Source organism: Hypnocyclicus thermotrophus, assembly GCF_004365575.1.
Lineage (GTDB): Bacteria > Fusobacteriota > Fusobacteriia > Fusobacteriales > Fusobacteriaceae > Hypnocyclicus > Hypnocyclicus thermotrophus.
Map to the genome: position 1 here is coordinate 1 of NZ_SOBG01000002.1, position 115,343 is coordinate 115,343.

101 protein-coding genes, 4 tRNA genes, 1 other RNA gene and 1 pseudogene (1 of these 107 running past the window's edge) are annotated in these 115,343 nt (G+C 23.4%); 72 read left to right on the top strand and 35 right to left on the bottom strand.

The window, feature by feature from the left end; all coding sequences use genetic code 11:
- The 14 genes from EV215_RS02040 to EV215_RS02105 all read left to right on the top strand — a co-directional run.
- Positions 1-291: transketolase C-terminal domain-containing protein (locus tag EV215_RS02040; protein ID WP_306767436.1), on the top strand; the 291-nt coding region annotated here is incomplete at its 5' end.
- A gap of 99 nt (positions 292-390) precedes the next feature.
- Positions 391-1,269, top strand: coding sequence for a cell division protein FtsX (locus EV215_RS02045; protein ID WP_134112330.1), 879 nt, complete (start codon positions 391-393; stop codon positions 1,267-1,269).
- Positions 1,259-2,368 carry a murein hydrolase activator EnvC family protein gene (locus EV215_RS02050; RefSeq protein ID WP_134112331.1) on the top strand — a complete coding sequence of 370 codons (1,110 nt, stop codon included), beginning with the start codon at positions 1,259-1,261 and terminating at the stop codon, positions 2,366-2,368. The genes EV215_RS02045 and EV215_RS02050 overlap by 11 nt, the downstream gene beginning before the upstream one ends.
- A 16-nt stretch (positions 2,369-2,384) precedes the next feature.
- Entirely contained in the window at positions 2,385-2,903 is a 519-nt protein-coding gene (locus EV215_RS02055; protein WP_134112332.1) for a hypothetical protein, read from the top strand.
- Between the two features lie 8 nt (positions 2,904-2,911).
- On the top strand, positions 2,912-3,721 hold the full coding sequence (locus EV215_RS02060; RefSeq protein ID WP_134112333.1) for an NAD(+)/NADH kinase: 810 nt from the start codon (positions 2,912-2,914) through the stop codon (positions 3,719-3,721).
- On the top strand, positions 3,705-5,366 hold the full coding sequence (gene recN, locus EV215_RS02065) for a DNA repair protein RecN (protein ID WP_134112334.1): 1,662 nt from the start codon (positions 3,705-3,707) through the stop codon (positions 5,364-5,366). Before EV215_RS02060 ends, recN begins: the two co-directional genes overlap by 17 nt.
- Positions 5,367-5,368: 2 nt before the next feature.
- Positions 5,369-5,836, top strand: coding sequence for a chemotaxis protein CheX (locus tag EV215_RS02070; RefSeq protein ID WP_134112335.1), 468 nt, complete (start codon positions 5,369-5,371; stop codon positions 5,834-5,836).
- A gap of 18 nt (positions 5,837-5,854) precedes the next feature.
- Positions 5,855-6,313, top strand: a complete 459-nt coding sequence (locus EV215_RS02075; protein WP_134112336.1) for a chemotaxis protein CheX — start codon at positions 5,855-5,857, stop codon at positions 6,311-6,313.
- 7 nt (positions 6,314-6,320) lie between these two features.
- The gene (locus EV215_RS02080; RefSeq protein ID WP_134112337.1) at positions 6,321-7,187 is read left to right on the top strand and encodes a tyrosine-type recombinase/integrase; all 867 of its coding nucleotides are present in this window, start codon (positions 6,321-6,323) and stop codon (positions 7,185-7,187) included.
- Positions 7,168-7,671, top strand: a complete 504-nt coding sequence (locus tag EV215_RS02085) for a tetratricopeptide repeat protein (protein ID WP_134112338.1) — start codon at positions 7,168-7,170, stop codon at positions 7,669-7,671. The genes EV215_RS02080 and EV215_RS02085 overlap by 20 nt, the downstream gene beginning before the upstream one ends.
- Before the next feature lie 82 nt (positions 7,672-7,753).
- A complete protein-coding gene (locus EV215_RS02090) occupies positions 7,754-8,206 on the top strand; it encodes an S-ribosylhomocysteine lyase (protein ID WP_134112339.1) in 453 nt (150 codons plus the stop codon).
- A 109-nt stretch (positions 8,207-8,315) separates the two neighbouring features.
- Complete coding sequence (gene era / locus EV215_RS02095) at positions 8,316-9,212, top strand: GTPase Era (RefSeq protein WP_134112340.1); 897 nt, start codon at positions 8,316-8,318, stop codon at positions 9,210-9,212.
- Positions 9,202-9,828 (top strand): metallophosphoesterase family protein, encoded by a 627-nt coding sequence (locus tag EV215_RS02100; RefSeq protein ID WP_134112341.1) that lies wholly within the window; start codon positions 9,202-9,204, stop codon positions 9,826-9,828. The genes era and EV215_RS02100 overlap by 11 nt, the downstream gene beginning before the upstream one ends.
- An 11-nt stretch (positions 9,829-9,839) precedes the next feature.
- Positions 9,840-11,687, top strand: coding sequence for a DUF4032 domain-containing protein (locus tag EV215_RS02105; RefSeq protein WP_134112342.1), 1,848 nt, complete (start codon positions 9,840-9,842; stop codon positions 11,685-11,687).
- A 40-nt stretch (positions 11,688-11,727) separates the two neighbouring features.
- On the opposite strand, the gene trxA is transcribed toward EV215_RS02105, so the two are convergent.
- Complete coding sequence (trxA, locus tag EV215_RS02110) at positions 11,728-12,048, bottom strand: thioredoxin (RefSeq protein ID WP_134112343.1); 321 nt, start codon at positions 12,046-12,048, stop codon at positions 11,728-11,730.
- A gap of 653 nt (positions 12,049-12,701) precedes the next feature.
- Between trxA and rplM the strand changes: the two genes are divergently transcribed.
- From rplM to EV215_RS02125, 3 genes are all read left to right on the top strand, one after another.
- Entirely contained in the window at positions 12,702-13,136 is a 435-nt protein-coding gene (gene rplM, locus EV215_RS02115) for a 50S ribosomal protein L13 (protein WP_166667320.1), read from the top strand.
- 16 nt (positions 13,137-13,152) lie between these two features.
- Positions 13,153-13,548, top strand: coding sequence for a 30S ribosomal protein S9 (gene rpsI / locus EV215_RS02120; protein WP_134112344.1), 396 nt, complete (start codon positions 13,153-13,155; stop codon positions 13,546-13,548).
- A 100-nt stretch (positions 13,549-13,648) separates the two neighbouring features.
- Complete coding sequence (locus EV215_RS02125) at positions 13,649-14,563, top strand: methyl-accepting chemotaxis protein (protein WP_134112345.1); 915 nt, start codon at positions 13,649-13,651, stop codon at positions 14,561-14,563.
- Between the two features lie 48 nt (positions 14,564-14,611).
- On the opposite strand, the gene EV215_RS02130 is transcribed toward EV215_RS02125, so the two are convergent.
- Positions 14,612-15,526: a pseudouridine-5'-phosphate glycosidase gene (locus tag EV215_RS02130; protein WP_134112346.1), complete on the bottom strand. Its 915-nt coding sequence runs from the start codon at positions 15,524-15,526 to the stop codon at positions 14,612-14,614.
- Complete coding sequence (locus EV215_RS02135; protein WP_134112347.1) at positions 15,527-16,609, bottom strand: PfkB family carbohydrate kinase; 1,083 nt, start codon at positions 16,607-16,609, stop codon at positions 15,527-15,529.
- 243 nt (positions 16,610-16,852) lie between these two features.
- On the opposite strand from EV215_RS02135, the gene EV215_RS02140 reads away from it, so the two are divergent.
- Positions 16,853-17,059 (top strand): cold-shock protein, encoded by a 207-nt coding sequence (locus EV215_RS02140; protein WP_134112348.1) that lies wholly within the window; start codon positions 16,853-16,855, stop codon positions 17,057-17,059.
- A gap of 33 nt (positions 17,060-17,092) precedes the next feature.
- Here EV215_RS02140 and EV215_RS02145 read toward each other — a convergent pair whose 3' ends face one another.
- From EV215_RS02145 to EV215_RS02185, 9 genes are all read right to left on the bottom strand, one after another.
- Positions 17,093-19,252, bottom strand: a complete 2,160-nt coding sequence (locus EV215_RS02145) for a diguanylate cyclase (RefSeq protein WP_134112349.1) — start codon at positions 19,250-19,252, stop codon at positions 17,093-17,095.
- 71 nt (positions 19,253-19,323) lie between these two features.
- Entirely contained in the window at positions 19,324-23,592 is a 4,269-nt protein-coding gene (locus EV215_RS02150) for a PolC-type DNA polymerase III (protein ID WP_134112350.1), read from the bottom strand.
- A gap of 102 nt (positions 23,593-23,694) precedes the next feature.
- On the bottom strand, positions 23,695-24,402 hold the full coding sequence (locus tag EV215_RS02155) for an SDR family NAD(P)-dependent oxidoreductase (protein ID WP_134112351.1): 708 nt from the start codon (positions 24,400-24,402) through the stop codon (positions 23,695-23,697).
- Positions 24,403-24,548: 146 nt separating this feature from the next.
- Positions 24,549-25,931, bottom strand: coding sequence for a hypothetical protein (locus tag EV215_RS02160; RefSeq protein ID WP_134112352.1), 1,383 nt, complete (start codon positions 25,929-25,931; stop codon positions 24,549-24,551).
- 46 nt (positions 25,932-25,977) lie between these two features.
- Positions 25,978-26,775 (bottom strand): outer membrane lipoprotein-sorting protein, encoded by a 798-nt coding sequence (locus EV215_RS02165; RefSeq protein ID WP_134112353.1) that lies wholly within the window; start codon positions 26,773-26,775, stop codon positions 25,978-25,980.
- Between the two features lie 85 nt (positions 26,776-26,860).
- Entirely contained in the window at positions 26,861-29,482 is a 2,622-nt protein-coding gene (locus EV215_RS02170; RefSeq protein WP_134112354.1) for an efflux RND transporter permease subunit, read from the bottom strand.
- An 80-nt stretch (positions 29,483-29,562) separates the two neighbouring features.
- Positions 29,563-30,174 (bottom strand): TetR/AcrR family transcriptional regulator, encoded by a 612-nt coding sequence (locus tag EV215_RS02175; RefSeq protein WP_134112355.1) that lies wholly within the window; start codon positions 30,172-30,174, stop codon positions 29,563-29,565.
- Positions 30,175-30,256: 82 nt separating this feature from the next.
- Positions 30,257-30,820, bottom strand: a complete 564-nt coding sequence (locus EV215_RS02180; RefSeq protein ID WP_134112356.1) for a TetR/AcrR family transcriptional regulator — start codon at positions 30,818-30,820, stop codon at positions 30,257-30,259.
- Positions 30,821-30,859: 39 nt separating this feature from the next.
- Entirely contained in the window at positions 30,860-31,315 is a 456-nt protein-coding gene (locus EV215_RS02185; protein ID WP_134112357.1) for a dihydrofolate reductase, read from the bottom strand.
- A 144-nt stretch (positions 31,316-31,459) separates the two neighbouring features.
- Here EV215_RS02185 and EV215_RS02190 point away from each other — a divergent pair, with 144 nt between their 5' ends.
- The 10 genes from EV215_RS02190 to EV215_RS02235 all read left to right on the top strand — a co-directional run bounded on the left by EV215_RS02190 (position 31,460) and on the right by EV215_RS02235 (position 41,737).
- Entirely contained in the window at positions 31,460-32,137 is a 678-nt protein-coding gene (locus tag EV215_RS02190; protein ID WP_134112358.1) for a hypothetical protein, read from the top strand.
- Positions 32,138-32,282: 145 nt separating this feature from the next.
- Entirely contained in the window at positions 32,283-33,056 is a 774-nt protein-coding gene (locus tag EV215_RS02195) for a sterol desaturase family protein (RefSeq protein WP_134112359.1), read from the top strand.
- A gap of 411 nt (positions 33,057-33,467) precedes the next feature.
- Positions 33,468-34,481, top strand: a complete 1,014-nt coding sequence (aroF, locus tag EV215_RS02200; protein ID WP_134112360.1) for a 3-deoxy-7-phosphoheptulonate synthase — start codon at positions 33,468-33,470, stop codon at positions 34,479-34,481.
- A gap of 16 nt (positions 34,482-34,497) precedes the next feature.
- A complete protein-coding gene (locus EV215_RS02205) occupies positions 34,498-35,346 on the top strand; it encodes a prephenate dehydrogenase (RefSeq protein WP_134112361.1) in 849 nt (282 codons plus the stop codon).
- Positions 35,347-35,359: 13 nt separating this feature from the next.
- Positions 35,360-36,646: a 3-phosphoshikimate 1-carboxyvinyltransferase gene (gene aroA / locus EV215_RS02210; protein WP_134112362.1), complete on the top strand. Its 1,287-nt coding sequence runs from the start codon at positions 35,360-35,362 to the stop codon at positions 36,644-36,646.
- Positions 36,627-37,730, top strand: coding sequence for a chorismate synthase (gene aroC, locus EV215_RS02215; RefSeq protein ID WP_134112363.1), 1,104 nt, complete (start codon positions 36,627-36,629; stop codon positions 37,728-37,730). The genes aroA and aroC overlap by 20 nt, the downstream gene beginning before the upstream one ends.
- Positions 37,717-38,835 carry a chorismate mutase gene (locus tag EV215_RS02220; RefSeq protein WP_134112364.1) on the top strand — a complete coding sequence of 373 codons (1,119 nt, stop codon included), beginning with the start codon at positions 37,717-37,719 and terminating at the stop codon, positions 38,833-38,835. The genes aroC and EV215_RS02220 overlap by 14 nt, the downstream gene beginning before the upstream one ends.
- A gap of 9 nt (positions 38,836-38,844) precedes the next feature.
- The gene (aroE, locus tag EV215_RS02225; RefSeq protein WP_134112365.1) at positions 38,845-40,161 is read left to right on the top strand and encodes a shikimate dehydrogenase; all 1,317 of its coding nucleotides are present in this window, start codon (positions 38,845-38,847) and stop codon (positions 40,159-40,161) included.
- 61 nt (positions 40,162-40,222) lie between these two features.
- Positions 40,223-41,110, top strand: a complete 888-nt coding sequence (locus EV215_RS02230) for a DMT family transporter (RefSeq protein WP_134112366.1) — start codon at positions 40,223-40,225, stop codon at positions 41,108-41,110.
- A 9-nt stretch (positions 41,111-41,119) separates the two neighbouring features.
- Positions 41,120-41,737 (top strand): NUDIX hydrolase, encoded by a 618-nt coding sequence (locus EV215_RS02235; RefSeq protein ID WP_208320320.1) that lies wholly within the window; start codon positions 41,120-41,122, stop codon positions 41,735-41,737.
- A 49-nt stretch (positions 41,738-41,786) separates the two neighbouring features.
- Here the strand turns inward: EV215_RS02235 and EV215_RS02240 are convergent, their stop codons facing one another.
- The 5 genes from EV215_RS02240 to EV215_RS02260 all read right to left on the bottom strand — a co-directional run bounded on the left by EV215_RS02240 (position 41,787) and on the right by EV215_RS02260 (position 50,769).
- Complete coding sequence (locus EV215_RS02240) at positions 41,787-45,413, bottom strand: ATP-binding protein (protein WP_134112368.1); 3,627 nt, start codon at positions 45,411-45,413, stop codon at positions 41,787-41,789.
- A 219-nt stretch (positions 45,414-45,632) separates the two neighbouring features.
- Positions 45,633-46,544, bottom strand: coding sequence for a tRNA modification radical SAM protein MnmL/YtqA (mnmL, locus tag EV215_RS02245; RefSeq protein WP_134112369.1), 912 nt, complete (start codon positions 46,542-46,544; stop codon positions 45,633-45,635).
- A gap of 8 nt (positions 46,545-46,552) precedes the next feature.
- Positions 46,553-47,215, bottom strand: a complete 663-nt coding sequence (locus EV215_RS02250) for a Crp/Fnr family transcriptional regulator (RefSeq protein ID WP_134112370.1) — start codon at positions 47,213-47,215, stop codon at positions 46,553-46,555.
- Between the two features lie 128 nt (positions 47,216-47,343).
- Positions 47,344-49,071 (bottom strand): methyl-accepting chemotaxis protein, encoded by a 1,728-nt coding sequence (locus tag EV215_RS02255; RefSeq protein WP_134112371.1) that lies wholly within the window; start codon positions 49,069-49,071, stop codon positions 47,344-47,346.
- A gap of 93 nt (positions 49,072-49,164) precedes the next feature.
- Positions 49,165-50,769 (bottom strand): EAL domain-containing protein, encoded by a 1,605-nt coding sequence (locus tag EV215_RS02260; protein ID WP_134112372.1) that lies wholly within the window; start codon positions 50,767-50,769, stop codon positions 49,165-49,167.
- Between the two features lie 247 nt (positions 50,770-51,016).
- Here EV215_RS02260 and EV215_RS02265 point away from each other — a divergent pair, with 247 nt between their 5' ends.
- Entirely contained in the window at positions 51,017-51,433 is a 417-nt protein-coding gene (locus tag EV215_RS02265; RefSeq protein WP_134112373.1) for a DMT family transporter, read from the top strand.
- A gap of 1 nt (position 51,434) precedes the next feature.
- Positions 51,435-51,845 carry a DMT family transporter gene (locus tag EV215_RS02270; RefSeq protein WP_134112374.1) on the top strand — a complete coding sequence of 137 codons (411 nt, stop codon included), beginning with the start codon at positions 51,435-51,437 and terminating at the stop codon, positions 51,843-51,845.
- A gap of 46 nt (positions 51,846-51,891) precedes the next feature.
- On the opposite strand, the gene EV215_RS02275 is transcribed toward EV215_RS02270, so the two are convergent.
- The 9 genes from EV215_RS02275 to EV215_RS02315 all read right to left on the bottom strand — a co-directional run bounded on the left by EV215_RS02275 (position 51,892) and on the right by EV215_RS02315 (position 61,324).
- A complete protein-coding gene (locus tag EV215_RS02275) occupies positions 51,892-52,410 on the bottom strand; it encodes a hypothetical protein (protein WP_134112375.1) in 519 nt (172 codons plus the stop codon).
- Positions 52,411-52,423: 13 nt separating this feature from the next.
- The gene (locus EV215_RS02280; protein WP_134112376.1) at positions 52,424-53,611 is read right to left on the bottom strand and encodes a pyridoxal phosphate-dependent aminotransferase; all 1,188 of its coding nucleotides are present in this window, start codon (positions 53,609-53,611) and stop codon (positions 52,424-52,426) included.
- A 34-nt stretch (positions 53,612-53,645) separates the two neighbouring features.
- A complete protein-coding gene (gene rnmV, locus EV215_RS02285; protein WP_134112377.1) occupies positions 53,646-54,197 on the bottom strand; it encodes a ribonuclease M5 in 552 nt (183 codons plus the stop codon).
- A gap of 59 nt (positions 54,198-54,256) precedes the next feature.
- Positions 54,257-54,892: a PAQR family membrane homeostasis protein TrhA gene (gene trhA, locus EV215_RS02290; protein ID WP_134112378.1), complete on the bottom strand. Its 636-nt coding sequence runs from the start codon at positions 54,890-54,892 to the stop codon at positions 54,257-54,259.
- The gene (gene holA / locus EV215_RS02295) at positions 54,876-55,820 is read right to left on the bottom strand and encodes a DNA polymerase III subunit delta (RefSeq protein WP_134112379.1); all 945 of its coding nucleotides are present in this window, start codon (positions 55,818-55,820) and stop codon (positions 54,876-54,878) included. The genes trhA and holA overlap by 17 nt, the downstream gene beginning before the upstream one ends.
- A gap of 38 nt (positions 55,821-55,858) precedes the next feature.
- A complete protein-coding gene (locus tag EV215_RS02300) occupies positions 55,859-56,860 on the bottom strand; it encodes an SPL family radical SAM protein (protein WP_134112380.1) in 1,002 nt (333 codons plus the stop codon).
- Between the two features lie 175 nt (positions 56,861-57,035).
- A complete protein-coding gene (locus EV215_RS02305) occupies positions 57,036-59,612 on the bottom strand; it encodes a CBS domain-containing protein (RefSeq protein WP_134112381.1) in 2,577 nt (858 codons plus the stop codon).
- A 3-nt stretch (positions 59,613-59,615) separates the two neighbouring features.
- Complete coding sequence (locus tag EV215_RS02310) at positions 59,616-60,224, bottom strand: NUDIX hydrolase (RefSeq protein ID WP_134112382.1); 609 nt, start codon at positions 60,222-60,224, stop codon at positions 59,616-59,618.
- The gene (locus EV215_RS02315) at positions 60,221-61,324 is read right to left on the bottom strand and encodes an alanyl-tRNA editing protein (RefSeq protein WP_166667321.1); all 1,104 of its coding nucleotides are present in this window, start codon (positions 61,322-61,324) and stop codon (positions 60,221-60,223) included. Before EV215_RS02315 ends, EV215_RS02310 begins: the two co-directional genes overlap by 4 nt.
- A 143-nt stretch (positions 61,325-61,467) precedes the next feature.
- Here EV215_RS02315 and EV215_RS02320 point away from each other — a divergent pair, with 143 nt between their 5' ends.
- From EV215_RS02320 to thyA, 26 genes are all read left to right on the top strand, one after another.
- On the top strand, positions 61,468-62,814 hold the full coding sequence (locus EV215_RS02320) for a TrkH family potassium uptake protein (protein ID WP_134112384.1): 1,347 nt from the start codon (positions 61,468-61,470) through the stop codon (positions 62,812-62,814).
- Between the two features lie 15 nt (positions 62,815-62,829).
- Positions 62,830-63,489 (top strand): potassium channel family protein, encoded by a 660-nt coding sequence (locus tag EV215_RS02325; protein ID WP_134112385.1) that lies wholly within the window; start codon positions 62,830-62,832, stop codon positions 63,487-63,489.
- A 29-nt stretch (positions 63,490-63,518) separates the two neighbouring features.
- Positions 63,519-65,405: a tRNA uridine-5-carboxymethylaminomethyl(34) synthesis enzyme MnmG gene (gene mnmG / locus EV215_RS02330; protein ID WP_134112386.1), complete on the top strand. Its 1,887-nt coding sequence runs from the start codon at positions 63,519-63,521 to the stop codon at positions 65,403-65,405.
- A 45-nt stretch (positions 65,406-65,450) separates the two neighbouring features.
- On the top strand, positions 65,451-66,158 hold the full coding sequence (rsmG, locus tag EV215_RS02335) for a 16S rRNA (guanine(527)-N(7))-methyltransferase RsmG (RefSeq protein WP_134112387.1): 708 nt from the start codon (positions 65,451-65,453) through the stop codon (positions 66,156-66,158).
- 16 nt (positions 66,159-66,174) lie between these two features.
- Complete coding sequence (locus EV215_RS02340; protein WP_134112388.1) at positions 66,175-67,038, top strand: HDOD domain-containing protein; 864 nt, start codon at positions 66,175-66,177, stop codon at positions 67,036-67,038.
- Positions 67,039-67,055: 17 nt separating this feature from the next.
- A complete protein-coding gene (locus EV215_RS02345) occupies positions 67,056-68,822 on the top strand; it encodes an NHL repeat-containing protein (RefSeq protein WP_134112389.1) in 1,767 nt (588 codons plus the stop codon).
- Between the two features lie 19 nt (positions 68,823-68,841).
- Complete coding sequence (locus EV215_RS02350; RefSeq protein ID WP_134112390.1) at positions 68,842-73,218, top strand: translocation/assembly module TamB domain-containing protein; 4,377 nt, start codon at positions 68,842-68,844, stop codon at positions 73,216-73,218.
- A 15-nt stretch (positions 73,219-73,233) separates the two neighbouring features.
- Positions 73,234-75,273 carry a BamA/OMP85 family outer membrane protein gene (locus EV215_RS02355; protein WP_134112391.1) on the top strand — a complete coding sequence of 680 codons (2,040 nt, stop codon included), beginning with the start codon at positions 73,234-73,236 and terminating at the stop codon, positions 75,271-75,273.
- Positions 75,274-75,318: 45 nt separating this feature from the next.
- The gene (locus tag EV215_RS02360) at positions 75,319-75,807 is read left to right on the top strand and encodes an OmpH/Skp family outer membrane protein (RefSeq protein ID WP_134112392.1); all 489 of its coding nucleotides are present in this window, start codon (positions 75,319-75,321) and stop codon (positions 75,805-75,807) included.
- Between the two features lie 12 nt (positions 75,808-75,819).
- The gene (gene lpxD / locus EV215_RS02365) at positions 75,820-76,824 is read left to right on the top strand and encodes a UDP-3-O-(3-hydroxymyristoyl)glucosamine N-acyltransferase (protein WP_134112393.1); all 1,005 of its coding nucleotides are present in this window, start codon (positions 75,820-75,822) and stop codon (positions 76,822-76,824) included.
- Between the two features lie 11 nt (positions 76,825-76,835).
- Positions 76,836-77,564, top strand: a complete 729-nt coding sequence (locus EV215_RS02370; RefSeq protein WP_134112394.1) for a hypothetical protein — start codon at positions 76,836-76,838, stop codon at positions 77,562-77,564.
- A gap of 87 nt (positions 77,565-77,651) precedes the next feature.
- Positions 77,652-78,458, top strand: coding sequence for a glucosaminidase domain-containing protein (locus EV215_RS02375; protein WP_134112395.1), 807 nt, complete (start codon positions 77,652-77,654; stop codon positions 78,456-78,458).
- 117 nt (positions 78,459-78,575) lie between these two features.
- Positions 78,576-79,076: a M48 family metallopeptidase gene (locus EV215_RS02380; RefSeq protein ID WP_134112396.1), complete on the top strand. Its 501-nt coding sequence runs from the start codon at positions 78,576-78,578 to the stop codon at positions 79,074-79,076.
- A 65-nt stretch (positions 79,077-79,141) separates the two neighbouring features.
- On the top strand, positions 79,142-79,993 hold the full coding sequence (locus EV215_RS02385; protein ID WP_134112397.1) for a flagellar hook-basal body protein: 852 nt from the start codon (positions 79,142-79,144) through the stop codon (positions 79,991-79,993).
- 12 nt (positions 79,994-80,005) lie between these two features.
- Positions 80,006-80,932: a flagellar basal body L-ring protein FlgH gene (locus EV215_RS02390; RefSeq protein ID WP_134112398.1), complete on the top strand. Its 927-nt coding sequence runs from the start codon at positions 80,006-80,008 to the stop codon at positions 80,930-80,932.
- A 34-nt stretch (positions 80,933-80,966) separates the two neighbouring features.
- A complete protein-coding gene (locus EV215_RS02395; RefSeq protein WP_134112399.1) occupies positions 80,967-81,965 on the top strand; it encodes a flagellar basal body P-ring protein FlgI in 999 nt (332 codons plus the stop codon).
- Between the two features lie 10 nt (positions 81,966-81,975).
- Positions 81,976-82,287: a rod-binding protein gene (locus EV215_RS02400; protein WP_134112400.1), complete on the top strand. Its 312-nt coding sequence runs from the start codon at positions 81,976-81,978 to the stop codon at positions 82,285-82,287.
- 10 nt (positions 82,288-82,297) lie between these two features.
- Positions 82,298-83,710 carry a SpoIVB peptidase S55 domain-containing protein gene (locus tag EV215_RS02405; protein ID WP_166667322.1) on the top strand — a complete coding sequence of 471 codons (1,413 nt, stop codon included), beginning with the start codon at positions 82,298-82,300 and terminating at the stop codon, positions 83,708-83,710.
- 27 nt (positions 83,711-83,737) lie between these two features.
- Positions 83,738-85,465 carry a flagellar assembly protein A gene (locus EV215_RS02410; protein WP_134112402.1) on the top strand — a complete coding sequence of 576 codons (1,728 nt, stop codon included), beginning with the start codon at positions 83,738-83,740 and terminating at the stop codon, positions 85,463-85,465.
- Between the two features lie 8 nt (positions 85,466-85,473).
- Entirely contained in the window at positions 85,474-86,067 is a 594-nt protein-coding gene (locus EV215_RS02415; RefSeq protein WP_134112403.1) for a TIGR03936 family radical SAM-associated protein, read from the top strand.
- Between the two features lie 8 nt (positions 86,068-86,075).
- Positions 86,076-87,344, top strand: coding sequence for a serine--tRNA ligase (gene serS / locus EV215_RS02420; RefSeq protein ID WP_134112404.1), 1,269 nt, complete (start codon positions 86,076-86,078; stop codon positions 87,342-87,344).
- On the top strand, positions 87,331-87,792 hold the full coding sequence (locus EV215_RS02425; RefSeq protein ID WP_134112405.1) for a hypothetical protein: 462 nt from the start codon (positions 87,331-87,333) through the stop codon (positions 87,790-87,792). Before serS ends, EV215_RS02425 begins: the two co-directional genes overlap by 14 nt.
- A gap of 80 nt (positions 87,793-87,872) precedes the next feature.
- Entirely contained in the window at positions 87,873-88,850 is a 978-nt protein-coding gene (locus EV215_RS02430) for a class II fructose-bisphosphate aldolase (RefSeq protein ID WP_134112406.1), read from the top strand.
- Between the two features lie 154 nt (positions 88,851-89,004).
- The gene (gene pyrG / locus EV215_RS02435; protein ID WP_134112407.1) at positions 89,005-90,600 is read left to right on the top strand and encodes a CTP synthase; all 1,596 of its coding nucleotides are present in this window, start codon (positions 89,005-89,007) and stop codon (positions 90,598-90,600) included.
- A gap of 124 nt (positions 90,601-90,724) precedes the next feature.
- Complete coding sequence (locus tag EV215_RS02440; protein WP_134112408.1) at positions 90,725-91,411, top strand: hypothetical protein; 687 nt, start codon at positions 90,725-90,727, stop codon at positions 91,409-91,411.
- Positions 91,412-91,421: 10 nt separating this feature from the next.
- The gene (gene thyA, locus EV215_RS02445; protein WP_134112409.1) at positions 91,422-92,294 is read left to right on the top strand and encodes a thymidylate synthase; all 873 of its coding nucleotides are present in this window, start codon (positions 91,422-91,424) and stop codon (positions 92,292-92,294) included.
- Between the two features lie 82 nt (positions 92,295-92,376).
- Here the strand turns inward: thyA and msrB are convergent, their stop codons facing one another.
- Both msrB and msrA read right to left on the bottom strand, forming a co-directional pair.
- Positions 92,377-92,913, bottom strand: a complete 537-nt coding sequence (gene msrB, locus EV215_RS10560) for a peptide-methionine (R)-S-oxide reductase MsrB (protein WP_503465903.1) — start codon at positions 92,911-92,913, stop codon at positions 92,377-92,379.
- Positions 92,905-93,446: pseudogene (gene msrA / locus EV215_RS10565) on the bottom strand (peptide-methionine (S)-S-oxide reductase MsrA); the annotation flags it as partial. The pseudogene msrA and the gene msrB, both read right to left, overlap by 9 nt.
- A 146-nt stretch (positions 93,447-93,592) precedes the next feature.
- On the opposite strand from msrA, the gene EV215_RS02455 reads away from it, so the two are divergent.
- From EV215_RS02455 to EV215_RS02515, 13 genes are all read left to right on the top strand, one after another.
- Positions 93,593-93,670: transfer RNA gene (locus tag EV215_RS02455), tRNA-Asp, on the top strand.
- Between the two features lie 11 nt (positions 93,671-93,681).
- A tRNA-Thr gene (locus EV215_RS02460) sits at positions 93,682-93,757 on the top strand.
- Positions 93,758-94,145: 388 nt separating this feature from the next.
- Positions 94,146-94,220: transfer RNA gene (locus EV215_RS02465), tRNA-Glu, on the top strand.
- A 5-nt stretch (positions 94,221-94,225) separates the two neighbouring features.
- Positions 94,226-94,310 (top strand) — tRNA-Tyr (locus EV215_RS02470).
- A 376-nt stretch (positions 94,311-94,686) separates the two neighbouring features.
- Complete coding sequence (locus tag EV215_RS02475) at positions 94,687-94,989, top strand: site-specific integrase (RefSeq protein WP_134112410.1); 303 nt, start codon at positions 94,687-94,689, stop codon at positions 94,987-94,989.
- 275 nt (positions 94,990-95,264) lie between these two features.
- On the top strand, positions 95,265-97,166 hold the full coding sequence (locus EV215_RS02480; protein WP_166667323.1) for a sensor histidine kinase: 1,902 nt from the start codon (positions 95,265-95,267) through the stop codon (positions 97,164-97,166).
- Complete coding sequence (locus EV215_RS02485) at positions 97,167-98,006, top strand: endonuclease/exonuclease/phosphatase family protein (RefSeq protein WP_134112412.1); 840 nt, start codon at positions 97,167-97,169, stop codon at positions 98,004-98,006.
- A gap of 115 nt (positions 98,007-98,121) precedes the next feature.
- Positions 98,122-98,778, top strand: coding sequence for a hypothetical protein (locus EV215_RS02490; protein WP_134112413.1), 657 nt, complete (start codon positions 98,122-98,124; stop codon positions 98,776-98,778).
- On the top strand, positions 98,775-99,563 hold the full coding sequence (locus EV215_RS02495; RefSeq protein WP_134112414.1) for a YlmH/Sll1252 family protein: 789 nt from the start codon (positions 98,775-98,777) through the stop codon (positions 99,561-99,563). Before EV215_RS02490 ends, EV215_RS02495 begins: the two co-directional genes overlap by 4 nt.
- 14 nt (positions 99,564-99,577) lie before the next feature.
- Entirely contained in the window at positions 99,578-101,614 is a 2,037-nt protein-coding gene (locus EV215_RS02500; protein WP_134112415.1) for a hypothetical protein, read from the top strand.
- 136 nt (positions 101,615-101,750) lie between these two features.
- On the top strand, positions 101,751-103,106 hold the full coding sequence (gene mgtE, locus EV215_RS02505; protein ID WP_243832383.1) for a magnesium transporter: 1,356 nt from the start codon (positions 101,751-101,753) through the stop codon (positions 103,104-103,106).
- A gap of 43 nt (positions 103,107-103,149) precedes the next feature.
- Positions 103,150-103,417, top strand: an RNA gene (gene ffs / locus EV215_RS02510) — signal recognition particle sRNA large type.
- Between the two features lie 29 nt (positions 103,418-103,446).
- Complete coding sequence (locus EV215_RS02515) at positions 103,447-103,917, top strand: hypothetical protein (protein ID WP_134112416.1); 471 nt, start codon at positions 103,447-103,449, stop codon at positions 103,915-103,917.
- Between the two features lie 32 nt (positions 103,918-103,949).
- On the opposite strand, the gene EV215_RS02520 is transcribed toward EV215_RS02515, so the two are convergent.
- Both EV215_RS02520 and EV215_RS02525 read right to left on the bottom strand, forming a co-directional pair.
- Positions 103,950-104,591 carry an HNH endonuclease gene (locus tag EV215_RS02520; RefSeq protein WP_134112417.1) on the bottom strand — a complete coding sequence of 214 codons (642 nt, stop codon included), beginning with the start codon at positions 104,589-104,591 and terminating at the stop codon, positions 103,950-103,952.
- A gap of 2 nt (positions 104,592-104,593) precedes the next feature.
- Positions 104,594-105,598 carry a potassium channel family protein gene (locus tag EV215_RS02525; protein ID WP_134112418.1) on the bottom strand — a complete coding sequence of 335 codons (1,005 nt, stop codon included), beginning with the start codon at positions 105,596-105,598 and terminating at the stop codon, positions 104,594-104,596.
- A 109-nt stretch (positions 105,599-105,707) separates the two neighbouring features.
- Between EV215_RS02525 and sppA the strand changes: the two genes are divergently transcribed.
- Both sppA and EV215_RS02535 read left to right on the top strand, forming a co-directional pair.
- The gene (gene sppA / locus EV215_RS02530) at positions 105,708-107,432 is read left to right on the top strand and encodes a signal peptide peptidase SppA (protein ID WP_134112419.1); all 1,725 of its coding nucleotides are present in this window, start codon (positions 105,708-105,710) and stop codon (positions 107,430-107,432) included.
- A gap of 54 nt (positions 107,433-107,486) precedes the next feature.
- Positions 107,487-108,002 carry a thioredoxin family protein gene (locus tag EV215_RS02535; RefSeq protein ID WP_134112420.1) on the top strand — a complete coding sequence of 172 codons (516 nt, stop codon included), beginning with the start codon at positions 107,487-107,489 and terminating at the stop codon, positions 108,000-108,002.
- A 27-nt stretch (positions 108,003-108,029) separates the two neighbouring features.
- Here the strand turns inward: EV215_RS02535 and EV215_RS02540 are convergent, their stop codons facing one another.
- On the bottom strand, positions 108,030-109,859 hold the full coding sequence (locus EV215_RS02540) for a methyl-accepting chemotaxis protein (protein WP_134112421.1): 1,830 nt from the start codon (positions 109,857-109,859) through the stop codon (positions 108,030-108,032).
- A gap of 240 nt (positions 109,860-110,099) precedes the next feature.
- Between EV215_RS02540 and EV215_RS02545 the strand changes: the two genes are divergently transcribed.
- Positions 110,100-110,801, top strand: coding sequence for a queuosine precursor transporter (locus EV215_RS02545; protein ID WP_134112422.1), 702 nt, complete (start codon positions 110,100-110,102; stop codon positions 110,799-110,801).
- Positions 110,802-110,842: 41 nt separating this feature from the next.
- Here EV215_RS02545 and EV215_RS02550 read toward each other — a convergent pair whose 3' ends face one another.
- From EV215_RS02550 to EV215_RS02565, 4 genes are all read right to left on the bottom strand, one after another.
- Positions 110,843-112,480 carry a Na/Pi cotransporter family protein gene (locus tag EV215_RS02550; RefSeq protein ID WP_134112423.1) on the bottom strand — a complete coding sequence of 546 codons (1,638 nt, stop codon included), beginning with the start codon at positions 112,478-112,480 and terminating at the stop codon, positions 110,843-110,845.
- A gap of 165 nt (positions 112,481-112,645) precedes the next feature.
- Positions 112,646-114,313: a UvrD-helicase domain-containing protein gene (locus EV215_RS02555; RefSeq protein WP_134112424.1), complete on the bottom strand. Its 1,668-nt coding sequence runs from the start codon at positions 114,311-114,313 to the stop codon at positions 112,646-112,648.
- A 25-nt stretch (positions 114,314-114,338) separates the two neighbouring features.
- On the bottom strand, positions 114,339-115,271 hold the full coding sequence (locus EV215_RS02560) for an NAD(P)/FAD-dependent oxidoreductase (RefSeq protein WP_134112425.1): 933 nt from the start codon (positions 115,269-115,271) through the stop codon (positions 114,339-114,341).
- A 45-nt stretch (positions 115,272-115,316) separates the two neighbouring features.
- On the bottom strand, positions 115,317-115,343 hold the end of the coding sequence (locus tag EV215_RS02565; protein ID WP_134112426.1) for an ArsR/SmtB family transcription factor. The gene runs 252 nt beyond the window's last position; the window shows 27 of its 279 coding nt (coding positions 253-279); its start codon lies off the right edge, out of view; its stop codon occupies positions 115,317-115,319.

Below are 115,343 nucleotides of genomic sequence, written 5' to 3' on the forward strand. Positions count from 1 at the left end.
GAAGGAATAAGTGTAAGAGTAATAAATATGGGTACAATAAAACCATTAGATAAAGAAGCAGTATTAAAAGCATCAAAAGAAACAAAAGTAATATTTACAGCAGAAGAACATAGTATAATAGGAGGATTAGGAGGAGCAGTAGCAGAATATTTAAGTGAAGCAAATCCAAGTAAAGTAGTGAGAATAGGAGTAGAAGATAGATTTGGTCAAAGTGGAAAGGGAGCCGAACTATTAGAAAAATATGGATTAACAAAAGAAGGAATAATTAAAAAAGTTAAAGAAAATTTATAAAAAAAGCCAAAGTAAGATGCTCCGTGTCTTACTTTGGATATTTTAATATATTCATAAATTTTCTATGAGTATATTAAAATAAAAAAAAGGAGTAACAATATGAGAAAAGAATTGTTATACATTTATAATCAAACTTTAGAGTTGACTACCAAAAAAGATAAAATATTAAGAAATAATATTTTTATTTTAGCAATAATATTTTTGTTGATTAACTTTTTTTTAGGATTTTTTCTAAATTTATATAAAATTGAGGGATATATTTCGGATAATATACAAATAAAAATTAATTTTTCTAAAAATTTAGATTTGAAAAATATAAAAGATTTTGAGAAAAAAATTTTAGAAAATAAAAATATAGATTACGTAAAATTTCTCCCTCAAGATATGGCTTTTAAAAATTTAGAAGATGAATTGGGAATGAAATTAGGGACAACAAATCCTTTGAATAATTCTATGATATTATATTTAAAAAATGTTAACAATTTAGAAGAACTAGGAAGAGTCGAATATGAATTAACTAAATATAGTGAAATTGAAGAAGTAATAATAAAAAGAGAATTTTTAGATAAACTTTTAAAATTAAAAAATAATATATTAAAAATATTAAAATTAGGAGCTATTATTCTTATAATCCCTTTAATTATACTGTTTTATTTTATATTTAATCTTAATTTTTCATATTTAGAAAAAGAAATATTACTAAAACATGAAACACATGAAGTGTCACATAATATTTTAATATTGATACCCTATTTTTTTAAAAAACTAATAGGATTAATAATAAGTTGGATAATAGCATATATAGTATTTATTCCATTTTATGATGAAATTATTTTGACTATTAATGGAATAGATCCTTTTATTGTATTAGCTTCGTTTAACGAAATTCAAGGTTATATCTTTTTATCTTTTGTTATAGTTGTTATTTTATTAATATTAGCTACTATTATAGGAAGAGTGAAAAAGTATGAAGAATAAAATATTAATAATAATAATATTTTTATTTTCTATTTCATATGGTGAAGATTTAGATACTATAAGAGCAAAGGTAAACAATATAGATAAAACTATTGAAAAAAATAAAACAAGTATTGTAGAAGCTAAAAAGAAAGAAAAAGAAATTTTAAAAAAATTAGATAGAATTGAAAATGAGTTGAGTAAAATAACAAGTGATTATAGTGAAATGTTAAAAAAGTATAACACATTAAATAAAAATGTTGAATATGCAGAAAAAAATTTAAAAATAATTGACGAAGAATTGTTAGATATAACTCTACAATATCAGAATGTTATAAAAAAAATTGAAACAAAGTTTTATCTACAAAAAGAATTATTAAATAATATTGAAAATGAATTTAAAAAAGATGAATATATTTCATTATTAAATAATTTTAAAGAAAAAATATCTAAAATTAATTATTTTAAAACAAAAGTAGAAGAAGTACAAGAGAAAATTTTATTAGAAAAAAATGAAATAGGAAGTTTAACAAAAAAGCTTTATATAAAACAAAAAGAAATGAAAAATAAACAAAAAGAACATGCAACTTTAGTTAAGCAATTAAAAAGGCAAGAATATTATTTATCAAATAGAATACAAGTTTTACGTAAAGAAAAATTAGAAGCTGAAAAACAGATAGAAAAGATAATTCAAGAAAGAGCAAAACAAGCAGGTATTGCAACAGTACAAATAATATTAAAACAATTAGGTGAAATGTTAGTTCCTGTTAAAGGTAAAATAATAAAATATTTTGGTGAAGAAAAAATAAATGATATAACAATGCAAGGAATAGAAATAAAATCTTATTTGGGTGCAGATGTAAAAGCTATAAATAAAGGGAAAGTTATATTTGCACAAAAATTTTCTGGATTAGGAAATCTTGTAATGATAGATCATGGATATAATTTTGTTTCTGTATATGGTAATTTGATAAAATTAAATGTAAAAGAAGGTGAAATTGTCTCAAAAGGAGAAAATATTGGACTTTTAGGGTTTTCAAGTGATAGAGAACCAGTATTATATTTTGAAACGAGAGTTTCAGCAGTAAGCACTGATCCAATAATATTTTTGAAAAAATAGATAGCTAGGAGGGGAAATGCTATATTTTTTATCGGTATTTATATTAATAATAGCTTCAGGATTATTAGTATACTTAATAAAAAATCATAAAAAAATTAAAGATTTTAGAAAAGGATTAGAAAAAGATTTAAATACAGAAAAAATATATAAGTATATTCAAATGAAAGGGTATAAAATTATTCAAAATAAAGTATATTCGTACTATATGCTATTGAATGGAAAATATGCTGAAATACAATTAAAACCCGAATTAACAGTAACTAAAAATGGTAAAAAATACGCAGTTATTATAAATAAAGATAAAGAAATAGAAAAAAATACTGAATTAAGAAAAAAAATAGCAGAGATTTATTATACTGGATATTTTTTCGGTGTAATAGTGTATAATGTTAATAACACAAAATTAGATAAAATAATATATGTAAACAGAAAAGAAAGATATAATAAAAAAGTTTTCCAAATATTAATAGTAATAATTATGATTTTATCTACATTATGTAGTTTCTATACACTTAATTTCTTTTTAAATAGATAGGAGAATTTATGTTTAAAAATGTTTATATTATATATAATACAGATAAAATAGAAGCTATAAATTTTTATAAAGAAAGTTGTAAATATTTAAAAAAAAAAGGTGTAAAAATTTTAGATGAAAAAAATATTCATAAAGCAGAATTTTTTATTATAATTGGTGGCGATGGAACATTATTACATGCTAGCCATAAAATTTATAAATATAAAAAACCAATTTTAGGTATTAATAAAGGAAATCTTGGATTTTTAACGGAGATTAAAAGTGGAGAAGCTTTTCAAATGTATGATGAAGTTTTAAGAAATAAATTTAAAGTTTCTAAAAGAAAGTTTATAAAAATATTATATAAAAACAAAGAAATTTTAGGACTAAATGAAGCTGTTATTGCAAAAGATGGTATAAATAGTAAAATGATAAATATAAAAGCAGAAATAAATAAACAGTATTTAACAACATATAGAGCTGATGGAGTAATAGTATCAACTCCAACAGGTTCAACAGCTTATTCTTTATCTGTTGGTGGTCCGATTATATCTCCAGAGCTCGATGTAATGATTATAAATCCTATTGCACCACATACATTAACGGCACGCCCATTAATAGTAAATAGTAACAAAAAAATTGAATTTAAAATAGAAAATAATACAAAAACTTATTTGCTAGTTGACGGAAGAGAAAGCATTAGGTTAAATTGTGGAGATAAAATAGAGATTACTATGTCAAGTGAATATATTGAGCTTATAGAATCTAAAAATAGAGATTATTATTCAGTACTTAGAGAAAAATTAAAATGGGGAGATACGCATGCTAAAAGAACTTAGAATAGAGAATTTAGCAATTATTGAAAAATTATATTTAGAATTTGAATCAAGTTTAGTTGTATTAACTGGAGAAACAGGAGCAGGAAAATCTATTATATTAGATGGAATAAATCTTTTAATAGGTGAAAGATCAACTCAAGAAATGATAAGAGACGGAGCAGATAAACTCTTAGCAGAGGGTATTTTTGAGATAAATAATAGACAAATAGAATATTTAAAAGAATTAGATATTGAAGTAGACGATAATGAAATTATTGTCCAAAGAATAATAGAAAGAGCGGGAAAAGGAAAAGCTTTTGTAAATGGTAGAAGAGTTCCTTTAAATTTATTAAAAAATATTATGGGAACTTTAGTTGATTTAGTAGGACAACATACTCATCAAGCACTTTTAGAAAAAGAATATCATTTAAAGCTATTAGATAGATTTTTAACTGAAGAAGAAAAAAAAATAAAAGAAAGATTAGAAGAAACAGTCAATAAATATAATAGTTTAAATAAAGAATTAAAATTATTAAAAGATGAAGAAAAAGATCTTAGAGAAAAAAAAGATCTATATGAATATCAAATAAATGAAATTGATTCTTTAAATTTAAAATTAGGAGAAGATGAAGAATTAGAAGAAGAATATAAAAAATTATTTAATTCAGGGAAAATAAAAGAAAATTTAGAAAAATCTTTAATGCTTCTCCGAGAAGACGAGATAAATGCATTGTCAATAATAGGAATGGCGAAAAGAAATTTAGAATACATATCTAAGTATGGAAAAGAATACGAAGATATATTAGAAAACTTAAATAAAGTTTACTATGAACTAGAAGATGTGGTATACTATATTGGAGATCAAAATGATAATATTGAAAATAATGACTTTAGATTAAATGAAATTGTCGATAGATTAGATAAGATTAATAATTTAAAGAAAAAATATAATATGGAATTAGAAGAAATTTTAAATTATAAAGAGGAAATAGAAGAGAAATTAAGTAAAATAGATTATAATAGTTTTGAATTAACAAATTTGGAAAATAGTATTCAAGAGATAAAAAAGAAATATTTAAAATATGCAAAAGATTTATCTGGAATTAGGAAAAAAATAGCTCAAAATATAGAAGAAATGCTTATAAATGAATTTAAAGATTTAAAAATGGAAATGGCAAAATTTAAGGTTTTTTTCGATGAAAATAATGATATATCAAAAGACGGAATTGATAGTATAGAATTTATGATAACTACAAATATAGGGCAAGATTATAAACCGTTGAATAAAATAGTTTCTGGAGGAGAAATTTCTAGAATTATGTTATCATTAAAATCTATATTTTCAAAAGTTGATAGTATACCTATACTTATTTTTGATGAAATAGATACTGGTGTTGGTGGAGAAACTGTTAGAAAAGTGGCAGAAAAACTTAAAAATATAGGAGAAAATGTACAGGTAATATGTATAACACATTCTCCAAATATAGCGGCGAAAGCAAAACAACAATTTTATATAGAAAAAAAAATAATAGATAAGAAAACAATAACAATAGTAAAAGAGTTAAAAGGGAAAGAAAGGCTAAATGAAATAGCAAGAATGTTAGCGGGTGATAATATTACTGATGCAGTAATTAATCATGCAAGCGAGCTTTTAAAGGAGGGATAGTAATGGCATACAGGGAAAAGCTACATGAATCATTAAAGCAAACAACAAAAAAATTAATTGCACATGAGCCTATAATAAATGAGGTTGGAGTTATTAAGTCACCATTAGATTTAGAAGATTTTACTATTATAGTAGGAATGGTGGGTAAGATTGAAGGACAATTAATTTTTGGATTTGAAAAAGATATTTTAAAGAAAATTGCACAAAATATGGGGGAATTAGAAGATTTTACAAATGATCATCTTTCTATTAGCTTAATATCTGAATTTTCTAATATATTAACTGGTAATGCAGTAACTTATTTATCAGAACACGGATATGAAGGTATAAAAATTACACCTCCTTCTATTGTAATGGGACAAGATATTAATTTATCTACTAAATTAGAAGAGATACATAAATATTTATTAACATTTGATGATAATATAGGAGTTATTTCTCTTTATGTTGCATTAAAACATAATAATTAAGCAAGGAGGAACAATTATATGAATGTTGAATATATTAATCCGTTTACACAAGCAACATTTGATGTGTTGAATATGTTGGGAGCATTTTCACCTAAAATAGGAAAGTTATCTGTAAAAAATGAGCCGGTACCGAGTTATGGAGTATCTGTTATTGTTGGAGTAATAGGGAATATAAAAGGACAAATAGTATATAGTTTTACAGAAGATACAGCAAGAGGAATTGCTTCCGCAATGATGATGGGAATGCCAGTAGAGGCTTTTGATGAAATGGCAAAATCAGCAGTATCAGAGCTTGCAAATATGATAAGTGGGAATGCAAGTACTGGAATAGCAGCAAAAGGATTAGAAGTAGATATTTCACCACCTACATTAATAACAGGTAATAATGTGAGAATAACTTCAAATGTAAAACAAACAGTAGTAGTACCTATTGAAACTACAGCTGGTGTAATTGAAGTAAATATAGCAGTGGAGTAAAAATATAATGAATGAAATTAATATAAAAGAATTAAAAAACTTTTTAAATTATTTACAAACTGAAAAATACTTTGCAAAAAACACTTTAGAATCCTATAAAATAGATTTAGAAGTTTTTTTTTCAATGTTAAATAAAAATTATGATGATATAACAGAAGAAGATATTTTAGAACACATTGAAATATTAAGAGAAAAATATACTCAAAATACTGTAAATAGAAAAGTTACAACTTATAAAAAATTTTTTAAATATCTTTATAAAAATAAAAAAATAAAAAAATTAATAACAGAAAACATAAAAAATTTAAGACAAATAAATTATATTCCTGAAAGTTTATCAAAATTAGATATTAAAAGAATTATAGAGAATTGTGATAACGATAAAAAAGGGGCACGGGATAAGTTAGTAATTTATTTATTAATAAATACTGGATTATTAATTTCAGAAATATTATCTATAAAGAAAAGTGATATAGTAGATAAAAAATATTTAAAATATTCACATAAAAAATATCCTAAAATGATAGAGTTGCAAAATGATACTTTGGAATTATTAGATGAATTCATTGAAAAAAATAATATAGAAGATAATGATTATATTTTTTTAGGATTAACTAGACAAAATTTTGCAGCAAGATTAAAAAAATATGTAAAAAAAGCAGGAATAAATCGAAATATATATCCTAATATGTTTAGAAATACATTAGCACTTGATTTATTGGAAAAAGGTGAAGATATAAAAAATATAAAAGAAAAGCTAAATTATATAAACATTTCAAGAGCTGGTATATATAGTATTCGAAATAAAAAAAGTATAAAAGATATTTATAATGAAATAGCAATAGGAGATTGGGATGTATCAGAAAATATTTAATGCCCTAGGAGAAGAATATTTAGAAATAAAAAAGTTATTTCTAAATAAAGAATTAATATTAGCTTATGAAAAATTAAATGAATATGAAAAAACAAAAAAAAATAAAAATTATATTTATTTTTTAAAAGCATTAATATGGATAATTCAAAAAAAAAATAAAAAATCTTTAGAATATTTTGAAAAAATTAAATATGAAGATATAAAATTATTAATAGGTAAAGATGAATATTTAGAAATATTAGGAACAATATATTTAGAAGAAAAAAAATATTTAGAAGCGGCAAAATATCTTCAAGAAGCATTAACTATAAATAAAACTAATATTAATGCTAAGTTTAATTTAGGAATCATTTATATTCATTTAAAAGATTATAAAAATGCTTATAAGACATTTTTAGAATTAGAAAAATATAATATAAAAAATAATGAATTAAAAGAAAGTATTAAAAAAAATATTATAACCTTAGAAAAGGTAATGAATTAAAATTCATTACCTTTATTTATAAGTAATAAAATATAAAATGAAATATTTATATTATTATTTTATCTTTGAAAGGAGAATTTTAATGGATAAAACTAATGTTGAAAGTTTTAAATTAGATCATACAAAAGTAAAAGCACCATATCTTAGAATTGCTAAAGATCTAGAATATAACGGTGTTAAAGTAAGAAAATTTGATTTAAGATTTTGTCAGCCAAATAAAGAAGCAATGGAAACAGGAGCTATTCATGCAATAGAACATATTATGGCAGAGGAATTTAATAATTCAGAATATGGAATAAAAGAAATTATAGATTTTTCACCTATGGGATGTAGAACAGGGTTTTATATTATAATGTTTACTGAATTTGATCAAAAAGAATTATTAGAAAAAATAAAATTTTATTTAAATAATTTATTAAAATATGATGAAATACCAGCTGCAAATGAAATACAATGTGGAAATTATAAAGATATGGATTTAAAAAGAGCAAAAGAAATAGTAAAAAAAGTAGTTAATAATTTAGAGTTGTTTTAAAAATAAAAAAAGAACTTCTTATAAATTAGGAGGTTCTTTTTTATTTTCATTGATAAATTAAAAATATATGATAAAATATACACATATATATAAAATTAAGGAGAGAGAAATGAAATCAGGATTTATTGCAATGGTAGGAAGACCAAATGTAGGGAAATCGACACTTACAAATAAATTGGTAAAAGAAAAAGTAGCTATAGTTTCTAATAAGGCTGGAACTACAAGAGATCAAATAAAAGGAATATTTACAAAAGGAGATAGTCAATATATATTTGTAGATACACCTGGAATACATAAACCAAAGCATCTTTTAGGAGAACATATGACAGATGTTGCTATACGAACCTTAAAAGAGGTAGAAGTTATATTATTTATATTAGATGGGACACAAGAAATTAGCACAGGTGATATGTTTGTAATGGAGAAAATATTAGAAGCAAAGGGAACTCCTCGTATAGCAGTTATAAATAAAATAGACTTATTAAGTGATGATGAAATTGAGAATAAAAAGAAAGAAATAAAAGAAAAATTGGGAGAGTTTGATAGAATAATTACACTAAGTGCTGAGTATGGTATAGGAACAGAAAAAGTATTAAAAGTATTAGAAAATTATTTAGTTGAAGGAGTAATGTATTATCCAGAAGATATGTATACAGATATGCCAATATATAAAATTATTTCTGAAATAGTAAGAGAAAAAATATTAATAAAAACAAAAGATGAAATACCACATAGTGTTGCGATAGAGATAATTAATGTAACAAGAAGAAATAAAGGAAAAGATAAATACGAGATAAATATTTATGTAGAGAGAAATTCACAAAAAGGTATTATTATAGGAAAAAATGGTAAACTATTAAAAGAAATAGGAACTGAAGCAAGAAAAGATATTGAAGAACTATTAGGTAAAGAAATATATCTTAATTTATGGGTTAAAGTCAAAGAGAAATGGAGAAAGAAAAAACCATTTTTAAAAGAACTTGGATATTTTATTAATGAAGAATAAAGAAGGTAATAAAGTGAAATATAAGATTTTAGCTATAAGTGATATACATATATTAAAAAAATATTCCATAAATTTAATATTAGAAAAATTTAAAGATATAGATTTTATTATTTCAGCTGGAGATGTTAGTAATGATTATTTAGATTATTTAGCTTCTATATTAAATAAAGATATTATTTATGTGAATGGAAATCATGTATATAATGAGAAGCATAATATTTCATTTTGTAAAAATATAGATGGAAAAATTATTAAATATAAAGATATATATATATTTGGATTAGATGGTTCTAGAGTATATTCCTTTAAAAAACATCAATATACAGAAAGAGAGATGTTTATAAAAATTTTAAAAAATATACCTCGACTAATTTTACATAAACCTGACATAGTTGTTACACATGCTCCAATAAGATATATTCATGATAAAGAAGAGCATGTACATAAAGGATTTAGAGTGTTTTATAAAGTTATAAATTGGTTTCATCCAAAATTATGGATACATGGACATATACATTTAAGCAATCATTATGAAATACAAGAAACAGAATATAATGGTACGCGTATAATAAACGCTTATGGATATAAATTGATAGAATTTCAAAAAGATACTTGAGGTGAGCAAGGATGAATGGTTATATAAAAACAGAAGCAAAAGAAGCGTACAAAAAATTTTTAAAAGAAGCAAAAAATCCATTAAAGATTTTTGAAAAAAGAGGAAATTTAAAAAAGTTTGTTGATAGGCAAAAAGAATTAGCTGCATATAATAGTGTATATTTAGGAGTAAAAAATGTAGAATTATCTAAAATTGTTGGTAGTGTACAAAAATATATGGATTTTGATAAAAATTTTGTACCCAAAAATAAAATAATAGAAACAAGATGGTGCAATATATATATTGCTTATCAGACAAATAATAGATTGCCATTAGTTCAATTATATAAAATAAAAGATGAATATTATGTATATGATGGAAATCATAGAATATCTGTTGCAAATTTTTTAAATTTTAAAAGCATAGAGGCTGAAGTAACAGAATTTTTACCCTCGACACATAAAAAAGAAGATATTATATATAGAGAAAAATTTTTATTTGAAAAAGAAACAGAATTAGAGGGGATAGAATTTAGTGAGATTCATCAATATAGAAGAATACATAAGGAAATAAAAGATTTTAGTGATTATCAAAAAGAAAAATATGATAATAAAATTGATTATAAAACAGCAGCAAAAATATGGTATACAGAATTATATAAGCCAGCAATAACTATATTAAATGGAAATAATATGCTTGACTATTTTATAGAAAGAACTATATCTGATATATTTATATATTTCCTAGATCATAAATATTATGAAAGTGAAAAATATATGGAAGATGTAGGATATACCTATGCCTTGATTAGTTTTATAAATCATATAAAAACAAATGCAGATAAAAGTCTAAAATCAAGGATAAATGTATATAGTTATTTAAAAGAATTTAAGTATTTAGAAGATTTAGATATGAAAAAAAGCTTAGATAAAGAAACATTAAATAAACTAAGTATATTAAAAGAAATCACAGAAATAGATTTTTTATATAATTTTATAATTTTATATGAAATAGATGAATATATAGAAAGAAAAGATATTAAAGATTTTAGAGCTGGAGTAGAAAAATGGTATAAAAAGCAATTTATAAATAAATTTGATGAATTAAATAAGAGAATAAGCCAATTGCCAAAAAGATATTCAGATTATTTAAAATATATTGAAAATGAAAAAGAAATAATATTTCATCACTTTAGAAGTTTTAAAGATATAGCAAAGAAAAAATACAAAAAGAAAAAAGTAGATATTGTAGCAAATTATATTTTAGATATATTTATACCTATAGTTGAATCTATTCAAATATCAAATGTTGATAAAAATGACTTAAATAAAAATTATATAAATATATATGATGGTATTTATGAAAAATATACTTATTTATTTGATTATAATCAAAAGATAACTATTTACAAAGCAGCAGAAGCATATTTTAATTCTGAAGGAGCTGTATATTTTAAAATTAATGATTGGTTTGGGACTAAATATATTAATAATAAAAAAAGAGCAGAAATTTTATTGAGAAGTATAAATAAATTAGACAAAGAATGGCAAGAATTTCACATAGAGTTAATGAAGAAATATGGTGAATTTGGAAGATTTGATACGTTATTTAAGCTACAAGAATTAATAAAAATATCTATTGAAGAGTTTGGTACAGAAGAAACTAAAAATAAAGTTAAAAATGATTTAGAAAAATTGTTTAATCAGAAAGAAATAAATGTTTTTTATAAAACTAAAAGAGGTTTAATAGAATTAAAACAAAATGAAAATTATAGTTTTGTTGATTTTTATGTAGATATAATGGAGTCTTCAAAATATTTAGGAGAAGATAAAAATTATGTAGATATAATAGATTTAGCATTTAGTGTTATGTATAATTAAAAAAAGATTATGAACTATTAAGTTCATAATCTTTTTTTAATTATAAGTATTGAGCTAATTTATTTTTTAGAGCTTCTTTTGGTAATAAACCAATTAATTTGTCTACGATTTCACCATTTTTAAAAATGTACATTGTAGGAATACTTCTTATACCATATCTAGCTGCTAAAGACTCAACTTCATCTACATTTACTTTAGCGAATTTAACATTAGGCATTTCTTCTGATAATTGCTCTATAATAGGTCCTAACATTTTACAAGGACCACACCAAGCAGCCCAAAAGTCAACTAATACTACTCCATTAGCTTCCAATACTTCTGCTTTAAAATTGTTTTCATTTAAGTGTAATACTTTACTCATATTATCCCTCCATTATTATATTAGAAAATTCTAATGTATTTTAACATATAAATTTAAAAATGTCAAATATAAAATAAATTTTTTATTAAAAAAATAAAGAATAAAATATTACAGATAATAGTGTGAAATTTGGATATGTATATGTGTCTGAAAATTAAATTTAATAAATAGAAAAAAGTAAATTTATGAAAGGAAATTAAGAATAATATTAAAAGTTGCAGAACTTTTTTTATAGATCTGACTATAAAGATGTAGAAATAAAAAAATATTAGATGAATTAAATATTCTAATATTTTAAAAAGATCATTTTTATTATTTTAATAGTAAAGATACGATAGTACTTAAAATATAATATAATTTCTAGAAATTTTTAGTTAGTTTTTTTGAAGGTACTTTAATGGTAGTAAAATTTACAAAAATAGTGAAATTAAAGATAATATATAATTATCTAATAATAGAAAAAATAAATTGTATAATTATAAAAAAAGAGCCTCTTAATAATTAGAAACTCTTTTTTTAATGTAAAGATTATTATTTGTAAATAAAAAAAACTTGACAAATAATATTAATTTCTGTATAATAATTGAGAAAAACCTTTCCCACAAAAGGTCTACCGTTATAACTTATAGAGATTATAACAAGGAGGAAAATCAGTGAATAAATATACAAAAATGTTAAAAAAAGAAGAAGTTAGTAGAAAATGGTATCATATTGATGCTGACGGGCAAATACTAGGAAGATTAGCTGCAGAAGTTGCAACTATGGTTATGGGTAAAAAGAAAGTAAGCTATACTCCACATGTTGATAATGGAGATTATGTAGTAATAACAAATGCTGAAAAAATTGCTGTTACTGGAAATAAAATGGCTGATAAAAAATATTATAGACATAGTGGATTTCCTGGTGGAATGAAAGTAAGAACTTTAGAAGAATTATTAGCTAAAAAACCAGAAGATGCTATCTTATTGGCTGTAAAAAACATGTTACCTAAAAACAAACTTGGAAGAGAAATGTTAAAAAGAGTAAAAGTATACGCTGGTAATGAACATGGACATATAGCACAAAAACCTGAAACGGTAGAATTATAAGAGGAGGTAAGAGCAAGTGGCTGTAAATCAAATTTGGGGAACTGGAAGAAGAAAAACTTCTACAGCGAGAGTTAGATTAATTCCTGGAGCAACAGGTATAACTATAAATGGAAAAACAATGAAAGAATATTTTGGTGGAAGAGAAATTTTAGCTAAAATAGTTGAACAACCTTTAGTATTAACTGAAACTTTAGAAAAATATGAAGTAAAAGTAAATGTAAATGGTGGAGGGCCTTCTGGACAAGCTGGCGCTATTAGACACGGAATATCAAGAGCTTTAGTAGAAGCTGATGAAAATTTAAGAAAACCTTTAAGAGATGCGGGATTCTTAACAAGAGATTCAAGAATGGTAGAGAGAAAAAAATACGGAAAGAAAAAAGCAAGAAGATCTCCACAATTCTCAAAAAGATAATTTTAAACAGGCATATTATGCCTGTTTTTTTAATATTCTTTACTTTTTATATTTTTATGTGATATAATAATAGTAGATTATTATATAAAGGGGGAGTATTATGCTTTTTAAAAGAAAAGAACAAAATGAAGTATTAGATACTATTGCTCAAAATGATGTTAGAAATGACCAAGTTGAAGAATTAAAAAAAGAACTTGAAAAAATGGAAAGCTTAAAAAATAGTTTTTTAGAATCAATATCTACATCAAAAAATATTGATAAAGAATTAAATGAAGTATTAAATTTTGTTACTGATAATGTTATGAATTTAAATAATGTTTTAGAAAATATTATTAATAATGAAATTTCTAATGATAATACTGAATTTGAAGAAAGTCTTTTAGAAGTAAAAGAAAAAATAGAAGAAAATAATAAATTAATAACAGATACATCAAAAAATATAACAGATTTAAATAAACAAATAGAAAAAACTACTTCTACTATTTCAGAAGTATCTTCCACTGTTGTTAAATTAGAAAAAAATAATGTAAAAATGAGAAGTTTAATTGAAAAAATAAATGATATTTCTAGTCAAACAAACTTACTGGCATTAAATGCAGCAATAGAGGCAGCTAGAGCAGGAGAAGCAGGAAAAGGGTTTTCAATTGTAGCCCAAGAAGTAAAAAAATTGTCTCAAATGACACAAGATGCAGCTACAGATATAGGAAATGAACTTTCAAAATTAACTGGAGCTTTAGAATTTATTGCAAATAAATCAGTTGAAGGTGAAAAAGACCTTGAAAATGGAAGAGATTTAGCATTAAAATCAGAAAACAGTTTTAAAGATTTAATAAATAATAAGTTAATAGATAGTTTAAATAAATTCATTGATGTTACTAAAGATATGAATTCGTCATCTACTATAAGTGAGGAATTACAAAATTTAAAATCAGAGATAGAAGAAGTTATTACAGGGATAGAAAATGTTCAAGAAAAATTAAATGAAAGAGAAACTTTGTTTGAAAAAACAAAATAAATAAAAAAGGTCCTTTATTATAAAGGACCTTTTTTATATTTATACAGATTATTTACAAAGTTCATTAGCAAGTTGAGAGGCAATTTTTGCATTATTGTATACAAGCTGAATATTTGAATCTAAACTTTTTCCTTTTGTTATTTCTTTTACCTTTGATAAAAGAAATGGAGTGCTTTCTTTACCTTTTATTCCTTTTTCATCTAATTCTTTTAAAGCATTATTAATAGCATTATTAATAATATCATAATCCATTTGATATTTTTCAGGAATAGGATTGGCTATTACCATTCCACCTTTTAAATTAAGTTCATATTTTACTTTTAATGCATCAGCAAGTTCTTTTATGTCATCAACTCTATAATCTACAAAAAATCCACTTTTTCTAGTATAAAAAGCAGGAAGTTCATTAGTTTGATAACCAACAACAGGAACTCCATGAGTTTCAAGGTATTCTAAAGTAAGCCCAATATCCAATATTGATTTAGCTCCAGCACAGACTACAGCAACATTGGTATTTGCTAATTCTTCTAAATCAGCTGATATGTCAAAACTTTCTTGAGCACCTCTATGTACCCCTCCTATACCTCCAGTTGCAAATACTTTTATTTTGGCAAGATTCGCTATAATCATAGTAGCAGCTACAGTAGTAGCGCCATCAATTTTTTTTGCTAAAATAAAAGGTATGTCTCTTCTACTTGTTTTAACTACATCTAGTCCTTTTTTCCCTAAATAATCAATTTCTTCTTTTGACAAACCTACTTTTAATTTACCGTTTAAAATAGCAATAGTAGCAGGAATAGCTCCATTTTCTCTTACTATTTTTTCTACATTTAGAGCAGTTTCAACATTTTGAGGATAAGGCATTCCATGTGATATTATTGTAGATTCTAGAGCAACAACTGGTTTATTATTTTCTAAAGCTTCTTTTACTTCTTTACTTATTTCTAAATATTTTTCTATCATTTATAACTCCTTTTCTATTTTTCTTATATTGTCAAAATTAAAATTTGGATTAATAGTATCACTACTTTGCATTGTAAGGATAGATGCGGCTAAAGAAAAACTTAATTTTTCTTTAATTGAAAAATTATTTATAGTAGAATAAATAAGAGCAGCCATAAAAGCATCACCAGCACCAGTAGCATTCACCACTTTTTGTTCTTTTATTTTAAAAATTCCTTTTTCTTTTTTATTGTTATAGTAGACACCATCTTTTCCTAAGGTAATAAAGACCTCTTTTACACCTTTATTAAAAAAATATTCTGCATTTCTATCTAAATCTGATTCATTATTAATAGATATTTCAGATAGAGTTTCAGCTTCTAATTTATTTGGTTTTATTGTATGAAAATATCCAATTAAATCTTTTATTTTTTTTGCTTTAGATACTGATACAGTATCTAAATAAAATTTTGAATTTCCTGTTTTTAATATATATTCTATAGTTTTTTTAGGAAGATTTGTATCAATAACAGTTATATCAGCGCCGTTAATATATTTCATTTTTTTATGCATAAATTCAATATGTAGTTCATCAAAAATATCCATTGCAGAAATTGCAACGTACATATCTCCTGTTTCATCAAGTATAGAAAGATAAGTAGAAGTATTTTTATTTTTTAAAATTAATGAATCATTTATATCAAGAGAAATATTAAGAGAATGTTCAAGAATTTTTTTCCCATAAATATCGTCACCAAGGACAGTAATAAGCTTTGTATTTTGAGAAAGTTTAACTAAATTTTCAGCAATATTTCTACCAACACCTCCAAGAGAAATTTTCAAATTTCCAGGATTTGAATCATTTGGATTTAATTTTTCTTTTGGAAAGCCTTGGATATCAATATTAGCTCCTCCAATAACACAAATATAAGGGTTCTCTTTTAAAATATAGCCTTTTCCTTTTATATAACCTTTTTTCATTAAATTGCTTATATGGACAGCAATAGAAGAACGAGTTATATTAAGCATGTCAGCTAATTCATTTTGAGAAATCATTGGATTTTCTCTAATTTTTTGAAGTATTTCTTCTTCTCGATCTGTCATCTCTCCTCCTTTCTAAACTTTAATTTATATAATAAACTCTTGCTTATAATATTACCTTAAAATTATAAAAAATACAAGTTTTTTTTAAAAAATTTGATTTTTACTTTTTTAAGTAGTATAATTAATTGATCCCATGATTGAATATATATTCACAAAAAATGAATTGTTATATATTTATAATAATTTTTTTTAAGTATATAGCGATTTTAGGGTCAGATTTATATTTTTTGGAGGTATTGTTATATGTTACACGGAACAGTAAAATGGTTTAATGCAGAAAAAGGTTTTGGATTTATCACATCAGAAGAAGGGAAAGATATTTTTGTACATTTTTCTCAAATCAACAAAAAAGGATTTAAAACTTTAGAAGAAGGAGAAAAGGTTACTTTTGAATTAACTGAAGGACAAAAAGGACCTCAAGCTTCAAATGTAACAACTAAAGAAGATTAATTTAACAAAAAGAGCAGAAAATTTCTGCTCTTTTTATTTATATATTATTCTATTTCTTCCTTTTTTCTTAGCTTCATATAATGCCTTATCAGCAAGTATAAATAACTTTCTTTCTTGATTAAATTCTTTTGGAATAATTGAAGCAGCACCTAATGTAGCAGTAACAATGTTACTTACTGTAGAAAATTCATGTTTTATTTGAAGTAATGATAATTCTCTAAAAAAGAGATTTACTTTTTTTGTGACAATTTCTTTATTTGTGTTGTATAAAATAATAGTAAATTCATCCCCACCATATCGAGCTAATACATCAGCATCAAAATTAAAAGCTCTTTTAATAGTTTCAGCGACTTTAACAATACAAAAATCTCCCATTAAATGACCATAATTATCATTGAATTCTTTAAATTTATCAATGTCTATAATAATTAATGTTATACTTTCTTTATTCATTGCAGCTTTATTCCAAAAAGAATTAAATTTTTTATTGAAAATTCTTTTATTATAAAGTTTAGTTAAATCATCTTTTTGAGATAAATCTCTCAATTTATTATTTAAATTTTTTAATTCTTCTTCTGCTTTTTTTCTTTTTATTACTTCTTTTTTCAAATCATTTGATTGAATAGAATTTTTTAATGCGATAGCTATATAATTAGTTAAAATTCTACAAATTTCAATATGTTCATTGTTGTATACATTAGAATTATAACTTTGTAAAGTAAGAACACCTAGAATTTTTTCTCTTATTATTAATGGAAAAAACAGTATTGAACTAGGTACAATTTTTGAAATAAAATTTTTATTTAAAGGAATATTATATTTATAATATTCCTTTTTCCAATTATTAATTATTATTTCTTTTTTATTTCTAATACAGTATGCTCCAAGACTTGAAGAGTCGTTCAATTTTTTTGGATCATATTTAATTTCTTCGTTATGTTCTTTAAAAATAGCATAATTTATTGTAGAATCTTTATTATTTATAATGCCAATTCCAAAAATATCAATAGGTATAATTTTAGATAAATTTAAATATATTTTTTCTAAAAGCAAATCAAAATCCATTATAGAGGTAATTTCTATTCCAATATTATTAATTATTGATAAAGTATTAATATAATTAGAATTATTTAAATAATCGTTTTCAACTTCTTCATCTTCAAATTTATAGTTAAAATTTATTTTTTTTTCTATATTATTAGAGATGTTTTTATTGTACTTCTTATTTTCTTTTTTTTGATTAATTATCTCTTTTCTAGAATAAAGATAAGCTTTTTTATAATTTTTAATTTTAGAATAATACATTGAGGCGAGCTTATAGATATCAGATAATATAAGATTATTTCTATAAGAAATATATGTAACTTTTGAAAAATAGCTTACTAAATTTGAGTATTGTTCTGTTAAAATACAATTTTTAATTAAATTAATAGTATCTTCTCTAAAATGAATAATGCTAATGGATTTTTTATTATTTGTTTTCATTAAGTGAAGCGAATGTTTTTTTATTTTTTTATTTAATTTTAAATAAGTTTTATTTAGTAAATAAAATAAAGTATTTTCAAATTCTGTTAAATTATAAAATTTAATAAAAACTTCTGCAATTTTTAAATATTTTAAAGCTTTATTATATTCATTTAATTTTAATAAAATTTGACTAATATTTAAAAAGGGAATAATTTTATTATCATTTTGGATAGAGTATTCTTTACTATGTTTTAAAATTTCTTCAAGAGATAAAAGCATATAGTAATATGCTTTTTCATATTCTCCAATATGGTATTCTAAAATTGCTATATTATTATATAAAATATATAAAAAACTTTTATCTTCAATGTCACTTCTATAATTATAAGCTTTAAAAAAATATTCACTAGCTTTTACATAATCTCTAATATCATAAAAAATATTGCCTATTTCAAAGTATAATCCAATTAATTCATCCTTTAAGTTTACTTTTTTATATAAAGAAACCATTTCAAGGAGAAGATTTAAATACTCATCCACTTTTTCTGTATAAGTTAAAAAAGAACTATTAATTAATTTTAAATATGTACTTTGCTGAAATAAAAATTCTTGAGTATTATTTTTAATATCAACAATAGATTTGATATTAAAAATATCAGTAGCATTATTATTTGAAAATTTTAAATATTCTTTTATTTTTTCTTTTAAAATTATTTTTTCTTCCAATGCCCTATCCCCTTTGTATTTATATTAACAATAAAATTATACCCCTAATTTTTAAAAATGTCTATATAGAATTAAAATAAAGATATTTGATTAGTATCGTTTAAACCTTCAATAGCATTAACTTCTTTTAATTTATCTACAACAGTTTGCGAAGCTTTAGTACGTCTTTTTAAGTCTTCATAAGATATAAATTTTCCTATCTTTCTTTCATTAATGATATTTTCTACAACAGAAGTCCCTAGACCATTTAAGCCTATTAAGGGTACTCTTATTTTTCCATTTTCTATTGTAAATTTAAAACCATCAGATTCATAAATATCAATATCTAAAAAACTAAATCCTCGAGCATTCATTTCAATAATTATTTCGCAAAGAGAAAGTTCTGCTTTTCCCTTTACATCAAGTTTTCCATTTGACGCTAATTCTAATCTATACTTTTTTATAAAATCTATATCCTTTAACATAATATCAGAGTTAAAATCTTCTGCTTTTCTACTTAAATAAGCAGCATAGAAAGCAAGCGGATAATGTACTTTAAAATAAGCTATTCGCATAGCCATCATAACATAAGCTACAGCATGGCCTTTAGGAAACATATATTTTATTCTCCTACAAGATTCTATATACCAATCTTTAACTCCATGTTCTTTCATTAATTTAGAATATTCTTCCCATTGTTCATGTTCTTTTGAAGGCCTACCTTTTCTAACAAATTCCATTATTTTAAAAGCGGTACCTTTTTCAATACCATTATCAATAAGATAATTCATTATATCATCACGAACAGAAATAACTTCACTTAATGTACATTTTCCAGCCCGAACAAATTCTTGAGCATTATTAAGCCATACATCTGTTCCATGAGAAAGTCCAGAAATTCTAACAAGTTCAGCAAATGTAGTAGGCATAGTATCTAAAAGCATTTGTCTAACAAATTGAGTTCCAAATTCAGGAATACCAAAAGTTCCTACTTTTGAGCCGATATCTTCTTGTGTAACTCCAAGTGATTCAGTTGAAGAAAAAAGTTTCAATGTTTCTTTATCAGCTAAAGGAACTTCATATATATCAACATTAGTATAATCTTGTAATAATTTTATAGTAGTAGGATCATCATGACCTAAAATATCTAATTTTACAAGCTGTTCATCCATTACATGGTAATCATAATGAGTAGTAATAGAATCAGATTTTTGATCGTTAGCTGGTTTTTGTACAGGACAAAATTCGTAAATGCTATGTCCTTTAGGAACAACGATCATTCCGCCAGGATGTTGACCTGTTGTTTTTTTAACATTTTCACATCCTTTTGCTAGTCTAGTCATTTCTGCAGAACGAAGATTTATATTGTTTTCTTCACAATATTTTTTTACATAACCATAAGCATTTCTTTCAGCTAAAGTTGATATAGTTCCAGCTTTAAAAACGTTTTCTTTACCAAATAATCTTTCGGTAAATCTATGTATTTCTGATTGATATTCTCCAGAAAAGTTTAAATCTATATCTGGGACTTTATCACCATTAAATCCCATAAATACTTCAAATGGAATTGAATGTCCATCTTTTTTATATTGAGTACCACATTTTGGACAGATCTTATCTGGGAGGTCAACTCCACTACCTTCTTGATTCATAAATTCCGAATTTTTACAACTTGGACAAATATAATGTGGATAAAGAGCATTAACCTCTGTTATTCCCATCATAAAAGCTACAAGTGATGAACCTACAGAACCACGAGAACCAACCAAATACCCATTATCAAGGGACTCTTTTACTAATTTTTGAGCCGATAAATATAAAACAGAAAATCCATTTCCAATAATTGCATTTAATTCTCTTTCAAGTCTTTTTTCTATTCTTTCAGGTAATGGATTTCCATAAATCTCATATGCTTTTTCATATGTCATTTTTCTAACAGTTTCTTCAGCATTATCAAGTTTTGGAGGATAAAAACCATCAGGTACAGGTTTTACTTCTTCTATTTCATCAGCAATAAGGTTAGGATTAGTAATAACTACTTCTTGTGCAACCTCATTACCTAAATAACTAAATTCTTTTATCATATCATCTGTAGTTCTAAAATAAAGTTTATTGTCAGTATCAAAATCTTTAAATCCTTTTCCGTATAATAAAATTTTTCTATATATATTATCTTCTTCATTCATATAATGCACATCACCTGTTGCAACAACAAGTTTATTTTGTTTTTTCCCGAGCTTATATATATATTTATTCATTTCTAAAAGTTCATCGACATTTTTCATACTTCCATTTTCTATCATAAACATATTATTTGAACGGGGCTGTATTTCTAAATAATCATAAAATTCAGCTAATTTTTCTATCTCTTCTTTTGCTTTACCTCTAACATAAGCTTGGATAACTTCTCCAGACTCACAAGCAGAACCGACAATTAAGCCTTCTCTTAATTTTCTAAGAAGAGATTTTGGAACTCTAGGTTTTCTATGAAAATAATTTATATGAGCTTCAGAGACAAGTTCATATAAATTTTTAAGGCCAACTTTATTTTTAACAAGAATAATAGCATGATATGTAGAAGCATTTTTTATATCATTTTTAAATATGCTATCAACTTCATTTAATTTATAAGCACCTTCTTTAAGAACAATATTTATAAATTTTTTAAATACTTCAGCAGTTGCTTCAGCATCATCAATAGCCCTATGATGATTGTCTAAATTGATTCCATAATCTTTACATATTGATTTTAGACCATGACGCGATTTATCTTTTCTTATATTTCTACTCCATTGTAATGTGTCTATAACAGAGGGAGAAAGCTCTATATTAATTAATTTAGATTTTTGAGTTATAAAACCTACATCAAATGATGCATTATGAGCAACTAATGTAGTATCTTCTATAAATTTTAAAAAATTAGGAAGTTCTTTTTCGATAGTAGGTGCATCTTTAACCATTTCATCTGTAATATTTGTTAATTTTATTATTTCATCAGGTATTTTTCTTTCTGGACTAATAAAAGTACTGTATTTATCAATAATTTTATTACCTTTTAGTTTAACAGCACCAATTTCGATAATTTTATCATTATAAGGATCAAATCCAGTAGTTTCAATATCAAAAACTACATATGTTTCTTCTTCAATAGCTACATCTCTTGGATTTTTTACCATATGGAGTTCATCATCAACTAGATATACTTCACAACCAAAAATTACTTTAAAATCATTATATTTTTTAGCAGTTTTATATGCAGCTGGGAAAGCATGAACTACACCATGATCGGTAATAGCAATTGCTTTATGCCCCCATTTAGCAGCTTGAGAAACTAAATCACTTACTTCAACAACAGCATCCATTTCACTCATTTTTGTATGAGCGTGAAGTTCAATTCTTTTTTCCGGATAACTATCAATTCTTCCTTTTATTTTTGGAGCAATTTCCATAATACTATTTACCATAATATATTCTTCATTGTTGTTATAAGAATCTATACTTTTTTTACCTTTTATTTTTACCCACATACCTTTTTTTAAATTTATTTTTTCATTTTTCTTTAAAAAAGTTTTTACAATTATAGAATCAGTATAGTCAGTAATAGCAAAGGTTACTAAAGTTTTTTCAGTACGTAGAGCTTTTTCAGTATAAGAAAAAACTTCCCCTTCTAAAGTACAAGTATCATTTTGATGAATATATTCTAATTCTTGAAAAGATATAGTTTTATCTTTTATTTCTCTACCATAAATAAGATCTTTATTTTTACTTGTAGTAGTTTTAGGAACTTTAATATTTTCTTTTTGAGTTTTTTCAAAATTATTATGATATGTTTCTTCTTTTTTTATAATTTCTTCTTCTATTTGTTTTTTTTCTTTTTCAAAATTTCCTATTGAAAATTTCACTTCAGAATTTATTCCGAATTCTGTTAATCCTTCTTGAATTTTTAAGTCTATTTTATTTTGCATAAGATAAGTTAAAGAAATGTCATTCTTTAATTCAATAATTATATTATCGTTATTAATAATAACATTATAAAAAGCTAAAAAAGATTTTGCTACGACTTTTATTCTTTTTATATCTTTTATAACTCTATCAACTATTAATTTTTTCTCTTCGTTACTCAAATTCTCTTTAGAATATTCTATTTGAAATTTAAATCGTATTTCTTCACCAAATTTTTCAATAAATTTTTGCTCTATGATGTCAAGTTCTTTTAAATTTTGAATATCATCTATGAAACAAATAAATTTTATGGCTTTTTGTTTTTTAGCTACAATAAGTTCTTTGATATCGACATTAACTACTCCAAAATCTTTAAAAGGATTTTTATTTGGAACAATTGTTATAAAATTTTTATCCATAAATTAAACTACTCCTTTAATATTTTTTTTACCTTTTATTATATCATTTTTGAGTAAAAATTTTAAATTATAAATAATAAAAAAAGATAAAGAATTTTTTCTTTATCTTTTAGGTCTATTAATAGTTATATCTGATATAAAAATTTTTTGATTAAAAGATACATTAATAATTTCATTAGCAACATCCAAAGGGTCCATAAAAGTGTCAAAATTATAGTTAGCATTTGAGTCTTTCCAAAAAGGTGTTTTCATTCCTCCAGGATAAATATTTATTAATTCAATATTTTCTTCTTTTATTTCATCTCGAAGAGCTTCTAAAAAGCCTTTAGCACCAAATTTTGCACTATTATAAAGAGATTCATTTTTCTTTCCTTTTAATGCAGCAGTTGAAAGAATAGAAATAATTCTTTGATTTTTTATCTTATGTCTAAGCATATAGTCGCAAATTGATTTAGTAATCAAAATTAATCCAAATAAATTAGAATTAAATATATCAATCATTTTTTCTTTTGTTATATTATTAAAATTGTTGTAAAAACCTTTTCCAGCAACATTAAAAAGACGTTGTACGTTATATTGATTTTTATCAAGAAAATCAATAAAATAATATACTCCTTTTTCATCAGAAATATCCAATGGATAAGTAATTATTTTAGATTCTTTTTGGTATTCTTTTAACTCTGATTTACATTTTTCTAATTTTTTGATATTTCTTCCTATTAATATTATATTCTCATCTTTTTCAACAATAAGTTTTGCTATTTCAAAACCTAAACCAGAACTTCCGCCAGTAATAATATTGTACTTCATTTAAATCCTCCATAAAATATATTATAATACTTAATTATAATATATTTTAGAGAAAAAATAAATAAAAATTATTATAAAAAGGAGAAATCTCTTCCTAAATTTTAGGAAGAGATTTTTTGAGATGATGTATTTAATTAAATAATTAATTAAAATTTATATATAAAATTTGCTGCTAAGTAATCATTAGTGTCAAAATCACCAAATGTAGTTCCTGAATCACCTTCAAAGATTTTATACATTACTTTAAAGCTAGTATCATCTTTTACTTTAAATTCTATTTGGTTATTTAACATATAATCTTTATCTTCTATATTATATACAACTTGTATTTCAGGTAAAACTCTTTCGTTTTTAAATTTATCAGATATTTTTGCAATAAGAGTATTAGCAAAATTATCATTATCTAAATTTTGAGTATACTCAGTTTTAACTTGCACATTAACATTGATGTTATGCAATGCTAAATCTTTGTCTCCACCAATAATAGATTTTACTTGGTTATTACTATCTTCTATATTATAGTAAGCTAATTCAGCTCTTGAATTTATTCCAAATAATACAGTAGAAAGTTCTGTTCCAATAACATCATATTTTTTGTACTTAATATCTATATTTTTTATAGTAGATAATATTGCAGAATCAGGAAGATTACTCAATGATGAAAGAGTTGAAGTTTCTAATTCACTACCATTCATATAAAATGAAGCAGTTTTCTCGACTCCATGGTAATAAGAAATGCCATAATCATATCCATTTTTACTATTTGTATATCTTATACCAACTTGACCATTTTCAGCGATATTATCACCATAGATTTTATTTTTTAAATTAGATATAGCAGAATATAATTCTAAATTTTTAGTAGCAATTGTTTCTAAACTTGTTTCTAAGTTTAATTGAGTTGAAGTTTTCCACAAATCATTATCAGCTAATTTAGTTGTAGTAGTCTTTGGTGCATATACGAATTCAAGATTTCCGTTTCCAATATAATAATTTACTTGTACTAAATTTTCTGGTATTTTTCTATCTAAATAATCAGGGTTTATTATATCGCTCATATCTTCAGCATTAAAATTGTCTATTACATGTACTTTATCGCCTTTTCCCCAAACTAATTTAGTTTTTCCGACTAAAACATCATAATTATCATAGTAAAGTCTAAATGTTGCTTCATCAATTTTTACCATTTCGTCTCTACTATCATATAAGAAATTAGCTTTCAATTCAGAATTAGCTTTACTTACTTTCAATTCTGTTTTAAATTTTTGATAATCATCTATATTTAATTCATTATCTTTAATATTTTTAATTCCTTGAGTAATTATTCTATTTATTAAGTTTAATTCTCCATTAAATTCAAAATCTAATTTATTTGCATCTTCAGTTACAAAGGCATTGTCTGAAAAATCAGCTGAATCAGAAAAAGCACTATCAAATCCAGAGTCAGTAGTATCAAAACCATCATCAAATGCAAAAGAATTTATTGATAAAAGAGATATTAAACTAAGTAATAAGAATTTTTTTTTCATTAAATTTCCTCCTATTAATTTTTTAATATTTATTTACAGTAATTTTTTATCTTCCAGTTTTTAAATATTTTTGTGTAAATCTAGCAGGATTAATTGCTTTATTGTATTCAATATAAGGAGAACCAGATTTACTTCTTTTTATATATAATTTAGTTTTATGTCCAGTTTCTACATTTTCCATAATAGTTTCAAAAATTGTCCATATTCCATTAACTTGTGCTAAATCTTGTTTTACAGTTAATATTTTTTCTATTTTTTTTGTTTTTTTACTATAAAGTTCAGCTTTTACAACTATAAAATGTTCTTTACTAACCCAAGAAATTACTTTATCATATTGAGAATCTTCAGAATTTTTTGCTTTTGATTCGATTACATAACAATCATAATTTCCTAATTTTTCTTCTCTTAGTAATTTATGATTATCTTCTTCAACATCTCTAGTTTCCATGTCATCATAAGTAAAATCAGAACCCATAAAAGAACTACTTCCTTCAGAAGATGATATTCTTCTTACTCTTTTTAATGCAGGTAAATAGATCCATTTGTCATCATCTCTATCTTTGTTTTCTACTTGTAAAAATCTAGTGTTTTTAACAGATGCAGGAGCTTTAAAAACCATTATACTTCTCGATAAGTCATTAGCTTCATCATAAGTTTCACCCCATACTTCAATTGTTCTAGGATTTACAGTACCGTCTTTGTCTATTAAATCCATTCCCATTAAGGCATGTAAAGTTTTACCAGTATCTCTATCTTTTACAGCTTGCATAATTTCTTTCCCTGTCATAGAGAATGCTGATAAAGACATAACTACAATTAATAAACCAACTAAAATTTTTTTCATAAAAATTTCCTCCTTTATAATATTTTATTTTTATTTATTATATTTAGTTTCATAGAGAGAATATTTTCTCTCTATGAAATTTTAATTATTTACTTATAAACTTAGGCTTAAATAAATTAAGTAATGCAGGTAACACAGTCATTGATGCTGCAGATGAAGTAATCATAGTAAGACTTATTAATAACCCTAAATTAACAAGAGGTACAAAGTTTGAGAATAATAATACTGCAAATCCACCCGCAACTGAAATAGCATTAAAGATAATTGCTTTACCAGAAGTAATCAAGGTATTTTTTGTTACGATTTCTAGATCATCACTTCTTTTTCTTTCATAATTATATGTAGATAAGAAGTGAATAGTATAATCAACACCTATACCAATTGCTATAGACGCTACCATAGCAGTACCTAAGTCAAGTTTTATACCAAAATATCCCATTAATCCAAAATTAATAAGAAGTGATAGAGTAAGAGGGATTATTCCATAAATACCAGCAATTATTGATTTATATGAGAACGCAACAATTATAAATACTATTATTAAAGAAGAAATTATACTCATAATTTGGCTCGATACAATTAAATCATTTACAGCAGATGACATATCAGCATGTCCAGCAACATTTATTGTATAACCTTTAGGGAAATTAGCTGCAGCATAATCTTTTATTGCTTTTTCTACTTTTTTAGTATAAATATTACTTCCTGTTTTTAACTGTATAATCATTCTTGCTTTTGAAGGTTCTAGTTGATCATTAATGTAGTCATCTAAACTCCCTGAATAAAGAAGTAAATATTGAGAAATAAGGTTTTTAAGTTCATCTCTATTTGCTGCCATATATTTTTTAGGATTATAAGGGATTTCATTATATGAAGCACCTTTATAATTTAATTCTTTATTAATTACTTCCACTAGTTCCTCGGCAGTTAGATTAAGTTTATCAGAGTGTAAAATAGCGTTATTTATAACTTTAATAACATCATTTGCAGTTTTTATCTTTGGTGTTTTATTTTCTATAGTAGTAGTAGTTTTTTCTGATTGAGAATTATCAGTAAATGAATCATCACCAAAACTATTATCCTCAGTAAATGAGTCATTACTAAAACCATCATCTACAAATCCAACATCTAAATCTGAATCAGAAGTTGAATCAGAAATTATTTCTTCATCTTCTTGAGGATAATTCATAACTTGGTTCATTCTTTTTAAGAAGTCAGCGAATGAAGTAACTTCCCCTACTTTAGAATAATTATATTTTAAAAATTTTTTTAAATTATCCATTTCTTTTAAAATTTCAGGATTTGTTAAATCACCTTTATTTTTACCTTCGATTAAGATGTCCAATACTGTAGTTCCATTAAAAGTAGAACTTAGATATTTATCAGAAACTCTTATTTCAGAACTAGGTTTAAACATTTCAATTAATGGACCGTCAACTATTATTTTTGACATTCCAATTATAGAAATAACAATTATTATTAATGAAAGAGATAAAACTCTTATTATTTTTCTACCAAAATAATGATAAAAACCAATTAAAATTTTTGTAATTAATCCATCATCAACATCATCATCATCAGAAATTTTTAAACTATTATGTCTTACTAATAAAAGAGCAGGAATAAGTAATACCGCAACAATAAGAGCGACTAATACTCCAACAGCTGTAAATATACCAAAATGTTTTATGGGAACAATACTACTTGTAGCTAATGAAGCAAATCCAGCAATAGTAGTAACCCCTGCTAAGAATACAGGTTTACCAACTTTATGTACAGTTTCAACTACAAGCTCTCTATGTTTAGCTTCTGATAATTGAGATTTTTCTTTTTTTAAATCATCATAATAGTGACTTATAATATGTATTCCATAAGCACTACCTACAGCCACTAAAAGTACTGGAATAACAGTTGACACCATAGTTAAATTAATATTTAACATTGCCATAAGTCCAATAGTCCATATAGTACTTACAAGTACAGTAATAAGTGGTAATAAAACGCCACTAAGATTTTTAAATGATAAATATAATGATAATACTACAACAAGGACAACAAATGGAATAAGTCTACTCATGTCTTGTCTCATATATTCACCAAGTAATACAGTAATAACAGGAGTACCCGCTACATAATAATCCATAGTTGGATTATTGTATTTATTTAATACATCTTTAATATCATAATAAATTTTTTCTTTTTCTTCTATTGATAATCCCTTTTTTAATTTTATTAAAATTTGAGTAGATTTTAAATCATCAGAATATAAATTTCCTTTATAAATTTTCCAACTTAATAATTTTTCTTTTACCATATTTAACTCAGTTTCTGTTTTAGGAATTTCTTTAGCAATTTCTCCTACTTTCATTCCTTCAGCAGTACCTTCAATAAAATCAGTATTAGTAAGCCCTGTTACATCTTCAACATTATTAATTTTTTCAAGATCTTTGATTAATTTGTTAATTAATTCAAGATTTTTAATTGTAATAATAGAACTTGTTTTACTTTTAATACCGATTGCCATAGCATCAGTACTACCAAATATATCTTCCAATCTATTTTTGGTTATTCTTGAGATATGATTTTCTGGCAAGAAAATTTCAACTTCATTATTAATTTTTATTTTAGGTAATTGCCAAGAAAAAAATCCTGTCATAGCAACTATAAATATTATAATTAGCCATGGTTTTTTAAAAAATGTGTTCATTTGTACCTCCTTAAAAATTTATATTTTAATTTAAATTATACATACAAGAATGTATTTACATAATGTTTTTTAAAACTCCTTTACGGAGTTTTAAGTAATTTTATTAAATTTTTTACAATATAATCACTAGGGAAATCATCATATATATTTTCATTAAACATTAATGCTCTATCAAAACCTAAAATCATATTTATTACAGCAAAAGCTAAAAATTTTGCATCTAAATCAGTACGGATGTTTCCTTTAGTTTGTCCTTGAAGAATTAAGTTGTTAGTTTTGTTAATAATTTTTATTTTTATTTCACTTAATAAGTTATGGATTAAAGAAGTATCTTTTGTAAAACCTATTTTAAATTCAATTATTTGTTTGTATTTCTTTATGTTTTTATCAGATGTAAAATAATCAAAATATTTTTTAACTAATGCTTCAATTTGACATATAGAACTTGTATCTGTTTTAGATATTTCTTCATCTATTTTAGTTAAAAAACTTCCTAGATACATTTCAGTTAGCTCTTTTAATATATCAAATTTATTTTCAAAATGCCAATAAATAGCACCTCTAGTTAAATTTGCTTTTTTTGCGATATTATTTAAAGTAGCGGTTTCATAACTTTTTTCTAAAAAAACATCTAATGCAGCTTCTAAAATAGCTTGTTTGGTTTTATCAGCGTCTTCTTTTGTTTTTCTCATTTAATTTACACACTCCTTGTGAATATCCCTGAAATTATATTAACATACATGTATGTATAATGTCAATATTTTTTTTAATTTTTTATTCAACATCTTTTAATACTGAATTTATAAATATCATCCCAGTATCATAAATATTTTTTTTTATATATTCTGTGTCTACATTTGAAATAAAATCGGTACACACAAGAGTGGCTAAACCATGAGCATAAATCCAGCATTTATGTAATAACCATCTTCTTTTTTCTTCGCCTAATTTTTGAAATCTTTTATCTTGGTCAAATTCTTCGAAAATCATTTTATTAAAATCATGAATCAAATCTTTATAAAATTCTTGTTTTAAAAAAATAGAATCAAATAATTGACGCTCATTTTTAGCAAATAAAACAATTCCCATACCTATATTTAAGAAAATCTTGTCAGTATATGGTTTTTGTACATATTCTAAAAATGTAGTTTTCGCCATAGAAAGTATTTCATATTTTAATTCTTCAATTGATTTAAAACTATTATATATTGGTGCAGGAGAAGAATTTAGTTTTTTTGCAATATTTCTTGCAGTAATATATTCTATTCCTTTTTCTCTTAATAGTTCATATGTTTTTTTTAGTATTTCTTCTTTTGTAAATACAATCTTTTTTGCCATTTTTTATACTCCTTAAATTCTCTTAAAAAATAAAGTTGATTATTTTTCATAAATTTTAAATGTGAATTTTTTATATTCTTTTTCTTTAATAATTTTAAAATTTTGCAGATTTACATCGGGGAAATATATATCGCCTGTATAACTTCCTTTTATATGAGAAATATAATATCTATCAACTTTATTAATAAAATAAGTATAGATTTCTCTACCGCCAATAATAAAAACTTCTTCGTTTTTAGATAAATCAAAAACTTCTTCAATATTATTAATAGTTATAATTCCATCAAAAGAAAATTTTTTATCTCTGGTTAATACAATGTTTTTTCTATTAGGTAAAGCCTTGCCAATACTATCAAAAGTTTTTCGTCCCATAACAATAGTATGTCCTGTTGTTATATTTTTAAAATTTTGTAGATCCTCTTTTATTTTCCATGGGAGATTGATTCCGTCTCCAATTAATCTATTTTCATCAAAAGCTACAATAATACTAAGCATACAACCTCCTAAAATAAAATTACTTATGTAATATTATAATAAAAATATTATTTTTACACAATATAAAATTAAAATTTTATTAAATTATGCCGATAAAAATTATGTATAAACAAATTAATATCTTAGAAAGGCTGGTTGAGTAAAATGAAAAAAACACTTATTTTTGCTCTTACATTTATTTTATTAACTGTTAATATATACTCAAAACAGGGTGTATCAGTTATGTATATTACTGGAATGTCAAATTCGAATTTAAGTGGATTAAATTCAAAATTTGCTAGTAATGGTATTCCAAAAGTTGAAGAAGCTTTTTCAGTACAAGGGGCAAGTGGATATTTTACATTTGATAGAATAGTGTTGGGGCTTGAAGCAGCAGCATTATTAGGAAATGATAAAATAAACACTAATTATATTGTAGGATTAGATGGAATGTATGGAAAGATAATAATGGGATATGCATTAATTGATAATGGAAGACTTAGTATAATACCAAGATTCGGTGTTGGAAAATTATCTATGGATGTAAAAGTAGAAAAAAGAAATAATAACGACATACAGACTGTAGATGATGCTCTCACATTGTATACAGAAAAAAGTAAATTTAATATGGCAGGGACAATGTTAGATGCAGGAGTTTCTATGGAATATAATCTTGGAGTAGATGGAATGACAGGATTTATGTTTGGAATAGAAATGGGGTATAAATTTTTACCTTTAAATGCAGACTTTACAATGGATGATTTATCATTAAAAAGTACTCCAGCTGTAAATATGAATGGTTATTATTTTGTAATCAAACTTGGAGCAGGACAATTTAATTAAAAAATTATATAACCAAAAGCTTATTTACTAAGTTTAGTAAATAAGCTTTTTTAGTTTATAAAAAATAAAATTTGATTAATTGACTTGTATATTTAGTTTTTATATAATGAATTAGTAATAAAATTTTAGAAAGAAGGTAATAATATTGTTTATTATAGAATTAAAACTTGAAATTCTTATATTTTTCTTTTTTTCATTTTTAATATTTGAAAAGATTAACTACTATTATAATCAGGGGAATTCATTTTTAAAACATGATAAATCTAATTTAGCAATTATGCTTTTTAATACTATTATTTTTAATTCATTTTTTAATTATGTATTCTTTTTAACTACCTCATCAAGACTATTTAGGAAATACGGGGTATTTCAAATATTAAAAATTAATTATATTATTAAAGGAATTTTGATTATTTTGTTATTAGATTTTTGGACATATTTTTGGCATAGATTAAATCATGAGATGAAATTTTTGAGAAAGTTTCATAAAGTGCATCATACAGACACTATGATGAATGTGACTACTGCAGTTAGATTTCACTTTATAGAGTTTTTATTATCTTTTTTAATGAAAACCTTGATAATTTTAATTTTAGGAATTTCCTTGAAATACTTAATAGTTTATGAAATAATTATGAATATTTGTGTTTATTTTCATCATAGCAATATAAAAATAAATAAAAAAGTAGATAATATATTAAATAAAATAATTGTTACTCCTTATATGCATAGAGTGCATCATTCTATTATAAAAAAAGAAAGAAATAGTAATTATTCAGCATTATTAAGTATATGGGATAAAATATTTAATACATATACTTATAAAGAAGATATTCAAGACATTATTTTTGGATTAGAAAAATATCAAGATAAAAAATATGATACTTTTATTTATATGTTGATTACACCATTTAAATAATTTGTTCGAAATATTAACTATAAAACCGAACAATTTTTTAGTCTTGACATATTGTGTAGATTTTTATATACTCATAAAAACTAAAAAAGAATTTTAAAATATAAAACTCTTTTTTCTTTTCATTTGTGGAGAGTATAAATTGTAGAATGGTAGTATGGTAGGGATAGAACTCTTTTTTATTCCTTTCATTAAAATTTTTTCAAAATATAATCTAAATCAAAAAAAACATTAAATTTTTTCAAAAATAAAGATATTATTAAGAAGACACTGTATACTTTGTATTAGTTTTATGATACAATATAATTATAAAAAACGAACAAATATATAAAAACTTTTGTTAGTTGTAAAATTCTAAAAAAAATATTAAGATTAATTAAGATAAATTTTAAATAATTAAGGAGGAATGATGTTATGATAATACAAATGGGAATAGAAGCTACGGAAAGAGATGTTTTAAATGTAATAGAAAAGGCAGAATCTAAAGGATTGAAAACAAGTAAAATAATAGGACAAAATATAATAGTAATAGCACTTATTGGAGATACAAGTAAAGTAAGTGATGAGGACTTTGCAGAAATGAAATATGTAGATAGAGTTACAAGAATACAAGAACCATATAAAAAAGCGAATAGAAAATCACATCCTGAAAATACAATAATAGATATTAATGGAATAAAAATAGGAGGTGAAGACTTCGTTATTATGGCAGGTCCTTGTTCAGTAGAAACTCCAGAGCAAATAACCGAAGTAGCAAGAGCTATAAAAAAATCAGGAGCACAAATATTAAGAGGAGGAGCATTTAAACCTAGAACATCACCATATAGTTTTCAAGGATTAGAAGCACAAGGATTAGATTTACTTAATATTGCGAAAAAAGAAACAGGACTTCCAATAGTATCAGAACTTATGGCGATAGATCAAATACCTCTATTTTTAGATAAAGTAGATATAATTCAAGTTGGAGCAAGAAATATGCAAAACTTTGCCTTATTAAAAGAGCTTGGGAAAATAGACAAACCTATCTTACTTAAAAGAGGAATGTCAGCGACAATAGAAGAATTTATTATGTCAGCAGAATATATAATGGCTGGTGGAAATAACAAAGTGATTTTATGTGAAAGAGGGATAAGAACATTTGAAACATATACTAGAAATACTCTTGATTTAAGTGTAGTACCTGCAATAAAAGAATTAACACATTTACCTATAATTATTGATCCGAGTCATGCTACTGGTAAATGGTGGATGGTAGAATCACTTTCAAAAGCAGCAGTAGCAGTAGGTGCAGATGGACTTATGGTCGAAGTTCATAATTGTCCAGAAAAAGCTTTATCAGATGGCCCACAATCGTTAAAACCAGAAAAATTTGATAAATTAGTAAAAGAACTTCGAAAATTTACTAATATAGTTGGTAAAAAATTATAAGAGCAGGTGAAAATCAATGATAGAAAATGGATTTAATATTACTATTGTAGGCTTTGGACTTATGGGTGCTTCATATGCTATGGCATTAAAAAAATTTCATAAAGGTAAAATTTATGCAGTAGATATAGATAAAGAGAGTTTATTAAAAGCAAAAGACAGAGGCTTAATTGATGAAGGATTTGTTGAACCAAAAGAACCATTAGAAGATTCTAAATTAGTTATAATATGTTTGTACCCAAAGCTTTTGGTAAAATTTATAGAAGAAAATAAAGAAAATTTTCAAAACAATGCTATAATTACAGATATATCAGGAGTAAAATGCGATTATATAGAAAAAATAGATAACATTTTACAAAAAAAAGCTGATTTTGTTTCAACACATCCTATGGCAGGAAGAGAAAAACAAGGAATGGATTATGCAGATGCTAATATTTTTCAAAATGCTAATTTTATTATAATAAAAAAAGAAAATAATAAAAAAGAAAATGTAAAACTTATTGAAAATCTTGCTAAAAATATGGGATTTTTAAGAGTGACTAAAGTAACAGCTAAAGAACATGACAATATTATAGCATTTACAAGCCAACTAACTCATGCAATAGCTGTATCTCTTGTAAATAGTGACGATGAAAAATTTAACACAAAATTATTTATAGGAGATAGTTATAGAGATCTTACGAGAATAGCTAAAATAAATAGTGAATTGTGGAGTGAATTGTTTTTAGAAAATAAAGAAAACTTAATATATAGAATAGATAATTTTATAGATAAATTAGAAACTATAAAAAATGCTTTATTAAATGAAGATAAAGATAGATTAATAAAAGAGTTTAAAGAGTCATCAGATAGAAGAGATAGATTTTAGGAGGATATTAACTATGAAGAAAGTAATAATAAATCCAGAAAAAAATAATATAAAAGGAGAAATAGTAATTCCACCTTCAAAAAGTTATGCACATAGAGCTATTATATGTGCTTCGCTTGCAAAAGGAAGAAGTATAATTGAAAATATAGATTATTCTGTTGATATAAATTCTACAATAGAAATAATGACAAAAATGGGTGCGAAAATTGAAAAAAATGGAAGTGTTTTAACTATAGATGGAACAGATAATATAAAAATAACAGATATAGATTTAAATTGTAATGAATCAGGATCAACAATCAGATTTCTTATCCCTTTAGCATTAGCAAGATATAATAGGGCTAAATTTTTAGGGAAAGGTAAATTAATTACTAGACCACTTGATGTTTATTATAATATATTTGAAAAACAAGGAATTAAATATGAAACAGATAATGGGAAATTGCCACTTTTTGTAGAAGGAGAATTAAAACCAGATACTTTTATAATACCGGGGAATATTAGTTCACAATTTATAAGTGGGCTTATGTTTACATTACCTTTATTGAATGGCGATTCTATCATAAAAATAAAAGGAAATTTAGAGTCTAAAGCTTATGTGGATTTAACACTTGACATGTTAAATAGATTTGGAATAGAGATAGAAAATAGAGATTATCAAAATTTTTATATAAAAGGAAATCAAAAATATAAAGCACAAAATTATAGAGTAGAAGGAGATTTTTCTCAAGCAGCTTTTTGGATAGTAGCTGGATTAATTGGAGAAAATCCAATTACGTTAAAAGGAATGAACATTAATTCGCTTCAAGGAGACAAAGAGATATTAAATATAGCTAAAAGAATGGGCGGGCAACTAGATATAAAAGAAGAAGAAATTATAGTTTATCCTTCTAAAACAAAAGGAATAAAAATAGATGTATCTCAGTGTCCAGATATAGGGCCTATTTTATCAGTACTTGGAAGTGTATCAGAAGGAGAAACTAATATAGTCAATGCTGAAAGACTTAGAATAAAAGAATGCGATAGAATAACGGCATCAGTATCAGAACTTGCAAAGCTTGGGGCAAATATACAAGAAATAGAAGATTCTATAAAAATAATAGGAGTTGAAAGATTATCAGGAAATAAAACAGATAGTTGGAATGACCATAGAATAGCAATGTCTTTAGCGATAGCATCAATTAAAATAGATGGAGAAATAGAGATAAATAATAGCGAATGTGTAAAAAAATCATATCCTAGTTTTTGGAAGGAATTTACAAAAATAGGAGGTCATTTAAATGAGTGCAACGTGGGGTGAAAATATTAAATTGACAATATTTGGAGAATCACATGGACCGGGAGTGGGAATAGTTATAGATGGACTTCCACCAGGACTTCAGATAGATATGGAGTTTGTTAGAAATGAATTAGAAAGAAGAGCAACAGGTAAAAACATGCTAATGACAGCTAGGAAAGAACCGGATGCGATAGAAATAATTAGTGGATATTTTGATTATCATACGACAGGGGGGCCGCTTTCTTTTGTAATAAAAAATAAAGATCAAAAATCAAAAGATTATTCACAATTAAAAAATTGGATGAGACCAGGACATGCAGATTATACAGGAAATGTAAAATATAGAGGATTTAATGATTATAGAGGTGGGGGCCATTTTTCAGCTAGAATTACAACTCCTTTTGTTGTAGCTGGTGCTATTGCAAAACAAATTCTTGCAAAAGAAAATATTTATATTGGTTCACATATAAAAAGTATAGCAAATATAGAAGATAGAGATTTTGAAGAAAAAGATTTAAATAAAAATATATTTGGTGAATTAGCCAAAGAACAGCTATGTGTATTAAATAAAGAAGTAGCTAATAAAATGAGAGATGAAATATTACAAGCAAGAGAAGAACTTGATTCAGTAGGTGGAATAGTAGAAACTGCGATTATAAACCTTCCTGCTGGAGTTGGAGAACCATTTTTTGAATCAATAGAGAGTAAACTTGCTAGTATGATATTTTCAGTACCGGCAGTAAAAGGTATAGAATTCGGAAAAGGATTTGGAATTACTAGACTTAGAGGCTCTGAAGCAAATGATGAGTATTATTATGATAAAAATGGTAATGTAAAAACAAAAACAAATAATAATGCAGGTATACTCGGTGGGATATCTAATGGTATGCCTATAGTATTTAAAACAGCATTAAAACCAACAGCTTCTATTTCTAAACCTCAAAAAAGTATAAATATAGAAACAAAAAAAGAGGAAGAGTTTGCTATAACAGGAAGACATGACCCATGTATAGTTCCTAGAGCAGTAGTAATATTAGAGTCAGCAGCAGCTCTTACAATTCTAGATATGTTAATAGAAAGTAGGAGATATAATGGATTTAAATAAACTTCGTAATGAAATAGATGAAATTGATAAAAAAATAGTAGAACTTATCGAAAGAAGATATGAAATAGCAATAGATATAGCTAAATATAAAGAAAAAAATAATATTCCTATATATAATGAGATTAGAGAAAAAGAAGTTATTAATAAAAATTTGAAATATATAGAAAACAAAGAGTTTATGAATGAAGTAAAAAAAACATTTATAAATATAATGGAACTTAGTAAAGATATTCAAAAAAGAGTGATTAAAATAAAAAAAAATTTAAATGTAAAAGAAGCTAAAAAAATAGGATTTCAAGGAAGTGAAGGTTCTTTTAGTCATGAAGCTTTATTAAAATACTTTAAAAATTATGAGGAAATAAAAAAATATCCTAGTTTTGAAGAAGTTTTTAAAGCAATTAATAAAAGAGATATAGAGTATGGAATAGTTCCAATAGATAATTCTTCTACAGGAGAGATAACAGATACATATGATCTTATTAGAAAATATGGTTTATATATAGTAGGGGAGATAGCTATAAAAATAGAACAAAATTTACTTGGGATATCTGGAGCAAAACTCGAAAATATTAAAGAAATTTATTCTCATCCTCAAGGATTTCAACAAAGTAGAGAATTTTTAGATGAACATAAAGATATAAAATTAGTGTCATTTCCAAATACAGCACTTAGCGCACAATATATAAAAGAGCAAAATGATAAATCAAAAGGTGCTATTGCTAGTATTAGAGCAAAAGAAGAGTATGGATTAGAGATAATAGTGCCAAGTATAAATTCTAATAAAAATAACTATACAAGATTTGTTATAGTAGGAGAAAATTTTGAAAAAAGTATTGAAAATAATAAAATAAGCATAATTGTATCAACTCCACATAAAACAGGAGGATTATATAAATTTATTAAAAAATTTGCTGACAATAATCTAAATATGTTAAGTATTAAATCAAGACCTATTCAAGATAGACCATGGGAATATTTCTTTTATATTGATTTTGAAGGAAATTTAGAAGATGAAAATGTAAAAGATACATTAGAATATTTTAAAAAAGAGAGTGGATATTTTAAATTTTTAGGTAATTATAAAAAAGATGATAATATTTTATAGGGGGAAATTATGTCATATGGATTATTAGGAGAAAAGCTTGGACATAGTTATTCAAAAATTATACATGAAGATTTTTATAAGATACAAAATCTCAATTATTTATATGAATTGATTGAGATAAAAAAAGAAAATTTAAAAGAGATAGAAAAAAAAATAAGAAGCAAACAATTATCAGGTGTAAATATAACTATTCCATATAAAACAGAATTTATAAAATATTTAGATATTATAAGTGAAAATGCAAAAGCTATTGGTGCAGTTAATACAATATATTTAAAAAATGGAAAACTTATTGGAGATAATACAGATTATTATGGATTTAAAATGACGTTAGAATATAATAATATTAATTGTAAAGATAAAAATGTATATATTTTAGGAAGTGGAGGTTCTGCTAGAGCAATACTTAAATGTATATTAGACCTTGGAGGAAAAGTATTTATAGTTAGTAGAAATAAAAATAAAGCAGAAGAAAAATTTAAAGATAGTTTTAAAAAGATTAATTATTTAGATTACTCTCAATTAAAAGATATAGATAAAGATGATAATATTCTAATAAATTGTACACCAATAGGAATGTATCCTAAAGTAGAAGACTCACCTATAGAAAAAGAGATAATAAAAAATTTTAAAGCAGTAATAGATATTATTTATAATCCTGAAACTACAAAATTATTAAAATACGCAAAAGAAAAAAATATAAAATATGTAAATGGCCTTTTTATGCTTGTAGCACAGGCAATAAAAGCAGAAGAATTTTGGGGAAATATAGAAGAAAATTTATTTGAAATAATAGAAAAAATATATTTTAAGTTGAAACTACAATTATATAAAAATAATATAGTGCTTATAGGTATGCCAGGTTCAGGAAAAACAAGTTTTGGTAAGCGTATATCAGAAAAACTAAATAGAAAATTTGTTGATTTAGATGAAGAAATAGAAAAAGTTAAAAATATGAGTATTTCTCAAATTTTTGAAAAGTATGGGGAAAAAAAATTTAGAGAAATTGAAAGTGAAATAACACAAAAATTTTCAAAACAAAAAGATTTAATAATATCTACTGGTGGTGGAATTATTAAAAATAATAAAAATATTGAAGCTCTAAAAGAAAATGGAATAATTATTTTTATTGATAGATCTTTAGAAAACTTAATAAATGATATAGATGTAAAGCATAGACCGTTATTAAAAAATAATGTAGAACATATAAAAATACTTTATAATGAAAGATACTCGATTTATAATAAAGCAGCCGATATAATAGTTAAAAATAATACTAATTTTAATAATGTATTAGAAAAAATTTTAAATAATATTGTAATCTAGATAATTCTAGATTACTTTTTTTATATATGATATAATATGAGAAAAAGAAAGGTAATATAGAATGAATAAATTAAGTAACAGATTGTTAGCAATATTTGCATGTTTTTTATGGTCAACAGCATTTGTAGGAATTAAAATAGGATATACTTATTATAGTTCACCTTTTAATTTTGCAGGTTTAAGATTTACTTTAGCAGGAGTTTTACTATTACCATTAATATATAAAGAAAAATTATTTAAAATATTAAAAGATAATTTAAAATTTATATTTTTTATTAGTTTAGCTCAAACTGGTATAGGATATGCTATATTTTATAGTGCTATGAAATATGTAGATGGAGCAGTAGCAGCTATAGTTATAGGGGCTTCTCCACTTATTACAGCTATTTTATCACATTATTTATTAGATAATGATAAGATGAGTAAAGCTAAATTTTTAGCACTCATTAGTGGAATGTTAGGAATAATATTAATAAGTTTATCAACAAAACCATTTAGTGTAAATGGATTAAAATCAATGTTAGGAATTGGATTACTTTTATTTAATTCAATACTTGGTGGAATAGTAAATATAAAAATATCTAAAAATAAAATAGTAATAAATCCTATAGTATTATCTTCATTACAAATGATAATAGGAGGTATATTTTTATTAATAATAGGTAGGGTATTTGAAGGAAAAATTTATTTTGATTTTCCGATTGTATTTTATATTAGTTTATTATGGCTTGCTTTTTTATCAGCAGCAGCAATATCTATATGGTTTAAATTATTAAAATCAAAAGATATAAAAGTATCAGAGCTTAATATGTGGAAATTTTTAATACCACTTTTAGGAGCTTTTTTAAGCTGGATAATATTACCTAATGAAAATCCAAATTTTTTATCAATAATAGGGATGATAATAATATTAATATCACTTGTATCTTATAATAGAATAAAAAAATAGAGGTGAATTATGAAAAGATTATTAGAAATAGCAAAGCAACTGCAAGCAATATCTCAGTCAGGATTATATTATTCAGAAAACGACTATGATTTAGATAGATATAAACAAATAGAAGATTTAAGTGTAGAAATGATAGAGCTTCTTACAAATAATAGTATAGAAAAAATAAAATTAGTACTTTGTAATGATGATGGATATAAAACTCCAAAGGTAGATGTAAGAGGAGTTATTTTTGATGAAAAAGATAGAATATTAATGGTAAAAGAAAAAATAGATGAGAAGTGGAGTATTCCTGGTGGATGGAGTGATATAGGATATAGTCCTAAAAAAGTAGCTGAAAAAGAAGTGTTTGAAGAAGCAGGACTTGTAGTAGAAGCTCAAAAATTACTTGCTGTATTAGATAAAAGTTATCATAAGCATCCAAGTGATATAAATCATGTGTATAAAATGTTTATTTCGTGTAAGGTAGTAGGTGGAGAATTAAAGAAAGGTATGGAAACTCTTGATGTAGGATATTTTGATATTAATGATTTACCCGAACTATCTATAACAAGAATAACAAAAGAACAAATAGATATGTTATATAAATTTCATAAAGGTATTTATACGGAAACAATATGTGATTAAAATAAAAAGCTCAAAATAGATTTCTATTTGAGCTTTTTATTATTTATATTTAATTCTCTAAAGGAAAAGTAATAATGAATTCAGTACCTTTAAAAGGAGCACTTATACATTTGATATTACCTTTTAATCTTTGAGTAACAATGTTGTATACAATATGCATACCTAAACCACTCCCTCCTTTATCTCGCTTTGTAGTAAAGAATGGATCAAATATTTTTTTTCTATGTTCTTCAGACATTCCTTTACCATTATCTTTATATTTAAAAATAATTTGATTATCTTTTTTTTCTATTATTATATCTATAATTCCTTCATTAGAATTTTCAAATCCATGATTAAGAGAGTTAATTACAAAATTTGTTATAATTTGTGAAAAATCACCTGGATAACTCGTAATTTCAAGCTCTTTATCACATTTAAGATTAATCTCGTAATTAGTTCTTTTTATTTTGGGATATAAACTAAGAAAAACTTCATTAATATATTCATAAACTTTAAATTTACGCTTATCTTGTATAGTTTGGTCTACAGAGATTTGTTTAAAACTTTTTATTAAATCAGAAGCTCGATTTAAATTTGATAAAATTAATTTAGAAGATGTATCTGCATCATCTAAATACATTTCTAGATCATTTCTTGTCATAATACTTTTTTCATATTTTTTCTTTATATTAGAAGTTGATTCTTCTAATGTAGAGGCAGCAGTTACTCCAATTCCTATAGGCGTATTTATTTCATGAGAAATTCCGGCTACAAGACCACCAAGTACTGCCATTTTTTCAGAAAGAATAAGCTGTTCTTGTGTTTTAGTAAGTTCATCCATTGCTTTTTCTACTTTTTTAACTTCTTCAGCAATTTTTAACAATAAATTTGAATTTTGTAATGATAAAGTTGCTTGGGATAAAATCATAAATAAATAATTAATATCTTTTTTATTTATAATTTTTTCAATTTCTAAGACTACAGCTCCAACTATTGATTCACCATAGATAGCAGGAATAATAAGTATATGAGTGTTTTTTTTAGTTTTTTTCATATGTATATTTTTATTTGTATCTTTAAATAATTTAGGTGTTTTATTTTTTTCAATAAACTCTAAATAAGGATTGTTTTTTAAAGGAACTAAATTTTCTTTTATTACAGTTTGATTAATCAAAGCGTCTAAAGTATAACTATAGTAACTTTTTTCTATTTTAACTAGATATTCAAAATTAGTATATTTAGAGATATCTTTAAATATCTTTTTCAGTTTAAAAAGTATTTTTTCACTGTTCAAATCAGAATTAAAGTCATTAGTGATTTTTTGTAATGATTCTAGAGTATCACTTTTTTCTTTTTGTGTAAAGTATTCATATGTACTCTGTAGAGATACTTCTATTGCATATTTTAAACGAAGTAGAGTATTAACTCTGGCATAAAGCTCTTTTTTTTCAAACGGTTTTGTTATATAATCATTGGCTCCTGATTCAAACCCAAGTATAATGTCTTCTGTTCGATCTTTTGCAGTAAGCATTAATATAGGTAAATTAAATAATGAATAAGTTTTTCTAACTTCTTTACATACTTCATAACCAGACATTCTAGGCATCATTACGTCAAGTATAAGTAAATCATAGTTAAAATTTTTAATTTTTTCAAGTGCTTCTTCTCCAGACATAGCAACATCAATATTATAATTTTTTAATAATAATTGGTCTACAAGAACTTGTAAATTTATGTATTCATCATCTACAATAAGGATATTTTTATTTGAATTATTAGGATTAAATTTTGGTAAATAAGCTTTATTAAGATTTTGTTTTTCAGCATTTTTAATTCTGTCTTTTAATTTTTTTTCTCTTTTTATTTGTTCTCTTATTACTTCTTCTTCAAACATTCTGTCTTGATCAACTTCATCGCTAATAGGAAGAGTAAATACAAAAGTAGTTCCTTTTCCTAAAGTAGATTCTACATAAATACTACCACCTTGTAATTCGATAAGTTGTTTTGTAATAGAGAGCCCAAGGCCAGTTCCACCAAATTTTCTTGAAATAGAACTATCTCCTTGCTCAAAACTTTCAAAAATTTTATCTAGTTTTTCAGGTGCTATACCAATACCACTATCTTTTATATAAAATATAGCAGTATCTTTTTTTTCATTTATTTTTGCATCTATAATAATTTCTCCTTTATGAGTAAACTTTATAGCATTACCAATAAGATTGTATAAAATTTGCTCAATCCTAGCATCATCACCATAGATTATTGGAAAATTTTTAGAAATTTTATTAATTAGTTTTATATCTTTGTTTCCTATCAAAACTCTACAAAGAGTAGTAACGACTGCTGTTATTTGATAAATATCTATATCTTTTAAAGAAATTTCTAATTCTTTATTTCTAATTTTAGCAAAATCTAATATATCACTAACTAAATTAAATAATCTTTTAGCACTTGACATTATCATATTTAAATTAAATTCAGTTTTTTTAGAAAGTTTTCCACCAGCGCCTTCTAACAATGATTCTGTTAAACCAATAATTCCATTTAAAGGCGTTCGAAGTTCATGGGAAGTATTTGCCAAAAAGTCATCTTTTATTTTATCTAATTCCTTTAAACGTTCATTTTTTTTCTCTATTTCTATTATGTTATTTTCTAATTTATCAAGCATATCATTAAAATAATGGGCTAAAATTCCAATTTCATCATTATTTTTTATATTTATTCTTTTAGAATAATGACCATTCCCTATATCTTTTGCAGTTTCTATAAATGTGTGTAGAGGATTTAGTAATATATTTGCAAGTATTAAAAGGAATATAGTAGCAAAAATACATCCGAAAATAGACATAATAATCATATTAAAAATTATAGAAGTAATCGAATTATCTAATTGTTTAATATTGCTAGCGATACCGTAAAAGCCAATAATATTGTTATGAAAATCTACTAATGGAGTATAGAGTACATAATAATTATTATTATCTATTTTTATTTTTTGTTTTGCATAAATATTATTTTTTATATTTTTTAAATTAATATCATATTTTATTTGAGTGCTATCCTTTATATGACCATTTGAATCTGAAATGAATACCAATTTTGAGTTATCAAAAAGTATAAAAGTAGTGTTAATTTTTTTAGAAAGTTGAGAAATATTATATTTTTGTTTTTGAATATTTTGAATTAAAACAAGACTGCCTAATTGAGTTTTAGATTTAGTAAGAATTGGAGCGTTAACAATAATTTTTAAATTTCCATTATCATTCCAAAAGCTGTATTTACTTTTTTTAGATTTTATAAAATTTTTAATAAAAGAATTATTACTTAAATTGGGATGACTAATAGAATTATTGTTTTTATTAAAAATAATAATTTCATCAATATCTGGATTTTTATTTAATATATTTTTACTGAAATCATCAATTTTCTTATATAATTGCATTTGTAATAAATTAGTTAGAGTAGAATCTTGAGTAATATTTTTTGCTTTTAAAGCAAATTTTTCGATATTATTATTTAATATTATATTAGCTGAAATTGATTGAGTGGAAAGTAAATTTAGAAGTTCTTTATTAGTATTTTTTATAAATAAATTAATATTATAAAAAGTAGCTAAAGCAATAGTTACAACTATAATAGTTAAAACAGAAACAATCAATTTTAATTTTATTGAATTTCGTATCCGATATTTCATTTTTCACTCCTTGTGTAAACTATATTTAATTATAATTGATTAAATAATATCAAAAAAAATAAATAGTGTAAAGTCAATATTTGTTAAATAAATTATTTTTTTTGAAATATTTTAAAATAAAATGTAATATTTTAGGACTGAAAAAAGCAAATGAAATATTCTAATAATAATTAGTAAAATAAAAAATCCTCTTAATTATCTTAAGAGGAAAAAATTGATTTATAAATTGCCTTGAATAATATTTTCTAATTTTAGCTTTTTTTGAATCTCGTTTAATACTCGTCTTTTATTTAAGCTCCATTTTGGTTTAAAAAGAGTGTCTTTATCTCCATCTCCTGTGATTCTATGAATAATAATATTTTTATCTAAAATTTTTATAGAATTAACTATAAGATTTATATATTCTTTTTCTGAAAAAACATGAAATTTTTCTTTTAAATATAGATAATATAAAGAGGAATTTTTTATTATGTAAAGTAGATGTATTTTTATTCCCCATGGTTTTATTTTATTTATATATTCAATAGAATCAAAATATTCTTCTTTTGTTTCATATGGAAGACCTGCAATTATATGAATTACAGTTTTAATATTATTGTTTTTTAATTTGTAAAATGAGTTTTCAAAACTATGAAGAGAATAACCTCTATTTATAAGTTTTGCTGTTTTTTCATGTATAGTTTGAAGGCCTATTTCTATCCATAAAAAAGTTTTTTTATTTAATTCATTTAATAAATCTAAAATTTCTTTATTAATACAGTCGGGTCTTGTAGCAATAGCTAATCCAATTACATTTTTATGATTTATCGCCTCATAAAATATTTTTCTTAAATAATTTATATTTCCATAAGTATTTGTAAAGCTTTGGAAATAAGCAATTACACTATCTGAATTATGTTTATTTTTTATGAGCTTTATTTGTTTATTTATTTGCTCTGTAATAGTATCTAATTTGTTCCCCGCGTGTTCACCACTACCTTCTTCACTACAAAATATACAACCTCCATAAGAAATTTTTCCGTCTCTATTAGGACAACTAAGGCCAGCATTTAATGATACTTTATATATTTTTTTTCCAAATGTTTTTTTAAGTTCATAATTTAAGTTATTGTATCTTTTATCTCCCCACATAAATTCTCCTATAATTTTTCTATAACTAATTTTTTTAATTTATTAATATCTATAATTTTTACATACATAAAATCTTTTTCAATAATATTTTCTTCTATAAATTTTTTAAAAATTCTTCTTATTTGTCTACTTGATTTACCTAGTGACGAAGACAGTTCAGTAATATTTAATTTTTGAATTTCGTTATTTTCATCTAAACTATTATAAAGATAGGTAGCAATTCTATTTTCTAGAGGATAAAGCATAGATTCATATATTATACTAGTATCATTATATAATTTTATAGCTAAAGTTTGTAAAATTTTATTATTAAAAACATTGTCTGTTTTAAGTAAAGTTTTGATAAATTCAATATCAAATTTTATTACATAGCTATCTATAATAGCTTCTACATTATGAATATAAGGTTTATTTAAAACAAGCTCTACATCTCCAATAACTTCTCCAGGTTCTAAAAAAGCTACAGATAAAGCCTTTCCATTTTCATTAGTTGTAGATACTTTAAATTTTCCATTTACAATAAAATAAAAATATTTTGGTTGTTGTTTTGATAAAATTAAAAAACTATTTTTTTTAATAAATTCTAAATATGCTTTATTTATATAATTATTACTAAAAAAAGAATCTAGAGCATATTTTTTATAATATTTTTCTAATAATTTATTATTCATTAAATCACCTTTTTATTTTAATTTTATCACAAATATATAAAGTAGTATAGAAATTTTATTTTTATTAAAAAAGAAAATAGAAATTTATTTTAATAAATAATAAAAAAGCTAGATATTATTCTAGCTTTTTAGACTTTAAATTTATCAACTAATTGTCTTACTGATTCTGATATATAACCTAAATCTTGTGCAACAGCGGCTACTTCTTGATTAGATGCTGTTAATTCTTCACTAGCTGCTGATACTTCCTCCGAAGCAGCGATATTTCTTTCAACAACATTATTTATTTTATCAACTTTTTCTACTACTAAATCTTTTGATTTAACAATTTCACCAGTTGCACTATAAGTATTTTTAATAAGTGGAGTAATATTTTCAACAGAATCTATTATTTCAATAAATGAATTAAGTGTATTTTCTACAGCTTTAGTTTGTTCAATAATTAGATTTTCAACATTTTCAGATGTTTCTATTACCTCATTTGTATCATTTGTTATAGATTTTATTAACTCTATAATTTTATTAGTTGAAGTTCTTGATTCCTCAGCTAATTTTCTTACTTCTTCAGCTACGACTGCAAATCCTTTACCATGTTCACCAGCTCTAGCAGCTTCTATTGCAGCATTTAGTGCTAGTAAATTAGTTTGTTCTGAAATACCAGAGATTATATCAGTTATACCACTAATTTTATTAACAGATGTTATTAGTCTATTAACCTTTGATATTACTAGATCAAATACATTTTTTATATCATTTATTGAATTTACTAATACATCCATTTCATTTTTTCCATTATTAGCTTTATTAGCACTATTTTCTGTTTCATTTTTTACTTTAATAAGTTCATTATATACATTATCAATACTAGTAGTTAAAACTTTTATTGAATCAGTTATATCTTTTATATCATTTGATTGTTCTAAAGCGCCCGCTGTAATATTTTGCATTGTCGCAGCTAACTCTTCAGAAGCGGCAGCAGTTTCTTCAGATGTAGCAACTAAACTTTTTGAATTATCGTCTAGTTTTATAAAATTATTTTTAACATTTGATAATAAATCATCTATATTTTCGATAATAATAATTAAAGATTTTGTCATTTCTGCAAATTCATTTTTTCCATTTACTTTTAAATCAAAAGAAAAATCATAATTTGATAATTTATTTAGAATTGTAGTGATATTTTGTATAGAATTTTTTATTAAATATGTTAAAATAAAATTAAACATAGCTAAAATAATAATAGCTATAATAGAAACAATTAAAAAACCTTTTTTTGAAATATTATATGAATTATTTATTTTAATTAATGAGTTTTTAGCATATTTTTCATGTAATGAAACTAAATTATCAATATTTTCTTGAGCTTTTGCTGCATAATCTCGCAATAAATTTATTTTTTCTTTACTAATTTTTTTTCCTGTTTTCATTATTTCAAAATAGTTTTTCATATTTTTAATATACAATAAATAATATTTTTTAATATTATTAAATATTTCTTTCTCTTCTGTAGTAAGATTTTGACTTTCATATGTATTAATAATATTGTCAAGTTCAATTATTTTTTTATTAATATCAGATACTAAATTTTCGTTATAATTAGAATATAATAAATCTATATTTTTTATTCTAATTAAATAAAAATCTGTTTCAAATTTTTTTAAATTTAAAGAAGTAAGCATATGTTCATTATAAATAGAATTTACATTTTTATTAAGTATTTTCATTTTGTTTAATGAAAAAAAAGTTAAGTAACTCATAATTAAAATAATTGTAACTATAGCTGAAATAAATAAATTTTTAATTTTTATATTATTTATCATTCTTTTTGCACTTTCCAAATTCATTATATTATTCATTTGATAACCCCTCCTAAAATTTAGTAAAATATTTAAATATTAATTAATAGAGTCCCTCTTATTTTCCCTCCTTTCTTTTTTTATTAATTTTTTTTATGAAATTGCTTTTTTATTATAATTTAAAATAAATTTTGTTAATTCATCAATAGTTATGGGTTTAGATATATAGTATCCTTGAGCTTCAAAACAATATAATTTTGATAAAATTTCTAGTGTATCTTTATTTTCTACACCTTCAGCAACAATTTTTTTATTCATCAATTTAGAGATTTTTATAGTAGACTTTACCATTTCATAATCTATAATATTATTATCTAAATTTTTAATAAATTCTTTATCTATTTTTATAATATCAATAGGAAGATATTTTAAATTTGCTAGCGATGAGTAACCAGTACCAAAATCATCCATAGCAATTGTTAAATTCATTTTTTGTAACTTTAATAATATTTTTTTAATAGAGGATAGTTCAGTTATAATATCTCGTTCAGTTAATTCAAATTCTAAATTTTTAATTATATTTTTATTGCTATTTAAAATATCCATTAATTTTATTAAGAATAACTTAGACATTAGATTTCTAGGACTTATATTAATTGAAATTTTTATATTAATATTTTTCTTTTTTAGATTATTTAAATCATTTATTACCTTTTTTATAATCCAAAGAGTTAGATTATTTATATATGTAGTTTTTTCAACTTGTGGAATAAATTTATTTGGAGGAATAAAACCTTTAGTAGAATGTTTCCAACGAATTAGAGCCTCAACACTTTTGACTTTATTATCGGCTAAATTTAACTTTGGTTGGTAAACAATAAACAATTCATTTTTTTTAATAGCATTATGAATATCAACTAATAATTCAGATGTGAAGTAAATTGGAAAATTTACAGTATCATTATATATAAAATAATCTAAATTATTCTCTTTTGCATAGTATAAACACGTGACTATTTTTTTAAAACCATCATCAAAATTATTAATATAATTTTGATGTATACCAACTAAAAAAGTTTTTAAAAATAAAGACATATTATTTATAATAAAAGGATTGTTATTAATGTAATCTAAGAAATTTATTATCCAGTTTTCGGTTTCATTTAACGAATAATTTTTTAATAAAAGTAATAATGAAAAATCGTTATTTATAAAAATTTCAATTTTTTTTTTATATTTATGTTTTAAATATTTTGAAAAATTTAAAGAAAAATCACTAATACTATTGTTTAAAAGAGATGTTATTTCTACAATATTATTAACATCAATTAAAATTAAAGAAAAATTTTTATTGCTTTTTAATAGTTTATTTACTTTTTCTTTTAATAATTCTTTTTCATTATAAATATTAGTTTCAAATCCAACACTTTTTGTAATATTTTGTTTCTTTTTTAATAAATATCCAATAAAACCACCTAATAAAGTTAAAAGAAAAATTCGTAAGATATAATTAAGAGGACTTTGTTTAATTTGTAAAGTTGTGTCAAGCGGTAAAAAAGCTAAAAATATACCAGCAAAAAAGCCATTAATAGCTCCGCCAAAAGTATAATAAAAAATAGCAGATATAATAATAGGTATTAACATAAGATATGGAAAAACATATTTTGTACCTCCACTATAATATACAATAATATCAATAATTACAAATAATAATAGAATTACCAAAATCAAAAAAAATTGTTTAGTTTTAATATTCATTTATATTTTGTCCTCTCTTGAATCATTTTTTTAATTATTAAATCGTTTTCATATTATTTATATTATATATTAGGAATACAAAAAAAACAAATATTATGTAAAATACTATATAAGATTTTATATAAATTGTCAATATATCATTTATTTATAATATTTATAATAAACGTTTACATTATTTTTTGAAAATGACAAATGTCATATTTTTAAATTTTATATTAGTGTAAAATAACCTTAGGAAGGTGATAATATGAATATAATACCATTAATAATAGGAAGTTTAGTTACAATAATGCTTACATTAAATAGTATGCTATCTCAAAAATATGGTAACTTGTTAGCATTACTTATTATTCATATAATAGGTTTTATAGTAGCTGTGATTATAAAAATTATAAAAAAAGAAAAATTTATAAAATTACATAGATATTTTTTCTTAGGTGGTGTTGTAGGAGTAACATTAATTGGATTAAATAATTTAGTTCTTTTAAAATTGGGACCGAGTTTAACAGTAGCTATTACACTAATATCTCAAATGATTTTTTCGACGATTATAGATTATTTTGGCTTTTTTGGATTTGAAAAGAAAAAAATTAATAGAGAAAAAATTCAAAGTATATTTATTATATTTATAGGTATACTATTTTTAGTGATAGAAAGGGGATAAAATGTATTTTTTATTGGCATTTTTAGTAGGGGTTTTAGTGCTTCTTAGTATAATAATTAATTCAAAATTAGCTAATTGTATGGGAATGTATAGTTCTATGATTATTACTTATTTTATATCAATAATAATTCTGTTAGTATCAATGATATTTTTTAATAAAAATATAGTAGTTGATTTTAGTATAGATAATTTTTATATTTATTTAGGTGGAGCATTGGGAATAATAGTATTATTTTTATCAAATAATATTGTAGGGAAAATACCTGCCGTTAATATGACAATATTTATAATTGTTGGTCAATTAATTACAGCATTTATTATAGAGTTAATTATGTATAATAATTTTGAAATAAAAAAAGTTCTAGGGAATTTAATTATTCTTTATGGAATAAAAAAATTACCTAGAAAATAGAATTAAAAATAATAAATAAAAAAAGATGAAAATTTTTTCATCTTTTTTATAAATTAGAAAATTTTTTTATTAAGAAAAATTCTTTTTTTATATAGTTGTTTTTTATACAATAAAGAATAGTATTATAAATATTTTTTTGAGTTCCATCAATAAATACTCCATTTTGATTTATTGATATTAATACATGAAATTTTTTTTCTAATTTATTTACTTTATTCTCGGGTATATCATATTGAAAAATATTAATAAATTTTCCATCAATATTTATTAAATATAAGTTTCTATATTTTTTTTCATCTTCTAATCCTTCTAAAAGATAATAATTTTTATAAATATTTTTAGTAATCACAGATTCAAAAGCTCCGGTATTGGAGATGAAATATTTTTTTTCTTTTTCAGAATATATAACATTTAAAACTCTTCCTACATTATCAATATAATTACCTTCTTTGATACTAATGATTTTTCCATCGTTATTTTTTATGATGTTTTTTTTAACTTTTATACTAGGATAACAAGCTGTAAACAATAATAAAAAAATTAATAAATAAATTTTGTTTTTCATAGGATAAACCCCTTTATTTTATAAGATTTAAATCTTTCGCCATTTTTTCAAAAGCAGAAATACTTCTTTTTATCATATTAAAATCTACACAATATGACATTCTAAAATATCCAGGACATCCAAACCCACTACCAGGAACTAATAAAATATTATATTTTGTAGCAAATTTTACAAATTCTATATCGTTTTTAATAGGTGATTTTGGAAATAAATAAAACGTTCCTTCTGGATTTACCATAGTAAATCCAAGTCTAGTTAAATTATCATACAAAAAATCTCTCTTTTCTTGATAATCGGCAATATTTACAGAAGAGTTTATACCATCTGCTACAGCTTTTTGTGCAAGTGCTGGAGCATTACCAAACCCAAGAGTTCTATTACAGAAAATAAGTGCATTCATTAAAATAGAAACATTTTCTATTTTAGGATTAACTGCAATATAACCTATTCTTTCTCCTGCAAGTCCAAGAGATTTACTAAATGAATTTACAATAATACCATTTTCAAAAATATTTAAAATATTAGGAATTTTTATATTATTATAAACAATTTTAGAGTATGGTTCATCAGAAATTATAAAAATTTTAGAATTGAATTCTTCTTCTTTTTCTTTTATAACTAGCGACATTTCTTTTAAAATATTTTCTTTATATACTACTCCAGTTGGATTATTAGGCGAATTTATAATAATAGCTTTAGTTTTTTTAGTTATTTTCTTTTTTAATTCATCTAAATTTGGTTGAAAATTAGTTTTTTCATTATTGATAGTTACCATAATTCCATTATGATTTTGAATATAAAAGCCATATTCTACAAAGTATGGAGTAAAGACAATAACTTCTTCTCCAGGATTTAAAATAGCTCTAAGAACAGTATTTAAAGCTCCAGCAGCCCCACAAGTCATTACAACATGTTCATAACTAAGTTTTTTATCAATGATATTTTTATTAATTTCATTAGCCATAGTTTTTCTAACATCTAAAAAACCAGCATTACTCATATATCTGTGTACACCTTTTTCAGAAGAATGTTTAATAAGAGAGTTTATTACTTCAATAGGAGGTTCTGCAAATGGATTTCCTATGCTATAGTCATATATATTTTCTTTTCCATGTATTTTTGCCAGTCGTTCTCCTTCTTCAAACATTTTTCTTATCCAAGATGAATTTTGCATATTTTTATTAATCTCATTTGAAATCATACTGTCCCCCTTTTATTTTATAACATTTATTAAATCAACTTTTAAGTTTATCAATAGCTTTTTCAAATTCTAATCTTGTTATTCCAAAACTATTTAACCTATTTAAAAATTGTTTTGCATTACAATATCCTATACGAAGTATTTTTCCTAATTTATCTCTTCTTTCTTTTGAATCAATTTTACCAGATAAACCATTATCAATAATATCATTAATTGTAAAAACATTTTCATTAGTATTTATTTTAAATTTTGCATTTTTTAAAGCTGTAATAATAGCTTCTGGAGAAGCGTTTTCTACTCCAATATTATTATTTTTTCTTCCTTCTTTTCTAGTGATATATGCATGTTTTACATTAGGAATTTGAGATTCGATTATTTTTCGTATTTTTTCTCCTGCAAAATCAGGATCAGTAAGAATTATTATTTCTTTTTTTTCACTAGCTTTTTTTATTTTATCTAGACTATTATTTTTATGCACTGAATAACCATGCACGGCGATAACTTCTGCATTAACTGCTCTTTTTACAGCAGATATATCATCTTTTCCTTCAACCACAATTATATCTTCTATATTTAATTTCGACATTAATTACTCCTTAATTTTTATTTAAATTCAAAAAATTATATCATAACTTTTATAAATTATCAAACATAAAAGTATATTGTTAAATAATGAAATATACTACCAAATAATACAAAAATATGCCAAACGGTATGATGATATTTAAATAATCTAAATGCAAAAAATATAGTGCCTAATGTATAAAAAATACCGCCAATTGTTAAAAAAATAAAACCATTTATAGATAAAACAGGAAGTAAAGGTTTTATAGAAAAAACTATCATCCACCCCATAATTATATATATTATAGTAGCAAATCCTACATATTTATGTACCCAAATACTTTTAAATATTGTTCCAATTAAAACAAAAATCCACTGAATAATAAAAATTGTCCAACCAATTTTATTGTTTAATAAAATTAAACAAAACGGAGTATAGCTTCCGGCGATAAGAAAATATATAGAAATATGGTCAAATTTTTCAAATATTTTTTTTGATTTTCCTTTTGGAAATGCATGATATATAGAAGACATAGTATACAGATTTATCAAACTAAGGCCAAAAATAATATAACTAACTGTGTGAAGAGTGTCTTTGATTATATAAGCTTTTATCATTAGAAAAATAAAACCAACAACAGAAATTATTGCTCCAATTGCATGTGTTATTGAATGAGAAATTTCTTCTTCTTTTGAAAAATTATTTATTATTTTCATATTTTATAACCACCTTTTTAATTAAGAGTTCTATTGCAATATCGTCTTTTATTAAACCATTTTTTATATTTGCCTCAGTTATCAAAATTTCTTTTAAAATTTCTTTAATGCTGCTTATAGTATATTTATTAATATATTTTAATTTTTTAAATACAGAATATGGATGTGTATTATTAAAAAGATATTTATTATTTTCATAACTATTTTTAAATTTATTATAATTATTAGTATTAATTATTTTGCCTTCATTGATTAATAGAGTTAATTTTAAAATGTTTTGAAATTCTTTTGTTAGAGTATAGAGAATAAGCATATGTGATTTGTCTTTATTAATCATTTTATATACTTCATTAGGATTTCCAAGTAAAAGATTTTCAATAGCTTCAAAACTATTATATTCTTCATTTATTGAGATTATATTTTTAGCTTTTTCAATATAAAATTCTTCTTCATAAAAATAATTTTTTATTTTTTCAATTTCATTTTTTATTTTATAAATGTCATGACCTATCATTTCTGTAAGTTTAAAAGCGTCATTTGTACTTATCTTTAATTCATTTTTTATATAATTAATATAAAAATCTTTTTCATTTTTAGTTTCTCCAATTATCACTTTTGCAAATGATTCACATTCTTTTATTTGCTTTGCAGTAAGTTTTTTATTTATTAAAATTATTACTATTTTATTTAAAATATTAAAATTTGAAATGGTTTTTATAAAATTAGACAATTTTGAAAGTTTTTCAGCTCTTTTTAATATAATAGTTTCATTATTTCCAAACATGTTGTTTGTAGATATTTTTTGCAAAAAATTTTCAAAATCTTCTTTTTGGGTAGCATCAAAAGTGATAATAGGATAATTGTTTTTTTTAATTAATTTATTGTATTCTAATTCAATAGAATAATCACCAGTTAAAATGTAAAACATTTTACTCCTTCCAAAATTATATTTAAAATCTTAAGTTTTTAAAATACTTCATCCCATATATATTTTGGTTCCATACCAAGATATATATCAAAATTACCATATTTTTTTATTTGAGAGATGATCTCTTTATAACTATCAATTCTTATTTTTTTAAAATATCGTTCTTTACCATCTATTCCGATAATAAATTCATTATAAAATAAATCTGTGTTTTTCTCAGCAAGGACTTTTTGACGAAGACCTTTTTTATATCTTAAAGTTCCAATCCCTATATCTTTAATCCTAGTAGTATTAAGATTATTAAAAATATAATCAATCATTTTAGTATATTCATTAGTTCTATTTTTAATATTAATTATTGGATCAAATCGAAGTCCTATATTATATCCATGAGATTGCAGTTTTTTTGCTGCCTCTACTCTTTCTTTTAAATTATTTGTTTTTAATTCATATTTATCAATTATAGTATCTGGACTAAACGTAAATGAAATTAAAATATTTTCTTTAGCAGGATATTTTAATAAATTATTTATATTATTGCTTTTAGTTCGTATTTCAAGTATTAAATCTTTACGTTTTGAAAAATATTTTATTAAATCACTTGTAATATTTGTAAGATTATCCATAACAAGAGAATCATTCATTATACCACAGCTTATCATTATATTTTTCTTTTTAAAATTATCAAGTTCATAAAACATATCTGTTATATTTACATAAAATACAAATGCACCATGATTAAAATAATCTCTTAAATAGCAATACAAGCAATTAAAAGGGCAATTATTTTCATATGACAAATAATATTCTTCTTTTATTCCTTCTAATTGTTTATCAAGATAATATTTTTTTAAAAATTTTCCTTTTTTTACTGTAAATAAAGAGTATTTTTTTTCTTCTTCATAGGTTAAATTTTTCTTTTTAATTATATTAATAAATTCTTCTTCTGATGATACAATATTATAATTTTTTATTTTTTCTAGTATTTTAAGTCCTTTTTCATAATTTTTAATATCTTTAGTAATATATATTTTCTTCATTTTGTTCCTTTCTTAAATTTTTAAATCTTTATTTTTTTATTTATAGAACTTTAATTTTTAAATTTACAATTTTATTTGAAATAAAAGAATAATTGTATAAATATTAGTTTACATAAGTATAATTTTTATATAAAAAAATAGATATACATATGAAATTATTTTTTGTTTTATAAAATTATATATGCTTTTCATGTAATTCTTTAAGTATTTCTTTTATTGTATAATTTTCATTATCAAGTTGTAGTTCAAGAGCATGCTTAATAATATTTTTTATTTTTTTACTTTCAGTATAACCATTTTTTAATAATATTTTTCCATTTATAATAGGGACTATATTTTGCAATTGATTTAAATAGAGATTAATTTTATTTTCTATTTCAGGATAAGAATATTTTATTAAATAAATTATCTCAAGTGGAATATTATTTAATAAAAAATATATTTTAGAGTTTTTATTTGCAGTTTTCAATTTTTCAACAATAATTTTTCTTTCATTAATTCCAATCGATATTTTACGTATAAATTTATTTTTGAATCCAAATCTATGAAAAATAGTTTTTAAATCTTCACTATTAAGTCTTCTAAATAAAGTTATTAATAAAATTTGCCATGGTTTAACATTATTTTTAATAATTTCATCCTTATTTTCGAGTACTTTTTTAAAAATATTATATGTTGAAGGAGTAATAATTATATTTAAATTAAACTTTTCAAAAATATTAAATTTTTCAAATAAATTAAGCGCCTTATGAGGATTTTTATCTTTTAATATTTTAATAATCTCATTTTTTAACCTATCAAAACTGATTTTATTTAAAAATCCATCATTTACAGCTTGAATTAAAAATTTTTCAGTATCACTTTCTATATCAAAATTATATCTTGAAGCAAATCTAATAGCTCTTATTATTCTAGTAGGGTCTTCAATAAAGCTTAAATTATGTAAAATTTTTATTTTTTTATTAATTAAATCATAGTATCCATTATAATAATCAATAAGTTTTCCAAAATTATTATAATCTATTTCAAGAGCCATAGCATTTATAGTAAAATCTCTTCGATAAAGATCTTTATCAATACTGCTATAAGATACAGTAGGGAGCGATGTAGGATATTCGTAATATTCTAGCCTACTACTAGCTAGGTCTATATTTAAACCAGTTTCTAAAAAAATAATAGCAGTTTTAAATTTTTCATGAGTAATTATTTTTTTTATATTCAAAAAGACATTTAATTCTTTTGCAAATGCTATTGCATCTCCTTCAATAACAATATCTATATCAAGATTTTTAATATTTAATATTAGATCGCGTACAATTCCGCCAACTAAATATGCTTTTTCATTTCTATGCTTTGAAACTTTTTCAATAATATTAAAAATATCTATTATTTCTTTTGGAAATTTATTTAAAAGATTAATATTAATTATTTTAGGATTTTTCTCAACAGGCTTTTTTAAAATGAATTTTTGTTCATATAAATTTCTTAAAATGTCAGTTCGTGTAACTATTCCAATAAGTTTATTGTTTTCAACAATAGGAACTCTTCCAATTTCGTTTTCAATAATAATTTTTTTTAAATCTTCAATAGAAGTATTAGGAGTAGATATAATAATATTTGAAGTCATATAAGCTTTAACAGGGGCATTTGAAAAGCCGTGATGTATAGCTTTATCAATATCTCTACGGGAAATTATTCCAATTGGCGTATCATCTTTAATAACAGGAATGCCACTATAACCAAAATATATCATGATTTTATGTACATCTTTTATTTTTGCATCAGGTTTTACGTATTTAACAGGAGTACTCATTATATATTTAGCAGTTTTATTTTGAGGAATAAAATTAGAAATTTCATTTTTTAAATCAAGAAAAATTTCATTAATATTAACATTTCTTAAAAATCCAGAAGCAGCCTCGGAGTGACCACCACCATTAAATTTTTTTAAAATTTCATCTAATTTGATTGATTTTGATGTACTTCTAGCTATTATTGAAATATTGTTGTCATATGAATATAGTAAAAAACAAGCATCACAATCTTTTATATCCATTATTTTATTAGCGATAACATCGAGATTTTTATGAAATTTATTTCCAATAATTTTTGTAATAAAAATTTTATGTGAGTAATGATCTATAGTTTCTCCAGAATTTAAAAAATTTAAAAATAATTCAAATTCGTTTGTTTGAAGGTTTTTATTAACAAACTCTAAGACCATATCCAGATTTGCACCAAATTTTAATAATTTCGAAGCAAAATACATATCTTCGTAAGTGGTATTTTTAAAAGTAAAATTTCCAGTGTCTTCATATATTCCCATAAGTGCAATGGTTGCTTCATAATTGTTTAGTTTTATATTTTTTTTAAAAATATATTTTAAAATATTTGATGAATTAGAGCCTATAATATTTTTGAAAATTTTACCTTTTTTAATATCATTATTATTGGCGGAATGATGATCATAGATTATTATCTCTACATTTTTTTTATATATAATATTTTTAAAATTACCTATTCTATTTATATTTGAAGTATCTACTATTATTAATTTTGTAATTTCATTTAAATCAATATCTTTTATTTTTTCAATATTTAATATATCTTGATATAAATTAGCGATTTCTTTTACGTTTTTTGAAACATTTCCAGAAAATATAAGTTTTGCATTTGGATAAAGTTTTTTAGCTAAAATCATTGAGGCAAAACCGTCTAAATCAAGATGAATATGACTTGTAATTATTTCCATGAGTTACTCCTTGTATTTTTCAATAAAAACTTTGATTATATGCGCAGTTATTCCCCATATAGCACCGTGACTACTTTCATAAAGATATATATTTTTATGCACTTTTTTCCAAGGTTTATGATAAAATTTTGGTAATTTTAATTTAATACTCGGTAAAAGCCACACTTTTTTTCCATATTTTTTTATATAAGGTGAATGCCATGTTTGGATAGAATATTCTTTCATATTATTTTTTTTAAAAAAATTTGTTTCAACTAAAAATAGATATTCAACTTCTTCTTTTTGATGATTCAATTCATTAATAGATTTTATGTCTAAGTTAGCAGTAAAACATTCTATATAGAGTTTTGAATCGATAAAAGTACCAAAATATTCTATATTTTTTATTTTTTCTTTTTTAATGCCAGTTTCTTCAATAGTTTCTCTTATTGCAGTATCTTTAAAATTTTTATCTAAAATTTTATCATATTGACCACCAGGAAATGATATTTCACTTCCTTGTCGAATATTCTTAGCTCTTTTTTGGAATAAAAAATATTTTTTATTATTAATTGTAACAATAGGAATAAGGATTGCAGCTTTAAAATATTCTTCAAATCCAATTATATTCATATAATCTCCTTTAATATATTTAAAACAAGTTCAATGTTTAATTCAGAAGATGAGAAATTAATTCTGTTATTATTTCCACCGCCTTTAATGTTATATTTAGATTTTATTACATCAAATAAAGATTTACAATTAAAGTTATCAGAAAATATAGTGAAGTTATTATTTTCAGATGAAATTAAAATATAATTATTTAAAATATATTTTTTTAAAAATGGATTAATATTATTTATAGCCTTATTAATAATAATTAATTGATAGTCATTAAAAAATATTTTTTTACTTAATTCGTGAGATAATTTTAACTCTATAATTTCATTTTTTAAATTATTATTTTCATTTTTTAAAGATTTAATATTATTTTTTAGATCGATAATTTTTTCATTTATTTCAAATGATTGACTACTTAACTGATTGTTAGCAAATTTTATAATATTTATTAAGTTATTAAAATATTTAAAAGCCCTATCGCCAGCTAAAAAATACACTCTTGTTTTTCCACCTTTTACTTTTTCAAAATTTATTATTTTGAAAATTTTTATTTCGCTTGTATTATTTACATGATATCCACCACAAGGAACAATATCATAATCTCCAATTTTTATTAATCTAATATTATCAGTTATAGCAACTTTTAATTTGGTTCGAGTATTATAATTTTTTAAATCATTAATATTGGTAAAAATTTCAGTTATTTCTAAATTTTTTGATATAATCTTATTTACTTTATTTTCTAAAATATCTAATTCATCTTGTTTTAGAGTTTTAGGTATATCAAGGTATGAATAATCTTCGTTCATAGTTACACTATCTATATATAGATTTAATTCTTTTAAAACAGTAGCGGCAAAAAGATGTTCTGCACTGTGTTGAATAGAGATATCTTTTTTCCAATTGATATCTTCAATAAATTCATATTCTCCAGGATTTAAAAATTTATCGATTAAAATATAATTTTTTGTTACTGATACAATGTTAGCATCAGCAATTTTTCCTCTATCTCCTAATTGTCCACCTTTACCATCTGGATATAAATGATTATTTTTAACTTTTATTTTATAAAAATTATTATCTTGATTTATATTTATAATATTTATTTTCATATAAATTACCTCCATTTTTTAATTTTCTTTGTAATATAATAACATTTTCATATATATTTTGTATAGAATATTTTCAATAAGCTTTCTTGCAAGGTGATAAAAAATAATGTATAATATGAGAGATTTTAAAGGAGTGATGAAAGATGTATAAAAAAAAAATTAATAAAATAAAATCTTCTATGACCCCATCTGAAATACTCATATTATCTTTTATAATAATAATAACAATTGGGACGATACTTCTTAGTTTACCAGTTGCAAAATTAGATAAATCAGCTGGAGTATTTACCGCTCTTTTTACTGCTACTTCAGCAGTATCGGTTACAGGATTGTCTGTAGTAGATATAAGTAAAACATATTCATATTTTGGGAAAACAGTTATACTTATACTTATTCAATTAGGTGGATTAGGAATAATGACTTTTTCATCAATATTAGCTTTATTAATAGGTAGAAAAATAAGTTATGAAGAGAAAAAAATATTGAAAGAAGATTTAAATCAAGAAGCACTTGGCGGAATAATTAGATTTGTAAGAAAAATCATTTATATTGTTCTTTCAATAGAAACTATAGGAGCAATTTTTTTATTTTTATCTTTTATAAAAATTATGCCTTTAAAAAAAGCTATATATTTTTCAATATTTCATTCAGTATCTGCATTTTGTAATGCAGGCTTTTCATTATTTAGCACAGGTTTAGAGGGGTTTTATGGAGATATAAATATAAATTTGGTTATATCGTTTTTAATAATTTTAGGTGGAATAGGGTTTGCTGTAATTGATTCATTGATACAGTATATAAGAACAAAAAAAGCAAAATTTAATTTAACTTCAAAATTAGCGTTAATAATTACAGGGATTTTAATTATAGTTGGATCTATTACTTTTTTTATTTTTGAAAGAAAAAATAATCTTACAATTGGAAATATGAGTTTATTTAATAAAATAATAGCATCATTTTTTCAAAGTGTAACAACGAGAACAGCAGGATTTAATACAGTATCTATGTCAAATTTAAAACCAGCAACAATTTTTATGATGCTTATATTTATGATGATAGGAGCTTCACCTGGTTCTACAGGTGGAGGAATAAAAACTACAACTTTTGGAGTTTTAGTTTTTTATATAATAGGCATAGTGAAAGGGCAAAAAGATATAAATATTTCTAATAGAAGAATATCATGGGAAATATTAAATAGAGCACTTGTAATATTTGCAATATCAATTATATATGTATTATTTATAATTTTTTTAATATTAATGATAGAAGAAAAAGATTTTATGAAAATCATTTTTGAAGTTGTTTCAGCGTTTGGTACAGTAGGATTATCTATGGGGATAACAGCTGATCTATCATTAGCTTCTAAGATACTTATAATAATAACTATGCTTATTGGTAGAGTAGGACCTCTTACATTTGCATTAGCATTGGGAGAAAGAGCAAAAAGAATAAGTTATAGATATCCTAAAGAAAATATTTTAGTAGGATAATATATGGGAGGAATAATGAAACAATATTTAGTAGTAGGATTAGGAAGATTTGGAAGTAGTATAGCTGAAACTTTATATAAAGCAGATGAAAGTGTTTTAGCACTTGATATAGACGAAGAAATAATTCAAGAGGCAATAAATAATGATATTGTAGATAATGCAGTTGAAATAGATGCAACTGATGAAAAAAGTCTTCAAGATTTGGGTATAAATAATTTTGATGTAGCTTTTGTTTGTGTAGGAACAAATATACAAGCTAGTATACTTATAACCCTTACATTAAAAGAAATGGGAATAAAAAGAGTTATATGTAAAGCGGTAACAAAAGCTCACGGAAAAGTTTTAAAAAAAATAGGAGCAGATGAAGTTGTTTTTCCTGAAATTTATATGGGGAAAAGAGTTGCTTTAGCAGAGATGGAAACTAATATAATAGAACATATGAAATTTTCCGAAGAATTTTTAATTATAGAAATAAAAGCACCAGCTAGTTTTGTAAATAGAAGTTTAATAGAACTTGATTTAAGAAAAGATTATAATGCAAATATTATAGCAATTAGAAGAGAGAGAGGAGATGCGGTTCTTAGTCCAAATGCAACAACTAAAATATTTGAAGGTGATACATTAATTGTTGCAACAGATGGTAGAACAGCTAAAAAATTGGAAGAATTAAAATAATAGAGTTAAAACAAATAATAGGAGGAAAAATGTTTAATGAAAATTTTGATGTAATTGTAGTTGGCGCTGGACATGCAGGTTGTGAAGCAGCTTTAGCAGCAGCAAGAATGGGAATGAAAACAGCTATGTTTACAATTACACTTGATAATATAGGAATAATGTCATGTAATCCATCAATTGGAGGACCTGCTAAAAGTCATTTAGTTAAAGAAATAGATGCACTTGGTGGAGAAATGGGGAGAAATTCTGATAAAACTTTTGTTCAAATAAGAGTTTTAAATACAAGAAAAGGACCAGCGGTTAGATCACTAAGAGTGCAAAGTGATAAAAAAGCTTATCATAAAGAAATGAAAAAAACTATTGAAAATACAGAAAATTTATCAGCAATACAAGGGATTGTAACAGAACTTATTGTAGAAAATAATGAAGTAAAAGGTGTAAAAACTAAAGAGGGACTTACATATTATGCAAAAGCGGTAGTACTTGCAACGGGGACATTTTTAAGAGGTCTTATACATATTGGTGAGAATAAATTTAAAGGTGGAAGAATGGGAGAATTATCTGCAGAAGAATTATCGAGTTCTTTGGAAAAATGTAACTTGAAATTAGGTAGATTTAAGACTGGAACGCCTCCGAGAGTAGATGCAAGAACTATTCATTTTGATAAAATAGAAGAACAGCCAGGAGATATTAATCAAGGATTAAAATTTTCTAGAAAAACAACAATAGAAGAAGCTAATTCGAGGAAACAAATTCCTTGTCATATAACATATACAAATACAGAAGTTCATGATATTATACTAAATAATAAGCATAGATCTCCTATGTTTAATGGAACTATAGAAGGAGTAGGGCCTAGATATTGTCCATCAATAGAAGATAAAGTATTTAGATATCAGGATAAAGAAAGACACCATCTATTTTTAGAAAGAGAAGGCTATGATACAAATGAAATATATGTAAGCGGATTTTCTTCTAGTTTACCAGCAGATCTACAATATGAGATGTTAAATAAATTACCAGGACTAGAAGATGCTAAAATAATGAGATATGCTTATGCAATAGAATATGATTATGTTGATCCAGAAGAATTGAAGTATTCTTTAGAAACTAAAAAAATTAGTGGATTATTTTTAGCCGGACAAATAAATGGAACTTCTGGATATGAAGAAGCAGCAGCACAAGGCCTTATAGCGGGAATTAATGCTGTTCAAAAAATAAAAGGGGAAGAACCAGTTATTTTAGACAGAGCAGATTCGTATATTGGTACATTAATAGATGATTTAGTAACAAAAGGAACAAATGAACCTTATAGAATGTTTACGGCGCGTTCTGAATATAGACTTTATTTAAGAGAAGATAATGCTGATTTGAGACTTTCTCATATTGGATATAAAGTTGGGCTTTTATCCGATGAAGAATACAAACTTATAGAAACTAAAAGAAAAAATATAGAAAAAATAAGAGTTCAATTAAAATCAAATGTAGTAGGAAGTTCAAATAGAAGAGTGGTTGAAATACTAGAAAAAAATGGTGAAAAGCCTTTAAAAAGTGGAATTAAATTAGATGAGTTTTTAAAAAGACCAGGTATAAAATATAGTGATGTTGAATATGTAGCGGAAGTTATGGATGTTGAATTTGATTTTTCGGATTTTGATGAAGAAACAAAATATCAAGTAGAAGTTCAGACAAAATATGAAGGGTATATAAAAAAACAACTTAAAATGATAGAAAAACATAAGCAACTTGAAAATAAATTAATACCAAAAGATTTTGATTACGATAATATAAAAGGAATAACATTAGAAGCAAAACAAAAATTAAAGCAAAAAAGACCTTTGAATATTGGACAAGCTTCTAGAATATCAGGAATAACGCCAGCAGATATATCAGTATTATTAATGTATATTAAATAATCAATACTATTTAAGATAAAAAATACTTTAAATTAGAGGAGAAATATGAGAGAATATCTAATAAAAGGAATAGAAAAAATTGGAGTAGATATTTCAAAAGAAAGTATTGAGAAATTATTGAAATATTTTCAAATTTTAAAAGAATACAATTCACATACTAATCTTACTGCAATAAGAGATGATAAAGGAATAATAGAAAAGCATTTTTTAGATTCTCTATTAGTCCAAAAAAACATATTAAAATATATAAAAGGGAATGAAAAAGCAATAGATATAGGTACGGGTGCCGGTTTTCCCGGCATGGTACTTGCTATTGTCAATACAAATATTCAATTTACCTTATTAGATTCTGTTGGGAAAAAAACAAAATTTTTAGAGATTACAAAAAAAGAACTTTCTTTAGAAAATGTGGAGATTATAAATGATAGAGCCGAAAATTATATTAATGGAAATAGAGAAAAATATGATTTTGGATTTTGCAGAGGAGTATCAAAATTGAATGTTATATTAGAATATGAGATTCCGTTTTTAAAAGTTAACGGGAGGTTTTTTCCTCAAAAATTAGAATATGAAGAAGAATTAAAAGAAGCTGAAAATGCTTTAAAAGTTTTAAATTCGGAATATATTGAAGTGTATAATGAAAAATTACCTTATTCAAATGATAAAAGAGTAATATTAAATATTTTGAAAAAAAGTAAAAATGATGAAAAATATCCAAGGAAAAATGGAAGACCATTAAAAAAACCGTTATGATTAAGGAGAATGTATTATGAGTAATACTACTGATATTAAAAAGGTAATAGATAAACTAGATGATTTACCTACGCTACCAATAATAATACAACAAATATTAGCGTTATTAGATAATCCAAATAGTACGGCAAAAGATATAAATGAAGTTATAAGAAGTGATCAATCTTTAACTATCCAAACATTGAAATTAGTTAATTCTTCGTATTATGGATTTCCTAGAAAAATAGGAACAGTAACAGAAGCTATAGTTGTATTAGGGTTTGATACAGTTAGAAGTCTAGTTTTAAGTGCTAGTGTTTGTAAAATGTATGAAGGTGGAAGTGGACCATTTAATAGAGAAAATTTATGGGTACACACCTTAGCAGTTGCATTTGCTGCAAGGATTATTTCTAAAACTATAAAATATCCTCAAGAAGAGATAGCTTTTGTATCAGGGCTACTTCATGACATAGCAAAAGTATTCGAAGATCAGCTTTTTCATGATGAATTTATAGAGGCACTTACAAAAGCTAAAAAGGAAAATAGAAATTTACATGAAGTAGAACAAGAGATATTGGGTTATGACCATACAAAAATTGGAAAAAGACTTTCTAATAAATGGAATTTACCCAAAAGTATAACTACAGTAATAGCATATCATCACACTCCAGAGCTTGCAATTAATACTGAAGATGGAATATTGCCATGTATAGTAAGTGTTGCAGATGCACTTGTAAGACTTAGAAAGATTGGAGATAGCGGGAATAATGCAAAACCAAGCTTAAGTAAAAAAATTTTGGATGCTTTGAAATTAAAAAAAGAAGATTTACCAGTAATTATTAGAAAGTTAGAAGCTGAATTAGAAAAAGCAGAAACATTTTTAGAGCTTAATAAATCCTAAGTGTTAAGGAGAAAAATATGTTAAAGAAAGTTTTTTTATCTATAGTATTTATTATTTTAAATATAAATGTTTTTTCTTATAATTACAAAATTATAGGAGATCCATATGTTTCTAAAAAAGGAAATATAGGACTTGCAAATGTAATTAATAATTATAATGATAATTTATTTATATCGGACTATATGTTAGGTAAAATTGCTATGTTTGATAAAAATGGTAAACTAGAAAAAGAATACAAAAACATTAAGAAACCTATTTTTTTTACTGTTGATAAAAATTACATTTACGTGAGTGAAAGTAGCAATAATGAAATAATAAAAATTGATATTAAAACGGGAGATAAAAAAACTTTTTTAAAAACTGGAATGATGGAAAAAGAGGTTTTACACCCAGGAGAATTATTAGTAAATGATAATAAATTATATGTATTAGATGAATATAATTATAGAGTACAAATAGTTAATAAAGAGACAGGTGACTATATAGGACAGATTTTACTTGAGAAATTTAGATATGATTATAAGCCTTATTCGTTTTTAAATTATTCAATGATAATTATAGACAATAAATTATATGTATTAAATAATTATAGTAAAAAAATATATGTTTATAATATGAATTATAAACAAGTTAATGAAATTAATCTTGAAAATATGAAAAACCCAGTTAAATTATATAAATTAAATGATAAATTATATATTTATGATGCTACTGAAAATATTTTAGTAGATGTGGATAATAATATAATAAAATTAAATATAGAAACAAAATATAACTTATCTGGAATAAATCATTTTGATACAAAAGAAAAATTCATTTATATATTAAATCATAATAATGTTTATAAATTTGATATAGAAAACAACAGTTTAGAACTCTTATTTAAGCTATTAAACATAAGAGAAAATGAATACATAAAACCTATAGATATAGATGTAGATAATGAAAAGAATCTTTATATTTTAGATGGAGAACTTGAAAAGATATTAGTCTATAATAAATATAAAGAATTAATAAATGTAATAAAAAATATAGGTGAAAAGCCTCAAAGTATTTGTGTAGATAAAAACAGTAATATAGTTATTACATTTCCTTTTGAAAATAAAATCAGAAAAATTTCTCAAACAGGGAAATTAATAGCAGAATATGGAAATTATAATATATTTAAAACAAATGAAATGTATTATTATGAAAAAGAGATACAAGAAAGTTATGATCCTAAAAAAATAGATAAAAATATTTACAATCTAATAGTAGACTTGGATGAAATGGGGAATTATTATTTAGCAAATAGTAAATTGATGAATATTACTGTATTAAATCCTTTTTTTGAAAAAATTAAGGAGTATGGACAAAAAGCTAGTATAATTTCTGTTTTTAGAAATAAAAAAGAAAAAAATAGTTTTGGATGGGATGAAAAAAATAAAAATAATTTAACTGATATATTTGTTAATGAAGATACAGTATATGTACTAGATAAATATTATAAAAGAATAGATATGATAAAAAATAATAAAATAGAAAAAAGCTTTGAAGATGATTTTTCTGAAGAAGGATTGAATTCAATTTATGTTGATAAAGAATATATTTATGTTGTAGATTCATATAATTTTAGAATAAGAAAATATAATAAAGAATTTAAATTAATAGAAGATTTAAGTTTTTTAAAAGAAGGATTAATACCTTTAAAAATAAATGAAAGATATGTAATATTTAAAAAATATATTGAGGATTTTAATGCACAATATATAGTACTTGATATTCAAAGCGCATTAGACAAATAAATGATGTTGGTGAAATTTGATGAATAAATTTATAAAAAAACATATTAAATTTTTTGATTTTTTAGGAATAGTTGCATTAATAGTTATATTTGTTTTTTTATTTATGTTTATAAGAACGAATTTCACACAATTAGTGAAATTAGGTTTTAAACAGGGGCTTGGATATAATATTGATTTTGAAAATGTATCATTTAGAAATTATAACGAAATTTTTTTCAAAGATCTAAGATTATATGATAAAGAAAATAATGAATTAATAGTTGAGGATAAAGAGGTTCATTTATATATTGATTATAAAAGTTTTTTTAATTCTCCAATAAAAAAAATTTATTTTAAAGAGCCAAAATTATATATAAAAATAAAAAATAAAAAGGAGTTAAATATTCTTGATGCAATTTTAGTCTCAAGTAAGAAAAAGGTTAAAAATAGTTTAATTCAAAAAATAACAATAGAAAATGCAAATATTGAATTGAAAGATTATTCATATAAAACGCTAATAAAAAAAGATATAGTAGCAGTTAACGGAGATATAAAATTTTATTCTTTAAATAAATTTGTTGTTGAATTAAAAGGGTATACAAAAGAAAAAAAAGATGCATTTTTTGGTTATAAATTTATAAAAAATAAAGATAAAATTAAAAATATTTTTGAATTAAAAAATTTTAAATTAGAAAAAGAGTTTATTCAATATGGACTATTAGATGAATATATAACAGCTAATAGTGGAAGCTTTGATATGAAGTTAGAAATAACAAATAATAACGATCTTTATGGGAACTTAATATTAGATAGCGATAAAATAAATTATATTGGGAACTCTCAAAATTTAGAAATTAACAATGTTAAAAGTGAAGTGTTTTTTTTAGGTCAAGATATAAAAGGATATATTAATGGTAAAATAAAAGATAATGAACTAGAATTTTTAATTAATAAAGAAGATAAGAACTCACAAATAAAAATTATTTCAAAAAATTTAAATATAAACGATATCATAGAAGAAATAAAGTTTAAGAATAAAGATATGTTAAAAGATGTAGAAGGAATATTATCATATGTAAGTTTAGATCTCAACTTTAATGGTAATAATTTAAAAAAAACTAATCTTTATATGCGAAGCAAAAGAATAAATTACTTAGAAAATAGTGCAGAAAATATAAAGGGAACAATATTTTATAATAATGGAATTTTTGGGATAAAAGATTTAACAACAACTTTAGAGTTGATTCAAAATAATATAAAAAGTAAATTTGATATTAAATTAAATAGTGATTATATATCAAACGAATTAATAAGGACAAATTATTATATAAATAAAATTGATTCTAAATTAGATTTTGAAAATTTATATGGAGAAATTAATTATGATATAAAAAATAAGCAAATAAATATAAATAATAATACAAAAAATTTTAAATTTAAGTTTTTAATAAATGAAAATAAATTTTTATTAAATTTAAATAGTGCAGGTTATAAGATAAATTTTTTAAATAATATTGTATTTGATTTAAAAGGAAATCTTTTTTTAGATTTTAATTATAAAAAACGCCAAATTAATAAACTAACATCAGATATGATAATAAAAAATAATTTATATTTTGATAATCTAGAAATAAAAATAAGAGAGAGTGAAAAATTAAAAAAATACAATATAGAAACATTAAATATAATAAAAAATAACAGTTTTGTTAAGATTAATGGATTTTTTATAAATGATAGATATACTCTTTATATAAAAGATTCAAAATTAAATGCAAAAGATATATATTTTTTAAAAAAATATCCTAAATTAAAATTCAATTCAATAATTAGAGGAAAAATAGAGGGTGATTTTTATAAATTACAATTTAATGGTGATTTTTTTGGTGATGGTGAATATATTGCAAAGCTAAATAATATAAAAACAAAATTCAAATTAGAATATAGTAATAAATTAAAAATTAAAACTAAGTCATCTTTAAGTTTTTTTAATTATGATAATATTAGTTTAAAAGAATTAAAAGTTGAATTAGATTATAGAGATAATAAATTATATATAAATAATATAGAAAATAGATATTTAAAATTAAAAGGTATTTATGATTTAATAGAGGATAATATAAATATAGAATATCGAGTAAATAATTATTTATTAGATAATATAAAAGAATTAACAAAGCTTGATATAATTGGAAAAAGTATAAATTTTTCAGGGAAAGTTAAAGTTAAAAATAAACTTGATTTTAAATTAAAAATAGAAGAGACACAATTATTGTATTTAAATAGTTATAATATTTTATTAAATGGAGAAGTTGAATTAAAAAATAATATTTTATCGTTCAATGATATTTCTATTAATAAAAATAAAATTAATGGTAAAATAAATTTAGCTACACAAAATATAGATATTAATATAAATATATACGAAGATAATATTAATACAATATTAAAAAATGATAATTTAAAAGCAAAAATAATAGGGGAAAGCTATGTAATAGGAGATTTCAATAAAATAAAAATAATAAATAAATTAAATTTTAAAAATATGTATTATAAAGGATATAAACTACCAAATGTATCAACTGAATTTAGTTATTCAGCTAAAAAAAATAAAAAATATATTGGGAATATAGATTTTAGTAAGCTACAAATTATTCAAAATAATTATTCTATACTAAATTTATTTGGAAATATAAATTTTGATACAGGAAATGTGAATATAAATTCAAATAAAAATAATATAGAATTTGAAAAAATAAACAATATATTTATGGAAAGTCAAATAAAAGGGCGATTAGGAACAGAATTCAAATTAAAAGGAAATATTTATAAAGAATTTGATTATAGATTGAGACTTGAAAGTAAAAAACTTGAATATAAAAAGATTAATTTTGATAATATATTGATAGATATGACAGGAGATAATGAAAAAGTTGTTTTAAATAAAGCTTTAATAAGATATAATGATAATATATTAAGTGGAGTTGGAAGTTATAATTATAATAATTCAAAATATGAATTTAATTTAGACGGAAATGATATAGACATAAGTTTTTTAAATATTTTAAATATACCAAATCTAAAAGCTATTGGAGGAATAGCGGATATATCATTAAAGTTTAAAAATAAAAATCAAATTGGAAGTTTAAATATAAAAGATTTTTTTGCAAAAGATAAATATGGATTAATAGATTTGAAAAATGTTACCATAGAAAGCGAATTTAAAGAGAATAAAATTTTTATAAAAACTATAAAAGGGTTATTAAATAGTGGAGAAATATTTGTTAATGGAGAAATAGATTTTCCGATAATTACTTTAAATAACAATAAATATGAAATAAAATTTAATAAATATAACTTATCTTATATATTAGAAAAAATATCAGTATATGATAAAAAAAGATTTAATTTGATTATAGATTTATCAGGAAATGTAAATGAAAGTAAAATAAATTCAACGCTAAATATTTTAGCTGGAAATATATATAATTTAAGTTTTTCAGATAAAAAAGTAACATTATCAGAAGCAAAACTAGAAAAATTTTTAAGTTTAATAGATGTAGAAATAGCAATAAACATAAAAAATAGTATAACAGCTAATATAGAAAAAATTTCTGTTATAAATGATATAGAAGCTGATTTAGATGGAGGGGGAATATTAAGAATAACAAATGGAAACATTAATTTTATTGGGACGATAACTAGTGAAAATGGAGCCGTAACCTTTAATGATAATATATTTAAGCTTACAGATGCAATAATAGTTTTTGATAATCCAAATAGTTATTTACCTAATATTAATCCTAGTATCACTATAAATGCAGAAACGAGTGTATCAACAGAGAATATTTATGTATCACTAAATGGAAGGTATAATGATTTAAAAGTAAATATGACGTCTAGTTCTGGATTAAATGAGATAGAAATAACATCGCTTTTATTGTTTAAAACGACTTTATCTGATTCAAATGCAAGCGAAGTTGTAAAAGATATTTTAAATAGACAATTTGAAGGTCAGTTATTTAATCCTTTATCTAATGAATTAGAAAGAATATTTAATATAAATAAAATAAAAATAAGCTCTCCTGTTTTTTCAAAAAATGAAGAAAATGGAAACTATAAATTTACAAATGATATTATATTAGGCGCTAATATAGAACTTAGTAATCCAATATATAAAGATATATTATCATGGAATTTATATACAGAATTTTCCCAGTATGAAAGTGGAAAAATAAATGATTATGATTTATGGTTAAATTATAAATTTAATGATAATGTTTCATGGAAAACAGGAATAAAAAAACGAACTCCTGGTTCGTTAGAAGATGATAGGATTAGTTCACATATTGATTTAGATTTCAAGTACAAAGTTGATTCTTTTTTTACATTTATTAATTTTTTAAAAAAAAGCAACTAAGATGGAGGCAAAAAAGTGATTAAGAAGAGTTTTATATTTTTAATATTTATTTTAAGTATTACAATAAGTTATGCAACACAAGTTAAAATAGGTAAAATTTTTGTAAAAAACAATGAAGAAGTCCCAATAGAAGTAATTCTAAATAAAATGAGCTTAAAAGAAGGACAAATATTTACAACAGAAGAAATGGTAAAAGACTATGTAAAATTAAAAAAAGAGAAATATATAGAAGATTTAAAAATATTTCCACAAATTGAAAATGGAGAAATAAATGTAGTGGTTGATATTCAAGAAAATATAGATGCCGTTAGATATTTAAAAGAAGAAGGGATAGTTCCAGTATCAGAGCTAGAAAAGATTGATAAATCATTAATAATAAAAAGTATAGAAGTTTTTGGTAATATAAATATATCAAAAGAAGAAATATTAAAAAATGTACCTGTAAAAATAGGAGGATTCTTTTCTAAAACTAAAATATTAGAAGGGCAAGAGAGAATATTAAAAACAGGTTATTTTAGAGAAGTAACACCAGAAGTTTTAAAATATAAAGATGGAATATATATAAAATATAAAGTATTGGAAAATCCGGTAATAACAGGAATAAAAATTATAGGAAATACACTATTTACGCAAGATGAATTAACAAAAGATTTTATTACTAAACCTGGTGAAATCTATAATATTAATAATTTAAAAAAAGATAGAGATAGTTTATTGAAAAAATATTATGATAAAGGATATTCATTAGCAAATCTAGTTGATATGAGATTAGATGAAAATTATAATTTAACAATTCAAGTTTCTGAAGGAATTGTTAGGGGAATTCAATTTAGAAAAATTGCTAGAAAAGAAGACGGAATGAGAAGAAAAGCAAATGATATTAAATTAAGAACAAAGGATTTTGTACTGAGAAGAGAAGTAGAATTAGAAATAGGAAAACCTTTTGAAAGAGAAAAATTTGAAAAAACAGCGAGCAATTTATTTAAATTAGGATTATTTAAAAATGTTACACAAGAATTTAAAGATATAGAAGGAGATCCAGATGGAAAAATAGTTGTGTTTTTATTAGATGAAAATAAAAGTGCAACTTATACAGGATCGATTTCCTACGGGTCATCAACAGGACTTTTAGGAAGTTTAAGTTTAGAAGATAAAAATTTTAAAGGTAAAAATCAAACAGCTGCACTTAGCTATGCGCAAGGAACTAGCACAAAAACTTATAATTTGAGTTTTTCAGATCCTTGGGTAAAAGGGACAGAAAGACTTTCTTATGGATGGAGTATATATAAGAAAAATTATACAGATACAAGCAGTACAGACGCTTATTATGTAGATAAAATCGGTGGAAGTGCTAGTTTAGGAAAGGGCCTTTCTAAAAGAGTTCGTGTAAATGGAACAATAAAATATGAACAAATAGAAGAAAGCAATGAAGATGAAGAAGTACAGTCAGATTATGATATAATTACTTTAACACCATCATTTACTTATGATACAAGAAACAATATTTATGATGCAACAAAAGGTGATTATGCAAGAATCTCTTTACAATTAGGGAAAATATTAGGCTCTGAAGAATTTGCGGTAACGGAACTAGAGCTTAGAAAGTATAAATTAGCACTTTCTGAAAAAAATAGTATGGCATATAGACTTATGACAGGAATGGCTTCCTCAAATGTTAAAGAAGGATTGAAATTTAATGTTGGTGGTGGAAGTAGTTTAAGAGGATATGATTATGGTGATTTTCAAGGTGTTTATCAATTATATGGAAATATAGAGAATAGAACAAAATTAGATGATAATTTTCAATTTGTGCTTTTTTATGACTTTGGAAGAGCGTGGGAAAATGAAACATCATTTAATCAAGGATTAATTAATGGCGAATATAGTTCGGCAAGTGATTATGTAAAATTTTTACATGATATAAAACATTCTTATGGATTTGGAATAAGAATTCAAACGCCTCTTGGTCCATTAAGATTTGATTATGGATGGCCAATTGGTGATAGTGACGTAAAAGGTGGACAATTTTATTTTAATATAGGACAAATGTTCTAAAGAATAAAGAAACATAAAAAATTTACTAAAATTAAGGAGGAAAAGATGAAAAAAATAGTTTTATTAGTTATGATGGTTTTATTAGGATTAAGTGCTTTTGCACAAAATATTGGGGTAGTTAATTATCAAAAAATTCTATCTAATTATAAAGGATATAAAGATGCAGTTAATTACTTAGAACAAGAAAAATCTAGATTACAAAGTGATATAGATAAAAGAGTAGCGGAGTATAAAAAACTAGAAAGTGAAGTAAATTCTCAAAAAAAATCTACAGAAGAAGACAAACAAAAGCTTCAAAGAGAATTAAAATCTTTAAATCAATACGTAGATACAATGAAACAAGTATTATCAAAAACAGAATATGAGCAAATGAATACTGTAAAATCTGATATAAATGTTGTTATTCAAGAAGTTGCAAAAGAAAAAAAATTAGATGTGGTACTAGATAGTCAAGTAGTGATAATAGGTGGGATAGATATTAGTGATGTTGTAATAGAGAGATTAGCTAATACCGAAAAAATATCACTTGATTAATTTGGAGGAAAAATGTATTCAATAAAAAGATTGTCTGAAATGATAAATGGAGAAATTTATGGTGAAAGTGATATCACTGTAAAAAGAATAGCTCCATTTGAAAGTGCAACAAATAGAGAATTGACATTTGCAGCAGATAAAAAATATTTATCAAAGTTAGATGAAACAAGGGCAAAAGTAATAATAATTCCTAATATAAACAAAGATATATTACCTAAAGATAAAACATATATCATTGTAAATGATAGTCCTAGAATATTGATGCCAAAGATATTAGATTTTTTTAAACCAAAAATAAAAGATATAAAAGAGATGATTGAAAAGGATGCTAAAATATCTAATAGTGCTAAAATAGCCCCAAATACTTATATTGGTCACAATGTAGAAATAGGTGAAAATACTATTATTTATCCAAATGTTACTATATTGGAAGGTGTAAAAATAGGGAAAAATTGTATCATTTATCCAAACGTAACAATAAGAGAATTTTGTGAAATAGGCAATGATGTAATATTACAACCAGGGTGTGTAATTGGTTCAGATGGATTTGGATATGTAAAAGTAGATAATAAAAATACTAAAATAGATCAAATAGGAAGAGTTATTATAGAAGATAGAGTAGAAATAGGAGCAAATTCTACTATAGATAGAGGCGCAATAGGAGATACAAGAATAAAAGAAGGAACAAAATTAGATAATTTAGTGCATATAGCACATAATGTAGAAATAGGAAAAGAAAGTATAATCATTGCTCAAGTAGGAATAGCTGGAAGTACAGAAATAGGAGATAATGTTACTTTAGCTGGACAAGTTGGAGTAGTAGGGCATATTAAAATAGGAAATAATGTTGTAGCTGCAGCTAAAAGTGCTATAACTGGAAGTATTAAGGATAATTCTAAAATTTCAGGTTATCCTGCTATTGATTATGCAGAGGATTTAAAAGCAAAAGTAGCTTTTAAAAGGTTACCAGAATTATTAAAAAGAGTAAGAGTTCTAGAAAAGTTAATTAATAAATAGGAGGAATAATTTTGAAAAAATTTATTTCAATAATATTTTTGTTAATATCACTAGTAATATATGCAACGCCAGCAGTAACTGGAGTAACTGGAACAATGGATTTTCCATCAGCATATATTTTAAGAGAAAAAAATTATACAATAAGTGGAAATGTAGATAATAATCAATCAAGAAAAAATGATACTCTTTCAGCAGATGCAGTATTTGAAATAGGATATTTACCACAAATTGAAACTGGATTTAAACTTTCTACAAATAATAGTGAACTTGATCAAACATTTATTCAAAGTAATATAAAGTTTCAAATAGTAAAAGAAGAAGATAATCCAGCAATAGCAATAGGTTATGTTGAATATGATGAGTATGAAGCTATGGCTGATCAAAAAAATGAGGATGGGAAAAATCTTACAGAAGCATATGTATATTTAGTAATGTCAAAAAGATTAAAATCAGTTGAAAATAAGGTAATGGATCTGTCTTTAGGATTTAAATATGGAACTACTATAGAAAAAAAAGGAATGACTGATTATTTTTTAACATTAGAAGCTCCAATATATACAAAGGTAAAATTATTAGGAGAGTTATATACTTATGAAAAAGAAGATAATAAAAAAATAATTACAGGAAATATTGGGGGAGAATTTTTAACGAGAGATACATTAAGAACAAAAGTATTTTGGCGTTTAAGAAATAGTAGCTTTGGAGTAGCAGTAACATATATAGGACTTATAAATAAATAGGGAGCGTATGCTTCCTTTTATTTTTATAGAGAATTTATGAAAAATAATATATATTTATAAAATATAAAATAAAATGAAAGGAATAAAATGAAAAAAAAAGGAATAATAGGAACACTTTTTTTAATATTAATTAGTTTTGTAATAGTATATTCAAAATCAAATGAAGAAAAACAAAATATAATACCTAAAATATTATTAGAAAAAGAAGAAGATATAATAATCTTAAAAGGAGAAAAAGTTAAACCTGTAAATTATGTGATAAAAAATTTTTATAATAATAATTTAGATATAAGTAAAAAAAAATTAAATTTTATATCAATTATTTTACCAGAAATATTAATGGTAAAAACGGATATAGAAACTCAAAAGGAATACTTAATGAAATTAGAAAAAAAAGAAGTATTTACGGAAAAAGAGAAAATTTATATAAAAAAATTAAAAATAAAATATAGAAGTAACTCAATAAAGGAAATAATAGAAAAAATGGTTATACCGCCAATATCTATAATATTGGCACAAGGAATAACAGAAAGCGGTTGGGGAACTTCAAGATTTTTTGCAGAAGGAAATAATGTTTTTGGAGTTTGGACTTATAGAGAGGATTTACCTAGAATAAAATCGTTAAATGGTGTAAGAGGAATTAATGAAGTATATTTGAGAAAATTTAATAGTATAAAAGATAGTATTGAAAATTATTTTTATAATATTTCAGTTGGGAATGGATATAAAAATTTTAGAGAAAAGATTAATCAAAATAAAGATAAATTTGAAATAATAAAAGAATTAAAAAATTATTCTGAGGAGCGAGAAGAGTATGTAAAAAAAATTGAAAATATTATAAAATACAATGAATTAGAAAAATATGAAAAATATCAATTAATAAACTATAACTAAATCAATATAAATTGTCGATATATATAATATAATTGCTAGAGAAGAGATTTTATGATAAAATGTCTTATATTACAAGGAGAAGGTAACTTCTCTTTTTTAGTAAATTAAGGAGTAAAAATGTTTGTGTATTTAGAGGGATATTCTGAAAAAATTAAAATTCAAGTTAAAGAATTATTTAATAATAATCTTGTAGAAAAATACTTGTTTAATAAATATAAAGTGAAACACAATATATCTACGGATAAACTTTTATACGGATATGTAGATAATTTAAGAAAAAAATATTTAAAAAAAACAAAACCTTTAAATAAAGTAAAATATGATAGTAAAATAAAATTAAAAAAACAAGCACTTGGTCTTAATATATTTAATTATAAAATACATGGAAATAAAACAATTGCAACTAATGAAATAAAAATTTCTACAGATTTTAAAAATGTTCCAGAAGAATTTTTAAGATTTGTTGTAATACATGAATTAGCACATTTAAAAGAAAAAGAACATAATAAAGAATTTTATAAATTATGTACTCATATTGAAAAAAATTATTTTCAATTTGAATTAGATATGAGGATATATTTAACTTATATAAAATTAACAAATAAATACTTATGGTAAGAATTGAATTATCAGATTATATGTGATAAAATAAGAAGTAATAAGTATAAAATGGGGGTATAAATATGTTGAGAGGAATATACACTTCAGCTTCAGGAATGACAACACAAGCAAAAAAACAAGATACAATAGCAGATAACTTAGCAAATATAAATACAACTGGGTATAAAAAAAGTACTACTATAATGGAGCAAGGAAAAGAATTTGATATTTACAGAAAAGAAAATGTTGAAGCAAGAGTACCAGAACGAGAAGAGGTAAAATTAACGAAAATAGGTAAATTAGGTACAGGAGTTAAGATTAAAGAAAATTATATAAATTTTGAACAAGGAGAATTAAAAACTACAGAAAGTAATTTGGATTTTGCAATAAAAGGAAAAGGTTTATTTGCAATTGAAACAGATAGAGGAATTAGATTTAGTAGAATGGGAAACTTTAGTATAAATTCTGAAGGGTATTTAGTTAATCATGAGGGTGATAAAGTACTTGCATACAATGAAACGGGTAAATTAGGTTATATTAAACCATTAAAAGATTTTAAAATCAAAAAAAATGGAGAAATTATAAATGGAGATATTATTTCAGAGGTAGCAATAAATAATCTTAATATAGATTATAGATTACCAATGGAAGAAGCTAAAACGACAGGAAATGCATTATATATAGCTGAATTCGATGATACTAGAGAATTAACAAAAGAAGGAAATAGTTATTATTTAGCAGATATATCAAAATCAAAGTTTTCATCAAAAAGTGATGTTTATCAAGGATATCTAGAAATGTCTAATGTAAATACAGTAAAAGAAATGGTTGAATTAATTAATGTACAAAGATCTTATGAAACTAATCAAAAAGTATTAAGCGCTCAAGATGAAACATTAGATAAAGTTGTAAATAATATTGGAAAATGGACTTAATGAGGTGAAAAAATGAAATTAAATAAAATCATTATATTATTTTTGATAGTAATAGTAGCTAGTTGTACAAATACAAATCCACTTATAAACACTGCTGCTACAGTAAAAGGTCTGAATAAAAATAGTGAAACAGCGGAATATCCTACAGAAAAAGCTAGTAGAATAGCCGAAATGCCAGATATAAGTGTGTTTTTTCCAGAAGATGAAAATAAAAGTAAAGACGAAACAAATTCATTATGGAATATTGAGCAAAATTCTCTTTACAGTGATGGAAGAGCAAATAAAAAAGGAGATATTTTATTTATTTTAATAAATGAAGAAGCAACAGCAAAACTTACATATAGCAATGCTAAAACAGGGTTTACTAATTATAGACCTGTAGATGATAAAATAGCAAAAGAGACAACTTCAACATCGCAAGCAACTAATCCAAGGGATAAAAATATAGCTAAAGATAAAATAGAAGAGACAACAGATACAACGCCAAAACCAGATTCAAATTCTTTTGATGGAACAGGAGATCAAAGTAGAGGGGCATCATATACAGGAAAAATAGCGGCAAGAGTAGAAGATGTAGACAAATATGGAAATTTATTCATAAGAGGGACCAAAACAACACTTTTAAATAATGAAATAGTCACATTAGAAGTAACAGGATATATTAGACCAAATGATATTGAAATTGATAATACTATTGATTCGAAATATATTGAAAATATGGAATTTAGTTATAATGGCGCTATGTATGTTGGAAAGCCTAAAATTACTAATATAGGTGATAATAAACAGTATATAGAAGAAAAAAATACAATAGATAATACTCAAAATACTGGGAATAAAACTAATATAGAAGAAAAAAATACAATAGATAATACTCAAAATACTGGGAATAAAACTAATATAGAAAATAAAAGAAAAAAATTCTTAGGTATTTTTTAAAAAATAAAGTGTATTACCTTTTTAGGAGGAATAAATGAAAAGAAAAATAGTAATAATATTATTTTTAATAATAAATATTATCTCTTTTTCTGAGCCGAAACAGAGGATAAAAGAGATAGCAAGAATAGAAGGTGTTAGAAAAAATCATTTAATCGGAATGGGATTAGTTGTAGGTTTAAACGGTACAGGTGATAGTGCAAAAAATTTAACACCACAATTATTAAAATCATTATATAGATATTTTGGTACAGAATTAGGTCAATCTCAAGTAGACTCTAAAAATGTTGCAGCAGTAATGGTAACGGCAGAACTACCTTCTTTTAAAAAAATAGGTGATACAATAGATGTTACAGTATCTTCGATTAATGGTGCTAAAAGTTTAGAAGGAGGGATACTTCTACAAACACAGCTTGTTGCAGGAAACAAAGTTTATGCATTAGCTCAAGGGACTTTATCTAGAGTTACAGGTAAAAACATAACAAATAGTGTAAATGGATATATACCAAGTGGAGCTACAGTAGAAAGAGAAGTAGAAGTTGAATTAGTAAATAACAATAAATTATCAATTATTTTAAATAATCCAGATTTTACTACTGCTTCAAGAGTTGCAGAAGTTATAAATAAAAGATTTAATTATGATACGGCAAAAGCAATAGATGCTTCTAAAATAGAAATAAAACAAACATATGTGTTTGAAGATGATATTGTAAGTTTTATTTCAGCTATAGAAAATTTGGAAGTTGAAACGGATAGAAAATCCAAAATTGTAATTTATGAAAAAAGTGGTACAATAATATTAGGGAATGAAATTAAAGTATCACCAGTGGCTATATCACACGGCGATCTATCTATAGCAATAGGAAATAATACTGGAACAGATAAAAAAGGAAATGCACTATATTTTAACGGATCAACAGTAAAAGATGTAGTTGATATGCTTAATTCAATAGGAGCTACACCAAATGATATAATATCTATTTTACAAGCTTTAAAAGCATCAGGAGCAATTGAAGCAGAAATTGATGTTAGGTAGGTGAAAAGAAATGATTAATACAACAAATTATTTAAAATATTTAAATACTGTAAAAATACCTGAAAAAAAATTAACAAAAGATGAAAAAGCATTAAAAGAAACTAGTGAAGAATTTGAAGCATTATTTGTAAAAATGTTATTAGATTCAATGGATAAAACAGTTGATAAAAGTAATAATATGTTTTATGCAGGAAATTCAGAAGAAATATTTAAATCAATGTTAAATACAGAATATTCTAAGCAAATGGCTAAAAGTTCTGATTTTGGTATTGCTAAAAATATATATGAGCAATTATCTAAAAATGTAAATAATAAAAAATAAGAGGATGAATATGAAGAAAATATATAAGTATATACTTTTATTTTTAATAAATATTAATATTTTTTCAAATGAATATATTGATTATCAAGATATACTATTAGGGAGTATAGGTAATATTAAAACAGTGTTAAAAGGAGAAAAAATAGAAGATATTTCAATAAAAATAATAACTATATTAAAAGATGAAAATTCAAATAGTGATATGTTATTATTTCAAATGATTGATAATAATACATTTGTATCTGAAGGAATGAGTGGGTCACCAGTATATATTAATAATAAATTAATTGGTAGTGTTGCGTATGCACTTAAAGATAATAGGAAATATGGACTGATAAAACCAGTGAATTATTTTGAAAAATATCCACAGAAAGAATTATCAACTGAAGTGTTACCAGGAACATCTATTGCTATCTCCCCAACAAGAGGAGATATTTTTTTAGATAATATAGGCACGTTAACATATGTAGATAAGTTAAATAATGTATATATATATTCACATGGCCTAAATGAAATTGGAGATATTAAATATTATTTAAATAAAGCACATATTGATTTTGTTTATAATGATATTAATAATTCTTTTAAAATTGGACATAGCACAAAAACAATAGGAGAAATATCAAGTGATACAAAAATAGGATTTAAAGGTAAAATAAATAATAATATTTCAGAATATAAATTTTTAATTAATTTAGTTGAAAAAGATAGTGAAAATAAGAAAAAAATACAGTATAATATTATAAAAAATGAAAATACATTAAGAAAATATTTAGAAGAATCATTGTCAGTAGCACTACAAAAAAATGTAAGGAAAAAAGAATATAAAACAGTAAAATATAAATATAAAATATTTAATAAAAATGGTTATAAAATATTTGAAGAAAGCAATATATTAATAGCTGAAAATGGTATTATTAATGGATTAGCAAATACATTATCAAACAGCATATTGAATGTAGTTGATAATAAATTTAAATATATAGATTTTGATAAAATAGAAATTAATATAGATTTTTATGATGAGAGCAAAATAATGTATTTAAATGAAATAAATTTAGATAAAAAAATATTTGTGTTGGGAGAAAAAATAAATATTAAATTAGGATATTTAATTCATCAGGTTGGGAATGTTGAAAAGATAATAGAGTTTGAGATACCTAATAATATAAAAATAGGGAAACTCACTTTAGAAGCTTTGGTTAATGAAGGTAAAAATAATGAACAAGCAAAAAATATAGTAGAATATTTATATAACTTAGAAAATAATATACAAAATAATGAGCTCTTGATTCAATTAAAAAATGAAGAGGGCGAAGTTATTTTTATGAAAAAATATAATTTTGATTATTATATTATTTCTAACAATAATTATTCTAAAGATATAATTATTGATAGTTTTGAGGCAAGTACAAGTAATTAAAATTCATTAACAAGCGAGGGGATAGGCTTGAAAAAATATGTTGTAAAAGGAAAGAATATAGATGAAATTTTGGAAAAGATATCTTCGCATTTTAATATTCCAAAAGATAAAGTGAATTATGATATTTTAAAAGAAAATGAAAAAGAAGTAGAATTAAAAGTTTGGATAGTAGATAATGAAGACATAAAATATTCTGAAATATTAATAAAACCTGATGGAATATTTTTAAAAGTTTTAAAAACTGATGAAGATGTTAAATTATTAGAAAAATATGTCATATTAGAAGTTCAAAAAAAAGAAATAAAAGATTTTGATTTAGGGAAAATAAAATTCGCAACTTTAAATCAAGGACAATTTGTAAAAATAGCAGAACATGATAAAGATTATTATATTGATGCTGAAGTACATATAGAAATTTTAAGCCCACTAGAAGCAACAATTGAAATTGTAGCTCCTAAAAGAGGTAATATGCCTGAGTATACTCATATTTTGGAGTTGATAAAACAAAAAGGGATAATTTTTGGAATTAGAAAAAATGCTATAAAGACTATATTAGAAAATAAAATATTTGAAAAAAGAGTTGTTTTAGCTAAAGGGAGAGCACCTATACAAGGGAAAAATGCGAGACTTTTATTTCATTATGATAGAGATAAGAAATTAAAAGTAGACAAAAATAATAATGTTGATTTTAAAAATTTGAATTGGATAAAAAACGTAAAAAAAGATGATATAATTGTTGAAAAACTTTCAATGATACCTGGAAAAGACGGAATTAATATTTTTGGTAAGCCACTTCCTACAAAAGCAGTAAAAGATATAAAATTACCAAAAGGTAAAAATACTTATATTTCTAAAGATGGAATGAAATTATGCGCTAGTATAGATGGCCAAATAATTGAAGAACAAAATAAAATAAGTGTAATGCCTATATTAACAATAAATGGCGATATTGATTATTCTACTGGTAATATCGAATTTATAGGAACAGTTCTTATAAAGGGTAATGTATTGACAGGATTTACTGTAAAAGCAAGTGAAGATATAATAGTAGAAGGTCTTGTAGAAGATGCAATATTAGAAGCTGAAAGAGATGTTATAGTTCAGAAAGGAATTGTAGCAAATGAAGAAGGGGAAGGAAATATAAAAGTAGGAAGAGACCTTCGAGCTAAATATATTCAAAATATGAAAGTAAAGTGTTTTGGAAAAGTAATAATAGATGATTATATTTTATTATCTGATATAGAAGCTAAAGAAGAAATAGAAGTTATTTCTGGAAAAGGAAGAATAATAGGAGGTAAAGTAAAATCTCAAAAAGGAATAACAGCAAATATTGTTGGTGGAAAATTTGAGACACATACATATTTAGAAATTGGTGTTTTTTCAGAAATATATCAAAAAGAAAAAGAATTTGATAAAAAATTACTTGAATTAGAAGCTAAAAAAGATAGATTAGAATTTAGAAAAAAAGAATTTATGCAAAAAAGTCCAGTAGTAAGAGCTGCTTTGAAAACAAAAGAAAAAGAAATTAGAATACAATTAAAAGAATTAAAAAAAGAGTATAATAAGTTATTAAAAAACAAAGAAAATTTAATTCAAGAATATAGTGATTTAGGAAATGCAAAAGTACAAGTTTTACAAACATTAAATCCAGGTGTTTTAATAAAATTAGGGAAACATATATATTTAAATAAAGAACAAAAATTACACACAGTATTATCTATTGATAGAGAAACAGGAGAATTGGTTATAGAATAGGAGATTTTATGAGGAAAAGGTTATATTTTGAAAAAAAAGATGAAATGATATATATATCACATCTTGATACTATTAGATTGATGGAAAGATTATTTAAAATAAGTGGAATTGAATTAGAATTTTCACAAGGATATCATCCAAGAGCGAAAATATCTTTTGGGAATCCAATATCTGTAGGAGAAATAAGTTTAAAAGAACCTATAGATATTGTTTTAAAAAATAATATCAAAAATGAAATTTTATTAAAAAAATTAAATGAAAAAGCACCTAAAGGATTAAGATTTATAGATGTAGAAGAATTAAGTAGTAAAGGCTCCATAATGTCGGAATATAAAAAAGTAGAATATGAAATAGAATTTTTAAAAGAAGAATATTTTGAGATGTTTAAAAAGATTTTAGATCAAGATGAAATGATTGAAATAAAAGAAAAAAAAGATGGAAAAATTCAAAAAAGAAATTTAAAAGAAAAAATAGAATTTATAAATTTTATAGATAAAAAAGCACAATTAATTTTAAAAAATTTATCACCAAATGCACTTCTTAGATTAGCTAAGATAGATAATGAATTTTATAAAATAAAAAGAATTAAATATACAAAATAGGAGGACATATGTTAGAGCTGAGATATATAAGAGATAATGTTGAATTTTTAAAAGATATGTTAAAAAATAGAAGGACAGAAGTTGATTTAGATAAATTTGAACAATTAGATGCAGAACGAAGAGATTTATTAGAAAAAGTAGAAAAGTTAAAACATAAAAAAAATATAGTCTCTATAGAAATAGGGAAATTAAAGAGAGAAAAAAAAGATGCTACTGAAATAATAAAGGAAATGGGGAAAGTAAGTCAAGATATTAAAGAGTTAGATTCTAAATTAAGTGAAATAGAGAAAGAATTAAAATATATCCAAATGACTATACCAAATGTGTATCATGAATCAACACCTATTGGAAAAGATGAGAATGAAAATATTGAGATTAGAAAATGGGGAGAGCCTAAAAAATTTGACTTTGAAGCAAAAGAACATTATGAAATTGCTGAAAAATTAGATATTTTAGATTTTGAAAGAGGAGCAAAATTAGGAGGATCTAGATTTACTTTATATAAAAAACTAGGAGCCAGATTAGAAAGAGCATTAATTAATTTTATGTTGGATTTACATACACAAGAACATGGCTATGAAGAAATAATAGCTCCAATTTTAGTAAAAAGAGAGATAATGGAAGGAACAGGACAACTTCCAAAATTTGAGGAAGATGCATATAAAACAACAGATGATATGTTTTTAATACCTACATCAGAAGTACCTTTAACTAATATTCATAGAAAAGAAATATTAGAAGAAGGAGAATTGCCTAAATATTACACAGCATTTTCTGCATGTTTTAGAAGAGAAGCGGGATCATATGGGAAAGACATAAAAGGAATAATAAGACAACATCAATTTAATAAAGTAGAATTAGTAAAATTGGTAAAACCAGAAAATTCTTATGAAGAGCTTGAAAAAATGGTGTTAAATGCAGAAGAAGTACTAAAAAGGTTAGAATTACCGTATAGAGTTATTCAATTATGTACAGGAGATATAGGATTTTCTGCAGCTAAAACATATGATATTGAAGTATGGTTACCAGGACAAAATAAATATAGAGAAATATCATCTTGTAGTAATACCGAAGATTTTCAAGCTAGAAGAATGGGATTAAAATTTAGAAGAAATGGGGAGAAAAAATCAGAATTTTTACACACATTAAATGGTTCTGGGTTAGCTGTAGGTAGAACAGTTGTAGCTATATTAGAAAATTATCAACAAAAAGATGGCAGTGTAATTATCCCTAAAGCTTTAAGACCGTATATGGGGGGGATAGATGTTATTAAATAGTATAATTTTTTTATTTATTATTTTAAATAAAAATTTTATATACCAATTGACAGTGAGTATTTTATTGCTTACTATCAATTTTTTTAATAAAAAGAAAACAAAAATTTATCAAAATATAAAACACGTATACATTTTTTTTATTTTAATTTCCATTTCTAAAATTTTTATTTATCAAGAAGGAGAGGTATTAATAAAATTAGGGAAATTTTTTATTACAAAACTTGGATTTTCACTTTTTTTAAATAATTTTTTAAGATTAATCAATTTAACTATTTTAGCACATAATATTACAATATTAGCTAGAGATAAAATTTCACTAGGAGAATACGAGAAAATATTTAGTATTATATTAGATATGACACCGAAAGTGTTTAATAATTTTAAAAAAAGAAGAAAAATAAAGTATTTTTATAAAAATATATTTAAAGAGATATATAAGAGATTATAAAAAAAATTGATTTTATTGTTAAAATCTGGTACAATATTAGAGTGAAAGTGTATTAAAATTTATATCTAGGAGGCTTTTGTATGAAATATAATTATAAAGAATTAGGTCTTTCTAATACGAAAGAAATGTTTAAGCATGCAAATGAAAATGGTTATTCAGTTCCAGCATTTAACTTTAATAATATGGAGCAAATGGAAGCAATAATTGAAGCTTGTACAGAAATGGGTTCGCCAGTTATATTACAAGTATCAGCTGGAGCTAGAAAATATATAGGGAAAGAAATTGTTCCTTTTTTAGCACAAGCAGCGGTAGCTTATGCAAGATCAAAAGGATCTGATATTCCAGTAGCATTACATTTAGATCATGGACCAAATTTAGAAACAGTTAAAGACTGTATAAATTATGGATTTTCTTCTGTAATGATAGATGGTTCTCATCATTCATTCGAAGAAAATATAAAAGTATCAAAAGAAGTTGCTGATTATGCACATCAATATGATGTATCAGTAGAAGCAGAATTAGGAATATTAGCAGGAGTAGAAGATGATGTAGTTGCAGAAAAAACTATATTTACTCAACCTGATGAAGTAGAAGAATTTGTTTCTAAAACAGGAGTAGATTCATTAGCAATAGCTATAGGAACTTCACATGGAGCATACAAATTTAAACCTGGTGATAATCCTCAAATAAGATTAGATATTTTAAAAGAAATAGAAAGAAGAATACCTGGGTTCCCAATTGTTTTACACGGTTCTTCATCAGTACCAGCAAAATTTGTTAAATTAATAAATGAAAATGGTGGAAAAATTGCTGATGCGATAGGAATTCCTAATGAACAATTAAGAGATGCTTCTAAATCTGCAGTAGCGAAAATAAATGTTGATACAGATGGAAGATTAGCATTTACAGCAGGAATAAGAGAAGTATTCGCTAAAAATCCTTCTGAATTTGATCCTAGAAAATATTTAGGACCAGCAAAAGAATATATGAAAGAATATTATAAAGAAAAAATACAAACTGTATTTGGTTCTGAAGGAGCTTATAAAAAAGGGGAATAATTCTTGACAGAATTATAAAAAAAAGTTATAATAATTTCTATAAAATTAAATATATTTGAGGTGGGAGTCTAAAACCCACCTCAAAAAAAAAACTTTAGACGAATTTTTTTTTTCGTCTTTTTTTTATTGTAAATTAACATTTTAAGGAGGAAGAATGAAGCAAACAAAATATATTTTTGTTACTGGAGGAGTAGTATCATCATTGGGAAAGGGAATAACAGCGGCTTCTTTAGGAAGATTGTTAGAAGAAAGAGGTTATAGTGTAACTATTCAAAAATTTGACCCATATATAAATGTAGATCCAGGAACAATGAGTCCTTATCAGCATGGAGAAGTATTTGTTACTGATGATGGAGCTGAGACAGATTTAGACTTAGGACATTATGAAAGATTTATAGATCAAAGTTTGACTAAATATAATAATGTAACAACAGGGAAAATTTATTCAGCAGTAATAAATAAAGAAAGAAAAGGAGAATATCTTGGAGGAACAGTACAAGTTATTCCTCATATAACTAATGAAATAAAATCAAAAATAGAAATAGTAGGAAAAGAAAATAATTCTGATATAGTAATAACAGAAATAGGAGGAACAGTAGGAGATATAGAATCAACTCCTTTTTTAGAATCAATTAGACAATTTAGGTATGACGTGGGGAAAGAGAATGTATTATATTGTCATGTTACTTTATTACCATATATAAAAGCAGCAGGAGAGTTAAAAACAAAACCAACTCAACACAGTGTAAAAGAATTAATGAGTATAGGGATAAGACCAGATGTTTTAGTTTGTAGAACAGAAAAAACAGTAACTGATGAAATAAAAAGAAAATTATCTTTATTTTGTGATATAGATGTAGAAGGTGTAATCGAATGTCCAGATGCTTCTACAATTTATGAAGTACCATTAATTTTAGAAGAATTAGGATTAGCTGATGTAGTATGTAAAAAATTAGGATTAGAAAATAATAAACCTAGTTTACATGAATGGTCAGAATTAGTAGATAGAATTAAAAATCCTGAAAAAGAATTTAAAGTAGCTATTGTAGGGAAATATGTTGAATTAAAAGATGCGTACATAAGTATAAATGAATCTATTTTACATGCAGGTTATAGTTTAAAAGGAAAAGCAAAAATAGACTATATACAAGCAGAAGATATAGATGTATCTGTATTAAAAAATTATGATGGTATTTTAGTACCTGGTGGTTTTGGTCAAAGAGCAGTAGAAGGTAAAATTAAAAGTATACAATATGCAAGAGAAAATAAAATTCCATTTTTAGGTATTTGTTTAGGAATGCAATGTACAGTTATTGAGTATTCTAGAAATGTTTTAAATTATAAGGATGCAAACTCTACTGAATTTGATGAAGATACTAATTATCCAGTTATTGACTTACTTCCAGAACAAAAAGATATAGAAGATATGGGTGGAACAATGAGATTAGGGGTTTATCCATGTAAATTAAAAGAAGGAAGTTTAGCTAAAAAATTGTATCAAGAAGAGTTAATATATGAAAGACATAGACATAGATATGAATTTAATAATGAATTTAAAGAAATAATTATAAATGCAGGACTTGAAATATCTGGAACTTCACCAGATGGAAGGTTAGCTGAAATTGTAGAATTAAAAAATCATCCTTATTTTATTGCATCACAATTTCATCCAGAATTTAAATCAAGACCAAATAGACCACATCCTTTATTTGTAGGTTTTGTTAAAGCTATGTTAGGAGAAGAAATATAAAAAAGAGAGAGAGAAGCTCTCTTTTTTTGCTAGTAAAAATAGTTAAAAATTGATAGAATATAGTGGCAATAGAATATTTATATTTTATTAGAAATTGTTAAATCTTTAAAATTAAGGAGAGAAAATGCTAGTTAAATTAGAAAAAGCTATTATATTTGATGAAAATTATAATAAAATAGAATTTAAAAACCCAATTGAAAATACATATGAAGAGTTAAAAGAAAAATGGAAAAAAAAGGATGAGAATTATAATAAAATTGATTGGAAGTTAGAATTTGGAATATATGATAAAAAAAATAATAAAATAGGAGAATTTTATTTAGATACTGAAAATGAAATTATAGCAAATATTGATTTAGATGGATATTTTAATGGTGAAAGTTTAGAGATAGAGGATGGCATAGAAGTAAAGCTAATAAAAAAAGATTCAGGGTTATTAGAAGCTATGATATATTCTGAACTTGTTAGAAATGATGTTTTAGATGAAAATCATCAAGATTTAATTTATATGAATCTTTTTCCAGAGTGGTTAAATGGTTTGTTAATTGAAAAATCAAATGAAAATGAAGTTTTAAAAAAATTTAAAGATTACTTTTTAATAATATTTGAAAAATATAATATTATAAAAGTTCTTGACTTAAATAAAGAAAATTATGAAATAATTTGTTATAATGATGAAATAAAAGATGAATTTAAAAGTTTTTTAAATAAAACGCTAAAAAAATATGAATTTATACTTCATCAAGTAGAATATGAAGGAAATATAGAAGAATTATTTGATATATATTATGAATGGAAAGAAAGAATATAGGAGTGAGTTTATGAAAGAGTATTTAGATATGGTAAAATATGTTTTAGATAATGGAGTAAGAAAGAAAAATAGAACAGGTGTAGATACTATAAGTACATTTAGTTATTTTTATAAAGTAGATCTATCGAAAGGGTATCCATTATTAACAACTAAAAAAGTATATTTTAATTCAATGTTAAAAGAATTATTTTGGTATTTAAGTGGCGATGAGCATATAAAAGAATTAAGAAAGCATACTAAAATATGGGATGCATGGGCTGATGAAGAGGGAAGATTAGAAACAGCTTATGGAAGATTTTGGAGAAAATATCCTGTGCCAAAAGAGAATCATTTTAATGGAGAAGTTTGGGTAGATAAAGATAATAAATGGACAACAGAACACCAGGATGGAACTTTGACATTTGACCAAATACAATACATTATAGACACTTTAAAAGAAATTAAAATTAATCCTGAAGCATCTAACGGTAGAAGGTTAATAGTTTCAGCATGGCATCCAGGGAATGCGACTATAAGTAAATTACCGCCATGTCACTATACATTTGCATTTAATGTACAAGGAGATAAATTAAATTGTCATTTAACTCAAAGAAGTGGAGATGTTGCTTTAGGAATACCATTTAATTTAGCGTGTTACTCGTTATTAACTATGATGATAGCAAAAGAGTGTGGTTATAAAGTAGGTGAATTCGCACATACAATAATAGATTGTCACATATATGAAAATCATATAGAAGGGTTAAAAGAACAAATAAAAAGAACTCCTAAAGAATTACCAGAAATAAAAATAGCTGATAAACCTTTTAATGAATTAACGCCAGAAGATATAGAGTTAATAAATTATAATCATGATCCATTAATAAAATTTGAGGTAGCTGTATAAATATGTTTAGCAGATTTAATATATTATAAAGAAAATATAAAAAGGAGTTTATACTTTAAACTCCTTTTTATATTAAAAATTTTTATTTAAATAAGTATAAATATTTTGAATATCCCTTTTCTTCCATTTCTGCTTTAGGAATAAAATTTAAAGCTATTGAATTTATACAGTATCTTAATCCAGTAGGTGGAGGACCATCAGTGAAAACATGTCCTAGATGGTTATCAGCATATTTACTTCTCACCTCAATTCTTTTATAAAATAAACTTTTATCTTCTTTTTTTAATATAAAATGTTCATCTATTGGCATAGTAAAACTAGGCCAACCTGTACCAGATTTATATTTATTAGTAGAGCTAAATAAAGGTTCACCAGATAAAATATCAACATAAATTCCTTCAAGTTTGTTATCCCAGTACATACCAGTAAAAGCTCTTTCTGTTCCATTTTTTTGAGTAACTTTATAAGTTAAATTAGATAATGTCTTTCTTAACTCTTTATCAGTGGGTTTTTTATAGTTGCTATATTTTGTATTAATACTATTCAGTTTTTTCCCTTTCCATATTTTTTTTAAAAATTGATCTCTTCCTGAACGATATCTATAATAATTATATTTAATAGAATGTGTTTTATAAAAATTTTGATGATATTCTTCAGCTTTGTAGAAAACTTTTGCAGGCAAAATAGGGGTAATAATTTTTTTACTATATAAATTTAATTGTTCAAGATTTTTTTTAGAAATTTCCGCCATTTTTTTTGTTCCTCATTTAAATAAAAAATAGCAGTTGAATATTGAAAACCTCTGTCAACAAATTGTCCATCAGGATCTGTTGGGTTTATTTGTGACCAAAAAATATCTAATAGTTTATTATAAGAAACTTTTTCATTGTCAAATAAAACTAATATAGCTTCTCTATGACCGGTTTTACCATTAGCTACATCCTTATAACTAGGATTTTTTTCATTACCACCTGTAAAGCCAGAATAAACTTCTTTAACACCATTTATTTTTTCAAAAGGAGGTTCCATACACCAGAAACAACCACCTGCGAAAATAGCTTGTTGTGTTTTTGAATAAGATGGATTAAACAATATAATAAATATTAATAAATAATATGATAATTTATACATAAAGATCCTCCAAACTAGCATGAATGCTAGTTATTATTTTAACTAATTATATTATATGCGATAAAAGTTAAAAAAACATGATAAAAAAAATAAAGAATATAAATATAAAAAAGTAAAAAAAAATTGACATTTTAATTTAACTATGATAAAATATTTTTTGTTCTCAAGGGGGTGTAGCTCAGTTTGGTTAGAGCGCATGCCTGTCACGCATGAGGTCGCGGGTTCGATCCCCGTCACTCCCGCCATTTAAATATATGCCGCTTTAGCTCATCTGGTAGAGCAACTGACTTGTAATCAGTAGGTGGCTGGTTCGACTCCGGCAAGCGGCACCATAAATAAATTTTACGAAGTAAAATTTATGAGCAAGCGTAAAAATCTGTAAGATTTTTTAAGCAAAAGGTTTTTAAATTAAAATTAGAGTAAAATTTATGAGCAAGCGTAAAAATCTGTAAGATTTTTTAAGCAAAAGGTTTTTAAATTAAAATTAGAGTAAAATTTATGAGCAAGCGTAAAAATCTGTGAGATTTTTTAAGCAAAAGGTTTTTAAATTAAAATTAGAGTAAAATTTATGAGCAAGCGTAAAAATCTGTAAGATTTTTTAAGCAAAAGGTTTTTAAATTAAAATTAGAGTAAAATTTATGAGTAAATGTAAAAATCTGTAAGATTTTTTAAGCAAAAGCTTTTTAAATTAAAATTAGAGTAAAATTTAGAAAATAATAAGCTCCGTTCGTCTAGAGGTCAGGATTCCAGGTTTTCATCCTGGCGGCAGGGGTTCGATTCCCCTACGGAGTACCATATATGGTTAGGTTCCCGAGTGGCCAAAGGGAGCAGACTGTAAATCTGCCGGCTCTGCCTTCGAAGGTTCGAATCCTTCCCTAACCACCATAAATAAATTTTACGAAGTAAAATTTATGAGCAAGCGTAAAAATCTATAAGATTTTTTAAGCAAAAGGTTTTAAATAAAAAGTAAAGTAAAATTTATGAGCAAGCGTAAAAATCTATAAGATTTTTTAAGCAAAAGGTTTTAAATAAAAAGTAAAGTAAAATTTATGAGCAAGCGTAAAAATCTGTAAGATTTTTTAAGCAAAAGGTTTTAAATTAAAAATAAAGTAAAATTGAAAGAAAATTTTTGAAGAATATATTAAGATAAGCATCCTAATTAAAGGATGTTTTTTTATTGACTTGACACTTTAAAATATGGTAGTATTTAGTAAATAAAAAAACTTAATAAATAAAAAAATTTATATAAAAGGAGTAAAAAATGGAAATAAAAAAATTAAAAGAAAATTTTTTTAAGGACTTATTAAAAAAAGGATTTACAGAAACCACTATAGTAACTCATAGAAAAAATATAGAATTTATTCCTGAAGAAATTTTACTAGATATTGATAGAATAATAGAGTATTTAAAGGAAAATTTTAATAATACAAATAAAACAGATGTAAATAAAATGATAGCAACTTTAAAAAGATTATTTAGTTATTTATATAAAAATTCTGATATATCAAAATATAAAGAAGCTAAATTGAAATTATTACATTATAAAGAATTAGTTAGTAAATAAAGTATATAAATTATAAATATTAGTAAAATATCTTATTATAGGGTGATATTAAAATTTCAATTCAATAAAAAAGAGCTCAAAGCTCTTTTTTTATTGAATTGATTTTTAATAATATGTATAGTATACTAAATTTAAAGATAATTAAAAAAAAGAAAAAGGTGATTAAAATAAAACTGAAAAATAAATTAATATATTATATTATTTTACCATTGGTATTAATCATATTTGTTTTAACTTTTTATATATCATATGAAATAAAAAAGAAACAAAAAGAGATGTTTTTAGATAAAATAGAAACAGATAATCAAAGTATTAAAATAATAAATGAAAAACCATTATGGGCTTATGATTTAAATGCACTTTATGTAAATTCAAAATTTTTTTTAGATAAACCTGAAATAGTAAAAATAGTAATAACAGAAAACAAAAATAAATTAATTGAAATAGCAGATAATACATATGAACCAGATATTTTTTATACTATCAGTGTTTTTCATGATGGATTGAAAATAGGAGATATATATATCGAATATTCTTCAAAATATATAGATAAAGAGATTAATATAATTCTTAGCCAAATATATATAGTAGAATTATTTTTTATAATAATATTTTCATTTTTAATATTTGTAATTTCAAAAACAGTATATACTCCTATACAAAAAATTGTGAAAGCTTTACAAAATTTAGACAAAGGAAATTATGAATTTGAACTCATATTAGATAGAAATGATGAATTTAAAATAATAGAAAAATATTTTAATAAAGTAATTAAAGGGTTTAATTATGAGCGGAAAAAAAATATTGAAAATATGGAGCAGATAAATAAAACAAAGGATGAACTGGAAGCAGCATATAATCAAATGATTTCTATAAATAGTATGCTTGAAAATACTTTGAAAGAATTAGAATTATCTGAAACAAAATATAAAAATATTTTTAAATACTCTCCAGGTGGAATAATAATATTAAATATTAAAAATGAAAATTATGAAGAAATAAATGAAAAGGTTTTAGAGATAACTAAAAATTTTACATCTAATTATGAAAGAGAAAAAATAGAATATATTATTGAAAATGTTGAAGTAATGAAGCTAATAGAAAAAATGATAAAAACAAAAAAAATGTTGAAAAAAACAATAAAATTTGAAGAAATTGAAAAAACATTAATGGTTACGGTGGCACCTATAAATAATAATTCTGAATACGCACAGATATTTTTAAATGATATAACAGAACTAAAAGATTTAGAAGAGAAATTAAAAAATTATGCAGAAACTCTTGAAGTAAAAGTAAAAATGAGAACAGCAGATCTTCAAAAAGCAAATGAACTAATAAAAAGTCAACAAGAAGAGATGGTAAAAAATGCTTATAATAAAGCTTTTATAGAGGTAACTTCGGGAATAATACATAATATTGGAAATATTGTAAATATTATAAATATGAATATGGAAGAACTTATTGTAGAATATCCTGATAATGAAAAAACATATAAGTTTTTTAATGAAATATTATCTAGAGAACTACAGAAAATAGATATAAAATCAAAAGAATTAGAAAAAATAATTAAAATCACTCCTGAAATTATTGAAACGATGAAGGAATATGATGAGAAAATAAAAGAAAAGATTGAATTAATCTCTAAGAAGCTTTTACATTTAAAAGAGATAATTCAATTGCAACAAAATTTTGTAGGTTCATTAGGAACGGAAGACTATAATAATATAAATGAAATAGTAAAAGAAGTTATAGAAATTTATGAATCATCTTTAGAAAAAAGAGGAATAAATTATAAATTTAATAGAGGTGAAAATCAAGAAATATTATGTGATAGAGGGCAAATATTTCAAGTAATAAGTAATTTTATAAAAAATGCATACGAGGCTATAGAGGAAGCAGAAAAAAAAGAAAAATTATTAGAAGTAACTACGTACAATAATAAAGATAAATTTATTATAGAAATAAAAGATAATGGAATAGGAATAAAAGAAGAAAATTTAAATAAACTTTTTGAGTTTGGTTTTTCAACGAAAAAAGAAAATGGAAAAGGGAATGGCTATGGACTGTATAGTTGTAAATCAATTATAAAAAAATATGGAGGAGAAATTTTAGTAGAATCTAAGTATGGAGAATATACAAATTTTAAAATCATTTTACCGAAAAGGAGTACAAAATAATTGAAAAAGAAAAACTTTATAGTAATACTTTTTATAGTAATAGTTAATTTAACATTTACAAATACAAAAGAAAATTACGTAATTGCTAGTTTTAATACATTACATTTAGGATGGAAAGGTAAAAATTATAAAGAATTATCTGAAATAGTTTCATTATTTGATTTAGTGGGATTAGAAGAAGTAATGAGTAAGGATGGATTAAAGAAGCTTGATAGTGAATTAGAAAAATTAACTAATGAAAAATGGCATTGGCATATTTCAAAGTATAGTGTAGGAAGAAGTAAAAAATATAGAGAATATTATGCATATATATGGCGAGAGAAAAAAGTTAAATTTAAAAGAAGTATGGGTTTTTTTAAAGAAAAAAATGATGAATTTATTCGAGAACCATATGGAGCAATTTTTCAAATTAAAAATTTAGAATTTGGATTTGTACTTAATCATTTTATTTATGGCGATAAGAAAAGAGATAGACAACTAGAAGCTGTTTATTTAGATGAAGTATATGATTATTTTACTAAATATACTAAAAAGATATTAGTAGCAGGAGATTTTAATTTACCAGCATATGATATTTCATTTAAAGATATGATTAGAAATAAGATATTTTATGCAATAGATCCATCAAATAAAACAACAATTGGTAAATATGGATTAGCAAGTTCATATGATAATTTTTTTCTATCATATGAAATATTTTCTGAATATAGTGGAAGAAATGGAGTATATGATTTTACAAAAGATAAAAAATATGACAAGCAGTACGGAAAAGAAAAATATAAAATTCTTCGAAAAACAATATCAGATCATTTACCAGTATTTATAGAATTAAATATATAATAAAGTTGTGAAAACAGCTTTATTTTTTTTGTTTATATATGTTATAATCAAATGGAAAGAAACTAGTTGTAAAAGGGAAATAACTATAGAAAACCAAAAAACTAGGAGGAATAAAGTGAATATATTAAAAAGATTATTTAATAAAAAAAATTATAGAGATTATTTTTTAAATGGAGAAAATATAAAGTTTGATAAAAACTTGAAAACAGGAATTATCTTAGATAATATTGATAATGAAAATGGTAGCTATATAATAGAAAGGTTTTTAGAATTATTAAATGAAAATTTAGATAAAAAAAACATAAAAGGAAGTCTAAGAAAAAGTTTAGAAAAATTAAATAAAGAATTTTTAGGGAAATATGAAAATGTTAGTATCCAAATATTTTCTGAATTAGAAGACAAAAAAATAATTATTTTAAATATAGGAAATATAAGATTTTATGTTTATTCAAATAATGAAATAAGGCAAATAACAGAAGATGATACAGAATTTTTTAGATTATTTAAAAATAATATGATTGATTATTCAAAAGCAAAAGAGAGTCCATTAACAAATATCTTAACAAATTCTTTAGGGAAAAATAATTATATAAATACATATGAATACTTCATACAGCAAGGTGATAGAATAATAATATTAAATTCGAAAGCTTATAATAGAATTGGAGAGACTGGAATAGAAAATATTTTAACAAAAGAACTAAATTTTGATAAATTAAAAGATAGTTTTATTAAAAATGAAAATGTTTTTTTAAAAAATGTAAGTAGGTGATAAAAATAAATAAAAATAATTTTATTAAGCTTTTTCCAAAATCATTAAAAGAAAAAATAGCAAATATATATGAAAAAATAGAATTAGTAAAAAATATAGATTATTTTATACAATTAGAAGAATTTTATAGTGGAGAAATTTGGAAAAAGTTATTAAAATATGAATATGAATTAGGAGTTAAAATAATATTAGATAATTATATAAAAAATGGAGAAAGAAAAAATATAATAATAGCACCTATTGATTTAGAATTGAATTATGACCAATATTTTAATTTGAATATGATAAAAATAGAAAATCTATCAAAATTCAAAGATTTAGGGCATAGAAATTATTTAGGAAATATTCTTTCATATGGAATAAAAAGAGAAAAAATAAGTGATATTGTAATAAACGATGGAAATGCATATTTCGTAACATTTTCAGATATAGCAGAATATTTAATCAATAATATTAATTCAATAGACAAAAATAATGTAATTATAAAAAAGATATATAACAATGAAAAAATAGAGATACAATTCGAAAGAATAACAGGAATAATATCATCAAATAGATTAGATAATATAGTGTCTTTATTAACTAAACTATCTAGAAATGAAGCAGTTAAATTAATAGAGAAAAATTTAGTTTATGTAGATTATGAAGTAATTAATAAAAAAAATAAGAGTTTGAATGAAAAAAATATATTAACTATAAGAGGGTATGGTAAATATTTTTATAAGGGAATAGTGGGATCAACCAAAAAAGACAGATTAAAAGTAGAAATGATGAAATTTATGTAGGGGAGTGAGAAAATTTGAAAAAAAAAATAAAAAAAATAAAAAATTTTTTAATGTTTTTATTTTTGATAATTATATTAATTTTTACAATATATTTATTTAGAAATCCAATAATAGAAAAAATAACTGAAAGTACATTGACTAAAATAAATGGTGCAAAAGTAGAAATAGAGGGATTAAATAATCCTATTTTCACTTTAAATATTAAATGGAAAAAAATGCAATATACAGATAATAAAAATCCTATGAAAAATAAATATGAGATAAATAATGTTAATTTTACTTTGAAATCAAAACCATTATTAGCAGGAAAATTTATTATCGAAAATTTTTCTGCTAATGAAATATATTTAAATACTGATAGAAAAGAAAGTGGTGCAATAGAAGTAAAAGTTAAAAAAACTAAAGAAACTTCAAATAAAGATAATAAAGTATTAGAAAAATTAAATAATATAGTTAAAGATAAAATTAAACAAGAAAAAAGAGGATTAATTAATGAAGGATTTGATAAAGATAAATATATAGAAGAAAAATTAAACTCGTTAAGTCTTGAAAGTGACAAGAAATATATAAAAGCGAAACAGGAATTAGAATTAAAAAAAGAGTACTGGAAAAAATTATTAGAAAAAAGAGAGTATGAAATCAAGTTGAAAAATATTGAAACGGAAATAAAAAAAATTGATGTAAAATTAGAATTAGGTGAAGTAAAGAGTTTAGAGGATTTAAAAAAATTAAATGCAAAAAAAGAGAAACTTGAGAAAAATAAAAAACAAATAAATAAACTATTAAAAGATATAAATACAATAAAAAAAGAAATAGAAGAAGATATAAAAAATTTTAGCTTAGATATCGCAGAAATAAATAAAACAAAAAATGATCTATTTGAAGAATTGGATAATGATTTGAATAAATTAAATGATTTTAAAGATAATAGCGGAAATGAATTAAATGAACTAACTAGTGCTTTTTTTGGAGAAAAAAGTATAAAAATTTTTAATATAATGTTTGAGCAATATAATAAAATAATTAATATTTTTGGAAAAGATAAAAGTAATAATAAAAAAGAAGAAAAAAAAGAAAAAATGCCAGAATTACCAAAATTTTGGATAAAAAATAGTAATATAAAAATAATTGAAAATAATAAAATTTATTCAGGGGAAATAACAAATATCACAAATAATCAAAATAAAACTAAACAACCAACAATAATTGAATTAATTAATAAAAATAATGAAAAAATAGAATCTAAAGTTTATGCATATATTGATAATATAAAAAATATAAAAAGTTTAGATATAAGTATAAATGATAAACAAATAAAAAATGAAGATATGGGATTATTTAAAATAGAAGAAGGAAATTTAGAAGGTAAAAATAGTATAAAGGATACAAATGATGGTTTTTTTATAGAATTAAATTATAATATAAAAGATATTGTAATTAATAAAGATATAAAAATAGCTAATAAAATATTAAAACAAGTTTTAATAGATAGTTTAGATGAGATAAAAGTATTAAATATTATTTTAAAATTTGAAAATAATAAATTTATATTTAATTCAAATTTAGATAATGTAATAGCTAATAAAATAAACGAAATTTATAAAGCAGAATTAATAAGAGCAAAACAAGAAATAGATAATAAATACAGAGCTAAAATAACTAATATAAAAAATAGTTATATAAAAGAAATGGAAAAATTTGAAAATGAGTATAGAGAGAAATTAAGCATATTAAAAAATGGAAATTTAGAAAAACTAAACAAATTAAAAAATCAAGAAAAATTACAAGAAAATATAAAAAATGATATAAAAAATAAAGAAGAAAAATATCAAAAAATTCTTGATGAAAAGAAAAAAGAACTTGAAGAAAAATTATTGTCAGAACAAGAAAAATTAAAGGAAAAAGCAAAAATTGAACAAGGGAAATTACAAGAAGAAGTAGATAATAAAAAAGAAGAAACTCAAAATCAAGTAGAAGAAAATTTAGAAAAATTAATACAAGAAGAATTGGAGAAAAATAAAGATAAAATAAAAAATATATTTAAATTTTAGTTTAATCTTAAAAAAAATGATATAATTTTTTAATGTAAAAGTAGAGAGGAGTTTAATATGAATAGATATATTCGTGCTATAATTCCCTCCAAATTAAATTATTATTTTTTAAGATAATAATTTAAGGAGGTAAATTGTGGACATAAAACAAGTAAAACAACTTATTGAAGAAAAAAAATATGTGAAATTAAAAGAAGAATTAGAAGATATACACGAAGTAAATATTAGTGAAATATTAAAACTTCTTGATAGTAAAGAAGCGTTATTGATATATAGATTATTATCAAAAGATATAGCTGCTGAAGTATTTTCATACTTAGATCCAGATGATCAAGAAAAATTAATTAATGGATTTACAGATGTTGAAATAAAAGATTTAATTGAAGAATTATACTGGGATGATATGATAGATTTAATTGAAGAAATGCCTGCAAGTATTGTTAAAAAAATATTAAAAAATTCAAATGCAGAAAATAGAAAGCTTATAAATCATTTTTTAAATTATCCTGAAGATAGTGCAGGAAGTTTAATGACAATAGAATACATTTCTCTTTATCCGGAAATGACAGTTAAAGAATCTCTTGATTATATAAGAAGTGTAGGAAATGAAAAAGAAACAATATATACATCATATATTTTAGATAAAGGAAAAAAATTATTAGGAACAGTTTCTTTAAAAGAACTTATTTTAGCTGAACCAAATATAAAAGTAAAAGAAATTGCAAACGAAGATGTAATTTCAGTATATACAACAGATGATCAGGAGTTAATAGCAGAAGTATTTAAAAAATATGATTTAATAACAGTTCCTGTAATTGATAAAGAAGGCAGAATGGTTGGAATAATAACAATAGATGATATCGTAGATGTAATAGAAGAAGAAACAACAGAAGATATCCAAAAAATGGCGGCAATAACACCATTAGAAGAAAAATATCTTGATATAGGGCCTATAGAGATGGCTAAAAAAAGAATACCTTGGTTAGCTATCTTAATGATATCTGCTTCACTAACATCTGCAGTAATTAGTAGATATGAGTCTATATTAGCTCAAATGACAGTGCTCAGTAGTTTTATGCCACTTCTTAGTGGAACCTCAGGGAATGCAGGATCACAAGTTTCAGCACTTATTATACGGGGATTATCTTTAGGAAATATAAAGTTAAAAGATTTGTATAAAGTTATTTGGAATGAATTTAGAACAAGTATTATAATAGGTATAGTTCTTGCGATAATTAATTTCTTTAGACTTTATTATTTAGAAATTGCATTAGTAGGAAATCCAGAAAAATTTAGAATATCATTATTGGTATCAATTAGTTTAATGTTTACAATAATAATGTCAAAAATTGTAGGTGGGATACTGCCAATAGCTGTAAAAAGCATAAAATTAGATCCAGCTTTAATGGCAAGTCCTCTTTTAACTACAATAATCGATGTAATGTCATTAATTGTATATTTTAACTTAGTTCATTTCTTTTTTAACATATAAAAAAGCTTGACAAAAGATAGAATATATTATATAATCATACTCGCCACACTAGCTGGGGAGGTAGCGGTGCCCTGTAATCTACAACCCGCTCTAGTAGAAGTGAATTCCGACTTAAGGTATATTTTGGTTGTGGTTTGACTCTAGAATGAAATGTTGAGAATAGAGTCCTAGATGGCAAAAGAATAGTGAACCGTGTCAGATCTTGACAGAAGCAGCACTAAGCTATTTTCTTTTGGGTATTTAGGGTAGCTCTATTTGAGTGGATTTCTATTGTATCACACAGTTGAAATATATCAAGGGTCGGTGTGTGGCCCTTTTTTATTTTTTGAGGGGGGAAATTATGGATAATTTATTAATTATTATAGGTGTTTTATGTGTTATAATATCTTTAATATCTATGATAAGTTTAAGAAGAAAAGTGGATGAAAGAATTGAAGTATTTAAGGATCATGAGTTGGAATATAGGGATTTGAGAAATGATATAATAGAATTAAAGGATGAATTTTCAAAAAGTGCTGAATTAGAAATTATGAATCTTGATAAAAAAATGAGAGAGCTTAATAAAACTAAGGTACTTATTGAAAATAAGATAAAAGAGGGACAATCATTAAACCAAATTTTAGAAAATACATTTGAAAAAATAAATAATATAGAAGTAAATGTAAATAGTAATTTTAAAGAAAATCCTAAGTATTTAGAAAAAATAATAATAGACTATTATAAACAAGGATTATCAATTAGGGAAATTGCTAAAAAAACAGGGAAAACTTTAAATGAAATTCAAATGATAATGGGACTTACATTAAATTAAAAAATAAGATTTCATAAAAATAAAGAGTAAAATTAGTTACTCTTTATTTTTAATTTAGAAATATTAGAAATATACTTATTTTTATTAAATAAATATATTAGATAATATTCTTTTTTTAAATTACTATTAATAAAAATAACTTCATATTTTATTTCTAAAGGTTTGATTAGATAATTTTTTTGATTAATATTAATAATACAATTAAGATTATTTAAGATATATTCAGATAAAAAATTAAGTTTATAATCTAAAATTTGTTTATCTATATTAAATTGTGTAATATTATATTTTTTCTTTAAAACTTCTAATTGGGATTTTAAATAAAAATTTTCTGGAAATTTATTAGATTTTTTAATATTACAATCACGGCATAATAAAACAGCATTATATTTATTTTTATATTTTAAAGGATAACCTTTTGATATTGGATAGTGATGATCAATTTCTAAATTGTTTGTAGAACCGCAATTAAAGCATTTATTATTAAACAAATTAAAAATATACTCTTTATCATTTTTATTAAAGCTTTTATCTAAATAATTTCTATATTTTTTATTATTAATATGATTTAAAGTATATTCATATGTTTTTAATGAAGTAGAATTATTATTATTTTTTAAAATATAATTTAAAAACAACAATAATAATAATATTAAAATAATAATAAGAAACATAATTAACCTTTTATTAGATTTTCTAATTTTTTAATTTGTTCTTTTTTTCCAAAAACTAATAATTTTGAATTAGGATTTATTAATGAAGTAGAAGTAGGATTTAATTTTATTTTATTATTTTCTTCAATACCTACAACTATTAAACTGGTTTTTTGAGGAATTTTAGCCTCTAATAATGTTTTGTTTACAAGTTTGCTATTTTTAGGAATATCAATAAATTCTACTTTTAGCTCATCAACACCACTTTCAGTAATATAATCAATAAATTTGTTAATATTTTTTTGAGCAGTGATTTTAACGATTTTATCTGCAGCAATGCTAAGTGGAGAAATAACATAATCAGCACCAGCTTTTTTTAATTTTTTTTCACTATGTAAATCAAGTGCTCTAGTAATCACACTAATTTTATTATTTAAAGATTTTGCTGATAATGAAAGAAATAGATTTTCAGCGTCACTTGAAAGAACAGCTACTAAAGCTTTAGCTCGTTCTATTCCTGCTTCTATTAAGGTTTCATCTTTTGTAGCATCTTCATTTAAAATTAAAATATTATTTCCTAAAGTAGATTCTAAAACTTTAATTTTTTCAATATCACTTTCGATAACTACAAAATTTTCATTTGATTTAACATACTGTTCTATAATTCTATATCCAGTTCTACCTGCACCACAAATAATTATATGATTTGATAAATTATTAATTTTACTTTTCACTTTTACTCCTTTTAAATATTTATTTAATTCACCTTCTAAAATAAATTTTACTATTACAGATACACTATATAACACAAAACTAATTCCAATAAAAATTAAAAATATAGTAAAAATTTTACCAGATAGTGATAGAGGCTTGAGTTCACTAAAACCAACAGTTGATATAGTAATAGCAGTCATATAAATAGCATCCATTAAAGAATAATTTTCAATATAAATATAACCTAAAATTCCTATTAAATATATTGTTATTAAAGATAATATCATTAATAAAAAGTTTTTAAAATTAATCATAGGACTCCTTTACTTTTAATTATATAGTAATATAACATGAATTACAACAATAAATTATTGCTAAATAGTGTAAAGTATGATAAATTTTATATAAGAAAGGGGAGATAAAATGAAAAAAATACTTTTATTTATTTTAAATTTAATTAAATATGTAATAAAACAAATAGTATTTATAATTCTATCATTTAGTATATTATTTGGGATTATATTTTACTTTGTATCGGTTAACTTACCAAGTGAAATGGAGAAAACAGTTGAGGTAGTACCTGATTCATATCTTGAATTGTCTTTTCCAGATGGATTAAGAGAAAAAAATAATTTTGAAAGCATAGTAGAAAATATTTTTGATAACAGAACAACTTCATTTTATGATGCAGTAAGAGCAATCGAAAATGCTAAAATGGATAATAAAATAAAAGGAATTTTAATTAATTTAACAACTATTAATTTACCAATGGTATATATGGAAGAAATAGGAAAAGAATTAGAAGAATTTAAAAAATATAATAAAAAAATTTATGCTTATGGAGAAATAATAACAAATGGCAATTATTTTTTAGCTTCATATGCAGATGAAATAGTTATGCCACCTTCACATTCTACAATTGTTAATTTATCGGGATATTATCGTGTAATAGGATATTATAAAAATTTATTTGATAAAATAGGTGTTAAATTTGATGTATTACATATAGGTGATTATAAAACATATTCAGAAGAATATATTAGAGAAAATATGAGTAAAGAAAGAAAAGAAGAATTAAGTAGAGTATTAGATTATTCTTTAAATTATTTTGTAGAACAAATATCTAAAAATAGAAATATTGATAAATATAAATTTTATAATAATTTAATAAATGGAAAATATGTTAGTAAAGATTCTTTGATTGCAAAAGAGAGTAAATTAATTGATGGATTAGAGTATTATAATCAATTTTTAGTTAAAAAAGGGATTAATAATATAATTTCTATATCTAAATATAATAAAGCTCGAATAGAGAGAAAAAGTAAAGATAAAATAGCAATAATTTATGCAGATGGAAATATAGATTTTGAGACATCATATTCTAATATGAATTCAATTACATATAGTCAAATGGAAGAAGAATTAAAATTAGCAGAAGAAGATAAAAATATTAAAGGTATAGTCTTTAGAGTCAATTCTCCAGGAGGATTAGCGCTAATAGCAGAATTGATTACTGAAAGATATAATAATACAAATAAACCAATATATGTATCAATAGGAAGAGTAGCCGCATCTGGGGGATATTATATATCTACTGTAGGTAAAAAAATATTTATTAATAATAGTAGTATAACAGGTTCAATAGGAGTTGTAACTAGAATATTTAATGTAAATGAACTTTATGATAAATTAGGAATTAGATTAGAAGAGATAAAAAAAGGAAAATATAGTGATTTATATTCATTAAATAATAAATTAACAGAAGAAGAAAGAAGAATAATTATTGAAAACCAAAAAAATACATATAAAGAATTTAAAAATAGAGTTGAAAAATCTAGAAAAATTGATTCAGAATCATTAGAAAAAATTGCGCAAGGGAAAATATGGATAGGAAAAGAAGCAGTAGAGAATGGCTTAGTTGATGGAATTGCAACGCTTAATGGAACTATTAAAATTATGGCAAAAGATTTGGGATTAGATAATTATAGTATTATTGAAATTTATAAAAAAGTAGAAGATAATAATTTAGTTTCAAGATTTAGTAAATATATCAAAGTTAATAATATTTATGATAAGTTAAATGAAGAATTAAAATATATAGAGTCATATAATAAAAAAATTCTTTTAATGAATGAATATGATATATAGTTGAAAAAAATGAAAAAATAGAATATACTTAAGGAAAGGCTTGGAGGTGAAAAAATGCTTAAATATGAAGAAGCATGGAATTATAATGAATATCTAAGATCATCCTTAATAGAATATAGAAAAAAGCAAGAAAAAATTTTTTCTAAAATTTCATTAAAAAAAGAAAACATAAAAAAGATAAAAAATATTAAAACAAAAGTAAATATTGTAGTTTTTGCTGAAATATACTGTCCTGATTCTAGAGCTGTTATACCTTTTTTGGAAAAAACAAGACAAGAAAATGAAAATATAGATTTATATATTTTCCCAAGAGAGGGGAATGAACATTATTTATCAAAAATAACAAATGAAACTAAAATCCCATCAATATTTATTGAAGATATAGAACAAGAAGAATTATGCTTGATATATGAAGAAATTTTACCAGATTTAAAATTTAAAATAAAAGAACATATTTTAAGAGACGAAAAAGATATTGCACAGGAAATAATATATAATTATAGAATAGGTAAATATAATGATCAATTAGAAGAGTATTTAGTTAATAAAATTATAGAAAATATAATATAAAAAAACTCTGGCAAAGCCAGAGTTTTTTTATTGTTTAAACATATTGATCAAATCATTTACTTTATCTGTTGTAGATGTAAGGTTTTGAGCAGCGTCACTTAATTCATTAATTATTTCAGCAGTAGAAAGTACAGCAGTATCAATTTCATTTACTCGAGTACCTATTTCCTCAAAGGTAGCAGTTATATTATCAGAGTTGTTTGATAATTGATTTAATTCATTTGTTTGATTAGAAATACTTGAATGAATTGTATTTAATTCTTTAATTAAAATTTCAAATGAATTTACAATACCTTCAATCGTAGTAGAAACATTATTAATTTCTATAATAGTCTCTTCAAGTTGAGATTTATTATTATTAGAACTTGTTACATTTTCGTCTATTTTTTTAGACATATAATTCATTTTTTCTTCTATTTCCTCAGCAGTTTCTCTAGAAGTATTAGCTAATTTTCTAATTTCGTCAGCAACAACAGCAAAACCTCGTCCTGCTTCTCCAGCTCTAGAAGCTTCAATAGCAGCATTTAATGCAAGTAAATTAGTTTGTTCTGTCACATTATATATTTTTTCAATAAAAGTATTAACTTCATTAGATAAAGCTTTTAATTCATTAATTTTTTCAGAGTTTTCAGAAATGTGCTTACCAACACCACTTATTTTATTTAATGTAAGTAAAAGATTATCTTTTTCTTTTAAAGTATCATTTAATACTTCTTTATTATTTTCTGTAATTTGTGCAACAGTTGATAATATTGTATTTGAATCAGTTGATATATTTTTTACTTGAGAATCTACTTCATTTAAAGTTTCTAATGATTGTTTAATAGAAGTAGTAATTGTATTTATACTGGCTGATAATTCTTCTGTAGTTGCAGCAGTTTTTAATACAGAATTACTGATAGACTCAGCTTCATTAGATACTTCGTTAGATACTGATTGAATATTAAATATAATTTTACGAAGAGCATCAACCATAGTTTTAAAACTTTTTGTAAGTATACCAGTCTCATCTTTTTTAAATCTTCTAGGGAAAGGAACCGTTAAATCAAGTTGGCTTAACTTTTCGGCAGTTCGAGTAAGATTTCTAAGAGGTCTATTTATACTAGTAATAGTAGTAAGAAGTATTGATGAAACTAATAATGAAATAAATAAAATAATTATTAAAGTACGAATTCCAATTTTTTTAATAAGTAGTATATTTTGATTAGATATTTTTCTTATATTTTCAATACTAGTAAGATTTTGTTTGTTTTTTAGATCAACGTAAGGTTTTAAAGAATAATAAATAGTTTCAATATTTGTATTAATAGTAGTATTTATAAATACTTGTAATTCATCTCGTAAAGTTATAATTTCTTTCTCTTTTTCTAAAAATTTAGTTAAAATTTCTAATTGATTTTTATCATTTGATTCAATAGATTTTTTTAAATTATTACGAAATGTAAATAAATCATTTTGTTTTTTAAAAATTAGATGTTTTTTATTTATTAATTTTTCTACATTTCCATTAAAAGTAGTAAATAAATTATTTAATGTTCCTTTTAAATTAAGTTTAGAAGCTGCAGAATAGATATTATCAATATCAGATTTTATTTTTTTCTGAATAGCATTTATATCTTTTGGATCTTCAGCTCTTTTTAATTTATCAATAGTGTTAAAAAAAGTAATAAAAGAATTTTCTAATATTTGCATGTCCGCATTTGCTTGAGCAATTTCTTTTAGATATTCAGTGTTTTTATTAATTTCTAGTGCTTCTTTTTTAAATGAAATATTACTAATAAAAGAATTAGCAGCAATACCAGTCATACCAAGAATTAATACAATAAATCCTAAAAATAATTTTTTTGAAATTTTCAAAATAAACCCTCCTAACTAAATATATATATATTATAACGTAAAACTTTTAGTTTTGACAAATAAATTTTATTTTTATAATTGTAAACGATTACAATTTATAATAAATTTTTTTAATTATTATGTATTATATATTATAATAGAAAAAAAATCAATATAAAAATAGAAATTGACTTTTCAAATAATGAATGATATAATCAGTTTTGCTATTTTTAATAAAAATTAAATAATGGAGGAAAGAAAATGAGAAATGAAATGTTATGGTTTATTTTACTAATAATCAATTTTTCTTTTATAATTTTTTCGTATAAAAAATTTGGAAAAGTAGGTTTATTTACTTGGATACCGATTTCTACAGTACTAGCAAATATTCAAGTTATGATAACATTACAACTTTTTGGATTTACAGCAACATTGGGAAATATAATATATGCTAGTGCATTTTTAGTAACAGACATTTTGTCAGAGAATTATGGAAGAAAAGAAGCGGATAAAGCGGTATGGATAGGATTTTTTAGTTTAATAGCAACGACTATTATAATGAATTTATGTTTATTATTTTTACCGGATAATAGTAAAAATTCAATGGATTTATATAATAGTATAAAATCAGTTTTTAGTATTATGCCAAGAATAGCAATTGCCAGTTTAATAGCATATATTTTATCTCAAAAGCATGATGTATGGGCATATCATTTTTGGAAAAAAAGATTTTCAGAGAGTAATCAAATATGGATAAGAAATAATTTAAGTACAATGATAAGTCAGTTAATAGATAGTACAATTTTTGTACTTATTGCATTTGTTGGAACGATGCCTTTTAATATTGTTATTGAAATATTTTTAACAACGTATTTATTAAAATGGTTAGTAGCTGCTTTAGATACTCCTTTTATATATATAGCAACGTATTTAAAAAAGAATAATAAAATAAATGAAATATAAAAAAATAGAGGAAAATCCTCTATTTTTTTATATTTATAATATTAATTTTCTTTTATTAAAATTTCAGTTACTTGAAATATATGATTTTTAATACGTCTGTATGTATTTAACATATCCATATAACCAATAGTATAAAAAAGGTCTTTTTTGGTATTTCTAAACTCATCTAAATGCGTATTTCTAATTTCTTTAAATAAAGTTGTAATTTTAGTTTTAACTTTAAAAGATTTTAAATAATTTTCTTCAGTTCTTTCTGTAGATATAATTTCATTTACAAAATGAAAGTAATTATTTAATTCAGAATGTAATTTTAACAAATCAACTTTTTCTGCCTTATCAAGAGTAATATTGTTATCTAAAAGTTTTAAGTATAATTTTATTTCACTCATTAAATAATCACTAATTGATTCATATTCATCAACAATTGTTAAAACATTTTTTGCTTCAATAGAGATTTCATTAGAAAAATTTTCCCCCAAAAGCATAGAAGAAATAGATGAAATTTCTTTTTGAACGATGTCTAATTTATCTTCTAATTTAAATATTTCTTTAACCTGATTAGATGTTTTATCTAGATTTTTTTCAAAAATAATTTTAACAAGCTCAAACATTTTAATAACATCTTTTCCCATATTTTCAACTTCGTCATTAATATTAGAAATTGCTATTGTTGGCGTTTCAAGCATTCTTACATCTAAATGTGTATATTTTATTTCTTTAGTTTCGTCTTCTGTTGAAGGTATTAATTTTTCAAGTAATTTTGCAAAATATGTTATAAACGGTGTAAATAATAATGCATTTGTAACGTTAAAACTAGTATGAGCTGTAGCTAATAAAGTAGTAGGGTCAGTCGTATGGTTTGTAATGTTTTGAATAATATTATAAAAAAATGGAAAAATACTAATAACCCAAGTAACTCCAATTACATTAACTATTGTATGAGCAAGAGCAGCTCTTCTAGCATTTACTGAGGCTCCTATTGATGCTAAAAATGCAGTTATTGTAGTACCAATATTTTCTCCTAGCACTAAAGCTACTCCGGTAACAGGAGTTATTAATCCTTGACTTGCTAAACCTATTGTTATTCCAAGTGTAGCGGATGAAGATTGAACAACACTTGTCATTAAAGCACCTACAGAAGCAGCTAAAATTATACCTTTTAAATTATGTGCTTGGAATTTATGAAATAAACTAATGAAATTTGGGTCAGATCCAAGTGGTTTAAATCCTTCTTTCATAAATTCTAAACCTAAAAATACAAAACCTAAACCTAATAAAACCATACCTCTATTTTTAGTTTTTTCTTTTTTACCAAAAACAAATATTAAAGCACCAATACCCGCAATAAGTTGTCCATATTTACCTACTTTTAAAACTAGAATCCATCCAGTAATAGTAGTACCAATATTTGCTCCTAAAATTAATCCAAGAGATTGTTTTAGAGTCATAAGACCAGCATTAACAAATCCAACTACCATTACAGTTGTAATAGAAGATGATTGAACAAGACCAGTAACTAAAATTCCTATAATTACTCCAATAACTCTATTATCTGTTAATGATGATATTATTTTTTTTAAACGATTTCCAGCTAAATTTTGCATTCCATTAGATAGATAATGCATTCCAAATAGAAAAATTCCTAAACCACCTATTACTTTTAAAATAATCTCATTCATTCCTTTAAATTTCCTCCTTATAGAATATTTAATAGCATATAATTTTATCATATAATTTAATTTTTTTAAACTAAATTTACATTTTTTTTACAATTAATATAAAAAAGAACAATATGGCTTATTTTAATACTGTATAATGCTTTTTATTTAAAAATAAAGTAAAAATTATAAACAAATAGTGTGTTTTAAATTTTTTGAAGATCGAGTTAAGGCTACATATATTATGTTTAATTCTTCATAAAACCATTTTTTTATTTTTTTATAAAAAAATACATTATCTTTAGATCTATCTAAAATTTTTAATGTTTCATTTATATTCATAAAATCGTTTAATAAATAAACATTTTTATATTCTAATCCTTTAGCAGCATGAACTGTAGATAAAAATATATTTGCTTCATTTTTATTTTTACAAATCGACTTATCAATTTTTTCTAAATAATTTTTCATATTATGGCCATATTTTTTTATTAAATTAAAAGATAAAACGATTTCACTATTCAATTCTAAATTCTCTTCTATATATTTTTCTAATTGAGAAAATGATTTATATTTTTTTATTTCACTATTTATATTTTTTCGATTTCCACAATACAAACTATAACAGTCTTTTAATGCTGAAAAATCAATTTTCCTAAAAAAAAATAATTTTTTATCTAAATTTTCTATAGCATATTCAAAAAGTCCAGCATTTGTTCTTGCAAGAACAAGTATTTTTTCATCTTTAAAATCTTCTATAATTTTTTGATTTATATTTTTTCCAACGATAGTTATATTATTCTGTTTAAGTTTTAAAATTTTATTTACAAAATCAGCTAACTCACTTCCTATTCTAAAAGAATGTGTAAGATACATAATAGTACTATTTTCTAATTTCATAAAATATTCCATTGCATTTATAGCACCTCTAAATGCATAAAGCTGTTGGTTTGTATCACCTACAATGATTTTTTTCGCATTTGGGAATTTATTTTCAATAATGTCAATAATTACACCATTGCTATCTTGAGCTTCATCAAGGAGTACAATTTCATAAAAAAGTTCTTTCTCTCTATATAATTGATAAAGTTTTAGATAATGGTCATGAATTTGAGGAAGTCTTTCATTATTCATATCATCAAAAATTTTATTTAATATAGTTTTAATCGTATCATAATAATTTATTAAAAGTTCATCTTTTTGTAGTAGCTCAAAATTAAGTTCAATACTTTTTAAAATATAACTATCTTTTTCTTCTAAAATTTCATCTCTATTTTTTGATTTTTTATTTTCTATTTTTATTAATAAATAATCATAAAGCAGTTTACTTAATAAAATAGAAGTATCTAAACTTTCAAGTTTTTTTTCATATCTAGCTTCATTTAGAATTATAAAATTTTTAATATCTTTTAGTAATTTGTTTTTCAAATCAAAAGAATAAAAAATATACTCTCTGAAATAGTTAATAAATTCTTCGATAGAAGTATATTTACTTTGTAAAAATTTATTGTATAAATTGATATAATTTTTTGCAGATTTATATGATAACTTATATTTTTCTGATATTTCAATTATATTTAAATTATTAACTAAATTTTTTTTTGAATAATATTTATAAGCTAAGCCATGTGCTGTTTTTACCTCAATATTTTTTAGATTATATTTTTTAAATTTTTCTTCAGCTTCTTTTTTCATAGCTCTGTTATATACTAAATATAAAATATTTTTGTTTATATTTTTTAAGGCTATTCCCATAAGAGTACTTGTTTTTCCACTTCCAGCTACAGCATTTACAACTAAAAGTTTTTTATTGCTATTAATAATTTTCAATTGTTCTTCTGTCCATTTTGGCATATTTTTCTCCTAAAAAAAAGAAGCATTAAGCCTCTTTTTTCTTTTGTTTTAATATATACTTAATTGCTTCCGTTGCGGCTATAGTACCATCAGAAACTGCAGTAGTTACTTGACGTAAAGACTTTTCTCTAACATCACCAGCTGCATAGATTCCTTCGATATTTGTTTTCATATCATCTTTTGTAATAATATAACCATTTTGATCTACATTTGCAAAAGTAGAAAATAATTCAAGAGAACTTTTTGTTCCTAAATATAAAAATGCATAATCAGCTTTAATTTCTTTTTCTTCGTTATTAATTTTAACAATAACTTTTTCAACGAAATCATTACCAGTAATTTTAATTAATTCGCTATTAGTTATTATTTCAACTTTTTCATTATTTATTAATGCATCATATGTTTTTTTATGACATTTCAATTCTTTTTCATTTACAAAAATTTTAATGGTTTTTGAATATTTTGTAAGAAAAAGTGCTTCTTCAGCGATCTCTTCACCTTGACCAAAAAGTGTAACATCTAAATTTTTGGTAAAAGCACCATCACAAGTGGCGCAATATGAAACACCTTTTCCAAGAAATTCTTCTTCACCTTTAATTTTTTTACTATTGTTTTTAGACCATCCTGTAGCGATAATAATAGTTTTAGCTAAAAAATTATCTTTATCAGTTTTTATTATTTTTGGTGTAGAATAAACATCAATATCAAGTAAAGTAGCATTGATTATTTCAGCACCGTATTTTAAAGCTTGTTCTTTCATTAAATTATTTAATTCTTTTCCTTTCAATCCTTCGGGGAATCCAGGATAATTATCTATTTTATGAGCTGAAATTAAACTTCCTACATTTTCTTTATGAAGTATTAGTACATTCATATTAGCTCTAGCACCATAAATAGCTGCTGTAAGTCCAGCTGGACCACCACCAACAATAATTATATCATATATTTTGTTTTTCATATATTATCACTCCTTATTATATTAGAGAATTCTAATATAATTATATCAAAGTTTATCTAAAAAATCAATTAA

What these genes read in the sequence shown, in the direction of transcription:
- EV215_RS02045 (WP_134112330.1), top strand. Translation starts at nt 391, where the DNA reads ATGAGAAAAGAATTGTTATACATTTATAATCAAACTTTAGAGTTGACT.
- EV215_RS02050 (WP_134112331.1), top strand. Translation starts at nt 1,259, where the DNA reads ATGAAGAATAAAATATTAATAATAATAATATTTTTATTTTCTATTTCA.
- EV215_RS02055 (WP_134112332.1), top strand. Translation starts at nt 2,385, where the DNA reads ATGCTATATTTTTTATCGGTATTTATATTAATAATAGCTTCAGGATTA.
- EV215_RS02060 (WP_134112333.1), top strand. Translation starts at nt 2,912, where the DNA reads ATGTTTAAAAATGTTTATATTATATATAATACAGATAAAATAGAAGCT.
- recN (WP_134112334.1), top strand. Translation starts at nt 3,705, where the DNA reads ATGCTAAAAGAACTTAGAATAGAGAATTTAGCAATTATTGAAAAATTA.
- EV215_RS02070 (WP_134112335.1), top strand. Translation starts at nt 5,369, where the DNA reads ATGGCATACAGGGAAAAGCTACATGAATCATTAAAGCAAACAACAAAA.
- EV215_RS02075 (WP_134112336.1), top strand. Translation starts at nt 5,855, where the DNA reads ATGAATGTTGAATATATTAATCCGTTTACACAAGCAACATTTGATGTG.
- EV215_RS02080 (WP_134112337.1), top strand. Translation starts at nt 6,321, where the DNA reads ATGAATGAAATTAATATAAAAGAATTAAAAAACTTTTTAAATTATTTA.
- EV215_RS02085 (WP_134112338.1), top strand. Translation starts at nt 7,168, where the DNA reads ATGTATCAGAAAATATTTAATGCCCTAGGAGAAGAATATTTAGAAATA.
- EV215_RS02090 (WP_134112339.1), top strand. Translation starts at nt 7,754, where the DNA reads ATGGATAAAACTAATGTTGAAAGTTTTAAATTAGATCATACAAAAGTA.
- era (WP_134112340.1), top strand. Translation starts at nt 8,316, where the DNA reads ATGAAATCAGGATTTATTGCAATGGTAGGAAGACCAAATGTAGGGAAA.
- EV215_RS02100 (WP_134112341.1), top strand. Translation starts at nt 9,202, where the DNA reads ATGAAGAATAAAGAAGGTAATAAAGTGAAATATAAGATTTTAGCTATA.
- EV215_RS02105 (WP_134112342.1), top strand. Translation starts at nt 9,840, where the DNA reads ATGAATGGTTATATAAAAACAGAAGCAAAAGAAGCGTACAAAAAATTT.
- trxA (WP_134112343.1), bottom strand. Translation starts at nt 12,048, where the DNA reads ATGAGTAAAGTATTACACTTAAATGAAAACAATTTTAAAGCAGAAGTA.
- EV215_RS02125 (WP_134112345.1), top strand. Translation starts at nt 13,649, where the DNA reads ATGCTTTTTAAAAGAAAAGAACAAAATGAAGTATTAGATACTATTGCT.
- EV215_RS02130 (WP_134112346.1), bottom strand. Translation starts at nt 15,526, where the DNA reads ATGATAGAAAAATATTTAGAAATAAGTAAAGAAGTAAAAGAAGCTTTA.
- EV215_RS02135 (WP_134112347.1), bottom strand. Translation starts at nt 16,609, where the DNA reads ATGACAGATCGAGAAGAAGAAATACTTCAAAAAATTAGAGAAAATCCA.
- EV215_RS02140 (WP_134112348.1), top strand. Translation starts at nt 16,853, where the DNA reads ATGTTACACGGAACAGTAAAATGGTTTAATGCAGAAAAAGGTTTTGGA.
- EV215_RS02150 (WP_134112350.1), bottom strand. Translation starts at nt 23,592, where the DNA reads ATGGATAAAAATTTTATAACAATTGTTCCAAATAAAAATCCTTTTAAA.
- EV215_RS02155 (WP_134112351.1), bottom strand. Translation starts at nt 24,402, where the DNA reads ATGAAGTACAATATTATTACTGGCGGAAGTTCTGGTTTAGGTTTTGAA.
- EV215_RS02160 (WP_134112352.1), bottom strand. Translation starts at nt 25,931, where the DNA reads ATGAAAAAAAAATTCTTATTACTTAGTTTAATATCTCTTTTATCAATA.
- EV215_RS02165 (WP_134112353.1), bottom strand. Translation starts at nt 26,775, where the DNA reads ATGAAAAAAATTTTAGTTGGTTTATTAATTGTAGTTATGTCTTTATCA.
- EV215_RS02170 (WP_134112354.1), bottom strand. Translation starts at nt 29,482, where the DNA reads ATGAACACATTTTTTAAAAAACCATGGCTAATTATAATATTTATAGTT.
- EV215_RS02175 (WP_134112355.1), bottom strand. Translation starts at nt 30,174, where the DNA reads ATGAGAAAAACAAAAGAAGACGCTGATAAAACCAAACAAGCTATTTTA.
- EV215_RS02180 (WP_134112356.1), bottom strand. Translation starts at nt 30,820, where the DNA reads ATGGCAAAAAAGATTGTATTTACAAAAGAAGAAATACTAAAAAAAACA.
- EV215_RS02185 (WP_134112357.1), bottom strand. Translation starts at nt 31,315, where the DNA reads ATGCTTAGTATTATTGTAGCTTTTGATGAAAATAGATTAATTGGAGAC.
- EV215_RS02190 (WP_134112358.1), top strand. Translation starts at nt 31,460, where the DNA reads ATGAAAAAAACACTTATTTTTGCTCTTACATTTATTTTATTAACTGTT.
- aroF (WP_134112360.1), top strand. Translation starts at nt 33,468, where the DNA reads ATGATAATACAAATGGGAATAGAAGCTACGGAAAGAGATGTTTTAAAT.
- EV215_RS02205 (WP_134112361.1), top strand. Translation starts at nt 34,498, where the DNA reads ATGATAGAAAATGGATTTAATATTACTATTGTAGGCTTTGGACTTATG.
- aroA (WP_134112362.1), top strand. Translation starts at nt 35,360, where the DNA reads ATGAAGAAAGTAATAATAAATCCAGAAAAAAATAATATAAAAGGAGAA.
- aroC (WP_134112363.1), top strand. Translation starts at nt 36,627, where the DNA reads ATGAGTGCAACGTGGGGTGAAAATATTAAATTGACAATATTTGGAGAA.
- EV215_RS02220 (WP_134112364.1), top strand. Translation starts at nt 37,717, where the DNA reads ATGGATTTAAATAAACTTCGTAATGAAATAGATGAAATTGATAAAAAA.
- aroE (WP_134112365.1), top strand. Translation starts at nt 38,845, where the DNA reads ATGTCATATGGATTATTAGGAGAAAAGCTTGGACATAGTTATTCAAAA.
- EV215_RS02230 (WP_134112366.1), top strand. Translation starts at nt 40,223, where the DNA reads ATGAATAAATTAAGTAACAGATTGTTAGCAATATTTGCATGTTTTTTA.
- EV215_RS02235 (WP_208320320.1), top strand. Translation starts at nt 41,120, where the DNA reads ATGAAAAGATTATTAGAAATAGCAAAGCAACTGCAAGCAATATCTCAG.
- EV215_RS02240 (WP_134112368.1), bottom strand. Translation starts at nt 45,413, where the DNA reads ATGAAATATCGGATACGAAATTCAATAAAATTAAAATTGATTGTTTCT.
- mnmL (WP_134112369.1), bottom strand. Translation starts at nt 46,544, where the DNA reads ATGTGGGGAGATAAAAGATACAATAACTTAAATTATGAACTTAAAAAA.
- EV215_RS02250 (WP_134112370.1), bottom strand. Translation starts at nt 47,215, where the DNA reads ATGAATAATAAATTATTAGAAAAATATTATAAAAAATATGCTCTAGAT.
- EV215_RS02255 (WP_134112371.1), bottom strand. Translation starts at nt 49,071, where the DNA reads ATGAATAATATAATGAATTTGGAAAGTGCAAAAAGAATGATAAATAAT.
- EV215_RS02260 (WP_134112372.1), bottom strand. Translation starts at nt 50,769, where the DNA reads ATGAATATTAAAACTAAACAATTTTTTTTGATTTTGGTAATTCTATTA.
- EV215_RS02265 (WP_134112373.1), top strand. Translation starts at nt 51,017, where the DNA reads ATGAATATAATACCATTAATAATAGGAAGTTTAGTTACAATAATGCTT.
- EV215_RS02270 (WP_134112374.1), top strand. Translation starts at nt 51,435, where the DNA reads ATGTATTTTTTATTGGCATTTTTAGTAGGGGTTTTAGTGCTTCTTAGT.
- EV215_RS02275 (WP_134112375.1), bottom strand. Translation starts at nt 52,410, where the DNA reads ATGAAAAACAAAATTTATTTATTAATTTTTTTATTATTGTTTACAGCT.
- EV215_RS02280 (WP_134112376.1), bottom strand. Translation starts at nt 53,611, where the DNA reads ATGATTTCAAATGAGATTAATAAAAATATGCAAAATTCATCTTGGATA.
- rnmV (WP_134112377.1), bottom strand. Translation starts at nt 54,197, where the DNA reads ATGTCGAAATTAAATATAGAAGATATAATTGTGGTTGAAGGAAAAGAT.
- trhA (WP_134112378.1), bottom strand. Translation starts at nt 54,892, where the DNA reads ATGAAAATAATAAATAATTTTTCAAAAGAAGAAGAAATTTCTCATTCA.
- holA (WP_134112379.1), bottom strand. Translation starts at nt 55,820, where the DNA reads ATGTTTTACATTTTAACTGGTGATTATTCTATTGAATTAGAATACAAT.
- EV215_RS02300 (WP_134112380.1), bottom strand. Translation starts at nt 56,860, where the DNA reads ATGAAGAAAATATATATTACTAAAGATATTAAAAATTATGAAAAAGGA.
- EV215_RS02305 (WP_134112381.1), bottom strand. Translation starts at nt 59,612, where the DNA reads ATGGAAATAATTACAAGTCATATTCATCTTGATTTAGACGGTTTTGCC.
- EV215_RS02310 (WP_134112382.1), bottom strand. Translation starts at nt 60,224, where the DNA reads ATGAATATAATTGGATTTGAAGAATATTTTAAAGCTGCAATCCTTATT.
- EV215_RS02315 (WP_166667321.1), bottom strand. Translation starts at nt 61,324, where the DNA reads ATGAAAATAAATATTATAAATATAAATCAAGATAATAATTTTTATAAA.
- EV215_RS02320 (WP_134112384.1), top strand. Translation starts at nt 61,468, where the DNA reads ATGTATAAAAAAAAAATTAATAAAATAAAATCTTCTATGACCCCATCT.
- EV215_RS02325 (WP_134112385.1), top strand. Translation starts at nt 62,830, where the DNA reads ATGAAACAATATTTAGTAGTAGGATTAGGAAGATTTGGAAGTAGTATA.
- mnmG (WP_134112386.1), top strand. Translation starts at nt 63,519, where the DNA reads ATGTTTAATGAAAATTTTGATGTAATTGTAGTTGGCGCTGGACATGCA.
- rsmG (WP_134112387.1), top strand. Translation starts at nt 65,451, where the DNA reads ATGAGAGAATATCTAATAAAAGGAATAGAAAAAATTGGAGTAGATATT.
- EV215_RS02340 (WP_134112388.1), top strand. Translation starts at nt 66,175, where the DNA reads ATGAGTAATACTACTGATATTAAAAAGGTAATAGATAAACTAGATGAT.
- EV215_RS02345 (WP_134112389.1), top strand. Translation starts at nt 67,056, where the DNA reads ATGTTAAAGAAAGTTTTTTTATCTATAGTATTTATTATTTTAAATATA.
- EV215_RS02350 (WP_134112390.1), top strand. Translation starts at nt 68,842, where the DNA reads ATGAATAAATTTATAAAAAAACATATTAAATTTTTTGATTTTTTAGGA.
- EV215_RS02360 (WP_134112392.1), top strand. Translation starts at nt 75,319, where the DNA reads ATGAAAAAAATAGTTTTATTAGTTATGATGGTTTTATTAGGATTAAGT.
- lpxD (WP_134112393.1), top strand. Translation starts at nt 75,820, where the DNA reads ATGTATTCAATAAAAAGATTGTCTGAAATGATAAATGGAGAAATTTAT.
- EV215_RS02375 (WP_134112395.1), top strand. Translation starts at nt 77,652, where the DNA reads ATGAAAAAAAAAGGAATAATAGGAACACTTTTTTTAATATTAATTAGT.
- EV215_RS02380 (WP_134112396.1), top strand. Translation starts at nt 78,576, where the DNA reads ATGTTTGTGTATTTAGAGGGATATTCTGAAAAAATTAAAATTCAAGTT.
- EV215_RS02385 (WP_134112397.1), top strand. Translation starts at nt 79,142, where the DNA reads ATGTTGAGAGGAATATACACTTCAGCTTCAGGAATGACAACACAAGCA.
- EV215_RS02390 (WP_134112398.1), top strand. Translation starts at nt 80,006, where the DNA reads ATGAAATTAAATAAAATCATTATATTATTTTTGATAGTAATAGTAGCT.
- EV215_RS02395 (WP_134112399.1), top strand. Translation starts at nt 80,967, where the DNA reads ATGAAAAGAAAAATAGTAATAATATTATTTTTAATAATAAATATTATC.
- EV215_RS02400 (WP_134112400.1), top strand. Translation starts at nt 81,976, where the DNA reads ATGATTAATACAACAAATTATTTAAAATATTTAAATACTGTAAAAATA.
- EV215_RS02405 (WP_166667322.1), top strand. Translation starts at nt 82,298, where the DNA reads ATGAAGAAAATATATAAGTATATACTTTTATTTTTAATAAATATTAAT.
- EV215_RS02415 (WP_134112403.1), top strand. Translation starts at nt 85,474, where the DNA reads ATGAGGAAAAGGTTATATTTTGAAAAAAAAGATGAAATGATATATATA.
- serS (WP_134112404.1), top strand. Translation starts at nt 86,076, where the DNA reads ATGTTAGAGCTGAGATATATAAGAGATAATGTTGAATTTTTAAAAGAT.
- EV215_RS02425 (WP_134112405.1), top strand. Translation starts at nt 87,331, where the DNA reads ATGTTATTAAATAGTATAATTTTTTTATTTATTATTTTAAATAAAAAT.
- EV215_RS02430 (WP_134112406.1), top strand. Translation starts at nt 87,873, where the DNA reads ATGAAATATAATTATAAAGAATTAGGTCTTTCTAATACGAAAGAAATG.
- pyrG (WP_134112407.1), top strand. Translation starts at nt 89,005, where the DNA reads ATGAAGCAAACAAAATATATTTTTGTTACTGGAGGAGTAGTATCATCA.
- EV215_RS02440 (WP_134112408.1), top strand. Translation starts at nt 90,725, where the DNA reads ATGCTAGTTAAATTAGAAAAAGCTATTATATTTGATGAAAATTATAAT.
- thyA (WP_134112409.1), top strand. Translation starts at nt 91,422, where the DNA reads ATGAAAGAGTATTTAGATATGGTAAAATATGTTTTAGATAATGGAGTA.
- EV215_RS02475 (WP_134112410.1), top strand. Translation starts at nt 94,687, where the DNA reads ATGGAAATAAAAAAATTAAAAGAAAATTTTTTTAAGGACTTATTAAAA.
- EV215_RS02480 (WP_166667323.1), top strand. Translation starts at nt 95,265, where the DNA reads ATGTTTTTAGATAAAATAGAAACAGATAATCAAAGTATTAAAATAATA.
- EV215_RS02515 (WP_134112416.1), top strand. Translation starts at nt 103,447, where the DNA reads ATGGATAATTTATTAATTATTATAGGTGTTTTATGTGTTATAATATCT.
- EV215_RS02520 (WP_134112417.1), bottom strand. Translation starts at nt 104,591, where the DNA reads ATGTTTCTTATTATTATTTTAATATTATTATTATTGTTGTTTTTAAAT.
- EV215_RS02525 (WP_134112418.1), bottom strand. Translation starts at nt 105,598, where the DNA reads ATGATTAATTTTAAAAACTTTTTATTAATGATATTATCTTTAATAACA.
- sppA (WP_134112419.1), top strand. Translation starts at nt 105,708, where the DNA reads ATGAAAAAAATACTTTTATTTATTTTAAATTTAATTAAATATGTAATA.
- EV215_RS02535 (WP_134112420.1), top strand. Translation starts at nt 107,487, where the DNA reads ATGCTTAAATATGAAGAAGCATGGAATTATAATGAATATCTAAGATCA.
- EV215_RS02545 (WP_134112422.1), top strand. Translation starts at nt 110,100, where the DNA reads ATGAGAAATGAAATGTTATGGTTTATTTTACTAATAATCAATTTTTCT.
- EV215_RS02550 (WP_134112423.1), bottom strand. Translation starts at nt 112,480, where the DNA reads ATGAATGAGATTATTTTAAAAGTAATAGGTGGTTTAGGAATTTTTCTA.
- EV215_RS02555 (WP_134112424.1), bottom strand. Translation starts at nt 114,313, where the DNA reads ATGCCAAAATGGACAGAAGAACAATTGAAAATTATTAATAGCAATAAA.
- EV215_RS02560 (WP_134112425.1), bottom strand. Translation starts at nt 115,271, where the DNA reads ATGAAAAACAAAATATATGATATAATTATTGTTGGTGGTGGTCCAGCT.